The organism is Amycolatopsis sp. NPDC041971 (genome assembly GCF_055588925.1).
In genome coordinates this window covers 76,968-192,310 of sequence record NZ_JBVJCE010000006.1, presented here as the reverse complement: position 1 = coordinate 192,310, position 115,343 = coordinate 76,968, and the positions used below count along the sequence as shown (strand labels likewise).

The window sequence follows — 115,343 nt, the reverse complement described above, 5'->3', positions numbered from 1 at the left end:
GTCATCCGATCTGGAACACGCGGCTTTATGTGCTCGATGGGCTGCTGAACCCGGTGCCCGCCGGGGTCGCGGGCGAGCTCTACGTCGCCGGTGCCGGGCTGGCCCGTGGGTACTTCGGGCGGCCGGGACTGACCGCGGCCGGGTTTGTCGCGTGTCCCTTCGGCGCACCGGGGGAACGGATGTACCGGACCGGGGATGTGGTGATCCGGCGGCACGACGGCGAACTGGAGTACCAGGGCCGCGCCGACCAGCAGGTCAAAATCCGAGGCTTCCGGATCGAGCTCGGCGAGATCGAAGCCGTGCTGGCCGCGCATCCGGACCTTGGCGAGGTCGCCGTGGTGGCCCACGAGGCGGACGGCACCCGGCGGCTGGTCGCGTACCTGGTCCCGGCGCCGGGCGCCGCGGTGCCGGGGACCACCGTGCTGCGGGAGTTCCTCAGCCGCGCCCTGCCTGCGCATATGGTGCCCGCGGTGTTCATCGGTCTCGACGCACTTCCGTTGAACGCCAACAGGAAGCTCGACCGCCGGGCACTGCCCGCACCGGACGGGCACGTGGAGGCGGGCCGCCGGTACGTGGCCCCGCGGACGCCGGTCGAGCGTGCGCTGGCCCAGGTGTTCTCGGCGGTGCTGGGCGTCGAACAGATCGGCGCGGAGGACAACTTCTTCGGCCTCGGCGGCGACTCGATCCTCAGCATCCAGGTCGTGTCGAAAGCGCGTAAGGCGGGGTTGTCCCTGTCCTCGAAGGACATCTTCCTGCATCAGACCGTGGCCGAGCTGGGTTCGATCGTCGAGGCGCGGGTGGTGCCTGAGTCGGCGGTGCCCGCCGAACCGTCCGGGCCGGCACCGCTCGGGCCGATCCAGTCGTGGTTCTTCGAAACCGGCCTCGACGACGGACACTTCACCATGTCCGTCCACATCGGACTCCGGGCGGACGTAGACCTCACGCGCCTGACCGACGCCGTCAGCCGGGTGGTGACGCACCACGACGCCCTGCGCATGCGGTTCTCGCGGGTGGCGGGTGAGTGGGTACAGGAACCGGCGCCGGACGAGGACAACGCGCCGCAGATCGTTCGGCTGCCCACCGCGGACGAGGACGGGATGCACGCGGCGGCGCTCGCCGCGCAAAGCTCGCTGAACCTGACCGAAGGGCCGTTGTGGCGGGCGATCGTGTTCGTGCCCGGTGAGGAGGCGCCCCGGCTGTTCTTCACCGTGCACCACCTCGTCATGGACGGCGTGTCCTGGCGTGTCCTGCTCGCCGACATCGAGGCCGCCTACCGGGGTGAAGACCTCGAGCCGGTCGGCACTTCCTACACCGCCTGGGCACGGTCGCTGGCCGGTCACGTCCGGACGGGCGGATTCGACGAGGACCTCGAGCACTGGAAGGCCGTGTTCAGCGGTGCGGATCCGGACCTGCCGGTGGACCGGACGGGCCGCAACGAGGCGGGTTCGGCGCGCACGGTCTCGGCGAGCCTCGGCCGGGCCGAAACGGCGGCGCTGTTGCACGACGTGCCCTCGGTGTACCGGACGCAGGTCAACGACGTCCTGCTGGCGGCGCTCGGCCGGGTGCTGGCCGGGTGGACCGGCCGCGACCGCGTGGTGATCGCGGTGGAGGGCCACGGCCGCGAGGAGATCGTCGACGGGCTCGACCTGTCCCGCACGATCGGCTGGTTCACCGCCCAGTTCCCGGTCGCGCTGAACCTGCGCCCCGCCGCGGGCTGGGGTGAGGAGCTGAAGTCGGTCAAGGAACAAGTGCGCGCGGTGCCGAACAAGGGCGTCGGCTACGACGCACTCCGCTATCTCGGCCGCGAAGAAACCTCGGCGAACCTGCTGAGGGACGATCCGGCGCCCCGGATCTCGTTCAACTACCACGGGCAGTGGGATGTCGCGCCGTCCGGCGAGAGCCTCTACCAGGAGCGGCACGAGTCGCTCGGCCGGGACCTCGCCGAGGCGAGCCCGCGGACATACCTGCTGGACGTCATCGGCGTCGTCGAGGACGGACGGCTACGGCTGTCCTGGGAGTACTCCGCCGACCTGCACGACGAGGCCACGGTCCGGCGGCTGGCCGAGGGCACGGTCGAAGCCCTGCGGGAGATCGTCGCGCACTGCGTCCTGCCGGACGCCGGAGGCCGCACGCCCTCGGACTTCCCGCTGGCCCGGCTCGACCAGTCCCAAGTGGACCGGATCACCGGCGACGGCAGAGACGTCGAGGACGTCTACCCGCTGACCCCGCTGCAGGCCGGCATGGTCTTCCACAGCCTTGTCGACGCCGGTTCGACGGCGTACTTCGACCAGTTCCGGCTCCGGCTCTCCGGTGTCGCCGAGCCCGCCTTGTTCGGCGAAGCCTGGCAGCAGCTCGTCGACCGGACGCCGATCCTGCGCAGTTGCGTGGTGTGGGAGGGCGTCGACGAGCCGTTGCAGGTGGTTCGGCGCCACGTTCCGGTGCCGGTCCGGCAACTCGACTGGCGGGGACTGTCCGAAGAGGACCAGCAGGCCGCTTTGGCGGACCTGCTGGCGGACGACCTCGCCGCGGGCATGGACCTGACGACCGCGCCGCTGATGCGCCTGGCGATCGCCCGGTTGACCGACGGCGAGGTCCAGTGCGTGTGGACCTCGCACCACGTCCTGCTCGACGGCTGGAGCGCCGCGCAGGCCTTCGGCGAGGTGTGCGAGCGGTACGCGGCCCTCATCGACGGGCGGCGGCCCGGAGTGCCGTCCCGGCGCCCGTTCCGCGACTACCTCGGCTGGCTGGCCGAGCAGGACGTCCAGGAGGCCGAACGCTACTGGCGTCACGTCCTCGCCGGTGTCGAGGCACCCACGCCGTTGCCGTACGACCGGCCGCCGGTCGAGGCCCACCGCGCCGAATCGGGCGAAACGGTGTTGCTCGAACTCTCACCCGAGGAGTCACGGCGGCTGCACACCATGGCGAAGCACGCGGCGCTGACGGTCAACACCGTGGTGCAGGGCGCCTGGGCGTTGCTGCTGGCGCACTACAGCGGCGAGCAGGACGTGCTGTTCGGTACCACCGTGTCCGGGCGTCCGGCCGAACTGCCCGGGGTCGAGTCGATGATCGGCATGTTCATCAACACCGTGCCCACGCGCATGCGGGTCCGAAGTGGACAGACCGTGGCGTCCTGGTTGCGTGAGGCGCAGGCGGAGCAGGTGGACTCGCGGCGGTTCGACTTCCTGTCCCTGGCGCAGTTGCAGGCGCTGACCGACGTGCCGGCGGGGACCGGCCTGTTCGACAGCGTGGTCGTCTTCGAGAACTACCCGATCGACGACGCGGCGGGCGGCGACGGCGTCGTGGTCCGGGACGTCGACTCGCTCGACACCACGAGCTTTCCCCTGAACCTGACCGCGTACCTGCACGAACGGCTCGGGTTGGAGCTGTCCTACGACCCGCGGCTGTTCGACGCGGCGACGGCCGAACGGCTGGCCGAGCACTTGGCCAGGCTGGTCCGGCGGATCGCCGAGGAACCGGACAGCCGCGTCACCGAATTGTCCCCGCTCGGCGACGCGGAGCGCCGTCAGCTGCTGGTGGGCTGGAACGACACCGCGCTCGACGTACCCGGGGGAACGGTGCTGGACGTGTTCCGCGCCCACGTGGCCCGCACCCCGCAGGAAACCGCGCTGGTCTTCCGGGACACCGTCCTGGACTTCGCGGAGCTGGACGAGCGATCGGATCGGCTGGCAGGCCACCTGATCGCGCAGGGCGCCGGTCCGGAGCGGGTGGTCGCGGTGGCGCTGCCCCGCTCCGTCGAGTCCGTCATCGCGATCCTCGCCATCTTCAAGGCAGGCGCGGTGTACTTGCCGGTGGACCCGGACCTGCCCGCCTCGCGGTTCGAGTGGCTGCTGCGGGACGCGAACCCGGCTGTCGTACTCGACGACCCGGCCCAGGTCCGCGCATGGTGCGACCGGCCCTCACCAGGTGAGCTCCCCGGCGCAGAGGCGGACCACGCCGCGTACGTCATCTACACGTCCGGGTCGACCGGACTGCCCAAAGGCGTGGTCGTCGAGCACCGCGCTCTGCTGAACCTGCTGGCCGACCACCGCCGCGTCTACCTGGCCGACGCCGCCGAGACCCGGATGCGCGCGGCGCTGACCGCGGCGTTCTCCTTCGACACCTCGTGGGACGGCCTGCTGTTCCTTGTGGACGGACACGAGCTGCACGTCCTCGACGACGACACCCGGGTCGATCCGCGCGCCGTCGCCCGCTACGTCGACGAGCGGCGGATCGATTTCCTCGACCTCACGCCGTCCTACCTCCAGCAATTGCTGGCCGACGGGCTGCTGGCCGGTGCGCACCGGCCCGGCACCCTGATGGTCGGTGGCGAGGCGATCGGCGAGGCGTTGTGGCGTGACCTGGCGGGCATACCCGGCACGGCCGTCTACAACTACTACGGCCCCACCGAGGTCACGGTGGACTCGGTGTTCCGCCGCGTGCACGGGGACAAGCCGCTGATCGGGCGGCCGGGAGGAAACGTACGGGCCTACGTACTGGACCCGTCGCTCTCACCGGTTCCGGCCGGTGTGCCCGGTGAGTTGTACCTCGCCGGGGTCCAGCTCGCCCGGGGTTACCTCGGCCGACCGGGCCTCACCGCCGACCGCTTCGTCGCGGACCCGTTCGGCGGGCCCGGCGAACGGCTTTACCGGACGGGCGACCGTGCCCGCTGGACGACCGGCGGGGAGCTGGACTACCTGGGCCGGGTCGACGAACAGGTCAAGATCCGCGGCTTCCGGGTGGAACCGGGCGAGATCGAAGCCGCCCTCCTCGGGCACCCCGCCGTGACCGAGGCCGTCGTCATCGCCCGCGAAGACGAGCCCGGGGATCGGCGGCTGGCCGCCTACGTCGTGCCCGGCGCCGACGCACCCGACGTCACCGAACTGCGGGCCTGGCTGCGCCGCATCGTGCCCGGTCACCTCGTCCCGTCCGCCTTCGTGGTGCTCGACCGGCTGCCGTTGACCCGCAACGGCAAGGTCGACCGGCGTGCGCTTCCCGCACCGGAAAGCAACGGCACCGGCAGGACGTACGTGGCACCGCGGACCTCCGTCGAGCGCACGCTGGCCGAGATCTGGTCCGACGTGCTCGGTGTGGAGCGGGTCGGCGTCGAGGACAACTTCTTCGAACTGGGCGGCGACTCCCTCCTCAGCATGCGGATCGTGTCGCGAGTGCGAACCGCGTTCGACGCGGACGTGTCCCCGCGCGCGTTGTTCTCCGACCCGGTCCTGGGCCGGTTCGCCGCCGCGGTGGCCGATCGAGGGCCGGCAGGCCGGGCCATCCCGGTGACCGACCGCGACGGCCCGCTGCCGCTGTCGTTCGCACAGCAGCGCCTGTGGTTCCTCGACGAGTACGAACCGGGCAGCACGGAGTACGTCTCGCCGACGGCGCTGCGGCTACGCGGGGAACTCGACGTCGCGGCGCTCACCGACGCGCTGACCGCCTTGGTCGCCCGGCACGAAGCACTGCGGACGACGTTCGACGCGGACAGCGGACACGGTGTCCAACTCGTCGGCGCGCCGTACGCGGTGGAACTGCCGCTGGACGACCTCAGTGCACTGTCCGAACAGGACCGCTCGGCCGCGCTGGCGCAGACGCTGGAACGCGAGGTGCGACAACCGTTCGACCTGCGGACGGGCCCGCTGCTGCGGGCAAGGCTGCTCCGGCTGGCGCCGGACGAGCATGTACTCACGCTGACGCTGCACCACATCGTCACCGACGGCTGGTCGTCCGGCGTGCTCGCCGGCGACCTCGACGCGCTCTACACGGCGTTCGTCCGCGGCGCGGAGCCGGAGCTGCCGGACTTGCCGATCCAGTACGCCGACTTCGCCGTGTGGCAGCGGCAAGTCGTCGAAGGTGAACTGCTGGCGGATCAGCTCGGCTACTGGCGCGACCGGCTCGACGGCGTGCCACCGCTGGAACCGCCCACCGACCGGCCCCGGCCCGCGGTGCGCACCACGAACGGCGACTGGTACGCCTTCGACGTCCCGCCCGGACTGGTCACCGCGCTCAAGAGTCTCGCCAGAGGCCAGGACGGCACGCTGTTCATGACGCTGGTCGCCGCCTGCCAGGTGCTGCTGGGCCGGTGGTCGGGGCAGGACGACGTCGCGGTGGGCACGGTGACGTCCGGCCGGGAGCGGCCGGAACTGGAACGGCTGATCGGTTTCTTCGTCAACACCCTGGTGTTGCGGTCCACAGTGGACGCCGAGACGACGTTTCGTGAGTTGCTGACGTCGGTCCGGGAGACCGTCCTCGGCGCCTTCGCCCACCAGGACGTGCCGTTCGAGCGGGTCGTGGACGCCGTGCAGCCGGAACGCGACGTCAGCCGTACACCGCTGTTCCAGGCGATGGTGTCCTTGCAGAACACCGGCGACCCAGTGCCCGCCGGTGGCGCGCTGGCCGCCGAGGAGATCGCGCTGCCCTCGGCGACGGCGGCGTTCGATCTGCTCGTGCAGTTCGAGGAATACGACGGCGGCCTGCGCGGCGCCGTCAACTACAACACCGACCTGTTCGACCCGGCCACCATCCAACGGCTGACCGGCTGGCTGCGGCTCATCCTCGAAGGCGTCACCGCCGCCCCGGACCGCCCGCTCGGCGAACTGCCGCTGCTGACCACCGGTGAACGGCATCATCTCCTGCACACGCTGAACGACACCGCACGGCCGCTGGGCGCGGCCACGCTGCCGGAACTGGTGCGGGCACAGGCCGAGCGGACCCCGGACGCGCCCGCGGTCGCCGACGCCGGCGTCACCTTCACCTACGCCGAACTGGAGCGGCACGCCAACCGGCTGGCCCACCGGCTGATCGCGGCCGGGGCCGGACCGGAACACCGGATCGGGATCGTCCTGCCGAACTCGGCGGAACTGCTGGTGGCGTTGCTCGCCGTGCTCAAATCCGGTGCCGCCTACGTCCCGATCGACCCGATGTACCCACCGGAACGGATTTCCGCCGTGCTCGGCGATTCCCGCCCGTTGACGGTGCTCGACGACAGGGAAGCGGTACTGGACACCGCGGGGTGGCCGGAGACAGACCCCGGAGTGCGGCCCTTGCCCGACCACCCCGCCTACGTGATCTACACCTCCGGGTCGACCGGCAAACCCAAGGGCGTGATCACCACCCACGGCGGGTTGCTGAACTTCCTCCACTGGGCGGCCGAGACGTACCCCAGCCTGAGCGGAACGGCAGTGCTGCACTCGTCGGTCTCCTTCGACCTCACGGTGACCACGCTCTACGGCCCACTGCTCGCGGGCGGCCGGATCCGGGTGGCGGGCACTCCGGCACAGGAGCCGCCCACCTTCCTCAAGGCCACACCGGGCCACCTGCCGCTCCTCGACGTCATGGACGACGACGATCTGTCGCCGACCGATGAGTTCGTGGTCGGCGGGGACCAGCTTCTCGGCTCGGTGGCCGACGCCTGGCGCGCGGATCACCCCGGCGTGGTGGTGATCAACGAGTACGGCCCGACCGAAACCACCGTCGGCTGCATGGAGTACCGCGTCGGGCCGGGACAGGAACTGGCCGCGGGCGCGGTTCCGATCGGGCACCCGATCTGGAACACGCGGCTGTACGTGCTCGACGCCCGGCTGAACCCGGTCCCGGCCGGGATCGCCGGGGAGCTGTATGTGGCGGGCGACGGACTGGCGCGCGGGTACTTCGGGCTGCCGGGGCTGACCACGGCCGGGTTCATCGCGTGCCCGTTCGGCGAGCCGGGGGAGCGGATGTACCGCACCGGCGACGTCGTGATCCGGCAGCACGACGGCGAACTGGTGTGCCTCGGGCGCGTCGACGATCAGGTCAAGATCCGGGGTTTCCGGATCGAGCCGGGAGAGGTCGAAGCCGTGCTGCGGAGCCATCCCGACGTCACCGAAGCCGTCGTCATGGCCCGCAGGGACGACGGGCAACCGCGTTTGGTCGCCTATCTGGTGCCCGCGGCGGTTGCCCCGGACGTGGACACGCTGCGGGAGTTCCTCGGCCGTTCGCTGCCCGAGTACATGATCCCTTCGGCGTTCGTGCCGCTCGACGTGCTTCCGTTGAACCGCAACGGAAAACTGGACCGCAAGGCACTGCCCGAGCCGGCCGCGCCGGTGGCGGCGGCGACGTTCACGGAGCCACAAGGGCCGGTGGAACGGGCGCTCGCCGAGATCTGGGCGGAAGTCCTCGGCCTCGACCGGGTCGGCGCCCACGACGGGTTCTTCGAGCTGGGTGGTGACTCCATCCTCAGCATCCAGGTGGTGCACCGCGCCCGTCAGGCGGGCTGGCGGATGACGTCGAAGGCGTTGTTCAGGCACCGGACCGTCGCGGAACTGGCGAAGGTCGTCACCCCCGTCGAAGCCGAACCGGACGAGCGGGAGGCCGTCGCCGGGGACGTACCGCTGACCCCGATCCAGCGGTGGTTCTTCGGCGTGCACACCGCCAACCCGCACCACTTCAACCAGTCCGTCCTCGTCGAACTGGATCCGGTGGTGGATCCGGAGGTGCTGCGACAGGCGCTCGACGCCGTCGTCGCACACCACGACGCGCTGCGGATGCGTTTCGAACGCGTCGAAGGGGAATGGCGGCAGCACAACGATCCCGTCGGCTCGGCACCGGCGCTGCGGATCGAGACCGTGTCCACAGTGGACGAAGGCGAACAGCGAGCGCGGATGGAGGAGGTCGCCGACGAGGCGCACGCCGGATTCGACCTGTCCGCGCCCCCGCTGCTCAAGGCCGTGCTGTTCGCCCGCGAGCCGGGGCCGCTGCTGTTCCTCACCGCGCACCACCTGGTGATCGACGCGGTGTCGTGGCGGATCCTGCTGGAAGACCTCGAACGGGCCTACCGGCAGACGGCCGACGGCGAACCCGTCGACCTCGGCGCGAAGACGACGTCGTTCCGGGACTGGTCGCGCCGGCTGCGGGAGTTCGTCGACGGCGGCGGGCTCGACCACGAGCGCGACCACTGGTCGCGGGCGCTGCCTGCCCGCGATCTGCCCGTCGACCGGGCGACGTCGGTCCCCGGCACTCCGGCGGAGTCGGTGACCGTCCGGCTCGACGCCGACGACACCGACGCGCTGCTGCACCTCGCCCCGGGCGCCTATCGCACCCGCATCAATGACGTCCTGCTCGCGGCGCTGGCCTGGGCGCTGGCGCGGTGGACGGGCGAGGAGCAGGTCGCGGTGGACCTGGAGGGCCACGGCCGGGAGGAGATCTTCGACGACGTCGACCTCACCCGCACGGTCGGCTGGTTCACCACGCTGTTCCCGCTGGCGCTCGAAGTCACCACCGCGGACGAGCCGCGCTGGCGTGACCTGGTGAAGTCCGTGCGCAGGCAACTGCGGGCGGTGCCCGGCAACGGCTTCGGCTTCGGCGCGCTCCGCCAGCGGAGATTCCCCGAGCTCGGCGGGCGCTCCCCGCAGATCTCGTTCAACTACCTCGGGCAGGGCGACGACACCGCCGCCGGAACCGGACTCTACCGGGCATCGCACGCGCCGATCGGCCGCGAGCAGGATCCGGCGGACCCGGGCGGTCATCTGCTGGAGGTGGTCGGCGGCGTCCAGGAGGGACGGCTCGAGTTCTCCTGGTTCCACCGCCCGGACCGGCACGACCGGGCGACGGTGGAGTCGGTCGCCACGGACTTCGCCACGGCCCTGCGCAGGATGGCCCGAGACTGCCGGGGTGAGCGAACATGACCTCGCTGCTGTCGCGCAACCGCGACTACCGCCTGTTGTGGGGCGGCCAGGTCATCTCGGAGGCCGGTTTCAGCACGTCGATGATCGCCTTCCCGCTGCTGGTGCTGGCCGTGACCGGCTCGGCGGCGCAGTCCGGTCTGGTGCTCGGCGCGGTCGCGATCGCCCAGCTCACCGCCGGGCTGCCCGCCGGGGCGCTGGTGGATCGCTGGAACCGCAAGAAGATCATGCTGGCCTGCGAGGCCGTGCAGGGCCTCGCGGCCGCCGCTCTGGTCGCGGCACTGTGGTGGGGTGTGGCGAATGTGGCGATGATGATCGCCGTCGCCGCGGTGATGGGGCTGTGCCGGGCGCTGTTCGAACCCGCCGAGGAGGCGAGCCTGCCCCGTCTGGTCACCGTGGATCAGGTGCCGTCGGCGGTGGCGATGAACGCGGCACGGTCGAGCGCCGGGCAGCTGTCCGGCACGGCGCTCGGCGGGTTCCTGTTCGCCCTGGGCCGGATGGTGCCGTTCGTCTTCGACGTCATCGCCCACGTGGTCGCCTTCGCCGCCCTGCTGTTCGTGCGGCTGCCGCCGAAGCCGGTCGAACACCGCACGGCGACCCCGCATCTCGGCCGGGAGATCGTCGCGGGGCTGCGCTGGGTGTGGCGCCAGCCGCACGTGCGGATCACCGCGGTGTGCGCGATCTGCCTGAACCTGTTCTTCAGCGCGTATTACCTCGTGATCATCGTGCTGGCGGACTCGCGCGGCGTCCCGGCGGGCGAGATCGGTGTGATGGCCGCGATGCTCGGCGGCGGCGGCATCCTCGGCGCGCTGGCCGCGCCGTACCTGCACCGCAAGCTCAGTCCGTACGTGATGATCATCAGCGTGTTCTGGGCACTGACCGTGCTCACCCCGCTGGCGGTGTTCGTCCACAACGGATACCTGATGGGCTTGCTGTTCGCGGCGATGGCGTTCCTCCCGCCCGCCGCCAACACCACCATCAGCACCTACCAGCTGCTGCTCACCCCCGACGCGCTGCGCGGGCGGCTCGGCGGCGTGATGGGCGTGACCGGCGGCCTGGCCGCCGCGGCGGGCCCCGCGCTCGGCGGCTGGCTGGTCGACGCGCTGCCGGGCGGCACCGCCGTGCTCGTCTGCGCGGGCGCGATCGCCGCGGTCACCCTTCTGGCCACGTTCAACCCGACGCTGCGCCGGTTCCCCCGGCGTGTCGACGAGACCACCGCAGACCTGCCCGAGAAAACGGAAATGCTGGATACGAAAGGAAATTCGAATGGCTGACGAAAACACCTACCAGGTCCTGATCAACGACGAAGAACAGTACTCCCTCTGGCCGTCGGACAAGGAGATCCCGGCGGGCTGGCACGCCACGGGACACCGGGGCAGCCGTCAGGAGTGCATGGACCACGTCGACGAGGTCTGGACCGACATGCGCCCGCGCAGCCTCCGCGAACGGATGGCTTCGCAGTAGGCGCGCCGAACTCGACCCCCGTGCGCCGGTGCACGGACATGGGCAGGTGCGTGGCTCCGGACCTTGGTCGCCGGAGCCACGCATTTGGCGGGTCCGTGGCTGCCGAAGACGCCGCTCCCCTGAAGATTCCGGTGATCTGTTCGTGAATGGTTTCCTGGGCAGCGGGGACACCGAGATCGAGCAGTGCCGCATCGTCGCTGAACCCGGGTTCACCAGGGGATGACCTCATCGAAGGAATCCGGGCCGCGGAAGACACCGGACGGGCCGTCCTCGGGGATCGTCGCGAGCAGGACCGGAACGGCCGCACCCTCGGCTACGGTGCGGTGCCCGCGCGGGAAAGGGGCCCCGGCGTTCTGGTCGGTCGGCACCATGCCGGGGCTGACGGCGTTGACCTTGATGCCGTCGGCGCGGAGGGTTTCGGCGTAGAGCAGGGTCAAGGCGTTGAGTGCGGCCTTGGACGAGCTGTAGGCGAGGAATCCTTCGGTGGGCAGGGAAATCTCCGGATCGCTCAGCATGGTGAGAGACGCGAGCCCACTCGACAGGTTGACCACGCGCGGGTTGGGGGAGCGGCGGAGCAAGGCAAAGCAGGCCGAGATCATCGTGACGACACCGAAAACGTTGACCTCATACACTTCGCGCAGGTGCGCGGCCGTGAAGTCAGTGGTGCGGAGACCCCATTCGCTGGTGATGCCGGCGTTGTTGACCAGGACGTCCAGTCTGCCGGTCTCGGCCTCGATCGTCTCGACCGCCGCCGCCACGGACGCTTCGTCGGTGACGTCGAGCCGGACGGACCGAATGCCCGGTCCGTCCGGGCAACCCCGTTCTGGATTTCGCGCGCCGCAGTAGACGGTGAGGCCGCGCGCGGCCAGTCGCCGGACGATCTCCTTGCCGATGCCTTTGCCGCCGCCGGTGACGAGTGCGACTTCGTGGGGGTGCATGCCACCACCTCAGCCGACCTCGCGCCCGAACAGAAGCACCGATCTGGTGTGCCGGGCCTACCCTGGCGGTATGCCGGAGCCGGAGATCCGCGAACTGCGCTATTTCCGCGCCGTCGCCGAAGACCTGAACATCACCCGCGCGGCCAGTCGTCTCGGTATCGCGCAACCGCCGCTGTCGCGGGCCATCCGTGGGCTTGAACGCCGGATCGGCGCGGAACTCTTCGACCGCACTGGGCGGCGGCTGGCGCTTACGCCCGCCGGGGAGACACTTTTCGCCGAGTCGGCCAAGGTCCTCGCCGCTTTGGACGTCGCCGTCCGCCGGACGCGCCGGGAAGGGAATGCGCTCGTGGTGACCGCCAAACCCGGAGTGGCCACCCGGCTGCTGCACCGCGTCCGCGAACGTTTCCGGGAGGATCCGGCCGCGGCGGAGATCCGCGTGGTGGTGAGCGGGTTCGGTGAACAGGCCGAGCTGGTCCGTGACGGACGGGCCGACCTGGCGATCGCCGCCTGCGTGGACGGCGACGGCCTCGAGACCGAACTCCTGACGACCGAACCGCGCGTCGCCGCGCTCGCCGCCGATCACGAGCTCGCCGGTCGCGACGTGCTCAGCGTCGCCGATCTGATCGCCGAGCCCGCTCCGCGATGGGCGGATTCGCGGATCGTCGACCACGGCAACTGGCTGGGCCATCCCGAGCGCCGGTCTGACGGGCCGGTCGTGCGCGACACCGCGCAACTTCTGGACGTAGTCTCCCTCGGGCGGGCCGTGGCACTCGTGCCCACCTCTCTGGCCGCCGTGAACGTCCGCCCGGACATCGTCTACCGGCCGGTCGGTGATGTGACGCCGTACCGGACCCTGGCGCTCTGGCGCTCAGGGAGCCGGTCATCTTCGATAGCCAGATTCCTCAGGATCGCCGCTGAACACGAGCCGAACCAGGATCTGCCTATTCTGGCATACCCGGCGCAGCGATCGTTTCCGAACAGTTCGGGTTCCGCGAGCCCGTCGGTGTTGTGACACCGGCCGGTTGACGATGTCGAGGGTGGCTTGCCGCACTTGGTCGAGGCAGCCTGCGGGGGAGCCGCTTGTCTGCACGGTGGTCTCAAGGGGATGAAGTGCCGGATTGCCTGTGGGCCTTCGCTCGAATGTCCGTAGTTGTCTGGTTGGGTTATGGGTCGTTCTTGTGTCAAGAACGGGCGTTTCATCGAAATTTAATGAGCCGCCGATAGCGTCACCGGAGATCGAAGTCTTGTCCTTTGCCGGGATTATGCGCTGATCCCGGAAGGGGAAGTTCGCCCGAACGCACTAGTTCGTTTCGGCTATTCGATCGAATGTCTTCGTCACACCCGTCACCGCTCGATCCCGCGTGCGACCGGGAATGTCGCTCTTTGCCGGGACTCGATAGCCGAATCCATGATCCAGAGGGGGTCGGGGGCATGTCTGCCTTCGCGTGGGCTCGTCCGGTTCGTCATCGCCGCAAGGCCGTGGTGGTCGTTTTGTTACTGGCGTTGGTGGCGATGGCGGTCCCGAGTGCGGGTCCGCCAGGCTCGGTGCGTGAGGCGGGGCTGGCCTCGGGTGCGGATGGGGTGGTGATGGCTCCGGAGCATCCGGAAGGAACTTCGTTCGATCCGAATCAGATCAAGGACATCAAGGCGGCCGATCCGGGTGCCGGGGTGAACCTGATCGGGGCACCGTCGGCGAACAGCTCCGGCGATGCCCGGCTGTCGTATCCGTTGGAGGTGCCGAAGGGGCGGGCGGGTCTGGAGCCGCAACTGGCGGTCGCCTACGGCTCGGCGGGCGCCAATGGATGGCTGGGTGTCGGCTGGGACATCGGCACGCCGTCGATCATGGTGGACACCCGGTGGGGCGTGCCGCGCTATGACGCCGGGCTGGAGACCGAGACCTACGTGCTGGGCGGTGAGCAGCTCACACCGGTCGCTCATCGGGGCGAGTTGCAGAAGCGGACGGCGGAGAAGGTGTTCCACGCGAGAGTGGAAAGCCGGTTCGACCGGATCGTGCGACACGGCGACAAACCGGCGAACTACTGGTGGGAGGTCACCGACAAGCAGGGCACCCGCACGATGTTCGGCGGTGCGGAGAACACCACGCTGACCGATGCCGCGGGACATGTGGCGACGTGGGCGGCGCGCGAGGTCCGCGACACCAACGACAACGTGATGCGCTACCACTACGCCCGGGTGGATGACGGCGGTACCCAGAAGTCGACGGTGCCGGGCAGCAACCTGTATCCGCGGCGGATCACCTACACCGGCCACGGCACGACCGAGGGCCGGTATTCGGTGACGTTCCTGCGCGACCGGGATCGGGGTGAGCCGCGCCGCGGCGATGTGCAGATCGACGCTCGTGGCGGGTTCAAGAAGGTGACGGCCGATCTGCTGCGGCGGGTCGAGGTCAAGCTGGACGACCAGCTGGTGCGGGCCTACGAACTGAACTACCGGGCTGGTGCGTTCGCGAAAACACTGCTGGCGTCGGTGTCTCAGTTCGGTGAGGACAACAAGCTGTTCAACACCCATTCGTTCGACTACTTCGATGAGGTGCGTGACCAGGCGGGCAACTACACCGGGTTCGCTGACGCCGCCGGTTGGTCGGTTCCGGATGACGACCTGGGCGTGAACATCCGTGAAGGTGAGGCGAGTGCGATCTCGGCGAACACCTCCGTCGGGTTCGGTGCGCACTTGTTCGCTGGTTACAACGTGCAGGGGCTGCCGGTCAAACAGGGAGGCGTGGGGCTGAAGGTCGGGTTCAACGCCGGCCAGTCCGATGGCCTGTCGGCGTTGGTGGACGTGAACGGCGACAACCTGCCGGACAAGGTTTTCCGCAAGAACAACGAGGTGTATTACCGCCCCAATCTGAGCACGCCGGGGGGTGAGCCGAAGTTCGGTGACACGCCGATCAGGTTGCGCGACCTCCCGGGGATCTCGACCGAGCGGACGTTGTCGGGCACGATCGGTGTCGAGGCGTTCGTCGCCGCTATCGCCGCGCAGCTGGATTTCGTGGGGACCACGACCACGTCGGATCGGTTCTTCAGCGACGTCAACGGTGACGGCATCACTGACCTGGTCGACAACGGCGGGGTGCTGTTCGGCTACCTGGACGGCAACGGGCAGCCCGCCTACAGCGCGGATTCCACCCGCACCGCGGTGCCGGTCGGCGGTGGCGCGGTGACCGGCGAGATCGTCGGTGACCAGACCGCGCAGTTCAACCAGCAGGTCGACAACTCGCCGCTGCTGGACTCGGTGCGCCGCTGGGTCGCGCCGTTCGACGGCACCGTCCGCGTCGATGGCCGGGTGCAACTGACCGTGGACCCCTCGCCCGCGCGCGCCGCGTACACCAAAGCCGACGGTGTGCGGGTCACCATCCAGGCCAAGGACACCGAACTCTGGGCGCAACGGATCGGCCCGGACGACCACACCGAGTTCACCCCGGCCAAGGTGTCGGCGATCGCGGTGAAGAAGGGCGACGCGCTCTATTTCCGCACGCAGTCCATTCTGGACGGAAAGTACGACACGGTGGCGTGGGATCCGGCGATCACCTACACCGACCTGGCGGCCGGTACGGACGTGAACGGGTTGGCGAACACCGTGTTCCGTGCGTCGTCGGACTTCACCCTCGGCGGCCGCTCGTCGCAGGTGATGGTGCCGGTGACCGGCAAGCTTCAGCTGACCGGTGACGTGGTCAAGAGCAAGGCGACCTCGGATGACGTGACCGTGGTGATCACGAAGGGCAACGGGGTGCACGCTCCGGCGGAGGTGTTCCGCAAGGTTCTGCCCGCCGCGTCGACCGGGACCACCAAGATCGACATGAGCCTTCCGGTCAGCCAGTTCGAGAAAATGTCATGGCACATCAGGACCGATTCCCCGATCGACGTCTCCGCAATGTCCTGGGTACCGAAGGCGCACTACACGGAGGCGCCGGGAGTGGAGTCGCTGGTCGACGACAAGGGCCGGCCGACCCTGGTGATCAGCCCGCCGTTCGACGTGGACATGTACCCCGCCGACACCCTCACCGCGCCGCAGCAGACCTACAAGGTGACCAAGACCGGCAAGCTGCGGGTCCGGCCGGGCGTGAAGCTCAACTTCGGCTTGACCGCAGGGAGCAAGATCGCGTTCACCGTCAAGAAACGCGGCGGGCAGCTGCTGGGCAAGCGGGTCGTCGACATCGTCAACGGGCAGTACGGCTCGCCCGGCCAGGACCTCGACGTGGTCGTCCCGGTCACCGAAGGCGACGAGCTGTACTTCGACCACTCCACAACGGATCCCAACCTGTTCGGCTTGGTCGCCGAACAGTCCGCGAAGGTCACCTACGACCTCTCGTCCCCATGGCCGACGTTCAGCCCGGCGCCGAGCGCGATGCACGGCTCCGCTCAGCAGGGTGCGTTCCCGCAGCCCTACCGCGGCTGGGGTGTGATCGGCTATCAGGCCAACCGCGACCGCGCCACCCAGCCCATCAAGCAGGCCGAACTCGCGATCGATGAGAGCTTCAAGAACGCCCTTCCCCGGGAACCCAAGGAAGCCGACATCGCGGGGTTCGCCGCGAACCCCCGGATCACCATGCCCCGGCTGGCGATCTTCGCTCCGAACCCGGCCAAAGGCGGTTGGGCCGCGCAGGACGAGTCGTCCTGGTTCACCTCCACCATGGCGACCAGTTCCCGGCTCGGCGCGGACACCATCGACATCGTCACCGACGCCGACGTCGCAGGCGACCGCACGGTGATGCGTCGCGGCGTGACCGGCCAGGTGTCCGGCACCCTGTCGGCCGGTCCGTTCGGAGGCACGGTCGTCGGTGGGATCACCGCAGGTTCTGTCGATTACGTCGACCTCAACGGGGACCGCTTTCCCGATGTCGTCGGCGCCAAGGAGATCCAGTTCACCGACATGAACGGCGCGCTCGGCTCCCGACGGGGGACGCTCGGCGGCAACGTCCGCGAAACCGACAACCTGTCCGGCAACGTGTCGTACTCCGCGGGCAGCGAGGCCGCGACACTGACCAGCGCACTGGGTCTGGCCGCGCCCGAAGCCGGCAGCAGCAACAACACCGCCACCTCCGGTCCGGTCCAACCGGCGCTCGGGATCGGTGGCAGCGTCGGCGGCGGCGAGTCCGACACCCGCGTCGACCTCGTCGACATCAACGGCGACGGTCTACCGGACAAGGTCTTCGCCAACGGCGACGCCCAACTCAACCTCGGCTACAGCTTCGCCGCCAGGGAACCCTGGTCAGCGGGGCCGATCAACGACGCCTCCACTCGCAACCTCGGGGTCAACCTCGGTTTCAACGTCGACAACTACGGCTTCGCCGGGGGATTGTCCGCCGAACTCGGCACCTCTTTCACCAACGCGAGCATGCTCGACGTCAACGGCGACGGTCTCACCGACCGCGTCTTCACCGATGGCGCCAATTCGATCAAGGTGGCCGTCAACACCGGCACCGGCTTCACCGCGCCCACTCCGTTCCGCGGCAGCTTCACCGACATCGCCGTGGACAAGAACGCCACTCTCGGCGCGGGCGTCTACTTCACGTTCCCTATCCCCACCCCGATCGGCACGTTCGTGTTCAACCCCGGCGTCAACGCCTCCACCGGCATCAGCCGCGCCGAGATCGGCCTGCGTGACATCAACGGTGACGGCCTTGCCGACCATGTCAAATCCACCCGGGACAACGAACTGCAGGTCGCGGTCAACAAAACCGGCCGCACCAACCTGCTCCGCACGGTGACCCGCCCGATGGGTGGGCGCGTCGACCTGGACTACACCCGTACCGGCAACACCCCGGCCATGCCCGAGTCCCGCTGGGTGCTGTCCCGCACCACCGTGTCCGACGGCCACCCAGGCGACGGCGCTGACACCCAGCTCGCCACCTATCGCTACGAACAGGGGAAGTACGACCGGCTCGAACGCGAGTTTCACGGCTTCGGCAAGGTCGTCACCGAACAGCGCGACCCAGGCGCTGCCGAGGCGCTCTATCGTTCGACCACCGACGAGTACCGCACCGACAGCCCGCATACCCGCGGATTGCTCGCTCGCACCCTCGGCACCGACGGTGCGGGACGGCCGTTCACCGAAACCGTCAATACCTATCAGCTCCGCGATACCGCACCGGGCAGTGCGTTCGCCGCATTGTCCCGGGTGGACAAGCGCTTCTACGAAGGTGCCGAGAAACCTGGCAAGTCCACCCACACGGAAATGTCGTATGACGACTTCGGCAACCTGATCCACTCGTTCGACGCCGCCGACGAGGGCACCGCCGACGACGTCGAGACCATTTACGGCTACACCGCGTCCGACCCGGCTTGCCGGGCGCGCAACCTGGTAGGTACCGCCAACGTGCTCAAGCAGCGCGGGACCAACGGCGGCGCGGTGTCGCGGCACAGCGAATCCACAGTGGACTGCGTGACCGGTGCGGTACGGCAGGTCCGCGCGTACCTCACCGACACCACCTCGGCCGACACTGACCTGGAGTACTACCCGGACGGGAACCTGAAAGCGGTCACCAAACCGGCAAACCGGGCCGGTCAGCGGTACCGGCTGGAGTACGGCTACGACACTGTCGTCGGCGTCCACGTCGAGTCTATTGTGGACAGCTTCGGGCTGCGGTCGGGCGCGACGCACAACCTCAAGTACGGGCAACCGGACCGCACCACCGACCAGAACGGCCAGCAGGTACTGCGCTCCTACGACAGCGTGGGCCGGCTGGACACGGTCACGGGGCCGTACGAGACCGGATCGGGCAAGGCCACGATCGACTTCGACTACCACCCCGAAGCCACCGTTCCCTATGCCACCACGCGTCACCTCGACCGTGATGTCACCGGGGTCCGCGAGGACACCATCGACACCGTCACGTTTACCGATGGCCTGAAGCGCGTCTTGCAAACGAAGAAGGACGCTTCGGTCGCGGACAATCCCGGCGACACACCTGAACAGGTCATGACCGTGTCCGGGCGGGCGAAGTTCGACTTCCTCGGCCGCGCGGTGGAGCAGTACCACCCCTTGACCGAGCCCAAGGGTGACGGCAACACCACGTTCAATGCCGCCTTCGACACCGTGGCGCCCACCCGGACCTCGTTCGACGTGCTGGACCGGCCAGTCAAAACGGTCGCACCGGACGAGGTCACCACCGCCATGGCCTATGGATTCGGACCCGACCGCGCCGGTGTCACCCGGTTCGAAACCATCGCGACCGACGGCAACGGCAAACAGAAGCGCGGCTACGCCGACCTGCGGGAGAAGACCACCGCGGTCAAGGAGTTCAACCCGGCCGGTGGGCAGCCGGTGATCTGGACCAGCTACGGCTACGACGCGCTCGGGCAGATCACCACCGTGGTGGACGACAAGAACAACACCACCCGCTCCGAATACGACACCCTCGGCCGCCGCACCGTGCTCGACAGCCCCGATGCGGGCCGCACCGAGACACGCTTCGACCTGGCGGGCAACCCGACGACGAAGATCACCGCCGGCGGCAAGCAGGTCGAGTACGACTACGACCACAGTCGCCTCACCGCGGTCCGCTACCCGACCTTCCCGGCCAACAACGTCACCTACACCCACGGCGCACCCGGTGCTCCGGACAACGCCGCCGGGCGGATCACCGAGATCCGCGACGCCGCCGGAACCCTCACCCGCGGCTACGGACCGTTGGGCGAGACCACCCGGGAAACCCGCACCATCAAGATCGCCGGGCAAGCAGACCGCGGTTACACCACCGGTTGGCGCTTCGACGCGTTCAACCGCGTCCTCCAGATGACCTACCCGGACGGTGAGGTCCTTCGCTACGACTACGACACCGGCGGCCAGGTCACCCGCGCCACCGGGGCCAAGAACGGAACCGACTACATCTACCTCGGTCGCCTCGATTACGACAAGTTCGGCCAGAAGGTCCTGCAACAGGCCGGGAACGGGGTGCGCACCACCTACACCTACGACCAGGCCGACCGCCGGCTCACCACTCTGAAATCGAAGACACCGGGCGCCACCGAGTTCCAGAACCTCGGCTACACCTACGACAAGGTCGGCAACATCACGAAGCTGACCAACAGCACGGCACAGAACCCGACGATCGGCGGCCCGAGCAGCCAGACCTTCGGCTACGACGACCTCTACCAGCTCACCTCCGCCAGCGGCCAGTACACGACCAAGAGCGACCAGCAGGACAAATACACCCTGGCGCTGGGCTACGACTCCATCCACAACACCACCAGCAAGATCCAGCACCACGAGATCACCGGCACCTCCACTCAAGCGGCGTCGCTGAACCGCGGGCTGAGTCCTGTGTCGCCGGTAAGTGGTGGCGGAGGGAGTCCGGCGTCGCTAGGCCCGCTGACGGTCGGACCGATCGAGCCGGTCGAGGGCCCGAACAACTCCGCCGGAGTCCAGGACAAGACCAGCTACGACTACCAGTACGACTACGGCAGCGGAAAACCGCACGCGCCGAGCAAGGTCGGCCCGATCACCCAGACCTACGACGTGAACGGCAACCTCACCGACACGGTGAACACCGCCTCGGACGGCAAACGACGCCAGTACGTATGGGACGAGGAGAACCGGCTCGCCTGCAACCAGGACACCGCCACGGCGACGGTCCCTCAAACCCCGGAAGGCTGCCAAAACGCCACCGTCGGCTACACCTACGACGTCGCCGGTGAACGCGTCATCAAACGCGGCGACGGCCTGTCGCTCTACCCTAACCGTGGCTACAGCGAACGTAACGGCACCGGCTTCAAGCACATCTTCATCGGCGACAGCCGCTTGACCACCAAAACCGTCGCCGCCGCCGGCCCCGAAAACGCCCAGTCTTACTTCCACGCCGACCACCTCGGCTCGTCCGGCTACGTCACCGACAAACAGGGCAACGTCACCGAACACCTCGAGTACCTGCCGTTCGGGGAAACCTGGGTGGAGGAGCAGACCGGCCAAAGCGGTACGCCCTACAAGTTCACCGGCAAGGAACTCGACGAGGAAACGGGTCTCTATTACCACGGCGCTCGCTATTACAACCCCAGAACCCAACTCTGGGCCAGCGCGGACCCAGCTCTGCCTGATTACCTCGATTCCAACGTGGCGGGAGGAATCACCAACCCCCGCAACCTCGCCACCCACACCTACGTTCACAACAATCCGGTCAAACTCACCGACCCGTCCGGGAAAAGCCCCATTGACAATGAGGGCGTCACCGTTGGCATACCGCCCCGGCCACCGAATCCAACAAGAAATCACGAAGAAGCCAATCGTAAGGGATCAGGTCCGGACGACTACAGATCGTCGCCTGCGAATCTGCTGGATGGAACAAAGTTGCAAGGAATCAGAGGTGCAGCAACTGCCGGAGCCGCGGTTGCCAAATCTAAGGGCCTGACGAATGCGGCAGACCTTCTGCTGCACTTCCTCAGCAATTCCGGGAGTACCTATAAACTCGACGTGGACGCGATGCTGGGGGAGATCACCGGATTCCGGGCTGCGGCCGAAGCGGCGGTCCGTGAAGAGGTAGGTAAGCAACCCCCTGGGTTCCGCGAGCACTTCTCCTTTGGCAGTGACTGGAAAGGGTTTAGGACAGGATGGGGCGATGCGGACTGGAAGGCCGCGATCGGCAAATTCGATTTCCAAGTGAGTGGCGTCGCCACTCCCACCAGCGACGGCGGCTGGGATGTCACCTTCAAGGTGAGAATTTATGACTACTACAACTGGGAACCGACCGCCCCGAATGAGAGCTGGATACCGGTGCCATCCGACCTGAATAAACTGCATCGTGCCGGGTGGGCACAAAGTTTCGATGTCATTGGCGAGTCCAGCCCGTTAAGGATTCATATTCCACCCACGTGAACCCTCGTCTGTAAGGTCAACGGTGCCTCTCTGCGGCGACGCGCTTCGCGTAGAGAGGCGCCCACATAACTCTTTGGGCCGCTCCCGGGCCACTGGGCGTCCGGTCGCAATCGACACCAACCGGCACTGACCAGCATTAACAGCTGGTGGTGGCGCTGAGGCGTCCGGGGCTGTGAAGGACTCCGAGCCCCTCAAGGAGTCCCTCACGGCCCTGCGATCCCGGACTCATCGCCGTAATAGGCAGCGAAGCACCCTTCACGGGAGAAGCTGAGGTACGCCACGTTTGGCCACCTCGATAACCGCCCCATAGCCGCCTGACCTGCCACCCACAAGCACCCTGGCCCATCAAGTCCACACGGTGCCGAGTCCGGCAAGGTGCAATCGGCGGCGCACCGTCTCAGCGGGGCTACCCGGGCGCCTTCGGTGTGGCCATCACGGCTGTCCGGGAGGCTCGTGGCGCTCGGCGGCGTTCCACAGGATGGCGATGGGCGCCTGGTCCGGTTTCTCTCGCCCGGCGAACTCGTCGAGGAGCGCGTCGACCCTGCTGTTCAGCTCCGCTTGGTCGCGGGGATCCAGCCGCAGAACCGCCCGGCGGGTGTGCTGGGGGACTGAAGGGTCGTTCTCGCTGATCTCCGCCCGGTGTGCGTCCAGGATGGCGAGGTCGACCTTGGCCGTGAGGTGGAGGTCGCTCCCCGGCTCGAGGTTGAGACGCCAGGTCTTCTTGGTCGCCCGGTAGGGATGTTCCCAAGCGCCTTTAGGTCCTCGCCGTGACTCCTCGGCCACGAGGAACCCTGTGGAAGTCAGTATCCGCAGCCTGCGCAGCAGTGTGGCCGGTGCGACGTCGAGGCGTTCGGCGAGTTGCTGGTTGGTCCATGCCGCGTCCAGGCACAACCGCAGGATGCGCCAGCTCAGCGGGTGGGAGAGCGCACGCAGTTCCTCCGGCGTCGCGGCTGGGGGCTCGATCTGTCCGGCCATTGACAGGACTGTAATCGATTCTCATACTCGAAATCAATTTCACTCGATGAAATCGATGGGAGTCGACGTGGACTCGGTCAGGGAATACGTGCGGCGGCACCGGCTGCGGCACGAGCAGGAACTCGCGGACTGGATCGCGGTGCCCAGCGTGAGCGCCACGGGCGAGGGCATGGAACGAGCCACGCCGTACGCGCGGGAGTTGCTGGAACGCAGCGGCCTCAGCTCACGGGTCGTGGAGACCGGCGGCTGGCCGCTGGTCGTCGGGCACGCGGCGGGTCCGGCGGACAGCCCGCATGTGGTGATCTACGGGCACTACGACGTCCAGCCACCGGGACCGCTGAAGGAATGGCACAGCCCGCCGTTCGAGGCGAGTGTCCGCGAGGGCCGGATGTACGGGCGCGGCACCGGCGACAACAAAGGCCAACACCTCGCTCAGCTCCTCGCTCTCCGGGCACTGCGCGACATCCATGGGGGACCGCCGTGCTCGGTGACCGTGGTGCTCGACGGTGAGGAGGAGATCGGCAGCCCGCATCTGACCGGCACGCTGGCGGCGATGCGGGAGGACTTGGCCGCCGATCTCGCGGTGTGGAGCGACGGTCCGGTGCATGACAGTTACGAGCCGACGGTCGCGCTCGGCGTGCGTGGCGTCGTGGCCTTCGAGATCACCGTGCGCGGTGCGAACAGCGCGCTGCACTCGGGAAACTGGGGCAATGTCGCGCCGAATCCGGCCTGGGAGCTGATCTGGCTGCTGTCGACCATGCGCGGACCCGACGGCCAGGTGACCATCGACGGTTACGACGCGGGTGTGACGCCCTTGACCGACGCCGAACTCGACGCGGTGCGGGCACTGCCGATCGACCCGGCCGCGATGCTGGCGGAAGCGGGACTGGACCGAATGGACACCGGCCGGGGCCAGGACGTCAACGAACGACTCGCGATGCCGACGTTCAGCATCAACTCGTTGACCTGCATGGACAACGACGAGCACCGGACGGTCGTCCCGTCGGTCGCGGTCGCCCGGTGCGATATGCGGCTGGCCTGTGGCCAGCGGGCGGAGACGGTCATCGACGCTGTCCGCGCACACGTCGGCAAGCACCTGCCGCACGCCGAGCTGCGGTTCGGGGCGACCATGGAGGCGTCCCGCACGTTGCCGGACGCGCCTTATGCCGACCTCGTGCTGCGTGGGGTGACCGAGGCACACGGGAAGCAGGCCTTGGCGGTCCCGGCGATGGGCGGCAGCCTGCCGATCGCGGCGCTCACCGACGGGCTGGCCCTGCCCTGCTACGGCATCGCGCTGGCGAATGTCGACGAGCGTAACCACGCGCCGAACGAGAACCTCGAACTCCATCGGTTCCACCAGGGCATCGTGACCGCGGCCAGTGTCCTCTCCAGCATCGGCCGACGATGAACGCGACAGTGCGCCTCGTCGCGGCGGCCTCGACCGGGAACATGCTGGAATGGCTGAGCTTCACCGCCTACGCACTGGTCGCCGACGTCATCGCGCGGCAGTTCTTTCCCTCGGCCGATCCGGTGACCTCGTTGATGTTGGCACTGGGTACGGCGGTGGCCGCCTACCTGGTCCGGCCGATCGGCGCGGTGGTGCTGGGGGTCTACGCCGACCGGGCCGGACGGCTGGCGGCCTTGACCGTGGCCATCCGGCTGATGACCCTCGGCTCTTTGCTGATCGTGGTCCTGCCCGACTACCAGCAGATCGGCGTGCTCGCGCCGATCGGGATGCTCCTCGCGCTGGTGCTCCAAGGTTTCTCCGCGGGCGGTGAGTTCGGCTCCGCCACCGCACTGCTCGTCGAGAGTCACGCCGGGCGGCGTGGCTTCATGGGGAGCTGGCAAACCGCCAGCCAGGCGTTCGCGGTCCTGCTCGCGACCGGCTTGCTCGCGACCACGAGTGGGTTCCTGAGCCCGGCGCAGTTCGACACGTGGGGATGGCGGATACCGTTCGCGGTCGCCCTGCTCCTCGGCCCGGCCGGCTACTACATCCGTACCCGGTTGCGCGACTCACCGGAGTTCATCGCCGCACGCGCCAAGCCGGACTCCGGGCCGCCGCGCCCACTGGTGCACCTCGTACGGCACCACAAGACACGGGTGCTGCTGGTCATGGGCATGATCGCGGTCTCGACGGGGTTCTCCTACCTGATCACCTACATGCCGACGTTCGCCATCCGGCATCTCGGCATGTCCCCGTCGACGAGTTTCACCGCGACCTTCGTGACCGGTGTCGTCCTCACCGTGCTCACGCCCGTGGCCGGTCATCTCTCCGACAAGATCGGGAGGACCCGGATGCTCACCGCGGCCGCCGCCGTGATCGCGCTCATCAGCCTTCCGCTGTTCCTGCTCATCCGCGCCGCACCGGCGATGGTCACCCTGGTGACGGCCTTGGCGCTGATGGGCCTGGTCAAAGCCTGGTACGCCGGGCCGCTGCCCGCGGCCATGGCCGAAATGTTCCCTGTCAGCGGTCGGGGAACGGGGCTGTCGATCAGCTATAACCTCGGCGTCATCCTCTTCGGCGGCGTCACCCCGCTGGCCATCACCCTGCTGATCGCGGCCACCGGGTCAACCCTCGCGCCCAGCTACTGGATCACCGCGCTCGCCCTGCTCAGCGGTACCTGCGTGGTACTCGCCCGCCGATACCGGCAGTCCGCTTTGTCGTCCAGTCTCGAGGGAGCCGAAGGGGACCTTCGCCGCGTCTGACGTGCTGAAGGGAGCTTCACCGCATGTCACGCGGTGAAGCTCCCTTCAGCGCTTTGTGCTGGACTCCCAGCGTGCTGGGACGTCCGCCAGGTGCGCCTGAATGTCAGTGGGTCCGTTCTTCCCCGCCCGCGGACGGTTTTCACCGGTTCGGTCCCGTCACCGAAGGCTTCCGCCACGGAGTTCTTCGAGTTCGTCGATCTGCCGCCGGGCCCGGTCGATCAGCTCGTCCAGCCGTCCGGCGTCGAGCCGGGGATCGGTGTCGGCGCGTACCCGCAGGGTCCGCCATCCCGCAGCCTTGCCTTCCACGCCGAGGCGCATCAGGTCGAGTTCCTCGACGCGGCTCAGCGGGGACCGGGACACGAGTCGTCCGTTCGGCTTGAGCCGTCCCACCCTTTCCCGGCCCATGCCGCGATCGTCTTGTACCGACGGACCGGGACCTCGAGCGCGGACATGAAGGTCAGCAGCGCGGCCCGGTCGTCGGCGATCCCACGGTCACGAACGTAACGGCCGCCAACTGTCCAAACCGGAACAGCGGGATCGCGTCGTCGGAACGGACCATCGTCGCGAGCGGCCGGTCGGCAAGGTCCCGATCCCACATTGGACGGAGGTACACGCCACCCAAAGCAGCCGCGGTTTCCGCCCCTTCCAACAGGGTGTTGGTCCAGCCGAGCCGCAGAACGTCACCGAAGATCAGCGCAGCCGAGGTGCGGGCGATGTCCGGGGCCAACGGCATGTGCAACCGCCACAGGGTGCCCTTGCCCTGCTTCTCGGCGCGCCCAGTACCCGCCCGAAGCGGTCCCGGCCCCGGTTGAGCGCAGCTTGTGCAGATCACCGGACCACCACGCGGGCCACGATTTCCAATGCGCACACATGATGTCGACGTACGAGGTTGGGAGCGGCCTGTCGTACCAGGCTCGATCAACATGAGCGGGGAGATCGCGCACCGAGGAGAGTCGTCATCATCGGAATCAGCACGGCCGTGGCCGTATTGCTTACCGGTGGCGGAGTGATGGCGACGATCGCCCTCTCGTCCGACGACAAGCCGGCGGCCGGGCAAGCCGGACAAACGGGGCTGACGGTCAAAGGGCTGGGTTCGCTCTCCAAGGCTGGAGCCCGGGTGAGCCGGTAGGCGGGAGCCGGTGCGTCACCGGCCCCCGCGTTGTTCGACCAGGTCGAATGCGTCAGACGACGCGGAGGTACAGGTAGACCGTCGACCCCTTGTGGGACTTGTCGAAGTTCTTCTTGGTGCCCTCACCGCCCGCGCGGACGGTACCGAAGCTGGCGTTGTCGTAGCCCCAGCTGCCGTAGACCTCGGCGGCCTTGCCGTCGGCGTCCGTGTCCTTGACCCAGCCCTGGACACGAATCTTGCCTGCCGCACAGGTGATGGTCCAGCCGGCCGCGCCGCCGCCGACGCTCGGAGCCTTCGTTTCGCCACAGGTCCCCTGGATGACCACGACGCCATCGGTGGAGACGGGAGCAGCAATCGACGGGGCGGCGCTCATCAGCGCGCCGCCGATGACGGCGCCGGTCAGCGCGGCCGCGGTGGCCGTCTTCTTCACGAAGCTCATCTCGTTGCCTTTCTCAACCGGCGGGCTGTTTCCCGCCGCTGAGAACAAGATTGTCCGCCTTCGCTTTGCCGATACTTTGCTGTCCGCTTACCTCGCCCGAGAATGCCGCGCAGGCGACACTGCTCGACAACATCGTCGCCGCGCTCGCCACGCCGATCACCCTGGTGACCTCGTTCGTCGCGCAGCTGCACGTACTCGGTCGAGCCGAGCCGCAGGTGACACCCGTGGCGGACCTTCGCGACGACACCGGCGCCCCGCTCGTCCCGGCGCTGGTCCCACCGGACACGGAGCAGTAGCTTCTCGGCCCGGCCCCCCGGCGGGCGCCAGCAGGCCAGCCCACCCCGCGAAAGGCCCCCGCCTGTCCAGATCGGACGGGCGGGGGTCTGTCAAACGAACGAACGGTGTAACTCGGGTTGAAGGAAACTACTTGCGTCCGGCGGCGAGTCGGCCGTCGAAGGCGATCTCGAAGGCGTTCAATGCGGGTTTCGTGCGCCGTGAGGCGCTGTGGTTTGAGTGGAGGTGAGAGACCGCCACCGTTGGATCGTCGCAGCGGTCCGGTAGGAGCTGAGGACAGGCTGATCCGGGAGGTGCCGGGGAGGCTGGGAGCGGTCCTGACAAAGCCGGGACGTGCCGGTACTGCCAGATGGTGCGGGTTCGGCGAGCGGGATCGAAAGGAGCACGCGAGGAACCGATGTTGTAAAGCCTCTCAACGCTGAACCGACTCGAATCTGGTGGATAGTGGGTCGGGAGCGGTGCGTTCTCGGTGTCCGGTGCGGGTGCTGGGGAACTTTCCGGACCGGTGAAGCCCGTGTCCGGGGAGGCCATGCCGAAGGTCTGCGGCGTAGGTATGGCGAGGCTGCAGGGGCAGAGTCGGGCTCCTCCTCGATCGAGCAAACCACAGTGAACACGGGAACCACTTCGGGTCTCGCCCACATCCGCAAGTCCATTGTGGATTGTTGGGCTGGGTTCATCGTCAACCGATCGGCCCGGAGTGGGGCGGAGTCGCCGTAGTACTCCGAGCCGGGGAAAGCCCGGCGCATGGGGAAGGGCGACAGCGGATGGATAGGAGATGGTGGCTGTAATGCCGAGAGACGCACCGCCGAACGGTGGCGCCCCGGCCGGCGTCCTGAAAGGGCCGTGGCGGCGGGTATCGGAGATGCAGGCCAAGCTTCACCGTTGGGCGGCGGCCGAACCTGGCCGCGGGTTCGACGATGTGTTCAACTTCGTGTATGACCCGGCGACGCTGATCGTGGCGTTTCACCGGACCGCGGGAAATCGGGGTGCGAGCACCCCCGGCGTCGACGGCCTCACGGCCACCGATGTCGAGCGGCGCCTTGGTGTCCCGGGGGTTCTGGACGAACTGCGGACCTCGGTCAAGGAGGGCTTGTTCCGGCCGTTGCCGGTGCGAGAGCGCAAGATCCCGAAACCCGGTCAGTCGGTGGAGCGCGGAGCCATCTGATCCGCAGAGCGTTGAAGACAGGCGCGCCGCAGCGTCGCCGCGAACGACGATCGCCGCGTCCTGATCAGCGAGCCACCCTGCTTCGGCGACGATCGTCACGTTGAGGCCGATAGGCCGCTTCGACCACGAGGGTGCCAGCGCCGAAGGCGATGTCGGCGCCACCGTCGACGAACGTGTGCAAACCGGTGTGTGGGTCGGGCGCGGGGACCGTGGTGACGGTAGGGCGTTCGTCGGCGGTCCAATGGCAGCCGTCCCTCGCGCTGCTCGACGGCCTCCGCCTTCCCGGACACGTGGATATTCCCACGCTGCACCGCCTATCCGCGAGGACGACAGCGCTCAGCACCGCGGCGCGGCAGCTCGGCACGTCCCTCGACATCGTTCGTCACCTTCTCGAGCAACATCCCGTACCGCCGCGACCTGTCACGAGGTGCCAAGCACGAGCCACAGGGCTGATTCGTGTCGCCGTCCGCGAGGCGCTTCCCTGCGAACGCCTCATTGAGTTCCACGTCGAGTTATGTTGTGGGTTTGTTATCTGTCCGCTGTCCACTATCTGGGGTGCCAAACTCGTGACTGGCGGATTCAACTGTCGCAAGTTCTCCGGTCATGTAACCGTGCGGTCGCCTGGGGCGTAGCGGCCCCAGGTTGCCCCTGCGGTCGTGGCGGTGCGGACGGCGTGATCGTGGGTGTAACCGAGCATGGTGGCGACGACCGATGCTGGTGCTTGGAGAACAAGCTGGCGCAACGCGGCGGTGCGGCCGTTGAGCACGGGTATGCCGTACTTGCGCAGGCGGATTTCAATCGTGCTGGCCACCATGGGTTGTCCGCCGCGGCGGCCGAGGAAAGCCAACGGGCGTCGCGGTTTGAGGAACGACCGGATGGGGAAACACGGGAAAATGTCGAGTCCCATGGAGGAACAGGCCGTCCCGTCGGAACACCAGCGCCGGCGCAGACGCTGGGTAGCAGAGCACGCTGGAGTGATGACCGTTGCCTCGGCCGCGGTTTTCGGCGCGATGGGTGCGTTGTACGGCGCCTGGACAGACGCTGAGGTCAGTTGGTTGAACCCGGTCGTGGCAGGTGTCATCGGAGTGGTGCTCGGCGGACTGCTCGGTTTCGGCGCGTCCACAGAAGCTCGAGAGTCGCAGCCGAAGGGCGTGCGCCGAGTGGTGGTCATCGTCGGAGTGGTGCTTTGTGCCGCCGTGGTCCTGGGAATGTGGTACCTCCGCCACCAGACGCTCTACTGAGGGTAAGAGCGTGTCTCAGTAGGGGTTGTCTGGTCGTAGTGCATGATCTTGACTCGTGGACGATCTGTCTCGGCGGCTGGTGCCGGATGAGTTATGGGCGCTGGTGGGGTCGTTGATTTCGGAGCACGGGGTTCGCCCGCAGTGCGGCGGGTCGAGCGCTAGGCCCTGAGACCGTCCTGACCAGCATATCCGCCGTTTCCTCGGCCATGACTACTGGAATCCCTTGATATGCTGTGGCCGGTGCGCGGTGAGATGGGTGACGCCGCTGCGGGCAGCGAGGTCGCGAGCGAGTCGGGTATTCTCGACGGGGAGCCGCCGGATGTGCTCCTCGTAGAGCTTCACGTGCAGTCGCAGTTGCTCGTTCTCCCGCCGCAGCTTGGTGATCCGCTCACGCAACTCTTGCGCCGCCGTCGGTGCCGACGGCGCTGTGGGAGGAGTCCGGCTGTCGGCGGACGCGGCGCGGAACCGTTCGACGAGGACGGGTTGGTTGCGGTAGAGCGTGGGCCGGGAGACACCGGCCCGTTCGGCCAGAGCGCTGACGCTGGGGCGTGTCGCTCCGGCGCGCGCTTCGGCGAGCAGAGTGTCGGCGACCGCTTGGATCTGGGCTTCGGTGGGCGTAGCACGGTTCAACGGGTGCCCTACGGTGAGTCGGTGGATTCCAGAAGCTGACTGATCTGTTCGCGTCGCACGCGCAGACGCTCGCTCGCGTAGGGTGCGAGCGCGTCCCCGACCGCCAGCATGGCGTCCACTGTGGTCAGATGCTGTTGCCAGGCGTCGCGGTTGTCGGCGGTGAGCGCGACGTTGCGGCAGGCCAGGGGCTGGCAGTCACCGAGGGAGGGGTCGTGCTGGGTGCCGTTGTGGCACACGGCCCGGTCGGGGGCGACCCGGGTCAACAGCTCTTCCGACGTCGGCTCAGGGCCGGGCGCTACCGCTGCGCGGAGGGCACGCGGTGCGAATGGCCCTGCGGCCGCGGGCGTGCGCACTTCGCCGGTCGAGGTACAGGGTGTGCCGGAGGTCGTCGTCGCGCCGGACTCACCGCCTACCTGTGAAAGGACTCGTTCGCCCAAAAGAATAGGAGAGTGTTGTGCAGGCCGCAGCATGGCACAGTCCGCAGCTACGTCGGTTGAAACGAAGAGAGTGAAGGAATCGCACGACCTTGTCAGACGAGAGTCGTACGGTATGTGTCCGCGACGATGGTCGCTCGAAGACCAGAGGGTGCGGAAGTTCCTGTCTGCGTGGGTTCTCCGAGCGTGCGCTGGTGGAGTCGGCGACCGGGAGGGCGCCGTCTGGCCCGCCAGTCCCAGCCACCGGCGGCTCTGGCGGTCATGAAGACAGCCGGTCGACGGGGACTTCGGCGTTGCACGGCCACGGAGAGAACATCGCCGCGGTGCGGCCGGCGGAGGTGGCGCCGATGAGGACGCCGCGGTCGGTGTCCAGGGCGATTGTGGCGAGAACCGGCCCGGCGAGGTCGGTAGCGGCGTCCGGTGGCCGCCAGTAGCCGTTCGGCCGGCATTTCCGCGGTCGGGGATGCGCACTTCCTGGGGCCTACGTGCGGATCGTGCCCCGGCGCAAGAGGGAGGAGGCCAGTACGATCCAGGACGCCACGACAACGGACGTGAGGACGGCGAGGCTCAGCGGTCTGAGATCGAACAGTGCCACGCCGAGCGGAATCACCGTGAGCCCCGTTCCCAGTAGCACCAGCAGACCGAGCCAGGTTTTGAAGACCGGTGAGTAACGGAGACGGCTGATCAGACCCGCGTCGAGCACCGCGGCGTTGCCTTTTTCCTTCTTGGTGAATTCGTTCTCAAGTTGAGCGAGGAATTCCTGTTCCCGTCGTGACAGTTCCATGGCCGCTTTCCCATCCTGGCGGATGACCGTCCGGCTCGTCGCCTGCGACTTCCGCTTGTAAAGATTTCGGAGCCGCGCAGCACCGGGATTGGTCGCACGACCAGTCGCGCACCGCCGGTCACTGACATCATCTCGGCCGTCGACGCTCACCGATGAATTCAACGACCAGCTCGACCGTGCTGATGGCCCTGCTCTGCCCATGTCCAGGACGAGGCGACCCTGTTGTCGCTGGCCGGCGGGGTGGCCGCTGAGGGAAGAAACGGCTTAGCGAGAGGCCGCTGACGTTTCGTCGAGCCACCGGACACTGGTGGTGGCTTTTGGCAGGTTGCTGTTGCCGGCGACGGTGGTGTCGGACGGTCGTGTCCGCGCCCGGCCGTGTCCCGGCTGTGTGGGCGCGACTGGCCCCGTGCCTGTCCCGGTCGGTCGCCATATCCCGGTCGCACCCGAGTGTCGCGACCTTGCGTGGCACGCCATATTCCTGCCGGATCAGCCGGAGGACCGGGATGCGGACTCAGCCGGCGACCGCCATCCGATGGCCCGCATTTCACCTTCGCCGGTGCCAGTTGGCTCAACCTTGCCGAATGCGCCGCTGCGGGTGCCACCGAGTCATCCGCAACGCTCATCGGTGACGAGGTGTGGCAGGTCGGCGCAGCGTCTCGTTGTACTGAAATCGTTGTGCACTCGGTGGTCGCCGACCGTGAACAACGTCCAGCCACTATCCAAAGTCCAGTGATATCGGCGCTGGCGGCTGGGGGACTGAGTGAGCAACACACACGGCGACACGTCTGCTTCGAGAGGGCGCGCGAAAAGGAACAGGGCATCGACGCGCACTAGGAGGGGCGTGTGGTTGGTGGTGGTCTTGGCGTTGCTCGCCTCAGTGATGTCGCTGTCCACCGCTCCGGTCGTGCCGTTCAGTCCCGCGCTGCCAGTGATGACGGAGGCGCCGGACGCCGCGACGGCCGTGTCGGCCGCCTTTCGGCAGGGCTCCCGGGTTGAGATAGCCACTGAGCGAACCCAGACCCGGACAGTTTTCGCCAACCCCGACGGTGCCACGACGGCCGAGTTGTCCGTGGTGCCGGTCCGGCTCAAGCGAGGCGACGGCTGGGCCGCTGTCGACACCGCGCTGCGACCCGGTTCGGACGGCGCGGTCGCTCCGAACGCGGCGTTCGGTGACCTGACGCTCTCCGGCGGCGGAGCGACCGCTCCCCTGGCACGGCTGACCAAGAACGGCAAGGCGCTGGCGCTGCACTGGCCCACCGCGTTGCCGAAACCCGTGCTCGTGGGAAACGAGGCGACCTATCCCGAGGTCATGCCGGGCGTGAACCTGGTGATGCGTGCGGAGATCAACGGCTACCAGCAGCGACTGGTCGTCAAGAGCGCCGAGGCCGCGCGGAACCCAGCCCTTGCCAGGATCGCGCTGCGGTTCGCCGCTGAGGGGATGCGGTTGTCCGTCGATGGCGCCGGAGCAGTCCGGGCCCTCGACGACACCGGGGAGCTGATGTTCTACGCGCCGCCTTCGGTGATGTGGGACTCCAGCGGTCCGGCGCCGAGTGTTCCGGCGACGGCACGGTCGGCGGCGGTCGGTGTCACCGTCGACGCCGCCACGATGACACTTCTGCCCGACCTTGGGTTCCTCGCCGACCCGGCCACGGTGTACCCGGTGGTCGTCGATCCCGACATGCGGACCTTCGAGAAGTGGGGCTGGGCGACGGTGTTGTCCGGCAAGCCGGGCTCGTCCTTTTGGTGGACCAGCGGTGAGCACCCGTGGGCCCAGGTGGGTAACTGCTACACCGCGAGCGGCGGATGCAACGGGATCGGTGAGGCCTGGGGCTACTTCCAGTTCGACACCGGCTTCCTCGCCGGTAAAAGAATCTTGCAGGCCGCGTTGAACACCTCGGTGGTGCACAGTCCGAACTGTGGCGCCCAGCCGCACCAGCTCTTCATGGCCGAGCGGTCCATCGATCCCGGAACCACCTGGAACAACCGCCCGCAGGGCTGGCTGGTGGACACCCAGCAGGCGCCCGGCGTGTGGGGCAGCGCCTGCCCCGGCTGGAAGTCCGTCGGATTCACCGCCACCTCCGCTCTCAACACGGGCGGAATGTCGACGTACTTCCTGAAGGCGGCGAACAGCGGTGACCAGCTCGCGTGGCGCAAATACCATCCGGACTCGACGAAGCTCTCGGTCACCTTCAACCAGGCCCCGAACGTCCCGACCGACCTGAGCACCGACCCGCCGGTGCCACCGCCGTGCCGCTGGTGCGCCGGGAAGTCCTACGTCGGCGACGCCAACATCCGCTTGCGGGCCAGGCTGTCGGATCCGGACGCCGAGCAGGTCTCACCCCAGTGGTACATCTACACCGAAAGCGCGCTCGAACAGCGTGGCTGGGGTCTGCCGTCACAGGCCTCGGGCGCGATGCACGACACCAACCTCGACCTGACCGGCCGGGACGGCAAAACTGTCGACTGGCACGTGCGCGCCGGGGACGGCACCGACGCGGGTGGGTTCGCCCGCGGGCCCGGGCCGTTCGCGGTGGACAGGGTCGGCGTGTCCGTGCCACCAGTGGTGTCCAGCGTGTTGTACCGGGAGGACAACGCCTGGCACGGAGGCGTGGGTGTGCCGGGCACGTTCTCCTTCGGCGCCAACAATGTCGCGGACATCGACCACTACCGGTACGGCTGGTCGGACCCGCCATCGACCAAGATCGACGCCGCCGCGCTCGGTGGTGGCGCGGTCGTGACGCTCACCCCGCCGGGTGACGGCCCGCGCACCCTGTACGTGCAGAGCGTCGACCGGGCCGGGCATCGCAGCCCGACGAAGGCTTACCGCACCTATGTCCGCGCCGGAAACGGGGCCCTCGCGCACTGGTCGTTCGAGGGCAACGCGAAGGATGACGCGTTCCTCGGCGACCGCGACGGCACGCTGCACGGCAACGCGACCTACACCCCGGGGGCGGTCGGCACCGGGCTCCTGCTCGACGGGGTCCTCGGCAGCGACATGACCGCACCGAACACCGTCCGGACGGACACCAGTTTCTCCGTCTCGGCGTGGGTGCGACCGGACCAGTTGCCCGGTGGGGTGATGGGCGTGGTCAGCCAGGACGGCAGCCAGGCGAGCGGCTGGTATCTGAACTACCGCGGCGACGGCGGCGCCAAGAAGTGGGTCTTCATGCTCACCGGCTCCGACACGCCGAATCCGGTGGCACCACTGGCGAGTGCGCCACAACCCCCGCAACAGGGCAAGTGGACCCATCTCACCGGCGTGTACGACGCCGCGGCCAGGGAGATCAAACTCTACGTCGACGGTGCGCCTGCCGCGCGAACCGCGCTACCGGCGGGCTTCACCCCGTGGCACGCGAGCGGACCGCTGGTCCTTGGTCGCCAGAAGTGGAACGGGAACGTCACCGATCCATGGATCGGCGCGATCGACGAGGTCCAGCTCCACGACCGGGTGCTGACCGACGCCGAGGTCCGCGCGGCGGTCAGCCACGACAACGTGCAGGTGGGGCATTGGGGCTTCGACGACACCGAGGGCATGACCGCCCGCAACTCGGTCGAAGGCGGCGACCACGGCGTGCTTTCCGGCGGGGCCGCGTTCACCGGCCAGGGCGCGGTCAAGCGAGCTGTTCAGCTCGACGGGGTCGACGACCACGTCGCCACCAGCGGACCGGCGGTACGCACCGACCAGAGTTTCTCCGTCGCCGCCTGGGTTCGGGCGGATCGGTTCGTCACCGGCGGGGCGGCCATGACCGCGGTCAGCCAGGACGGCGACCGAGCCAGCGGCTTCTACCTGCAGTACAACAGCGAACGCCGGAAGTGGGTGTTCCTCAAGTTCGGCTCGGACGGCGACACACCTTCCTGGTTCGGCGTGGGGGCGGACCAGGAGCCGCAAACCGGCCGGTGGATACATCTGGCCGGAGTCTTCGACGCGGCGACCAGTCAGCTGCGTGTGTACGTGGACGGCAGGCTCGGCGGCAGTGGGACAGTCACGGAAACCCCGTGGCACGCTCCGGGGCCGCTCGCCGTCGGCCGGGGGAAGTTCCACGGCGTGCCCGCCGATCACTGGCCGGGCGCGATCGACGAGGTCAGGTTGTACAGCCGGGTGCTCTCCGCGGACGAGCTCCAGGGCATCGTCAGCCAGAACGACGTGCCCACGGCGTGGTGGAAGCTCGACGGCGGCGCGGCCGACGACTCCGCCCCAGGACGGGTCGGCACCCTCGGCGGTGACCCCGCGTGGACGGCCGGGCAGGCGAGCAACCCCGATCCCACGGACCTGGCGATCAGCCTGGACGGCGTCGAAGACCATCTGCGAGCTCCCGCCGTGGTCGACAGCGGCCAGAGCTTCTCGGCCGCGGCATGGGTGCGGCTCAACGACAAACGGCCGGGCTGGCGTGCGGTGTTGAGTCAGAACGGTACGCGGACCTCGGCGTTCACCGTTGGCTACACCGGAAGCGAGACCGATCGCTGGGCGTTCCAGATGAACGGTCCCGACTCGGACAGCCCCACCACCACCCGGGTCGGCTCCGCTCAACCCGTACAGGCCGGCGTGTGGACCCACTTGGCAGCGGTCTACCAGTCGGGCAGCGGCGAGATGCGGCTCTACGTCAACGGCGCGCTGGCGGCGACCGGGCAGTTCACCGCCCGCTGGAACGCCACCGGCGAGTTCGACATCGGACGCGCGAAGTGGGCAGGGACATGGGGGAGCCCGCTGCCGGGAGCCGTCGACGACGTGAAGGTGTACGGCCGCCCGCTGTTCGCCGAGGAGATCCGCGCGATGGCGGGCCGGGACCTGGCGTTGGTGCACAACTGGCAGTTCGACGAGGGGTCCGGCGCCAATGCCGCGGACTCGGTCGGCGGGCGCGCCGGGGTGCTCACCGGTGGCGCAGGGTACGGCCCCGGGCGGGTCGGTAACGCGGCCCGGCTCGACGGAGTGGACGACGTCATGTCCACCACCGGCGTCGACGTGCGCACCGACCAGAGTTTCACCGTGGCGGCCTGGGTGAACCTGGATCGCCTCGACTGCGTAGGTGTGTGTGAGGCGAGCGCGGTGACCGTCGACAGTGGACAGACGAGCAAGTTCCGGCTCGGTCACGTGGCCGGAACCGACCAGAGCCCGCGCGGTAAGTGGATCTTCGAGATGCCGGAAGCGGACGGTACGGTCACTGAGGCGGCGATCTCGGTGGCGCCGGGCAAGCTCCAGGCTTGGGTCCACTTGGTCGGTGTGTACGACGCGCCGACCAGGAAGATCTGGTTGTACGTCGACGGTGTGGACATCGACGACGGCACGATGAACACGCCGTGGCAGGCGGCGGGCAAGCTGCAGGTCGGGCGCGGCCGGGCCGACGGCGCCCCTGCGGGGTACTGGGCGGGCGGGGTGGACGACGTCCGGATGTACACCGGCGTTCTGGACAACGATCGGATCTACGGGCTATACCGCTCCTATCCCGCGGCGACCGCCCCGGCGACCCTGCCGGTGCCCGACGCCGGGCACTGGAAATTCGACGAGAGCAGCGGGACCACCGCCGCGGACGCCAGCGGCCGGGGCATCACCGCGACCATGCGTGGTGGCGCGGGCTGGTTCGCCGGCCGTTCGGGAACGACGTCGTGGCTCGACGGCACCGCGGGGTACGCCGACACCGACCGACCGGTGGTGAACACCAGCCAAAGCTTCTCGGTGTCCACTTGGGTCTACCTCACGAAGAAGACCGGGGGGAACCGCACGGTGGTGGGTCAGGACGGGCTTCGGGTGAGTGCGTTCCGGTTGCAGTACAACGAAGCCGCCGGTCGGTGGTCGGTCGTCGTGCCCACGTCGGACCAGGACGGCGCGACCGCGACGGTGGTAACGTCGGCCGATCCCGCACTGGTCGGCCGTTGGAGCCACGTGACCGCGGTCCACGACGCGGGCCTGCGCCAGCTACGGCTCTATGTCAACGGCATGCTGTCCGCGACCCAGGTCGACGTGTCCATCCTGGACGCGACCGGCGGCCTGTCGGTAGGACGCGGCCGGTCGAACGGCGCGAATGTGGAGTTCTTCCCCGGCGGCATCGACGACGTCCAGGCGTTCGGCAAGGCGTTGTCCGACGGCGAGGTCCGCAAGATCCACGACGCCGTGCCCGCCGTGGTGCACGGGAGGTGGGCGTTCGAGGGCACCGCGGACGACCTTTCCTGGCGGCACAACACGACGACGCTGTCGGGCGGGACCTCCTTCGTGCCAGGTGTCCGCGGTCAGGCGCTGCAGCTCGACGGTGTTTCCGGCTCGGCGACCACTCAGCTTCAGGGCGCCGACACCGCCGACAGCTTCACCGTCTCGGCATGGGCGAAACTGACCACGACCGACCGTGATTCGACGGTGCTGGCCCAGGACGGCGGCAGAACCAACGGCTTCGTTCTGCAGTACAACAAAAACGTGGGTCGTTGGGTGTTCGGCGTCCCGGAGCAGGACGCGGATTTCGCGCGGCTGGTCTACGCGCATTCACCACAGGCTCCCGCGGCCCACGTGTGGACCCATCTGACCGGTGTCTACGACTACGCCGCGCGCCAGGTGCGGCTCTACGTCAACGGTGAACTGGCGGGCGTCCGTGACAACGCGCCGGTTCTGGCCGCCACCGGCGGGTTCACTCTTGGCCGGGGCAAGAACAACGGTGTCCCCACCGGCTTCTTCGCCGGAGCGCTGGACGAGGCGCAGACCGAACTCGGGATCGCCACGGACGACAAGATCCGGCTCAGGGGCAGCTTCCCGGCCCCGGCGGGTGGGCAGTTCGGCCGCTTCGTCGGCGCCGGAGACCACTACAGCGCCAACTCCACCGGCAGTCACGAGGCGCAGTTCAGCCCGGTACCACCGGGATACCGATACGAGGGGCCGATGGGCAAACTGCTCCCCAGCGCGGCGCCGGACACCAAACCGCTGTACGCCTGCCTGTCCGGCATCGACGAATTCACTTCGGCGGACCCGAACTGCGAGGGCGGGACGAAGCTGTCCGAACTCGGCTGGATCTACACCCGGCAGCCGGAGACGGTGCCCACGATCGCGCTCTACCGCTGCTACACCGGCCGAGATCATTTCGAGTCGTTGAACTCCGATTGCGAAGGCCAGCCGAAGGACACCCTGCTCGGCTACACGGTCGCGTACGCCGCACTCGCCAGATACGGCAATCCCGTTGACGGGGAACACATCACCACCGTCTACGGCACACCGCCGGGTTATCTGTACGAGGGCACCCTCGGTCTCCTGTCGATGGTCGACCAGCCGGGCACCCAGTCACTGTTCAGCTGCCGCGACGGTCTGGACGACTTCGTCTCGCTGGAAAGGACCTGTGATGGCAAGCAGTTGCACGCCTCACTCGGCAGGCTCTGGACCGAGCCTCCACCAGGCAAGGCGAGCGCGCGGATCTACGCGTGCAAGCAGAGCGACGGGGAGCGGTTCGTCTCCCGCATGGACAACTGTGAAGGCAACGGAAGCACGGTCGAGCGTCTGCTCGGGCATGTCCTGACGGCACTCCCGTCGAGCGTCGAGGGGGCGCGGTCATGAGACCACAATGGACACTTCGATCCACCGCTCGGGCGATGGCCGTCGTCCTCGCCATCACGGTGGTCCCGGCGGTCGCCGGAACCACCGTCGCCAGCGCAGCGGGACCGTCGGTCGGCCTGCCACAGACGAAGTCCACACAGGTGGTGCGGCAGACCACCACCGGACGACCCCAGGACGGCGCGTCAGCCAACGCGTTGCGGGGGAACCGGGATCCTCTTGTCGACAAGGAGGGGTCCGGTGCGCACTCGGCGACGTCGCTGTCGCCCTCGGCTTCGTGGGCGGTCTCGGAACAGACGGGTGACTTCAGCTGGTCCTACCCGTTCCGGGTGCCGCCATCGCCGGGTGGGCTGGAGCCCAAGCTTGCTCTTGGCTATCGATCGTCCACTGTGGATGGTCATACGAGTGTGACCAACAACCAGCCATCGTGGGTCGGCGACGGCTGGGACCTGTCGCCGGGCTTCGTCGAGCGGGCCTACGGCGGCTGCGGTGACGACACCGGCGGCGGCACCACGCCACCGAAGAACGGCGATCTGTGCTGGCGCAGTGACAACGCGACCGCGTCCTACGACGGTGGTGGCGGGATGCTGATCCGCGACGACGTCACCGGAAACTGGCGCCCGAAGAATGACAACGGCGCCCGGATCGAACGGCTGACCGGTGCCGCCAACGGGGACAACGACGGTGAACACTGGAAGATCACCGCGGTCGACGGGACACGGTACTTCTTCGGGTCGCGAGCGGAGTCCAAATCGACGTGGACCGTGCCCGTGTTCGGTGACGACAACGCCGAACCGTGTCACGGCGGAACCTTCGACACCTCGCGCTGCACCCAAGCGTGGCGATGGAACCTGGACAAGGTCATCGACCGGCACGGCAACGTGGTGCGCTACCAGTACGACACCGAGACCAACGCCTACGGGATGAACCTCAAGGACACCGCCGTGTCCTACATCCGTGGTGGCACGCTGCACAGCGTCGAATACGGTCTGAACGAAAACGTCACCGGTCCGGCGACCGCTCGGGTGGACTTCACCCTCGCGGACCGTTGTCTCCCTGGCAGCAACTGCACTTTTGAGCAGAAGGGGAACTGGCCCGACACCCCACTCGACCAACGTTGCGACACACCGACCTGCAAAGACCGTTACTCGCCGAGCTTCTGGTCGACGAAGCGACTTGCGAGCGTCACCACGAAGGTGTGGCGGGGATCGTCGTACGCCGACGTGGATCGCTGGACCCTCGACCAGCAGTATCCCGACCCGGGTGACGGCGAGAAAGCCGCCCTGTGGTTGAAGAGCATCACTCACACCGGCCTGGTCGGCGGTTCACTCACCTTGCCCGCGGTGACCTTCGAGGGGGAGAAGCGAGCCAACCGCGTCTACCAGGTCGACGGTGTCGCCCCCCTGAACCGATACCGCATCACCGGCGTGATCTCCGAGACCGGCGGTTTTACTTCGGTGGAATACGCCCCGGTGGAGTGTGTCCACGGCGGGCCGATGCCTGCCAACGCCGAAACCAACGCGATGCGCTGCTTCCCGGTGCGCTGGGCCAAGAAGGACCATGCCGAACGCACCGACTACTTCCACAAGTACGTGGTGGCGCGCATGGTGCAATCCGACCGGCTGTCACAGAGCACACAGCAGGTCACCAGCTACGAGTACCTCGACGGCGCCGCGTGGCACTGGGACACCTCCGAGTTCGGCAAGGAGGACAAGAAGACCTGGAACGAGTTCCGAGGGTTCGGCCGGGTCAGAGTGCGGGTCGGCGCCGACCATGATCCATCCGGCCCGAAAACCATGTCAGAGCAACGATTCTTCCGTGGCATGGACGGAGACAAACTCCCCAACGGCACCAGATCGGTCAAGCTGACCGACTCGGAGGGGAAGGTCACGGCAGATCACGACTGGTTGCTGGGGGGTGGCGTCGAATCCACGACCTTCGAACGGGAAACGCCGACCTCCCAGCCGGATCCCCCCAAGGTGACCAAGACGATCACCGAACCGGGCTGGCAGGGACCCACCGCCACCCGTGGAGCTTTCAAGGCCTACATCGTCCGGCCCGCCGCACAACGGGTGTACACCGCGTTGAAAGCAGGCAGCTGGCGGATCACCAAGGCTGAGACGAGCTATGACGATCGCGGGCTTCCCGTCACGGTGAACGACCTGGGCGACCTCGCCACCACCGCGGACGACCGATGCACCCGGACCTACTACGCCCGCAACATCGACACCTGGCTGCTGAACCTCGTGTCCAGGGCTGAAACCGTGGCTGTCGCGTGTCCGACCACACCGAATTTCCCTCAGCACGCCATCTCCGACATCCGCAGCTCCTACGACGGGAAACCGTCCGGTGCGGCACCCACCGCCGGGAACCTGACCAAGTCCGAAGTCGCGGAGAGTCGCCCCGCTGCCGGTCCGGTCTACACCACCACCGGATCCGCACGCCATGACGTGCACGGGCGGATCATCGAGGCCACCGATCCGATGGGCAACACAACCAGGACCGCGTTCACCCCCGCGGTCGGCGGCCCGGTCACCAAGACGACGGTGACAACACCGCCGACCACCGCCGTTCCGGCCGGGCTCGTCACCGTGTCCGCCATAGAACCGGCCTTCGGTCAGATAGTTTCGGTCACCGACCCCAACAACCGGCTCACCGAGACCGCCTACGATCCGTTGGGGCGCAAGACGGAGGTGTGGCTACCCAACCGGCTGAAGCGCACCAACCCGCAGCCGAGCCTGAAGTTCTCGTACTCGGTCCGCAACGACGGTCCTACCGCGATCGTCAGTTCCAAGGTCGGCCCGAACGGCAACCACACCAGTAATCGCACCCTTTTCGATGGGATGCTTCGACCACGTCAAGTGCAGACCCCCGCGGTCGGCGGCGGCCGATTGCTCACCGACACCCGCTACGACTCACAGGGCCGTACCTACAAAACCACCCAGCCGTACTTCAACGACGCGGAGGTGGACTCCGAACTGTGGGTCGCCGCAGACACCGAAGTGCCGGGCCTGAACCGCATCGAACACGACGGAGCCGGTCGACCGACCGCATCGGTGTACCAAGCCGGAGCCCACGAGAAATGGCGCGCCACAACCGGCTACGAAGGCGACCGCACTCATGTGACTCCGCCACCGGGTGGCACGGCGAGCACCCAGATCTCCGACGGCCGGGGACAGGTCACCGAGTTGAGACAGTATTCCGCACCCACGCCGACTGGTGACTACGACACCACCCGATACGAATACTCTCCGGCCGGCCACCTCTCAGAGATAGTCAGCCCTGGCGGGGCCACCTGGCGGTTCGAGCACGACCTACGCGGCCGCAAGATCAAGTCGGACGATCCGGACAGCGGTCAGTCAACGGCCGTCTACGACAACGCCGATCGAGCCATCTCGACGCGGGATGCCCGTGGTGCCACGATCGCTGTCGCCTATGACTCGATGAGCCGTAAGACCGCGACCCACCAGGACTCACTCAACGGGCCGAAGCTGACGCAATGGGTGTACGACACCGCCGGATCAGGCAAGGGAAAGTTAGCGTCGAGCACCCGATTCGTCGGTGAACATGCTTACACCGCAGAGGTATTCTCCTACACATCGCTGTACCAGCCGACCGAAACATCCTGGACCATCCCGGCCGTCGAAGGATTGCTCGCCGGCACCTACACCTGGTACGGCAGTTACGGTCCCGACGGCAGCTTGTCCGGCGAGGCCTACCCCGCCGCGGGCGATCTCGGTCCGGAGACGGTCAACTACACGCACGACGACTCCGGCCGGCCCCTGACGAGTTCTGGCGCCTACAACGGCACGGTAGAACTCGTCACCGGGACCAACTACACCCGATACGGCGAGCCAGAGCGAATTCAGCTCGGTCACGGCAGTAAACGAAGCTGGCTGTCCTACTACTATGACAGCAACACCCGACGGCTCGATCGCTCCATTGTAGACGCCGAGACTCCGGCACCCATGCAGTCCGACGTCCACTACACATACGACCCGGCAGGTAACATCACGTCCGTCGCCGACAAGGCGATCGGTCGACCGGCGGACAACCAGTGCTTCCGCCACGACCATTTGCAGAGGTTGACCGAAGCATGGACTCCCGCCGGCAATTGCGCGGAACCCAACGCGAGTGAACTCGGCGGTCCGGCACCGTATTGGAAGTCCTACCGGTACGGCAAGGACGGCAACCGCCTGTCGGAGACCGACCACACCGCCGCCTCGAACACCGAGCGCACCTACAGCTATCCCGATCCTGCCCAGGCGCAACCGCACACGTTGCGATCGGTCACGACCAGCGGTGCGGGTGCCCGTACCGAGACCTACGGCTACGACGCCGCCGGAAACACCACCAGCCGCACCCCGGCCGGAATCGACGAAACCTTGTCGTGGGATGCCGAGGGACACCTGGCATCGGTCACGAAGAACGGGCAAACCACTTCTTTCGTCTACACCCCGGACGGTTCACGGCTGCTGCGCAAGGACCCCACTGGCACGACTCTGACATTGGGTAATCAAGAAGTACGGCTGGCCGCCGGAGGGGGTAACCCTGTCGCCACCCGCTACTACACCCATGGCGGTAAAGCCATCGCGGTCAGGCAGGGTGCGACACTGACCTGGCTGGCCGGCGACCATCAGGCCACCGCCCAGATCGCCGTCGACAGCGGCACGATGGAGGTCACTCGCCGTCGCCAACTCCCGTTCGGTGGTCCTCGCGGCGAGACACCCACGGCCTGGCCGGGCGAGCGCGGATTCGTCGGCGGGACCCAAGACGCCTCCACCGGACTGACCCATCTCGGTGCGCGTGAGTACGACCCGGCCGTCGGGCGGTTCATTTCGGTAGACCCGATCATGGATCCCGGCGATCCGCAGCAGTCACAGGGCTACAGCTACGCCAACAACAGCCCGGTTACCAAGTCCGACCCGAGCGGATTGTACATGGTCGGAGGCGAGGACGACCTTGGTAATCAGTTCGGCATCAGCTACGAAGGAGGCCGCAAAACCTCAATCGGTTCGCCCAAGGCGGTCAATGGGATCAACAGTGGTATTGGTTCGACTCGGCGTAATGGGAAGACCTCTCCGGTGTATCCGGGCACCGTCGGCGACAGGCTGATCAACGGGGACCAGAAGTTCAGACGAGACAAGCTGCGGCAGCATCTTCAGACTGTGGAGAGTGGCCATCATCGGGGAGCTGATTTCGGGCCGATCAAAGCCGCCTATTGCACAGAGTTTTCCGATGAACCACTATGCGCCCCGGAGGAACCGAAGAGCACGCACGAGGTACTCGACGTCCTCGGATTTATTCCGGTCCTGGGCGAGATGGCGGACAGTCTCAATGCAATTGTCTATCTCGCCGAGGGAAACGTAGGAGATGCGGTTTTATCCGGCGTGAGTTTGCTTCCCTTTGGTGATCTCGTGAAACTCAATCGACTTCGAAAAACGTGCAGTTTCGTGCCCGGAACGCTGGTGCTGATGGGTGATGGGTCATACAAACCGATCGAGGATCTGCGGGCCGGGGACACGGTCATGGCCACCGACCCGGAGAGCGGGCAAACTGAGCCCCGCGCAATACTCGCGACACCGTCGAGCGAAGGCGTGAAGAACCTCGTCGAGATCACCGTCGACACCGACGGTGAGGCCGGTGCTCAAACCGGCACGCTCGTCGCCACCGACAACCACCCCTTCTGGTTGCCCGACCTGTATGCCTGGGTTCCCGCAAGCCAACTCCGGGCAGGTAGTCTCCTTCGAACCTCCGCCGGAACCAGCGTCCAAGTCGCCGCAGTTCGTAAGTGGACTGCAACCCAGCGCGTCCACAATCTGACCATTGACTCCATCAACACGTACTATGTGCTGGCGGGTCAGGCCCCAGTCCTGGTTCACAACACGGGTCCGTGTGGAGGCGACAAGTGGAGTAGCGGTAGCAACCTTGATTTTCACTATGATAAGCACGGTGAAAAACTGGGTTATCAGACGAAGTCCGAGTATGATTACGCGGCCCGGGATTTGATGTGCACATGCACTGGGCGTCGTCCCGGTGTGCAAATTAAAGAAAATGGCGGTACTCGCTATTATTTCGACTCCAGCAGTCGGGAGTTCGGTATTACTGGAAACAATGGAATTGTCACTTTCTATAAAGCAGACCAAGCCTACTTCGATAGACAGCCTGGAGCGTGGGTGCCGTGATGGACAAGGGTAACAGTAGCCTCTTCCCTTGTCCATGTTGTGGCCATCTAGTATATGATGACTCGCCTGGTTCGCACCTTATCTGCCCAATATGCTTCTGGGAGGACGATGCGATTCAGATCCGATGGCCACGGTATAAGGGTGGCGCAAACAAGTCATCGCTCATAGATGCACAGTGCCATTACCGAGATTCAGGCGCTTGTGATGATCGTTCAAGAAAGAACTCTAGACCCTCACGTTCCGATGAAACGATAGAAGACGGTTTCCGGCCTATCGATTTGACTATAGATAGCTTCGAAGAAAACGGCGATCAGGAGTCTCCATGGCCGGAAGTCCGGACGGTTCTCTATTGGTGGCGACCAACTTTTTGGAGGTTACCCAAGCTTTAGTTTTAAGGTCTCAGACATGAATGAGATTCAGTGCCAGAAGCACCGCGAATGCGACGCACGGTAACCATATTCAGTGTGCCAGCGAGGTCGGCCCGCTTCGCGGTCTCCCGTGACATCCCGCAGGGGGCGCGGTGCCGTCGGTGATCCACAGGTTGTCGAACTGCGACAGGCAACAACTGGCCAGTAGCCCGACTGTGTCAGCGTCTGCGGGAACATATCCAGCAACTCCAAATCGGTACGGACGTGCCGGACTCCGCGGTGTTTCCGATGAAATCCCCGCAGCACCTGTGCCACTTCCGAACGGATCAGCTCACTATCGGTCAACTGTGGCCGTCGTCCATGACCCGTTCGGGGCGCATCACGTGATGGTCAACCAAGACATACAATGAGGTCACGAGGGTGCTCAGGTCTTTAGTGAAACATTGATCTTCGAACACCCCTCTCATACCTCAGAGCAGGGTTCGCTTCACGCGATCTTGACGAAGTCAATCATCTAGCGGTCCCTCGAATGGGCCTTGAGACTGGCGGGTTAATGTCGTGCATGGCCGGAGCTTCGACACCGCGTAACGAACGTCCCCCGACCACGATGACCATCTGGGGGTGGTCGACATGCCGCGTGGGGAACGTCCGCTGGACATCGGGGATGGTGTGCTGCTGCGGTTCGCGGGGGAGCTGCGGCGGCTACGGGAGAAGGCCGGCGGCCTGCCGTATCGGGAGCTCGGGGCGCGAGCGCATGTGTCCGCCTCGGCGTTGTCTGCGGCGGCCGGTGGCCGGAAGCTGCCCAGCCTGGCCGTGACGGCGGCGTATGTGCGGGCCTGCGACGGGGACGTCGAGGAGTGGGAGCGGCGTTGGCACGAGGTGGCGGCGGAGCTCGCGGAGCCGGAAGTCCAGCGTGACGAAGTCGCCGGGAGTGCGCCGTATGTCGGTTTGAGCGCCTTCCAGACGGCGGACGCCGGTCGGTTCTTCGGTCGGCGGGCGCTGATCGAGCGGGTGGCCGGACGGGTGTCACGAAGCAGACTGGTCGCGGTCGTGGGGGCGTCCGGGGCGGGGAAGACCTCGCTGTTGCGGGCGGGCCTGCTGCCTGCCCTCGACGCGGGGACGTCGGCGGAGGGTCGGTCGTGTCCTGCCGTGGTGATGACTCCCGGGGCGCATCCGATGGAGGAGTGCGCGATCCAGCTCGCAGCCCTCTCCGGAAGCACTCCGGGTCTCCTGGTCGAGGAACTCGCGGGTGACCCCCGTGCCTTGCACCGGCTGGTGCGGCTGACGCTGGGCGGGCATCCGGACGAGGCCGATCTTGTGCTGGTCGTCGACCAGTTCGAGGAGCTCTTCACGCTGTGTGGCGACTCGCGTGAACGTGCGCGGTTCATCGACGCGCTCGTGACCGCCACCGCCGCCGAGAACAGTCGCCTGCGGGTCGTGCTGGGGATCCGGGCCGACTTCTACGGGCATTGCAGCCGGTTTCCGGAGTTGGTGGCGGTTCTGCAGGAACAGCAGGTGCTGGTGGGGCCGATGTCCGGGCAGGACTTGCGTGACGCCATCACCCAGCCCGCGCTGGGTGCCGGATGTTCTGTGGAAAGCGCTCTGCTGGCCACTCTGTGCACGCACGCTGACGGCGAGGTCGGCGTGTTGCCGTTGCTGTCGCACGCGTTGCTCGAAACGTGGCGCCGACGTCGTGGTCATGCCTTGACCCTGGCGGGTTTCCACGCGTCCGGGGGATTCGAAGGCGCTCTGGCGCAGACAGCCGAATCGGCCTACGCCGCCTTCGAGCTGCGGCAGCGAGCCGTGGTCAAGGGGCTGTTCCTGCGGCTCACCGCGCTGGGTGAGGGCAGCGCGGACACCAAACGGCGCGTCTCACGCGGTGAACTCGACACCGATGACCCCGACACGGCCATCGTGCTGGAAGGGCTCGCCGGAGCGCGGCTGCTTACCTTGGATCGCGACTCCGTGGAAATCACCCACGAAGCTCTCATCCGGTCCTGGCCACGGCTTCGCGACTGGCTGACCGAGGACCGGGAATCGCTGCGCCTGCGCCGGCGGCTCACCGACTCGGCGGCGGACTGGGACCGGTGTGGGCGCGAACCGGGCTTCCTCTACCGCGGCGGCAGGCTGATCGCGTGGGACAACTGTTCCGACAACGGACTCAACAACGTGGAGCGCGCGTTCCTGGCGGCGAGCCGGGAGTCGACACGACGTGAGCGGGCCGTCGGCCGCCGTCGACGGCGGTCGACGTTGGCGGGACTCGCCACCGCGCTCGTGGTGGTCAGCGTCTTGGCCGGACTGGCGGTGGTGCAGGCCGGACAGGCCGAAAAAGAGCGGGACCTCGCCTCCCATCGCAGGCTGGTGACCACCGCGCGGGCGGAACTGGAGCGGGATCCCGAACTCGGGTTGCTGCTGGCGATCAGGGCGTTCGACACCACGCCGACCGAAGACGCCTCGGCGGTGCTACGTCAGGCCGTGACGGAGTCGCGGGTCAGAACCGCGCATCTCACCGGCCAGGGCCGCGTCAATGGCGTCGCCTTCGGCCCGGACGGCCGCCGGGTGGCCACCGCCGGTGACGACGGCACGGTCCGAGTTTGGGACCGGGCACAGGACACCGTGGGCACCAAACCGACGGTGCTGGCCAATGCCCACGGCGTGATTGCCAGTATCGGCTTCAGCGTCGACGGCCGGTTGCTCGCGGCCGCGGGCGACGACGGCTCGATAACCTTGTGGAACACCGAGACCGGGATTCGGGAGCGGGTGCTGCGCGGCCACGACCGCAAGGTGAACATGGTGGCGTTCAGCCCGGACGGACAGCGGCTGGCCAGCGCCGGTGACGACGGTACGGTCCGGCTCTGGCAGACGAGGGAGGACCGCGTTCCACTCGTGCTGCGAGGACACGAACGGGCACTGAGCGTGGCTTTCAGTGCGGACCGTCAGCGGCTCGCGGCAGGTGGGATCGACGGTACGATCCGAATCTGGAATCCGGCGAACCCTGCGGATCCGGAGGTCCTGCGTGGTCACGAATACCATGTTCCCTCCGTTTCGTTCAGTCCGGACAGCCTCAAGCTGGCCAGCGCAGGAAGGGACGGCACACTCCGGATCTGGACCCTCGACGGCAAACAACCGCCCGCCGTCCTGCACAGCCACAGCAGCACCATCGAGACCGTCGCGTTCAGTCCCGATGGCCGCCACGTGGCCACCGGCGGCAACGACGGAACCGTTCGGATGTGGAACGCGAGAGCGCTCTTGGAGCCCTTCGTCCTACGAGGACACCGCGGTCCGGTGACCAGCGTGGCCTTCAGTCCCGACAACCAGCGACTGGCCAGCGTCGGCGGTGACGGCGTCCTGCGCCTCTGGGACCCCACCGGATCGAGAATGACCACGTTGCCGGCCGGTCACCAGGGCCCCACGTGGGGAGCCGCCACGACCCCGGACGGGAAGACTGTGGTCAGTGGCGGTTACGACGGCACGATCCGACTGTGGAACACACCTGCGGCCCGAACATCCAAGGTGCTGCGTGGCCACGAAGGGCCCGTGCTCGGTATCGCCATCAGTTCCGACGGTCGTCAGGTCGCCAGCGTCGGACAGGACAAGACGGTGCGGATCTGGGACACCACTGACGGCCGCGCTGGACTGATTCTGCCGGGTGGCCCCCATGCCTGGGGTGTCGCGCTAAGCCCTGATGGCCGACTGGTGGCCAGTGGCGGTCCGGAGCATACGGTCCGCCTGTGGCGGGTCGGGGACAAATTCGCCGAGCCGACGGCGTTCCGGGGCCACGAAGGGCCCGTCCGGCGGGTCACCTTCAGCGCGGACGGCCGACGGCTGGCGAGTACGGGCGAGGACGGCACGCTTAGGCTTTGGGACACCATCACGGGTGCTCAGCTTCGCGTGCTGCGTGGCAACCAGAGTGGGGTTATGTGGAGCGCGGCTTTCAGTTTCGACGGGACGAAGGTGGCTGCCGGTGGGGACGACGGCATCGTCCGCGTGTGGGACGCCAACGCCGCGACACCGCCGATCGTCCTACTCGGCCACCAAGGCGCGATCTGGGACGTGGCATTCAGCCGAGACGGCCACTGGCTGGCCAGCGCCGGAAGCGACAAGACCGTCCGTTTTTGGCAGACCACCGGCCACCGCGAACCCATCGTGATCCGCGGCTTTGGAACGACAGTGGAAACCCTGGTCTACGGCCAAGACGCCCGCCACGTCGTCAGCGCGCACACCGACGGCACCACCCGAACCTGGATCTGCGAACCCTGCGCTCCCACCGACCAGGTACGCGCCCTCGCAAGCCAACGGGCAACCCGCGACCTCACCGCAGACGAAGTCAGCATGCACGTTGACCAGTGAGGTAGCCGGTGGCTCGGTGAAATCTAGTGTCCTACGCCGAAATTCGTCGGCAGAAGTTTGAGGTTCCCCCCGGGAATCGGACACCGGGGTTCCATCCCGGACCGCGAGGACCTGGACACCCTGCCAGAATGCCATCAACACGACCTCAACGAGCGCAGCCACCCCTATTTCACAGTGGCGGTCGCAGCACGACAGGGCACCTGGTTCTTGTCAGCACAAAATGTGGGTGATACCCGCAGGTATCACCCATGCCGCCCTGCACGTGCGCGTCGGCGACAGCACTCTCACTGCAGGTCCACGGCCCTACCAGGCCGCAATAGAACTATTGTCAGTAATCGACTGAAGCTCGCACATGAGCCCAAACGCCCCCTCGACGACCTGCCTGACGGGCTGACCGGTCAGGCCATCGGGGGCTGGTCGCGCCACCAGCGCTGGCCGGCCTCGGGGAGAGTGGTGATCGGGTCGTAGTAGGGGTAGCGCTGCTGAAGCGCCTCGTCGGCGTTGGCGACTTTTTCCCTGTCTACGCTGGTCAGGTAGTTCTTGGTCCAGTATGAGATCCCCAGCTCGCGGTCGTACTCGGCGAGCTGGTGCACCCAGCGCTTGCCGACATAAGGCACGTCGCAGACGATCCGCGGGGTGGCGTAGCCGGGCAGATAGCCCATGATCGCGTGCTGGAGTTCCTGTGCTTCGTGCACAGAAACGCGCCAGTGCTCGGCGTTGGGGATCATGTCGCACATGTAGAAGTAGTACGGCAGGATGTTCGCTTCGCCTTGCAGCGCGAAGCACAGGTCGAGCAGTTCGGCGGGGGTCGCGTTGACGCCCTTCATCAGCACGCCCTGGTTGCGCACGTCGCGGACGCCGACGTCGAGCGCGGTCCGGGCGGCTTCCGCGACCATCGGGGTGACCGACTGGGCGTGGTTGACGTGGGTGTGGATCGCGAGGTTGACGCCGCGGCGCTGGGCGGTGCCGGCGACGCGCTCGAGGCCCTCGACCACCTTCGGCTGGATCCAGTGCTGTGGCAGAGCGGCGAGCGCCTTGGTCGCGAGCCGGATGTCGCGGACGGTGTCGATGTCCATCAACCGCATCAGGAACGACTCCAGCTGCGGCCACGGCACGTTCGCGACGTCACCGCCGGAGACCACGACGTCACGCACGCCGGGGGTCTTCTTCAGGTACGCGATCATCGCGTCCTGGCGGTCCACCGGTTTGAGCGAGAGCTTGTGCTTCTCGACCTGCTCGGTGGAGTTGCCGACGAGGTCCATCCGGGTGCAGTGCCCGCAGTACTGGGGGCAGGTGGAGATCATCTCGGCGAGGACCTTGGTGGGGTAGCGGTGCGTCAGCCCCTCCACGACCCACATCTCCGCCTCGTGCAGTGAGTCGCGTTCGGAGTGCGGGTGGCTCGGCCACTCGGTGTCGCGGTCGCTGCGCACCGGGAGCATGTAGCGGCGGATCGGGTCGGCGTACCAGGCCTCGGTCACCTTCGCCGGGTCCGTGCCCGCGTTGGGCGCCATGGTGTTGATCATCTGCGGCGGCAGCAGCATAGACATCGTGGCCATCTCGCGCTGGTCGGCGAGCATGTCCTCGTAGAAGCGCTCCTCGAGCAGGTCGCCCATGAGGGCGCGCAGTTGCTTGGCGTTGCGGATGCAGTGCACTCGCTGCCACTGCGCGTCACGCCACTCTGCCTCGGTCACGTCGTGCCAGCCGGGGAAGCGGCGCCAGTCGGGTTCGATCAGCTCGACACGGGTGTAGTCGTAGGGCTGATCGTAGGCGGCCACCGGCGAGGTCGGTTCCTGGATCGCAGTCACTTGTACTCCTCGTCGTCGGAAACGCGTGAAAATATCCTGTCATATCGTTCGGACGGCGTAAATATTCCCGTTGCAGGTGGTGTGTCGAAATCATGCCGACCCGCCGATCACGTGGTCGTCCGCACGCTGCAAACTCGGGAGGGTGACGAACGCGCGAACCACGCTCCTGCTCGGCGGGCGCATCTACAGCCCCTCGGCTCCCGACGCCACGGCCATGGCGATCACCGACGGCACGGTCGTCTGGGTGGGACAGGACGGCCCGGCCAAGGCGCTGCATCCCGACGCCGAGGTGGTCGACCTCGACGGCGCCTTCGTCGCCCCTGCCTTCGTCGACGCGCACGTCCACGCCACCGCGACCGGCCTGCACCTCACCGGCCTGAATCTCGCGGGGATCCGCAGCGCCGGCGAACTGCTGGCCGCGGTCCGCGACGCCGTCCGGCCCGGTCAGGTGCTGGTCGCGCACGGGTGGGACGAATCCCGCTGGACCGAGGGCAGGCTGCCCAGCCGCGCGGAGATCGACGAGGCGTCGAACGGGACCCCGGTGTACCTGAGCCGGGTCGATGTCCACTCCGCGCTCGTGTCCAGCGCCCTCGTCGCGCTCGCCGCCGGCGTGCATGAGGCATCGGGCTGGTCGGCCGACGGGCCGCTGACCCGCGAAGCCCACCATCTCGCGCGTGCCGCGATGCGTGAGGCGATCACGCCGCGGCAGCGCCGCGAAGCCCAGCGCGCTTTCCTCGCCGAAGCCGCCGCGCGGGGAGTCGTCAGCGTCCACGAATGCGCGGGCCCGGACATCTCCGGCGCCGAAGACCTCACCGACTTGCTCGCGCTCGCCTCCGAACCGGGACTGCCGGAGGTCGTCGGCTACTGGGGTGAACGCGGCGGGGCCGACACCGCCCGGGCGCTGGGCGCCAGGGGAGTCGCGGGCGACCTGTTCGTCGACGGCGCGCTCGGCTCCCGTACGGCGGCCCTGCACGAGCCGTACGCAGACGCCCACGGCGCCTCCGGGACGCTCTACCTGGACGCCCCCGCCATCGCCGAGCACATCAGCGCCTGCACCGAGGCCGAACTGCAGGCCGGTTTCCACGTCATCGGCGACGCCGCCGTCGCCGAGGTCGTCGAAGGCTTCCGGCTCGCGGAGAAGGGCGTCGGCCGCCGAGCGCTGGCCGCCCGGCACCACCGGCTCGAACATGTCGAGATGATCGACATCGATCAGGCGAAGGCGTTCGCGGGCTGGGGCGTGGTCGCGTCGGTCCAGCCGCAGTTCGACGCGGAATGGGGCGGCACCCGCGGCATGTACACCGACCGTCTCGGTGCCGAGCGGGCCGCGAAACTCAACCCCTTCGCCGCCATGGCCGCCGAAGGGCTCCTGCTCGCCTTCGGCTCCGATGCCCCTGTCACGCCGGTCGACCCGTGGGCCACCGTCCGCGCCGGGACCTATCACCGCACCCCGGGCTCGGGGTTGTCCGCTCGCGCGTCCTTCACCGCCCACACCCGTGCGGGACACCGCGCCGCCGGGGTCAACGACGGCGTCACCGGCAGCCTGGTCCCGGGTGCTCCCGCGCACTACGCGATCTGGGACGCCGCGGACCTGGTCGTCGCGACCCCGGACTCGCGGGTGCAGCGCTGGTCGACCGATCCGCGGGCGGGCGTGCCGCCGCTGCCGAACCTCGCGGAGGGGGTGACACTGCCCCGGTGTCTGCGCACAGTCCGCGACGGGCAGGTCATCCACGATGTGTTCACCCGGGCGGCCTAGGGTTCAGGAGTGTCCACGACCGTGACGAACCCGGACCCCGAAGCGGCGCCTCGGAAGCGGTTCTCCTGCGCCTGGCTCCTGCGTTTCCTCGTCGCCGCGGCGTCGGGTTTCACGTTGTACCTGAGTTTCGCGCCGCGTCCGTTGTGGTGGCTCGCGCCGCTGGCGTTCACCGGCATCGCCCTGGTGGTGCACGGACGCCGGTTCCGGGGCGCGTTCGGCTACGCGTTCGTGTTCGGGGTGGCGTTCTTCCTGCCGCTGCTGACGTGGCTGCTGGATTTCCTCGGGCCGGGTTTCGGGCCATGGCCGTGGCTCGGTCTGGCGATGGCGCTCTCGGTCTATCTCGGCTTCGGTGGGGCTTTCGCCACCGTGGTGTGGCGGCTGCCGCTCGGACCGTTGTGGGCGGCGCTGGTGATCGTCGCAATGGAGACACCGCGGACCTGGTTCCCCTTCGGCGGATTCCCGTGGGGCCGGGCGGCGTTCAGCCAGCCTGAGGGCGCTTTCGTCTCGCTGGCCTCGATCGGCGGCGCGCCGTTGGTCGGTCTCGCCGTCGTGCTGACCGGTTTCGGGCTCGCGGCCCTGTGCCTGCGGCTGAAGGGCGCGGATCCGCGACGTTCCCTGGTGGCCACGTCGGTACTGACGTTGGTGCCGGTGGTGGCGGGTCTCGCGGTGTGGCCGACGATCGGCACCGAGGCGCAGGACGGCGAACTCACCGTCGCCACGGTGCAGGGCAACGCCCCTGACATCGGCCTGGCGCTGGAAGGCCGCCGCGACGAACTCCGGAACAACCACCTCGCCGAGAGCGCCCGCCTGCTCGGAACGCTCAAGGAGAGCAACACCAAGGTCGACCTGCTGGTCTGGCCGGAGACCGCGATGGCCATGCGCACCGGCGACGCCGGCGTCGATCGGCTGGTCCGCGACTACGGCAAGCAGGCGATCATCGGTGCGCTGGTCCGGCTGCCCGACGGGAGCGCGCAGAACTCCGCGCTCGTCTGGGATCCGGTCACCGGCCCGGGCCAGCGCTACGCCAAACAGCAACTCGTCCCGTTCGGCGAGTACGTCCCGGCCCGTGAGCTCGCGAAGCTGGTGACACCGTTCGTCGACAGCGTGGCGAACATGACACCGGGTGACGGTGCCAACGCCGCCCTGTCCGTCGCGGGGACCAAGGTCGGCGTCTTCATCTGCTACGAGACGGCGTTCGACTACCCGGCCCGCGAGTCGGTCGCCGACGGCGCGGAACTGCTCGTCGTGCCGACCAACAACGCCTGGTACGGACCGGGGGAGATGAGCTACCAGCAGCTGGCGATGTCGCGGCTGCGGGCGGTCGAACACGGCCGCGCGGTGATCGTTTCCGCCACCAGCGGGGTCAGCGCGATCGTCGCGCCCGACGGTTCGATCACCGCCTCCACCAGCCTGTTCACCGCAGACTCCCTGGTGGGGCGCGTACCGCTGAGGCAGCAGACTACGCTGTCGGATCTACTCGGTGTGACGACGGAGTACGGGCTGCTGGCCCTGGCGATCGCCGGGGTTACCGGCGGGTACGTGCTCCGTTTCCGCACCCGGCGCGCGAGCGCCGCCAAGGCAACGAGGGAAGCGGCGGGCTGACCCGCCGGAACACGGAGGAAAAGCGGATGGCGCAGGCGCCGCGGGGGGCCCAGGGAATCGACCCGGTGCTGGTGGTGATCCCGACGTACAACGAACGGGAAAACATCGGCCCGATCCTGGAACGGCTGCTCAAAGCACTCCCGGACGTGAACGCCCTCGTCGTCGACGACGGCAGCCCGGACGGCACCGGCGACGTCGCCGACGAGCTCGCGAAGGCCGACGAGCGGATCCAGGTCATGCACCGGTCCGAGAAGGCCGGCCTCGGCGCCGCGTACGTCGCCGGATTCCGCTGGGGTCTCGCCCGCGACTACGCCACCATCGTCGAGATGGACGCCGACGGCTCGCACGCGCCGGAGGACCTGCCGCGGGTGCTGGCGGCACTCGAGGACGCCGACCTGTCCATCGGCTCCCGCTACGTTCCCGGCGGCAGCACGGTGAACTGGCCGTTCCAGCGCAAGGCGTTGTCGTGGGTGGCGAACTTCTACGCCAGGATCGCGCTCGGCACGAAGATCAACGACATCACCGCGGGTTTCCGCGCGTACCGCCGCACGGTGCTGGAGAAGCTCCCGCTCGACGAGATCGCCTCGCGCGGCTACTGCTTCCAGATCGACCTGGCGTTCCGCACGGCGCTCGCCGGGTTCGACGTGGTCGAGGTTCCGATCACCTTCACCGAACGTGAAGTCGGTCAGTCGAAGATGAGCGGTTCGGTCGTCCGCGAGGCGATCGTGCTGGTCGGCCTGTGGGGGATCAAGCGTCGCTGGCAGCAGCTTCGCGGGCTGGTCAAGAAGCGCTGACCCCCAGCACACTCACCCCGATCTTCCCCAGTTCCTTCACGGTCGGTTCGTCCGGCGCCGCGTCGGTGATCACCCCCGCGACGTCGGAGAGGGGGAGCACGGTGAACGGCGAGGCCGCGCCGATCTTCTCCGAACTGGCCAGCACGTAGGTGTCGGCGGCCCGTTTGGCGAGGGTGCGTTTCATCGCGGCCTCGTCCGAGTCGCCGGTGGTGAGCCCGGTCTCCGGGTGCACGCCGGTGACGCCGAGGAAGAACAGATCGGCGTTGACGCTCATCGCCGCTTCCGCCGCGGTCGCTCCGCAGGTGACGGCCGAGTGCTTGAAGAGCCGTCCGCCGATCAGGAACACCTCGACTTTCGGATGGGTGACGAGCGCGGCCGCGACCTTGGGGCTGTGGGTGACGATCGTCGCTTCGAGATCGACCGGGAGTGCCTTCGCCAGCGCGAGCGCGGTCGTCCCGCCGTCAAGGATGACGGTGGATCCCAGCCGGATCAACGCTGCTGCACGTTTCGCGATCCGTTCCTTGCCCGCGACGCTGACGGCCATGCGTGTCGCGTAGTCCGCGGTGGCGGGGGAGACCGGCAAGGCTCCGCCGTAGACCCGTTGACAGAGCCCGGCGTCCGCGAGTTCTCGCAGGTCACGGCGAATGCTGTCCTCTGATATGCCGAGTTCGGCGGCGAGGTCCTTGGCCACGATCCGACCTTCGGTCTTCAAGCGGTCAAGCAGCAGGTCTCGACGTTGCGCAGCCAACATGTGCACGTTCCTCCTTGTTCTTGCCGATTGTTGCACATTAGGCTTCGGTTCATGGGTAAACCTCTGATGATCCTCATCGCCGGCCCGTTCCGCTCCGGCACCGGCGACGACCCCGACCTCCTCGCCCGCAATCTCGCCCGGCTCGAAGAGGCCGCGTGGCCGATCTTCCGCAGCGGGCACGTACCGATGATCGGCGAGTGGGTCGCGCTCCCGGTGCTCCGCGGCGCGGGCGGGAAGACCGTCGCCGACCCGATCGCCAAGGAGGTCCTGTACCCGACGGCCGACAGGCTGCTGCACCACTGCGACGCCGTCCTGCGCCTGCCAGGGGAATCCACCGGCGCCGACCAAGACGTCGCCATCGCGCTCTCCCGCGGTCTGGCGGTGTATCACCGTGTCGAAGACATCCCGGGGTACCAAGCCGCATGATGCGTAACTCGACCGTGTGTGACGTTTCCAGGGGAAGGTGAGCCGTGACCGGGAAGGTCTGCGGGATGTGCGAAGGCCCGCTGCCATCGAAGGCGGGTTCGCCCGGGCGTGCGGCCGTCTACTGCTCGGCCGCGTGCCGCCAGCGGGCCTACCGGTCACGGCGCGACCCCGCCCCCGACATGGAAGCCCTCATCGCCGAGGTCGGCCGCGTCGCGAACCGGCTGACACCTCGGCCGCCGGAGATGTTCCTCACCGATCTCACCTCACTCACCACCGACGTCGGCAGGCTGCGACGCATCGCTCAACTGGCCTTGCGGACCGAAGCCGAAAACGTCACACCGGCGCCCGTGACGGAAACCGTGGACGAGGTCGCCTTCGCCGGGAGGATCGAGCAGCACCAACGAGAGCTGCGCGTGCACTGCTACCGCATGGTCGGGTCCTACGACGACGCGGAGGACCTGGTCCAGGAGACGTTCCTGCGAGCCTGGCGCGGCCGCGAAGGCTTCGAAGGCCGGTCGAGCTTCCGTGCCTGGCTCTACCGCATCGCCACCAACACCTGCCTGGATTTCCTGCGGCGCAACAAACGGATCCCGCGCCCGTATGACCCGCTGCCCGGCGTCGACCAGCAGGGCGAACCGCCCCAGTCCATGCCCTGGCTGCAACCTTTCCCGGACAGCCAACTCGCCTCGGCGGAGGCCGAACCCGGCGAGATCGCGGAGACCAGGGAAACGATGGAACTGGTCTTCCTCGCCGCCATCCAGCATCTCCCACCGAAGCAACGGGCCGCGGTGATCCTCAACGACGTCCTCGGCTGGAAGGCCGCGGAGACCGCCGAACTGCTGGAAACCACCGTCGCGTCGGTCACCAGCGCACTCCAGCGCGCCCGCCCCACCCTGCGCGAATGCCTGCCGGAACGCCGCACCGACTGGGCGCGGACGGTCCAGCCGACCGAGGAGGAGCAAACGATCCTGCGGCGCTACATGGTCGCCGCCACCGGCAGCGGTGACAACCGGGTCATGGCCGAGCTGCTGAGGGAGGACGTGCTGGTCACGATGCCGCCGAACCCGTTGTGGTTCTCCGGCCGCGACGTCTTCCTCGACTTCGTCGCCGAGTCCTTCGACCCGGTGTCACCGTCGTACTTCGGCGAATGGAAACACCTCCCGACCATGGCCAACCGGCTCCCCGCCGCGGCCGGCTACGTCCGGCGGCCGGGCACCCGGATCTACCGCGCACAGGTGCTCGACGTGCTGCGGATCGAGGACGGAAAGGTCGCGGAGATCACCGCTTTCGAACCGCACTTGTTCCCCGCGTTCGGCTTGCCGCTGACGATCACCTGAGGACCGATGGGTTCCGCGCGCCTTCCGCGTCTCAACGGTCGTACGCAACCACGCGGAAGGAACACCCTCATGAGCCTCGAGAACAAGAACGCGGTCATCTACGGCGCCGGCGGATCGATCGGCGACGGTGTCGCCAAGGAGTTCGCCACGCGCGGCGCCCGCGTCTTCCTCACCGGCCGCCACGAGCCCGCGCTGACGAAGGTCGCCGACGAGATCAAGGAGACCGGGGGACTGGCCGAAGTCGCCGTCGTCGACGCCATGGACGAGACCGCCGTCGACACGCACGCCGCGTCCGTCGTGGCCGAGACCGGCAGTCTTGACATCTCCCTCAACCTCGTCCCGCGCGGCGACGTCCAGGGCATCCCACTCGTGGAGATGTCGGTCGAGGATTTCGTCCGCCCGATCACCGCCGGCGTCACGACCAACTTCATCACCGCCCGCGCGGCCGCCCGGCACATGATCACACAGGGCTCCGGCGTGATCCTCGCCCTCGACAGCGGCTCCGCCCAGGGAAGCCCGATGATGGGCGCGACCGGTTCGATCGACGCCGCGCTCGACACCTACATCCGCAATCTCGCCGTCGAGATCGGGCCCCACGGCGTCCGCGCGCTCGGCATCTGGGTCGCGGGTATCCCGGAGACCTTCACCCCCGAAAAGCTCTCCGCCGTCAACAACCAACTGCCCGCGAGCCCGGAGATGATGGAGAACGTCCTCGACGGCCTCACCGAGGCCCGGATGACCAAACGTTCACCGCGCCTCGCCGAGGTCGCCGCCACGCTGGCGTTCCTCGCCTCCGACGACGCCATGGGGATCACCGGCACCTTCCTCAACGTGACCAGCATGTTCCCCAGCTGACTGGAGTTCCACGAGCACAGCGCGGATCGCCGGGCCGGCCGCGGCGCTGCGGCGCGTGCACCTCACGCGTCGGCGGACGCCGTAGCGGCTGGGCTAGAGGAAGCTCGGCTCGCGCCAGCGGACGGGTTTCGGCCATGACGACGTCGCCGAGATCGGTGTGCACCAGGCGCCGCGACAGCGTGGGGGAGACCTCGGCGTCATCGTGACGCCTTGATGCCCCTTGGCCTTCCCCAGTACATGAAGGACTCCTTCCTGTACTTAGACGCGAGGAAGGGGTCCTTCACGCGCTGTCGTGGTGGCGTTCCTGACGTTTTCGTCCTGAACGCTGCCTCCCCGAGACACGGCGAAGCCCCCGCGGCGGGAGGTCGCGGGGGCTTCGCCGATGCATGGTGGGGCTAGCTACTTGTGCCGTGCGTCAGGCGGACCGGGTGGTCCTGCGTCCCTTCAGCTCGGCGAGACGTTCGTTGAGCAGATCTTCGAGCTCCGGGATGGAACGGCGCTCCAAGAGCATGTCCCAGTGCGTCCTCGGGGGCTTGACCTTCTTCTGCTCCGGCTGCCCGCCGTCCACGATCTCGGACTCGCTGCCGTGCAGCCTGCACTCCCACACCGAGGGGATCTCGGCGTCGTCGGAGAAGGGCACCTCGAACTCGTGGTTCTTGGGGCAGGCGTAGCGCACGGTGCGGCGGGGCGCGAGGTCGTGGTTGCGGTCGGTCTCGTAGCTGACCGCTCCCAGCCGGCTTCCACGGAGAACACGGTCGGCCATGATGGGGATCCTTTCAGTCAGCTCCGGGTGGAGCCAGGGTGATGCTCACCCTATGCAACGACAATGAGGGCCAGAGGATTCCCTGAACAGCATGTCCTTGCTCACGATGAGCTGTGTCACCCGGTGGCAACAGCTTCTCCTAGTAGGAGTGGTTTCGCGCTCTGGCGTGACGTCAATACGGCCATCTTGGTGCGGATATCCCCCAGATGGGCTAGTAGTACGCCTGTCACGTCAACCGTAACTGACCGTGTTGGGCCGAGGTGGGCCCCAGCTCGCCCAGTCGAAAGTGCCGTCGGCACAATACCTGATAACGGACCGTGTTCGGTTCGCCCTCAGAACGTGATGCCGATGAAGTTTCAACGACCAACTGCTCGGTATCCGCCACCACGACAGTGTCGCCTGCCCGCAGCACCTCGCCGTCGGACACCCTCGCGTTGAACCGCCCCGTCTGCCCGCACCAGCACAGGACCTCGACCTGAACCGGCTGCAACTCGTCCGCCAGCTCGAACAACCGCGCGGCCCCCGGGAACAACATGCTCCGGAAATCCGTCGCGATCCCGAAGCAGTACACGTCGATCTGGACATCGTCGGCCAGTTCAGCCAGCTGATCCACCTGATCGGGCGACAAAAACTGCGCCTCGTCGACGATCAAATAGTCCACATGCCGCCCGGCCGCCCACTGCTCACGCACCAGCAACCGCAGATCGGTCTCGTTCCCGACCTCGATCGCCTTGCGCGTCAACCCGATCCGGCTGGTGATCTGCGGTTCACCGGACCGGTCGTGGCGCACCAGCACCATCCCGCGACGACCCTGCCGCGCGTGGTTGTGGTCGATCTGCAACGCCAGCGTCGACTTCCCGCAGTCCATCGGCCCGTAACAGAACTTCAACTTCCCGACGACCGGCACACCCCGCCGTGAACCCGCCACCGGCACCGACGACAACGCGTCCGTGGGATCCGGGCCACTCTCCTTCAGTACGGTCACGACGCTCGACCCTATCGGCACGCTCCGCCGTCACAGCACCGCCGGTGGCCGGTTGCCCGCCGCCTCGATCGCCCGGCGCACCGGCACCAGCCACACGAACACGAAACCGAGCACGAAGAAGATCACCAAAGCGATGATCGCGTACCGGAACGAGCCGGTGATCTGCCCGACCGCGGCGAACAACAGGGGACCAAGCCACGACGTCCCGCGCTCACCCACCACGTACAACGAAAAGTACTGCGCGTCCTTCCCCTCGGGGATCATTTGCCCGAACAACGACCGCGACAACGCGTTCGTTCCACCGAGCACCAGCCCGATCCCGACCGCCACCGCGTAGAACTGCAGCGGCTGACCGGCCTCGATGAAGAACGCGAAGCACAACACGACCACCCAGGCCACCAGACTGCCCAGGATCGTCTTCTTCGCCCCGACCCGCGCCGCGATCGCCCCGTGGATCATCGCCCCGGCGTACGCCAGGAACTGGATCACCAAGATCGTGACGATCAACACCTCCGTGCTGTACTTCAGCTCGTCCTTGCCGTACTGCGCCGACACCGCCACCACCGTCGTGATCCCGTCGGTGAAGACCAGATAGCTCCCGAGGAACGCCAGCGTCAGCGGATAGGCCCTCGCCTCCTTGATCGTCCGCTTCAGTTCCTTGAACCCGGCCGTCAGCACCGACAGACCACGCTCCGCCGACTTCGGCACATGGGTCCGGGGGAGTGCGCGCACCGCCGGGAACGTGAACACCGCCCACCAGACCCCCGACGTCAGGAAGCAGATCCGAACGGCGAGCGGTTCGCTCACCCCGAAAGACTCGTGCCCCAGAAAGAACCCCAGCTGCAAGGCCAGCGCCAGACCGCCACCGAGATAACCGAACGCCCAGCCCTTCGACGACACCGCGTCCCGCTCATCAGGCTCCGCGATGTCCACCAGGAACGAGTAGTAGACGACCAGCGCACCTCCGTAACCGATGTTGGCCAGGATGAACGTCCAGACTCCGACCTCCCAGTTCGTCCCCGCGATGAAGAACATCAACGCCGACGCCACCGCGCCCAAGAACGCGAACCCACCGAGGATCCGCCGCTTGTGCCTGCTCCGGTCCGCGACCGCGCCGGCGATCGGCAGCACCAGTACCTGTGTCACCGTCGCGATCGACAGCAGATACCCCCACAGCGAGCCCGCCGGAAAATGCAGTCCGAACAACGAGACGTCGCAGTTTTGAAGCGTGCTCGAAGCTCCACTCGAATCGGTGCACGCCCTGTCCCCGTTAAGGGTGAAATTCGCCTTCGCATCCGCAGACGCCACCTCGCTCAAATAGAGCGCTCCGAAGACGGTGATGACCGACGAATAGAACGGCGAATTGGCCCAGTCGTAGAGGTACCAAGCCCGCCACACCCGCTTGCGTTCACGGGTCACGGCCACCGTCATGCACTGCTCCTGAAGTCGAGAATGTCGAGGTCAGCGGGAGACTACTGGTCACCGAGCCCACCTGTCCGGCCCAAGGCGGGACCGTGTTCGTTTCGAAGCGAGACGAACCCTTCCCGGCAACCTCCGCGACCATCGTCGGGGGTGTTCCCGCCACCATCGCCGTATGTTTCGTGTGAGGCTGGAGTGCCAGCTGTGACTCTTGTGAAGCATGTGTCCGGTACTTACTGTTCCGCTCATGAGGACCCATCGCCTTCGCACAGCACACCGCGTAGTGGCGAGAACGCTCCTGCTCGCCCTCGCCGTCACGGGCCTGCAGATCGCCGCCACCGGATCCGCCGCCGCGGACCCCCACGGCTCCCACTGGGCCAAGCTCCGCATGTGTGAATCGAGCGGCCGCTACAACATCAACACCGGCAACGGCTACTACGGCGCCTACCAGTTCGACCTGCCCACCTGGCGCAGCGTCGGCGGCCAAGGACGCCCCGACCAGGCCAGCCCCCGCGAACAGGACTACCGGGCCCTCTACCTGTACCGCATGCGTGGCTGGCAACCCTGGGAATGCGCCGGCAAACTCGGCTTACGCAACGACAGCGACGCCCGCAGCAAACGTGTCCCGTCCTATGAGGACTCCGCCTACATCGGCGGGGGAGGACAGCCCGCCCCGCCGCCTGCGCCCAAGCCGAAGCCACCCGCTCCGCCCGGCGGCGGCTCCAAACCCGCCTGGCCCGGCGTCGTCTACGCCTACGGAGACTGCGCAGCCCCGCTCAAACAGTTCCAGCTCCGGATGAACGCCTTCGGCTATGGCTTCACCGGAACAGGTTGCTACTACGACAAGACCCGCGAAGCCGTCCTCGCCCTCCAGCGAGCCAACGGCATCAACGACTCGGGCCGTCTCGGACCCAAGACCTGGGACGCCGCCTGGAACGGCAAACCACCCCGGTAAGCACCCGCCCCGGATGCTATGAACGGTCCGTTCCTTGCAAATTTTGCAAGGAACGGACCGTTCATAGCATCCGCGAGGGGAGCGGCTGGTGACTCAGGAAGGCCAAGCACCCCGCTCTCGAAGCACCTCACGCAGCAGATCCGGCCGGTCCGTCACGATCCCGTGCACCCCCAGATCCAGCAGCAGCCGCATCTCCGCCGGATCGTCCACCGTCCACGTGTGCACCTCGAAACCCCCACGCGTCGCTTGCCGCAGGAACGCCCGGTCCACCACCTTCAACCGCCCCTGCCGCACCGGCACCTGCGCCATCGCACCCCGCGACAACGCCCGCAGCGACACCAGCGGCAGGAAACCGTTCGCCCACATCACCGCGACCGAACGCGGCCCCATCGCCGTCACCAGCTTCGGCCCCGCCAGCTTCCGGATCCGCGCGAGCCGCGCGTCGGAGAACGACGCCGCCGCGACCCGATCGTGCGCACCGGTCCGCTCGATCGTCCGCACGAAAGGCACCACCGCTTCGTTCGACTTCACGTCGATGTTGAACCGCGCCTCCGGTAACTCCTCGAGAACGTCCTCCAGCCGCGACAACGGCGCACGGCCACCGATCTTGACGTTCCGCAACTGCGCCCACGTCTGCCGGGATATCGACCCCGCGCCATCGGTCGTCCGGTCCAGCGCGGCATCGTGATGCACGACCACCACCCCATCCGACGTCGCGTGCACATCCGTCTCGAGGTAGCGATACCCCTCCGCCACCGCCTGCTGGAACGCCGGCAGCGAGTTCTCCAGTCCTTCGAGGTCACCGAGGTGCCAGCCTCGATGGGCGAAGGCACGCGGGAGCGGATCGGCGAGGTACGGAAACAAGGTCGGCACCCCACTAGTGTGCACTTCGGCCGTTGCCTCGGCATGATCGTCCGATGGCCAGCTAGGGTCTGATCCGTGAGGGAAGTGGCTGAACACCCGAAGACGTCCCCCGAAGAGGTGTCCGAGCTACGCCGCGCGGGAGCACCCAAACACTGCGGATGGTGCGGCCGACGGCTCGAACAAGGTGGCAACGTCGGCAGGCGCCGCCGCTACTGCGGGCAATCCTGCCGCCAGCGAGCCTACGAACGCCGCACCGCCCTCCAGCGCAGCGGCCTCCCCGAAGACGCCGTCGTCCTCTCCGACACCGAGATCGCCACCCTCCAGGACAGGCTCTTCCAACTCCGCTGCGCCGCCGAAGACGTCGTCACCGCGGCCGACGACGGCGCGTCCGTCGCCGAGCTCCGCGGCCTCGCCGGCGAAATCGCCCAGGCAGCCAAGGATCTCGAACAGCTCCGCTGACCTACACGATCCCGTCCAACGCCCGGTACGTCCGGTTGCTCGCGGCCGCCGCCCGCTGCTCACGACCGGTCGCCTCGATGTAGTTCTGACTGGTCGCCAAGCTCGCGTGCCCCAGCAGCGCCATGATCTCCGACGCCGTCGCACCGTCCTCGGCCAGCCGCGTCGCGAAGGTGTGCCGCAACGCGTGGAGATTCGCCCCGACCGGCACGCGGTCGTGCAACCCAGCCCACCGGTAGCACGACTTGACCAGGTACTCGAGCGCGCCGCGGCCGATCGGCTCGCCGGCACGATCCCGGAGGAGGGGAGTGGAGGGCCCGAACCGCTGCTGCGGAAAGCGCCGGCGGCAGGATGCCAGATACTCCTCGATGATCTTCTCCATGATCGGCTGCACCGGGATCGACCGGTCACGGCTTCCCTTGCCATGAACGTGCAGCCGCATCTCGCCCTGACGACCGACGAGCGACCGCGCGGTCAGCGCCCGCATCTCCGCCGCACGCAGCCCGGCGACCAACCCGAGTGCGATGACCAGGACGTCCCGTTCCGGCCACGGATCCCGCGTCCGGCGCGAACCATCGGCGGCGGCCGTGAGCAACTGCTCCGGGGTTTCCTCGCCGCGCAACGGTTTCGGCGTCAACGGAGGCGCCTTCGGCCGCGCGACCGCGCCCATGGGATTGCCCGCGAGCAACCCGTCGGACACACAGAAGGTGAGGAACTGGTTCCAGGTCGACCACGCGCGCAGCACCGAACTCTTCGCGTGGGTGTCCGCGAAAGCGCCGAAGGCGTTGCGGAGCGCCTGAGCGGTGAGCATCTCGACGGTGAGTTCGTCAGGGGAGCGGTCAAGCTCGCGCAGCAGAAGAGTGGTGATGCCGGCGAGGTCGCGACGGTAGGCGTCGGTGGTGTGAGGAGAATCCTTACGGGGACGACGTGCGGCGAAAAAGGCTTGCTGTGCCTCGGAAACCCTCATGAGCATCTTGTACCGCATGGCACCGACAGTCTTACACTGGGTTATATTCCGTTTCATGCATAATAGTGATTATGCATGAAACGGAGTGATGGGGCCGGAAACCCCTCGCGGGGGATCTCGGTTCGCTCGCCGCTCTCGGATGTGTCACGAAGGGTCATTCAGGACGGAAAACGTCATGAACGACCCTTTCATTACACACCGGCGGCCGCCTGGGCGTCCTCTGAGCCTGGACCTGCAGCCAGGCTGGCGACTCGACGAGATTCGCCCGCGGATGACGTCCTCCATTGATCATCAGCGATCCAGGCGCCTGGATCGATTCGTCACAGTGACGTATTGAGGATGGGTGATCGGACATCCGTTTGGCGTCCTCGGGGGCGTCCAGGTCACCTCAGGACGCCCCCAGCGGACGACCTCGGAGCGAGCCGAAGGGACTCACGCCGCGCATCCGACGCGACGAAGGGGTCCTTAGCTACATGACATGCAGTGAAAGACCCCTTCAGGTCACGCCAGAAACCCCTCTTGGCCCTTGTTATCCAGGTCAGCCAAAGTGCCGATAATGTACATTATGTCAAGTAAGGTGCTTCGGCTCCTTAACTACGCTGCCCTGGTAGACGAGACTGATGACCATACGTACGCCTTGGAAGCCCGGCGCCTACCTTGACCTCGCCCGCCGTGCTTGCTTCGTCTGCGAACTGCTCACCGGCAATCCCGAGTACCCGCACCACGTCGCCCACCGCGATGACCATGCCGTCGTCTTCGCCAGCCGGTTCCCGTCCGTGCTCGGACACTTTCTCGTCGCTCCGGTCGAGCACCGCGAACACGCCGTCGCCGACTTCACCACCGACGAATACCTCACCCTCCAGGCGGTCGTACACCGCGCGGGCCGCGCACTCACCGAACTGCTCCCGACTCAACGCCTCTACGTTCTGACGCTCGGCAGTCAACAAGCCAACCGGCACGTCCACTGGCACCTCGCGCCCTTGCCTCCCGGCGTGCCCTACGACCAGCAGCAGACCGCGGTCTTCGACCCGGCTCGCGGCTACCTCGACATCCCCGACGACGAACTCGCCGAGCTCGCCCGACGCTTAGGCGAACGCATGGCAGCCTGAGCAGGCACCGTTTTCCACCGACGCTATTTCCCCTCGCGTGGCCCCAGCCGTCGGGTGATCCGGTCGAACAACTCCCCCAGCGGCTCGCCGAGATCCCGGCCGAAGTCGGTGAGTCCGTAGGTGACCTGGGGTGGTGTCGTGGGCTCGACCTTCCGCCAGATCAGACCGTCTTGAACGAGCACGCGCAGGGATTGGGCGAGCATCTTCTCGCTGATCCCCCGGATGCTTTCGCGTAGCTCGTAGAACCTGAGGTCGTTGCCCTGCAAGGAGATCAGCACCCAGATCCCCCATCGACTGGTCACGTGGTCGACCACGTCGCGCGCCGGGCAGTCGGTGTGAAACACCTCATACCGCGGCTTCGTGCCGGCCGGTGTGAACTGCGCGCCTCCTGTCATGACAGGAGCTTACCTCCAGGTATGCCCTTACCAAAAGTTAGCCGCTCTCCTAGCGTCACGGTCACAACAAGATCGAGCGAAGGGGCTGTTCATGATCGTGGTGACCGGGGCTACCGGAAACATCGGCCGACCGTTGACACAGGCGTTGGTCAAAGCGGGTCAGCAGGTGACGGCGGTGTCGCGGCACGCCGCCGAGGCGCCGCATGGCGGTCGGCATGTGGTGGCGGACCTTGCCGAACCTGCCGGACTCGAGAAGGCGCTGAGCGGGGCGAAGTCCTTGTTCCTGCTGCTTTCCGGCGGCCTGCATGCGGCTGAGGCCAATCCGGCCGACATCATCGGCCAAGCGGCGGCCGCCGGAGTTCGCAGGGTTGTCCTGCTCTCCTCGCAGGGTGTGGCGACCAGACCGTTCGGTACGACGCGGATCGCGATGCGCGAGCTGGAGGACGTGGTGCGGGACTCCGGTTTGGACTGGGCGATCTTGCGGCCGGGTGGTTTCACCTCCAACGCCTTGTGGTGGGCGGAGTCGGTCCGTTCGCGGCGGGTGGTCGCCGCGCCGTTCGGTGACACGGGGCTGCCGATCATCGACCCGGCGGATATCGCGGAGGTCGCGGCCGCTTGTCTGGTGGATGACCGGCATCTCGGTGGTGTGTATGAATTGACCGGTCCGGAGGTGATCACGCCGCGCGAGCAGGCGGAGGTACTCGCCGCCGCTCTGGGCTCGCCGGTGCGGTTTCACGAGCTCACCCGTGAAGAGGCCAAGGCGGGTATGGCCCGGAGCATGCCGGCGGAGCTCGCGGATGACACGCTGGACATCGTCGGTTCTCCGAGGCCGGACGAGGTGCGGGTGAGCCCGGACGTGCGACAGGTGCTCGGCCGCGATCCGCGGTCGTTCGCCGACTGGGCCGCTCGGAGCATCGCCGCGTTCCGCTGATGGGGTCGCGCTAAGGTCGTCCCGGAAAGTCGATTCTGGGGGTTGCCGCAATGTCCGAGAGCACCGCTGTGCGTGTCGATCCGTCCAACGAGCGGATGCTGAGGGCGTGGGACGGCGATGATGGCTCGCTCTGGGCGAAGCGCGCGCAGCGATTCAACGACGGTGTCGCTGCTTATCGCGACACGCTCTTCGCCGCGGCCGGCATCGGGCCGTCCGACAACGTCCTCGACGTCGGCTGCGGCGCGGGTCAGACGACGCGGGACGCGGCGCGGCTGGCGGCTGCGGGTTCCGCGCTCGGCGTGGACCTCTCCAGTGAGATGCTCGGCGTCGCTCGTCGGCTCGCCGAGGAGGAAGGCCTTGCCAATGTCTCTTTCGAGCAGGTGGACGCGCAGGTCCATCCGTTCGCCGAGGCGGGTTTCGATCTGGTGATCAGCAGGCATGGGTCGATGTTCTTCGGTGCTCCCCTGGCGGCGTTCGCGAATCTGGCCAGGGCCACCCGGCCTGGTGGCCGTCTTGTCCTGCTGACGTGGCAGCCGTTGCGGCTCAACGAATGGATCACCACATTCCGGACGATTTTCGCGGCTGGGCGTGAGGTGCCGTCTTCGGACCTCGCGCTCAGTGACCCGATGGAGATCGGAAGGTTGCTGGCTTCCGCCGGGTACGCCGACGTCCGGTGCACCGCGGTGAACAAGCCGATGTACTTCGGTGAGGACGTCGACGACGCGGCCGAGTTCATCGTCGAGCAGCACGGCGGGCGGTTGAGCGATTTGGATGAGACGACGCGTGCGGGAGCCGTCGGGGCCTTGCGGGCCGATCTGGCCGGGCACCAGACCGACCGAGGCGTGTTCTACGGCTCGGCGGCCTGGCTCGTCGAGGCTCGGCGTCCTTGACCTACTGTTTGCGAGCGATCAGGTAGGCCTGTGGGGTGCTCTCGAATTCCTCGGAAGGCTCACGGACGAGGGTCGAGATCACGTTGAACCCGGCCTCCCCCAGTTGCTCGGCGATCTTCTCCGGTGCCAGCCGGTAGGCGTCACAGGAGATGTCGTGCCCGTACGCGTGCTCGATGTGGCGGATTTCGTCGCCTACTTGGAAGGCGAGCAGCAGGTGGCCGCCGGTGGCGAGGATCCGGTGGAAGTCGGCGAAGATCTCGGGGAGCCGCTCCCCCGGGGTGTGGATGATCGAGTACCACGCGACGACGCCTGCCAGCGCACCGTCTTCAATGGACAAACCGGGCATCTTCCCGACCTGGAAGTCCAGATGCGGGTACCACTTGCGGGCGACGGCGACCATCTCCGGGGAGAGGTCGATGCCGTGGATGTCGAGGCCCAGTTCATGGAGGTACTCGGTGATGCGGCCGGGGCCGCAGCCGATTTCGGCGACGGGTCCGCCGCCGGCGGCCTGGACGAGTTCGGCGTACGCGCCGAGCATGGCGCGATCCCAGGTGGATCCGGTGAGATGGTCGCGGAGGAGTTCGGCGTAGTCGGCCGCGACCGTGTCGTAGGCGGTGCGGGTGGTTTGAAGGTAGTCGGTCACGGCGGCGACCCTATCCCCTGGCCCCGACAACAATCGTCGCGTACAGCTCTTCTTCGGTGACCACCTCGGGGGTCAATCCGTTGTATGCCATGGCTTCCGCGGTGCTCGCGGCCTGGCTTTCGCCGGTTTCGATCAGCAGGTGCCCGCCTGGTGCGAGCCATTGTGGAGCTTCGGCGGCGACGCGGCGGTGGACGTCGACGCCGTCGTACCCGCCGTCGAGTGCGACGCGGGGTTCGTGGTCGCGGGCTTCGGGCGGCATCATGGCGATGGCGTCGGTGGGGACGTAGGGAGCGTTGACGACCAAGATGTCGACGCGGCCTCGTAGCGACGCGGGCAATGGTGTGTAAAGGTCGCCTTCGAAGACCTCTCCCCCGGCATCGGCGACGTTGGTGCGAGCGCAGCGGACGGCGGCGGGTTCGAGGTCGGCCGCGTAGAGCCGGATTTCGCCGAGTTCGGCGGCGATGGCGGCGCCGAGTGCGCCGGTGCCGCAGCAGAGGTCGAGGACGACCGCTCCTGGTTCGGCGAGGGTGACGGCTTGGCGGACGAGGAGTTCGGATCGTTGGCGTGGCACGAAGACGCCGGGTTCGACGGCGATGCGGAGGCCGTGGAATTCGGCCCAGCCGAGGATGACTTCGAGTGGTTCGCCGTCGACGCGGCGTTGGACCATGGTGTCGAGTTCGGCCGGGGTGCGGGCTTCGTCGGTGAGGAGGCGGGCTTCGTCTTCGGCGAAGACGCATCCGGCTTTGCGGAGCCGGTCGATGATGGTCACTTGTCTCGCAGCCTGGAGAGGACGCCGTCGAGGGCGTGCCGGACGGTGTCGCGGACGCCGTTGGTGCGCAGGTCGGTGAGGAGTTGCTCGTTGAGCCCGCCGGGGGTCATGTGTTTGCCGGTGAGGGTTCCGAGGTCGCCGCTCTGGTGGAGCAGGGAGTGGCCGAGCTGGCCGAAGATGTGGCTGGTGAAAGCGGTCGCCGCGGAGTCCTCGATGCCCTGGTCGGTCATCCAGGCGGCGATGGTGCCGAGGTAGTCGAGGTGGGCGGCGAAGGTGGCCGTGGCGGCACTGAAGATGTCGAGGTCTTCTTCGGCGTCGGGGACGACGCTGCTGCCGATGCTGTCGAAGAGCGCCCGTGCTCGGGGGTTGTCGGGGTACATCGCGGTGAGGCTCTGGCGGCGGGCTGCCGGGGGCAGCGGGATGCTCCGGACGATTTCGCCCGCGGGGGCGGCCCAGTCGCGCAGCCGGTCGAGGGGGACGCCGGCGAGGGCGCTGATCAGGACGTGGTCGGGCCGGAAGGTGAGGTCTCGGAGGACTTCCTCGGCGATCGGCGGGCGGACGGCGAGGATGATCGTCGTGGCGCTGTCGACGACGTCTTGGTTGCCGCCGCGGACTTCGACGTTGGCGAAGCGGGCCGACAGTTCTTGTCCGACGCTGCGGCTGCGGGGTGAGAGGAAGATCGAAGGCGGGTCGGCGATGTCCTTGCTGAGGCCTTCGACGATGGCGGCGGTGATCTCGCCCGCGCCGATGAATCCGTATTCCATGGTCAGGCTCCCGTGTGGCCGTCGACGCGTTCGCGGATGAGGTCGGCGTGGCCGTTGTGGCGGGCGTATTCGCCGATCATGTGGAGGTAGAGCATGCGCAGCGAGAACGGATTCCCGCCGAGGTCGAAGGTGTCGTCGAGGGATCCTTCGGCGGCGGCTTCGTCGGCCAGCCGGATCTCTTCGAGGAGGATGTCGTACGCCTCTTCGGCTTTGGCGGCGTCGAGGTCTTCGAAGTCGTGGTCCTTGCCGAGGGCGGGGTCGTAGAGGGGTTCGATGTCTTGTGCGGCGTAGCGCAGGCGGAACCAGATGCGTTCGACCTTGGCGAGGTGCCGGATGAGGCCGAGGAGGGTGAGGTTCGATGGCGGGACCGACGCCTTGGCGAGCTGTTCTCCGGTGAGGCCGGCGAGTTTGTGCAGGAAGGTACCGCGGTGCCAGGCCAGCAGCGAGGGTAGGAGGACTCGCTCGTCGGCGGCGGTGTCGCCGGACGGGCGGGTGACCTCGGGGGCGGTCCATGTCATAGCGGCGATCATGCCATCGGGTGACGTGGGGTTCGTGCTGCGCCTGCTGGGGTGAGTGGCGTCACGTGGAGGCCGCTGAATCCTTTTACGAGGGTCGCGGCTCTTGTAGGGGCCGGGACAAGCTCGGTGTGGGAGGAGGTTGTCGTGGAGGCCGAGTGGCCGAGAGAGTCCTTGATCGTGGCGGCGCGGGGCGGGGACGCGTCCGCCATCGCCGCCTTGGTCTCGGGTTCACATCCGCATGTGCAGCGGTTCGCGCGCTCGCTGTGTGCTTCGCCGGAGGACGCGGAGGATTCGGCTCAGGAGGCGCTGATCATCCTGTATCGCAAGATCGGCACGCTGCGGGCCACGGGTGCGCTCGCTTCGTGGATGTTCCGGATCGTGCGCAACGAGTGTCTCCGCCGGGCCCGTCGGGCGTTACGCGGTGACGATCTGGCGAATCCGGTCGCGACGGTGTCAGCCGAGGAAGACGCCTTGGATCGGCTGGAGGCGCAGCGGGTGGCCGCGGCGATCGCCGGGCTGCCCGCCGATCAGCGTCGCGTCTTGATCATGCGTGACCTCCAGGGCTATCCGGGCCGGGCGGTCGCCGACGCGCTCGGTCTGAGCTTGGTCGCGATGAAGTCCCGGCTGCACCGTGCGCGGGCGACGGTCCGTTCGCTTCTCGGCAACCCCGCTTCCTGACCTTCTTTTGAGGAGTCTTCATGCTCGAAATCGGTTCCGCGGCACCTGACCTCGCCCTGGAAGACACCACCGGACAGGTTGTCCGGCTCGCGGAGTTCCGCGGTGAGGACAACGTGTTGCTGTACTTCATGCGCTCGACGACTTGTCCGGTCTGCAACAGCCATGTGAAGGACCTCGTGGGGCGTGCCGCCGACTTCGCGGCCGTCGACGTGCGTGTCTTGATCGCCGTCCCGGAGGGGCGGGCGGAGGCCAAGGCGTGGCGGACGAAGCGTGAGTTGTCGCTGCGGGTGGTCACCGGCCGGAGTGGCACACCGCATGAGGCCTTCGGGCTGTCGAAGAGGATGTTGCAGCAGTCGGGCAGTGTGCTGATCGACCGGGGTGGTGTGGTCCGTCATGCGCATGCGGCGACGATGCCCATCAGGGCTTATGACAGGAAGGGCATCGTGAAGGCCGTCGAGGAGCTGGCAGGGGTGCATTGACTGAAGGCGTGAATCAGTGCTTCACTTCTTGAGTGCCGTATCGCCGTACACCGAAGGTCCAGGAGCGACTGGACGCTCAGCGCGACGCCGTCCTCGCCGCCGCCATGGAGCAGCTGGCCGAGCGTGGGTACGCGGGTTGTTCGGTGTCCGCGGTCGCGGAGCGGGCGGGGGTGGCGGTCGGGAGTGTGTACCGCCACTTCCCCACCAAGGCCGCGCTGGTCGTGGAGTTGTTCCGGAAGGTCGTCACGCGTGAGGTCGAGGCGGTGCGGGCGGTCTCGGAGCGGCCCGGCACGCCCGCCGAGCGGGTCGTGGCGGTCTTCGACACCTTCGCGAGCCGGGCGTTGAAGACCCCGCGGATGGCGTACGCGTTGCTGGCCGAGCCTGTGGACGCGCCGATCGAGGCCGAGCGGCTGGTGTTCCGGCGCGCCTTCCGTGACGTCGTGGCCCAGCACGTGGCCGATGGTGTCCGCTCCGGGATGCTGCCCGCTCAGGACGCGGAGGTCACCGCGGCGGCGCTCGTCGGCGCGGCGGCCGAGGTGCTGATCGGCCCGTTGACCACTGGCAGCGCGGACGAGGTGTCCGGGCTGCGTACTTTCGTCCTGCGTTCCTTGGGAGGTTCCGATGCCGAGCACTCATGAGGTCACCAATCAGGTACCGCCGCCGGCGGAGTACGACGTCGCCGCCGATCCGGCCTTGCTGGCGGGGCTGGAGCGGGCGGACGCGGGCTGGGCGGTGGCCGAGGTGCACGCCCTCGGCAGGCTGGCCGGAAGTGAACAGGCGCAGGAGTGGGGCAGGCTGGTCAACGAGAACGAGCCGGTGCTGCGCACGCACGACCGGGTCGGGAACCGGATCGACGAGGTCGAGTTCCATCCGTACTGGCACGAGCTGATGGACGTCGCGGTGTCGCATGGGTTGCACGCGGCGCCGTGGCGGGATTCCCGGCCGGGCGCGCACGCGGCGCGGGCGGCGAAGATGTATGTCTGGGGTCAGGTCGACGCGGGGCACACGTGCCCGATTTCGATGACGTACGCGGCGGTTCCGGCGTTGCGGTTCAATCCCGAGCTGTCCGAGCGGTACGAGCCGTTGCTGGCGGCGACGGAGTACGACTTCGGGCTGCGTGAGCCGAGTTCGAAGCGCGGGCTCATCGCCGGGATGTCGATGACGGAGAAGCAGGGCGGTTCCGACGTCCGGGCGAACACCACCACGGCGCGGCCGCTCGGCGACGGCGGTTATGTGATCGTCGGGCACAAGTGGTTCACCTCGGCGCCGATGTCGGACATGTTCCTGACGCTGGCCCAGGCGCCGGGCGGCCTGTCGTGCTTCCTCCTCCCCCGTGTCCTGCCGGACGGCACGCGCAACGGGATCCGGTTGCAGCGGCTGAAGGACAAGCTGGGCAACCGGTCCAACGCGTCGTCGGAGATCGAGTACGACGACGCGATCGGCTGGCTCGTCGGCGAGGAGGGCCGCGGGGTGCGCACCATCATCGAGATGGTGAACAACACCCGGCTCGACTGCGCGGTCGGGAGCGCGTCGGGGATGCGGTACGGCGCCGTGCGGGCCGTCCACCACGCTCGGCATCGTCGCGCGTTCGGGGCGACTCTGGTGGATCAGCCGCTGATGGGCAACGTGCTGGCGGATCTGGTCGTGGAGTCCGAGGCGGCGACGACGGTCGGGATGCGGCTGGCGTCGGCCACCGACCGGCCGGACGACGAGCAGGAGCAGGCGTTCCGGCGGCTGGGGCTGGCGGTGACGAAGTACTGGGTGTGCAAACGCGGTCCGTCGCATGCGGTGGAGGCGCTGGAATGCCTGGGCGGGAACGGGTACGTCGAGGAGTCGGGGATGCCGCGGCTCTACCGTGAGGCTCCGCTGATGTCGATCTGGGAGGGTTCGGGCAACGTCGCGGCGCTGGACACGTTGCGGGCGATGGCGAAGCAGCCGGAGTCGGTGGCGGCGTATTTCGCGGAGGTCGAGCAGGCGTCCGGCGCCGACGCGCGGCTGGACGACGCGGTGGGCAGGCTGCGCAAGGAGTTGTCCGATCTGTCGGACATCGAGTACCGGGCGCGGCGGCTGGTCGAGTCGATGGCGCTGGTGCTGCAGGGCTCGCTGCTGGTGCGGCACGGCACGCCGGCCGTGGCCGACGCGTTCTGCGCGTCGCGGCTGGGCGGTGACTGGGGTGTCGCGTTCGGGACGCTTCCGTCCGGTGTGGACACCAAGACGATCATCGCCCGCGCCGAGGTCTGAGCGGCCTACCCTGACAGCAGGGCCCGTCGAAGTCGCATACCCGCTGGTGAAGTGGGTGGCGGGAAGTACATAAAGGGCCCCTTCGTGTACCCGGGCGCAAGGATGGGGTCCTTCATGTACTTGGGGAAGGTGTGAAGGTCGAGTTTTCTCGGCTGAGCCGAGGGAGGGCAGTCAGTTGTCACCTTCGCTTTCGCGCGTTCCGAACTCTGGGTGCCCGTATGACCACGTCGTGCCCCGGTCCGGTCGGTTCCCCCGGTCGGACCGGCGCCGAGCACTGCGAACAGCCGCCGGATTGCGGAATTCGGGTGCATCCAGACGCTCGTGCGTCGGCTACGTTCGTCGGTCATGGTCGATCGCCGAAGATGCCTGTTCCTGGTCCCCGTGGTACTGCTCGCCTCCGGTTGCGCGACGGCCGAGCCGACGCCGATCTTCGCCGCGGCGAGTTCGAGTCCTTCCGCGGAGAGCGGGCCGAGGATGGAGGCGGCGGCACCGTCCGGCACGCCGTTCATCGCGGCGGACGGACGGGATCTGAAGGCCTGCTCCGACGGGGAGTGCGAGGTCCTGGTGCGGACCGGCGACCAGATCCCCAACGACGGCGGCGCCGGTCCGCTTTCGGTCACGATCCAGGCCGGGAAGGTGGGTCTCGCCCCGGCTTCCGGCGGGATGGGCGGGGCGGTGTCCGGTCCGGCCGGGATGGTCCATCAGATCAACCGGCAGGTGATCGCCGTCGTCGCGGTGCAGGACGGCGAGGGGATCATCCGGCTCAGCAAGAGGTAACGGGGTCTTCGAGCGCGCGACGAAGGGCGACCGCACGCTCGGCATCGTGATGTTCGGCGACGGTCAGGTAGTGCCGAAGCAGGGCCTGCCGAGACCGTTCGAGCTCCGTCAAGCCGACCGACGTCGCCCGGGCGTCTCTCAACGCCTCCAGCGCGGGGGCGGGCAAGCGATCGACCTCACGGCCATGCCAGGGATTCAAGCCGTGCCGCAGGCACAACAAGGTGATGATCTGGTCGCGAAGCTCGTCGAGCATCATGACGGCTTGCCACGACCGTCCGCGGGCGATCGCCGAACGGGCGTGAATCGCATAAAGCCATGCCATACCGATCGCCTGCTCACTGCTGGGACCCGGCGAGCTCGTCGGCTCGTTGGCCTGGCCGAAGACGAGCCGGAAGCCGTCTTCGGTGGCGCGGAACCGATCGCGGGGCCAGAACGACAGGTCGACCTGGAGCGACGAGTCGAGCAGGAACACCCGATAGCGAACGCCCTCACGCGACAACACGTCGAGAGTGTCGGCAACTCCGAACCTGTCGTCGAGCAATCGAGTCCAACGCGCGACGACCGCGGGCTCGTCCACCTCGTCGGCGAGCTGGAGGACGATATCGAGGTCCGACCATCGGTCCTCGACGCCTCGAGCAGTCGACCCCACAACAGCGGCGCCGACAATATCCACGTCACGCCGGGCCAGGGCGATCAGTTCGTCGCACACCCGGGCGCGCTCCTCGACGTCGAACATCAGTCCTCCTGTACCTACTAGTATGTAAAACATGCATGCGATGCAGTACGAGATCACTCTCCCCGCCGATTACGACATGGACATCATCCGCGAGCGTGTCGCCACGCGCGGGCATCTGCTCGACGACTTCGGCGGCCTCGGGCTGAAGGTGTACGGGATCCGTGAGCGCGGCGTCGACGGCTCGACGCTGAACCAGTACTCGCCGTTCTACCTGTGGCACGACGAGGCCGGGATGAACGCCTTCCTGTTCGGCGGCCCGTTCAGCGGCATCGTCGAATCGTTCGGGCGTCCCGCCGTGCAGCACTGGACCGTGCTCGGCTTCGAGGAGGGGCCCGCGTTCGGCGTTCCTCCGGTCGCGGCGGGAAAGCACGTCGTGCGGATCCCTCGCGAGACCGACCCGGTCACCTTCCTCGGCGAGGCTCTCGACGGGCTGCGCCAGCACCTGCGCGAGGACGGCGCGCATTCGGGCGCGCTGGCCGTCGATCCGCGGACCTGGCAGGTCATCCGCTACAGCCTGTGGGCCGGCGAGGCTCCGGAGTCGGACGAAGTCCGGTATCGGAGCCTCCACCTGTCCTCGCCGCATTTGGCCGAGCTGCGGCGAGGACGGCAGTGGGATCAGCCGAGCAGCGCGGCGAACAGCACACCCGGATCGGCTTCGGGCGGGCCGGCGGGCCACTGATCCCGGTACGGGTACCAGAGCCCGTCCTTGCCCAGCCGCACCTGCACCCCGGTCCCGTGGACGGTGCAGCGGTTGCGTTCGACGTCCAGGCCCTGGCCGGGATCGTCTGCCACCTCGGTGAACGCGGCCCGCGCGCGGCCCATCGCCTGCGACGGCGGTGTCCACGCGGTCTCCAGCACTTCGAGACCGGCCCGGCCACCGTGCCGCCAGGCGAGCACCGCGCGGTCGAAGTCCTCACCCTTCTCGGCCGGGCGCAGCCTGTCGGCGACCTCCGGATGAGTGGCGGCGAGGCGGACGGAGTCCTGTTTGCGGGTGAGCTTCGGCTGTGAGGTCAGCAGCGCACCGGCGGCCTGGCCCGCGTTGGCGACTAGCAGGGCGAAGGTCTCCGACGGGATACCGGGCGCCCCGGGCACGGTCGGGCCGCCAGCGGGGACGAACGCGGCGAGATCCGGCAACGGTCCCGGCTCGTCGGCGTAGGCGCGCTCGGCCGGGATGCCATCGTCCCCGGTGCGCACGAACCGGGGCGCGTTGCGGTGCTGGAGCTCGTCGAGCAGTTCCCCCTCCCCCTTGCCCCGCATCAGCAGCAGCACGAAGGGGTCCGCGTCGAGCAGCCACGAGGCCTGGAACGACAGCGCCGCGGCATGCCGGCACGGCAGCTCCCAGCCGGGGCAGTCGCAGTCCGGGTCCAGGTCACCGATCCCAGGCAGCAGATGCACCCCGGCGTCGTCGGCGGCCTCGACGAGGTCGTGCGGCATGTCCCGGTCCAGCAGCGCGGCGAGATGCCCGGCACGGGAGGCGACCCGGTCGAGGAACCGGTCCCATTCGTCACCGGTCAGTTCCGCGAGGCGAACCTCGGTGCGGTACTGACCTTCCTGGTCGTCGACCACGGCGGCGATCCGGCCCGGGCTGACCGTGATCGGGCCGACCCGGCCCCCCGCGGCGTACTTGCGGCCCTGTTTGAGCTGCCGCAGGTCCAGCGCGGTGTCCTCCATCGCGGTGATCCACGCGCGGCCCCACCACGAGCGGGCGAACTGGCCGTGGCCACCCTGACGCCCGAAGGCCGGGAAGCCGCGGACGCGATCGTCGGGCGTACTCATCGGCGACTCCTCAGCTCGACCAGATCGGCCAGTTCCGCGTCGGTCAGTTCGGTCAGGGCGGCCTCGCCGCCGGCGAGCACCGCGTCGGCGAGCGCGCGTTTCTCCCGCAGCATCGCCGCGATCCGGTCCTCGACCGTGCCCTCGGCGATGAGCCGGTGCACCTGCACCGGCCTGGTCTGCCCGATCCGGTACGCGCGGTCGGTCGCCTGGTCCTCCACCGCGGGATTCCACCAGCGGTCGTAATGCACGACGTGATCGGCGCGGGTCAGGTTGAGCCCGGTTCCGGCCGCCTTGAGCGACAGCAGGAACACCGGCGCCTCACCGGCCTGGAACCGGCGCACGAGATCCTCGCGTTTGGGCACCGGTGTGCCGCCGTGCAGCAGCTGCGTGCCGATCCCGCGCTGGGCCAGATGACGTTCCAGTAGCCGCGCCATGGCCACGTACTGCGTGAACACCAGCACGGCGCCGTCCTCGGCGAGGATCGTGCCCAACAGTTCGTCGAGCAGTTCGAGCTTGCCCGACCGGCCGTCCAGCACCGCGTCCGACGGTTCCTTGAGGTACTGCGCGGGGTGGTTGCAGATCTGCTTGAGTCCGGTGAGCAGCTTGACGATCCGGCCGCGGCGCGCGATGCCCTCGCTGCCGGCGATGTCGGCCATCAGCTCACGCACCGTCGCCTCGTACAGGGCCGCCTGCTCGGCCGTGAGCGTCACCGGCCGGTCGGTCTCGGTCTTGGCGGGCAGCTCCGGAGCGATCCCCGGATCGGATTTGCGGCGACGCAACAGGAATGGGCGGACCAGCCGGGACAGCCGTTCCGCGGCTTCGGGATCCTTTCCGGACTCGACCGGTTTCGCCCACACGCGGCGGAAATCGGCCATGGCGCCGAGCAGCCCCGGCGTCGTCCAGTCCAGGATCGCCCACAGTTCGGAGAGGTTGTTCTCCACCGGTGTGCCCGTCAGCGCCACCCGCGCCGACGACGTCAGCGTCCGCAACGCCTTCGCCGTGCCGGAGCGGTGATTCTTGACGTGCTGGGCCTCGTCGGCGACCAGCAATCCCCACTGGACGCCGCCCAGGGGTTCCGGGTCGACGCGCAGGGTGCCGTAGGTCGTGAGCACGAAGCCGTCGCCGAGTTCGTCGAGCGAACGTTCGGTGCCGTGGAACCGGCGTACCGGGACGCCGGGGGCGAACCGGATGATCTCGCGTTCCCAGTTCCCCAGCAGCGAGGCCGGGCACACGACCAGGGTCGGGCCGTCCGCGCGATGCAGATGGAGCGAGATCAGCGTGATCGTCTTGCCGAGACCCATGTCGTCGGCGAGACACCCACCGAGACCGATCGACGTCATGGCGGTCAGCCACTGCAGGCCGCGCATCTGGTAGTCGCGCAGGGTCGCGGCGAGACCGCGCGGCGGCGCCTGCGGGTCGGGTGGCGCGAGCAGCCGCTCCCGCAACGCGGCGAGCCAGCCGTCGGTGAGGACGTCCACGCGTTCACCGTCGACCTCGGCCGTCCCGCTCAAGGCGGCGCCGAGCGCGTCGATCGGCGTGAGCGGTTTGAGGGCGCGGTCCCGCGCCTTCGCCGCCAGCGCCGGGTCAACGAGCACCCACTGATCACGCAGCCGCACGACGGGACGGTGCGCCTCGGCCAGCGCGTCCATCTCGGCCGCGGTGAGCGGCGCGCCACCGAGCGCGAGCTGCCAGTCGAACCGCAGCAGCGTGCCGCCGGCGAAGAACGACGGAAGGTCGTCCGGCGGCGCGTCACCGCCGCCGACGACAGCCTTCGCGCTCAGGTCGCGGACGAGACCGGCCGGCCAGTGCACGTCGATACCCGCCGTGGCCAGCAGGGGCGCGGCGGTGGTGAGCAGTTCGGTGATGTCGGTGTCGCCGAGCCCGACCTCGTCGGGCACCGCGGCGCTGAGCAGGGGTTCCAGCGGTGGCCACAGCTGCGCGGCGCGGCGCAGGGCCAGCATGACGTCGATCCGCGCTCGCGGGCCGAACCGGTCGTCACCCGACCAGAGCGCGGCGGCGTCGATCAGGACACCGGGGTCGGCGAGGCTGTGCACCTGGACGACCCCGCTGAAGCGGCCGGTCGTGAAGTCGTCGCCCGGTGCCTCGATCCGCACCGAGACCCGGACCCCGGAGTCCAGCCCGGCCGCGACCTCGGCCGCCCAGTCCCGCAGCTGCGGGAGACGGTGCGAAGGAGCGGCGGCGAACGCCTTGACGCCCGCCGCCTGCGCGGCCGCGGACGTGCGGGGAAGGGTGTCGGCCACGGCGTCGAGAAACGCGCGTAGCAGCGGATACCGCGCGGGGAGCAGGTTTCCTTCGCCCGGGATCGCTCGTGCCCGCGCCGGCATCGCTTCGGACAACTCGCGCAGCCAAGCGGCGTCGGCGGGTTCCAGCGGGCCCGCGCGCCAGGCGTCCACATCGGACTCCGTGAGCCCGGGAAGCAGCCTGCCCGCCTCGGCGAGCTTCAACGCCGCCGTGGCCGCTGTGCTCCAGAAGTGCGCGGAGGGATCGTCGCTCCCACGAAGCCGCAACAGCGCGGGGAGTGCCTCGGCCATCGGGAGCCGTACGCAGGGCACTGTGACGATCTGGGGAAGGGCGACTGTCACCTCCCCGGCCCCCGGCGTGTCCCCCTCGGCGTTCCAGAAGACGAATCCGCTGGTCCGAGGGGGATTATTCGGTTCGAAAACGACACTGCCGAAACCGTCGTGAGACGCCACTCAACCCCAATCTCTGTACGGTGTACAGTTCAGGATAACACAACTCTGTACACTGTAGAGAGATCGTGATGACAGACGCGGACCACATCGGCACGGGCGATCCACGGCGGACCATCGAACTGCTTTGGGGTGTGCGTGAGAAACCCCGTCGCGGCCCCAAACCGAAGCTCACCGTCGAGGAGATCGTCACCGCCGCGATCGAACTGGCCGACACCGAAGGCATCACCGCGCTCTCGGTGCGCCGGGGCGCGGAGAGGCTCGGTGTCTCCCCCATGACGATCTACACCTACATCCCCGGCCGTGCCGAACTGCTCGATCTGATGATCGACCGGGTCCACGGCGAACTGACCGACCCGCCGGAGAGTCACGACTGGCGGGTCACGATGACGATCCTCGCCGAGGACGCGTGGGAGATGTACCACCGGCATCCGTGGATGCTCCAGCTCACCACCGGCCGTCTTCCCCTCGGCCCGCACACCTTCGCCAAACACGAACGCGAACTCAAGGCCGTCGACGCGATCGGGCTCACCGATCTGGAAATGGACGCCGTGGTGGCGATGGTCAACGGATTCGTCCAGGGCATCGCGCGCGGTTCGGTCGAATCGGCGAGTCTCGTGCGGCGATCCGGGCTGACCGACATGGAGTGGTGGACGGCCAGCGCGCCGGTGCTCGCGCAGATCCCCGAGGCCGACGCGGGGCTGTTCCCGCTGGCGGCGCGGATCGGGCAGGCGGCCGGGGAGGCGCACGGCGCGGCGACCGCGCCGCTGCACACCTTCCGGTTCGGGCTGGCGCGGATCCTGGACGGGGTCGAGCAGCTGGTGAACGGCGGCTCCGGCACCTCAGGGGCCGAACTGCCCTCTTGACACGGTCAGGTTACTTGCCGCGTCGTCGCAGTGAGCGGTAGAGCAGCCACAGCGCCAGCGCGACCGGGGACAGGACCGCCGTGAACAGGATTCCCGCGAACATCCCGTAGCCGTGCGGATCGGTGGCCAAGCCGGTCGCGCTGAGAACCGCGCGGCCGACGAGCAGCACGATCACCGCGGCGACGCACGCCAACGCGCCGAGCACGACGCGTCGGAACACCGTCCGCGAGGTGCTCGTGCGGGTGGTGTCGTCCGGGGTGTCCATATGCGGCTCCGCGGGTTGGAACGTCACTCCGCGTCGGGAGTGCACACGGTCAGGAACGACTTCCGGTTCTCGCGTTTGACGTCCGCGATTTCCGAGTACCCGCTCACAGCCCGTGGACTCTACTGGAGCTCGGATGGCTCCACAGGCGGTTCGTGCGAAGGGGTGGCCGCTTCTTCGGCGACCGGGGGCCGGGCGAGTTCGGCGAGCTGACGGACGACGTCGTCGTATCGCGTCTGATCCGCGGCGGCACGGGCCTGTGCCCGATCCAGTTCGTCGGCCAGCGCCGTCGCCCGGGCTTCGGCAAGGCTGCGGGCCGTGTGCTCCTGAGCGAGCTCGGCGCGGACGCGGTCCAGATCTCCACGCAGGGCGGCGGATTCCTCGCGTGCGGCGGCACAGTCCTTTTCGGACACCGTCGCCCTGGCCTTCGCCTCGTCGAGCCGGTCCAGCAAGGATTCGAGTTCGGCCACCGCCCGAGCCAGTGCCGTGTCCCGCTCGCCCAGCTCGGCTGTCAGCCGGGTTTTCTCCTCCCGGACGGCCGCGAAGTCCTCGCGCAGCGTCCGGAGGTCGGAGACCAGCGCGTCGCGGGCGCGCTCGGCCGCCACGGTCGCTGCTTCCGCGGCGCCTCGCGCGCGTTCGTGGGCGGCGACCTCGGTCCACGAACGCTGGCGAGTCTCCTCCGCGTCCTTCAAGGCCTGTTCGGCGGCGCGTTCCGCTTTGGCCTTGGCCATCTTGTCGTCCCGGGACGCGGCCAGCGCGGTCGCCCGGGCGGTGTCGGCCTTCGCCGCCGCCTGCTGGGCGTCCTCGGTCTCGCGCCGGGCCGTGGCCGCGTCGGTCTCGGCTTCGGTGACCCGCCCCAGTGCCGCCTCGGCGGCGTTGTCGAACCGCGAGCGCATCGCGTCCAGCAGTTCCACGAGCGACGCCGCGGCCGGGGTGAACTCGTCGGCGATCCGGCGGACCTCGAGCAACGGATCGGCCACGCTCGCCACCGCGGCCGCCCGACGGGCGCGCGACGCGGCGTCGGCGTGCGTCTTACCGCAGTAGGCGGAAGGCCGACCGCCTTTGCGTTTCCCCTCGGCGTCCACCGCGGGCGGGGGCAGAGGATTCTCGCAGCCTTCCAGCGCGCACAGCCGGACCTCGTCGGCGTCCGTATCGATCACCGCAGCAGGGTAGCGCTGCCCTGCCGGGCGGGAAGCGAGGCAACGCCGGGGGCCCGCCGATAGGGTCGATCGCATGCGTGTCCTGTTCACCTTCGTCGGCGGCAACGGTCACTTCCGGCCGCTCCTGCCGATCGCCCGCGCGCTCGCCGACGCCGGGCACACGATCGCGTTCACCGGTGAACCGCTGATGGTCCCGGTGGTCGAGGCGGCCGGTTTCACCGCGTTCCCGTCAGGTCCGAACCTCGGCAGTGAAGGCGCACGCCGCCCGTTGCTGCCCGTGGACAGGGACCGCGAGGACGCCGACCTCCGCGACGGTTTCGTCCGCCGCACCGCACCCCTGCGCGCGGACGACGTCCTGGCGCTCTGCGCGGACTGGGCGCCGGATCTGCTCGTCTGCGACGAAGCCGATCACGGTGCGATGATCGCCGCCGAAAAGCTCCGTCTCCCCCACGCGACGGTCCTGGTCATCGCGGCGGGCGTCCTCATCCGTCCCGACCTGGTCGACGACGCGCTCAACGAGGTCCGGGCCGCCCACGGGCTTGCCCCGCAGCGGGACCTCGAAATGGCCTACCGCCATCTCGTGCTCTCCCCGTTCCCCGCGAGCTTCCGCGATCCCCGGTTCCCGCTGCCATTGACCACACAGCCGTTCCACAGTCCTGTTCCCGGTCGCGGGTCGACGCCGGACTGGCACGTCGAGGGCCGCCCGGCGCTCTACTTCACCCTCGGCACGATCTTCAACACCGAATCCGGCGATCTGTTCACCCGGGTGCTGGCCGGGCTGCGGGAGGTCGACGCGACATGCGTGGTGACCGTCGGGAACCTCATCGATCCCGCCGAGTTCGGCCGCCGGCCGGAGCACATCCACCTCGCGAAATACCTGCCGCAGGACGACGTCCTCCCGTACTGCGACGCGGCCCTCACCCACGGCGGTTCGGGCAGCCTGCTGGGCGCGATCGCCCACGGTCTCCCGATGGTGGTGCTGCCGATGGGCGCCGACCAGCCCCACAACGCCGACCGTGTCACCGAACTCGGGCTCGGCACGGTCCTCGACGTCATCGGTGCGACACCGGCGGACATCCGCGATGCCGTGACCACGGTGCTCGCGGAACCGTCCTATCGGGACGCGGCCGCGCGGTTGCGGGACGAGGTCATCGCGTACCCGACGCCGGAGAAGGCCGTTTCGCTGCTCGAAGGACTGCTCCGATGACCACCGACCTCGACGCCGCGATCACCCAGGCGTTCCGTGAAGAGTCCGGGCAGGTGATCGCCACCCTGATCCGGGTCACCGGCGACCGGGAGCTGGCCGAGGATGCGTCCAGGAGGCGTTCGCCCTCGCGGTGCGCACCTGGCCGCGCGACGGTGTCCCGGCGAAACCCGGCGTCTGGTTGACCACGGCGGCACGTAACCGGGCCACCGACCGGATCCGGCGAGAGGCGGTCAGCTCGGAGAAACTCCGGGAGGCCGCCGAACTGAACGCGCCCGGCGAGCCGGAACGGGACGAGAGCGGCATCCACGACGACAGGCTCCGGCTGATCTTCACCTGCTGTCACCCCGCGCTGTCCGGACTACGCGGCGCTGAAGGCGTCGGGGACGCGGATCGTCGTCGGCGTCGGCAACCGACCTATTTCCCCGGCGATCACGGTGGTTTCGCCGCCGAGGCCGCCGCGTTCGCTCCGCTGCTCCGGGAGGTCCTCGGCGCTTGAGGGCGGTCCCGCGCTGCGAAGGCTCCCTCCACGTAGGGGCTGAACCGCCGCTATGAACGGTCCTTTACTTGCAGAATTTGCAAGTAAAGGACCGTTCATAGCGCGCCGCGAGGCGGATCAGGCGCGGACGTGCACGATCAACCCGCCGACCAGAGCACCGAAGCCACCGATCGCGGCCAAGGTCCGGACGAGGTTCCAGCGTTCCCAGACACCCTCGAACTTCGCCCGCAATGCGTCGAAGTCGGTGTTGTCGCCGTCGAAGCCGGCTTCGAGCGCGTTGTTCAGCGGCACGTTGATCGCCATGGTCACGATCAGCATCACCAGCAGCAGGACGAACCCCGCGATGAGCCACGGCAGCGCGGACCGCACTTCCGACCGGAAGTGCAGCACCGCCGCCACCGCGGCGAGCAAGGGCGCGCCGCCGAAACTCAGCGCGAACCAGCCGTTGAGGATCGCGATGTTGATTTCCCGCATCCCGGTCACGTACGTCCGGGCGTCGGCCCGCGCCAGCCCCGGCATGACCGAGCACGTATAGGCGTAGAACAAGCCCGCGATCAACCCCGCGGTGATGACTGCCGCGATCAGGGCGATCTCGCTCAGCGTCGACATTCCGGTCGCCTTCCTTCCGAGCCTTGCTCGGTTCATCGATTCCAGACCCCAGTGGCCGCGGCTTTCGTGGCGTACTCGGAGAAGTCCCTGGCGGGCCTGCCCAGCACCTTCTCGACGTCGCCGGTGATCGATTCGTTCCGGCCGTCGAGGACGCGCGTGAACAGGTCGGTCAGGCCTTCGATCTCCTCCTCCGGCACGCCCTGTTCGGCCGCGCCCGCCGCGAATTCCGCGGCGGAAACCGGAACGTACCGGACATCCCGCCCCGCGGCCTTACTGATTTCCGCTGCCGCGTCGGCGAAACCCAGCAACTTGGGCCCGGTCAGCTCGTACACCTCGCCGTTGTGCCCGTCGGTGGTCAACGCCGTCACCACGACGTCGACGATGTCCTCGACGTCGATGAACGGCTCGGTCACCTGCCCGGCGGGCAGCACGATCTCGCCGGCGAGTACCGGTTCCAGCAGGAAGTGCTCGCTGAAGTTCTGTGCGAACCAGCTCGACCGCACGACCGTCCACTCGGCACCGGAGTCCCGCACACCCTGCTCGCTGACCTCGGCCTCTTCCTCGCCGCGGCCGGACAGCAGGACCAGCCGCCGGACACCGTGTTCCACGGCCAGCTTCGAGAAGTCGCGGATCGCCTCGGCGGCACCGGGGAAGGCGAGGTCGGGGTAGTAGGTGAGGTAGGCTGCGCCGACTCCGGTGACCGCGGCGGTCCAGGTCGAGCGGTCGTCCCAGTCGAACGTGGGCCGTGAGGCCTTGCGGACCTCGATCCCCTGTTCGGTCAGCCGCTGCGCCACCCGGCTCCCGGTCTTGCCAGTCGCGCCGAGGACCAGGACCGTCTCGTTGTTCTTCGTGTTTGTCATGCCCTTAGTCAAGCGGCTCAAGATGAGACGGAACATAGTTCAAAGGCTCTGTTCCATGTTTTATCGTCTACACTCGGTGGCATGGATCCCCTTGCTGGTCTGCTGGACGGACCTCGTGCCCGCGGTGCTTTCCTGCTGAAGTCGGTCATGACCCCGCCATGGTCGCTGCGCGTCGAGGACGAGGCGCCGCTGACGGTGATGGCGCAGGTTCGCGGCGAGTCCTGGGTCGTTCCCGATCACGGGGACGCCGTCCATCTCGGCACCGGTGACATCGCCATCGCCCGCGGCCCGGACGCGTATCTCGTCGCCGACGACCCGGCCACACCGCCGCAGGCGATGATCCTGCCGGGCCAGGCATGCCTGGCCCCGGACGGACAGCACCTCACCGAGTGGTCCGACCTCGGTGTCCGCACCTGGGGCAGCGATCCGGACGGCCCCGTCGTGCTGCTCACCGGCACCTATCCGCTGGAAGGCGAGATCAGCAAACGGCTCCTCAACGCGCTGCCGTCACTTCTGGTCGTGCGGGACGAGGAGTGGGAGAACCCGCTCGTGCCGCTGCTCGCCGGGGAGATCGTCAAGGACACGCCCGGTCAGGAAGCCGTCCTGGACCGGGTTCTCGATCTGCTGCTGGTCGCCGCGCTGCGGACCTGGTTCGACCGGCCCGGCGCCGCGGCTCCCGCCTGGTATCGCGCGCACAGCGACCCCGTCGTCGGACGGGCGCTGAAACTGTTGCAGCACAAGCCTTCCGAACCGTGGACGGTGGCGAGTCTCGCCGCCGACACCGGAGTGTCCCGGGCCGCTTTCGCCCGGCGGTTCACCGCCGCGGTGGGCGAACCGCCGATGGCGTACCTCGCGAGCTGGCGGATCGCGCTCGCCGCGGATCTCCTGCGCCAGCACCCCGACGTCACGATCGGCGCGGTCGCCCGGCAGGTCGGTTACGGCAGTCCGTTCGCGCTCAGCACCGCGTTCAAACGCGAACACGGGGTCAGCCCGCAGGTTTACCGCGCCGGAGCCGCGTAGCGCTCGATCAGTTCCGCGCCGATCCGCGCGAGTTCCTCCTGGACCGACGGCGGGCCCAGCACCTCGATCATCGAGCCCCAGCCCGCGAGCTGCTGGGCGATCATCCACGCCGCCGGTGCCGAAACCGTCACCCGCACGCGCCCGTCGTCGAGCGTCTCCTCGACGCGCGCTTGCCGTCCGAAGTGGTCCTGGAGGATCGGCAGATGCCGCTCGGCGATGAGCACGGTCGCGTCCAGCCCCGAACGCCGTTGCTCGACCCGGTCGACGACCTGTTCCCATGCCAGGGAAAGCTCGAAGTCGTCCGGGCGGCCGGCGGGCAGGTCGCTCACCTCGGCGCCGGACATGCGGTCGACGCGGAAGGTGCGCTGACCCTTCTCGGTACCGGCGACGAGGTACCAGATGTCGTCCTTGTCCACGAGTCCCCACGGATCCACGATCCGCTCGACCGGTTCCGCGCCCATTTTCGCGTAGCCGAAACGGACTTTGCGGCGCCGGACGATCCCGGCCTGCAGCACGGTGAGCAGCTCGGGTCGTTCTTTCTCGCGCTCACCCCACCGAGACGGGTCGATGACGACCGCGGCCGCGGCGGCCTGCGCGTCGGCGCGGAAGGTGTCGGGCAGGGCCCGGACCAGCTTGCGCAGCGCGGATTTGACCTCGGGCGAGATCGACGCGGTCGGACCCGCGAGCAGGAACAGCGCCTGCGCCTCCGACGCGGACAGTCCACTGAGGTCGGTCCGCGCGCCGCCGATCAAGGACCAGCCGCCGCCACGGCCGGGTTGCGGATACACCGGCACGCCCGCCGCGGACAGCGCTTCGAGGTCACGCCGGGCGGTGGCGACCGAGACCTCGAGTTCGCCAGCCAATTCGGAAGCCGTGACGCGGCCACGGGCCTGCATCAGCAGGAGGGTGGCCACCAGGCGATCGGCACGCATACGCCCAGTCTCGCAGCCGAACCGCTCACCCGATGCGCACTTTCCCCTCGCGTTTCGTCCTCTGGATGCGGTAGTTCGCGATACCAACTACCGCATCCAGAGGACGAAATGCGGGGTTACCAGTGGGTGGGGTGGGAGACCGACGCCGGCAGCTTCGTGGTCGCATCGCCCTTCGCCGCGTCCAGTTGGGACTGAACGAGGAAGAGAGCGTCGCGCAGATCGGCTCCGCGGAGGTCGGCGTCACGCAAATCCGCCCCGGTGACGTCGGCCCGCCGGAGATCGGCTCCCCGCAGGTCCGCGCCGATCAGGTACGCCCCGCGCAGAAGCGCGCCGCGCAGGTTCGCGCCCTTGAGCTTCCCGCCGATGAGGTCGGCGCCCCGCCGATCCTTCTTCTTGCCCGGCACCTCGGCTCGGGCGAGTTCGCTGGCGCGCACCAGCAGTCCGTTCACCGCGCCCCGGTGCGTGTGGACGTCCAGTGTCCGCAGCACCCCGGGCGTCTCCAGCGTCATCCGCTCCGTCCGGTCGATCATCTCGGTCAGGTCGTCGCGGATCGTGGCGGACGTCGGCAGTGAGACCGCCTCGGTGAGGTAGTAGAGCAGTTCCTGCAGATCCCGCACGACCGGGAAGACCGCGAACATCGTTCTCGCCGTCTTCGGCGCTTTCCGCCAGTCCTCGCCGTCGAAGGTGACCTGGGAGACCTTCTGGCCCGCGCCGAAGCAGTCGTAGACCGTGCAGCCGGTGAAGCCCGTCTTGCGGAGCTTGTCGTGGATGCCGCACAGGGAGTCCTCGCGCAGGTTCGGGCACGCCTGTCCCGCCGGTTTGGTGATCGCGAAGTCGGCCGACGCCGCGAAGGCCGGGACGACACAGCACAGGCCGAAGCAGTTCTCGCAGTCGGCTCGCAGGCTGGAAAGGGCTGGCACGGTGGTTCGGACTCCAGATGCTCGGCAGGGTGTTCCCTCCCCAGGGTACGGCGGGGCCGAGGTGCACTTTCCGTGCAGGGCACCCGCCGCCAATGGCCGCCAGACGAAGGTCGGGTCCTGCCCCGTTCAGTCGATATCGGACAGGTCAAACGCTCAATAACCTCGAACTTCGTGGGATTCGGCAGGTGCCGTCCCATGCGGTCGAGCTGGGCCGCTTTCCGCCGCTGTGGTCTTGACCGGCCGGTCCCCTGCGAACGACAGGACGAACACATGCGAGAGACGAGACAAGCGCGTTGGCTGTCCCGTGCCGGACTGGCGAGCGCGGTCGCGGTGGCGATCAGCGTGACCGCCGCACCCGCGCAGGCCGCCGAAGGACAGATCCTCGCCGCCGGATCCGCCGAAGCGATCCCGAACAGCTACATCGTCACGCTGAAGGACACCGGCGTCGTGGACGCGCTGGCGAATCGGTTCGGCGCGAAGGTGGAGCAGGTCTACAGCAGCTCGCTCAAGGGTTTCTCCGCGACGCTGTCGGAGCGGCAGGCCAAACGGCTCGCCGGCGACCCCTCGGTGGCGTCCGTCGAGCAGAACCAGGTCGTCCACGCGGACGCGACCCAGATCAACCCGCCGTCGTGGGGCCTCGACCGCGTCGACCAGCGCAACCTCCCGCTCGACCAGCGCTACAGCTACACCTCGACCGGCGCGGGCGTGAACGTCTACGTCATCGACACCGGCGTGCGGATCAGCCACCAGACCTTCGGCGGCCGCGCCCGCAACGGCTACGACTTCGTCGACAACGACGCCGTCGCCCAGGACGGGAACGGTCACGGCACCCATGTCGCCGGCACCATCGCCGGTTCGCAGTACGGCATCGCCAAGGGCGCCACGGTCTACGGCGTCCGCGTGCTCAACAACTCCGGCAGCGGCACCACCGCCGGCGTCATCGCGGGCATCGACTGGGTCACCAAGAACCACGTCAAACCGGCCGCGGCCAACATGAGCCTCGGCGGCGGCGCCTCCACCACCCTCGACGACGCCGTCCGCCGGTCGATCACCGCGGGCGTCACCTACGGCGTGGCCGCCGGGAATTCCAACGCGAACGCCTCGGGCTTCTCCCCCGCCCGCGTGACCCAGGCCATCACCGTCGGCTCGAGCACCAACACCGACGCGCGCTCCAGCTTCTCCAACTACGGCAGCGTCGTGGACATCTTCGCGCCGGGCACGAGCATCACGTCGTCTTGGCACACCAACGACACCGCGACGAACACCATCAGCGGCACCTCGATGGCGACCCCGCACGTGGTCGGTGTCGCGGCCCGGTTCCTGCAGAACAACAAGACCGCCACGCCCGCACAGGTGGCGACCGCGCTGATCAACGCGGCCACCCCCGGCAAGGTGACGAACCCGGGCTCCGGTTCCCCGAACCGGCTCCTGTACTGGGCGCCGACCGCCTGATCACCTCCCCCGCGCGTGCTGGGAAAGGACCGTTCCTTGCGAATTTCGCAAGGAACGGTCCTTTCCCAGCGTCGGCGGCTACAGCACCTTGCGGATACTGGGCACCACGGCCGCGAGCCCGGCTGCGTTCGGGTGCAGCGGCGCGAAGCTGTTGTTCACCACAGAAGGGATGAGCCCTTCGATCCACTTGACGCCGATCGGCCGGCACGCGTCGTGACCGATGCTCGGCGTCCGGATGTCGACGTACTTCGCGCCGTGCGCGGCGGACTGTTCGGCCATTCGCGCGTTGAGCCGGTCGATGTTGGCCTGGATGTAGTCGGCGTCCTGCGGCAGGACCGGGACCAGCGGCCAGCAGCCGCCGGATTTGATCCCGGTCGGGTAGCCGACCATGACGATCTCGGCCCGCGGCGCGCGCTGGCGGACCTGCTCGATGACCGTTCCGTAGGTCGCGGCGAAGGCGTCGATCTCGGTCGCGTACTTGTCCACCCCGCCCGCGGTGTTGGCGGCCTTGCACGAGGCGCCCACCGGAAGCAGGTTCACGCACGACGTCGCGAGTCCGACCAGCCCGACGTCGTTGCCGCCGATCCCGACGGTCACCAGTGTCGTGTCGGCCGACAGCGCGTCGTACTGCGGCGGGTTGGTGCCGGAGATGATGCCCTTCTGCGGGTTGGTGAAATGGGACGTGGTCGCGGCGCCGCAGGTGACGTCACGGAGTTCGTCGACCTCGAGCTGCTTCGCCAGCAGACCGGCGTAGTTGATCGCGGACCGGGCGCAGGTGAGCAGATCGGACTGCGGCAGGACCACGGAGCCCGCCGAGAACGAGTCACCCATGGCGACGTACACCTGACGTTCCGCCGCGGCGAGGGCCGGTGTCCCGATTCCGACGAGGGTCAGCGCGGTACCCACCACCGCGGCGATCCGGGCGAGTCTTGCCCAGCGCGTACGTGTCACTGCCGCCTCCTGCATGCGTCGTCGAATGCTGCGGTCAGCGTCCGCTGAGCAGCGGAAAACCACTAGAACGGAGGCGCGCGTTCTTGATCGGAGTTTTGTAGGTTCCCTCTATGACGAAGGCGGCGGCACAGCCATGGCGCAGGCTGGACGCCTCGGTGCTGACCCGGCTGGAACCGGACACCGCCGCGATCGCGTCCGCCGCGATGGACCAGGTCCGCGCCGGGTTGCGAACCCCGCTGGACGACCGGACGGCCGCGAACCTCCAAGTCACCCTCGACCTCGCGCTGCACGCCTTCTTCAGCGAGATCGGCCATCCCGACACCACCACCGACCGCCAGGTCTACCGGGCGCAGGGCCGGGCCCAGCACACCGCCGGCCGCAGCCTCGAGGAAATGCTCGGCTTCTACCAGTCGGCGGCACTGGGGGTCTGGCGGCAGCTCACCTCGGCGGCACCGGCCGTGGACCTGCCGACCCAGTCGATCGTCGAACTCGGTGAGGCGCTTTTCGCCTTCATCGCGGAACTCTCGGCCGCGGCCGCCGACGGGTACGCCGAAGCGCGGTCACAGGCGGCGCGGGCCGGGCAGGCGCGACGGGATCGGCTCCTCAGCCTCCTCCTCGCCGAACCGGCCGCCGCCAGGGACGTGCTCGACGACGCCGCGAGTCAGGCCGCGTGGCTATTGCCCGGCCGCCTCGGCATCGCCGTCACCAGTGCAGATGTCGCCCCGCAGTTGCTGGACCGGATGCCGGGGCGGGTGCTGATCGGCCGTCACCACGACCTGACCGCCGTGGTGATGCCTGCCGACCGGATCGAGTGGTATCTCGGCCGGTTGCGGGATCTTCTCGACGAAGATCAGGCCGGGGTGGGTCCGGTCGTGCCGCTTCACTCGGCCGCGCTCAGCGCCCGCCGGGCGAGCGCGCTGTGGCGGCTGACCCGCACCGGCGCCCTCGGCGGCGAGCCCCTCGTGCACACCACCGATCACCGCATCGACCTGCTGCTGACCGCCGATCCCGAACTCGCCGCCGAGTTCTCGAAGGAGGTCCTCGCCCCGCTGGCAAGCCTGCCCGAACCGGCGAGGCAACGGCTCACCGCGACCCTCACGGCGTGGCTCGCGCGGCCGGATCAGCCCCAGGCGATCGGTGTCGAACTGCACGTCCACGTCCAGACCGTCCGGTATCGCATCCGGCAGTTGCGGACGTTGTTCGGCGGCAAGATCGACGATCCGGCTGGCCGGTTCGCGCTGGCGATCGCCCTGAGGATCGGTCCACTGGTATCGAGGGAACCTACAAAGCGCTCAGAGTGGGGCGTCCATCCGCTGCGTTCCGACGACCGATAGCAGCCGCAACGCGTTCTCCGACGGCGTGCCCGGATCGGCGGTGTAGATCAGGACCTGCTGGTCGCGGTCGCTGATGTCCAGGACGTCGCAGTTCACGCTGACCGGGCCCACCACCGGATGCCGGAAGGTCTTGCACAGAGTGGGCCCGGCACAGACGTCGTGCGCGGCCCACAGCCTGGCGAACTCCTCGCTGCCGTCGAGGAGTTCCCGGATCAGCCCGGTGACCTCGGGATCGTCGGGATAACGGCCGGCGGTGGCCCGGAGATTCCGGACCGCGCTCGCCGAGAACTCGTCGGCGTCGGACACCCCGTACAGCCGTCTCCCCTCCGGCCGGGGCCCGAGGAACGCGCGGCGCAGAAGGTTGCGGTCACGCCGTGGCAGGGCGGAGAAGTCCTCCATCAGTGCCGCGGCGAGGTCGTTCCAGGCGAGCACGTCGTAGGTCGCCGACAGCACGATCGCCGCCGCCTGCGGGAGACGGTGCAACAGCGCGAGAATGCTCGGCCGGACCTCCCGGGACGGGCCGGGCGGTGGCCCCGGGGGCGCGCCGGCCAGGTGATGCAGGTGATCGCGTTCCGCGTCCGACAGCCGTAGCGCCCTGGTCAGCCCGGCCAGCACCTCACGGGACGGCCGGGGGCCACGGGCCTGCTCCAGCCGCGTGTAGTACTCGGTCGAGATGAACGCCAGTTGCGCCACCTCCTCGCGGCGCAGGCCCGGCGTGCGGCGCCGCGGCCCGGCGGGAAGGCCGACGTCGGTGGGGGTGATCCGCTCACGCCTGCTGCGCAGGAAGTCCGCGAGTTCTCGTCTGTCCACCACTCCAGTGTGGACGATGCCGGTACGCGAGCCAGGTACCGCCGATGCCTGGATAGCCGCCGAGAGCGGGTGAAATCTCGGTGCCATGACCATGACAACGACTGTTTCGGGCCTGCTGGACGGCAAGGTCGCCTTCGTCACCGGCGCCGGCCGCGGTATCGGCGCCGCCGCCGCGCGGTTGTTCGCCAGGGAGGGCGCGCGTGTCGTGCTAGCCGCCCGCACCGAGCCCCAGCTCAAGGCTGTTGCCGAGGAGATCCGCGCGGAGGGCGGCGTCGCGGACCACGTGGTGTGCGACCTCGGTGACGCCTCGAGCGTCCGCGCGGCCGTCGACCGCGCCGTGGAACTGCACGGCAGGCTCGACGTCGCGTTCAACAACGGCGCGACGAATGTGCCGCCCGGCCCGATGGACCAGGTCACCGAAGCCGACTTCGACCGCATCTACGCGGTCAACCTCAAGGGCCCGTGGCTGGCGATGGTCGCCGAGATCGAGGCGATCCGGGCCACCGCGAAGACCGGGGCCATCGTCAACAACACCAGTGTCGGCAGCCTGATGGCCAACCCGGAGCTCCCCGCGTACGGGGCGATGAAACGCGGCGTCAACAGCCTCACCGCCTCGGCCGCCACCACCTACGGCCCGGAGGGGATCCGCGTCAACGCCGTCGCGCCCGGCACGACGATGACCGAGATGTTCAACGAGTGGGTCGAGAGCTCGCCGGGCATCCTCGACCGGCTCAACGCGCGCACCCCGCTGGGGCGGGTGGCCGACCCCGAGGAGGTCGCCCAGGCGGCGGCATGGCTGCTGAGTGACCGCGCCTCGTACGTGACCGGCACGGTCCTGCGGGTGGACGGCGGAATGCTGTCCTGAGCGGTGGCGGGGTGGGTGACGCGCGGGAACCGGTGTCCGCCTGGCGGCGTCTGAACGCGCACACTCACCCTGACCAGGGGCTGCCCGAGGAGAGCCGATGCCGTTCCTTGATCCCGAACCGCTCCACGCCAAGCTCACTTCCGGCGACGCGGCAGGCATCGCGGAGGTCGGCGCCACTATCGCGGACACCAAAGCTTCATTGCAGACCGTCGCGGACGGGATCTCCGACGGCGCCCTGCGGGCGGCGCGGTCCTGGCGCGGCACGGCGGCGGCGGAGTTCGTCGGCAAGGCGAAAGAGTCCTCACGGGCCGTCGCCGAGGTGTACGAACAACTCCACACGGCGGAGTCGGCCGTCAAAGGTGCCGCGAAGGCGTACACCACGCTGCGAACGTCGGCCGACGCCGCCATCGCGCCGTGGCGGAAGCTCGGTCTGAGCGATCTTCTCGAAGCACCGGAGATCGCGATGAAGACCGTCCGGGCACTGACCGCCGCGCAGCAGGCTTACGAAAGCAAGCTGAACGCGCTGGCGGCCACGACCGGCGGCGGCTGGGACAGCGAGGGCAACGCCGACATCAGCGGCGTCAACCCCGGACAGCCGTGGACATCCCAGGGACTGGCCTACGACGGCAAGAACCTGCTCGTGGGCTCGTACCACGACGGTGACGGAGACGGGTCGGGCGACAGCCCGATCGGTCCGGGGCTGACACCGAGCAGGCTGACCTACGTCGACTACGAGACGGGCCGAGAAGCGGGGAACGTCTATCTCAACGGCAACGGTGAGGTAGGGGCGCCCACGCATACCGGCGGCGTCGCGACGGACGGCGAACACGTCTGGGTGTCGTCCAACGAACACGTGTACGTCTACGACAAGGCCGAACTCGATGCCGCGCAGGACAGCGGCAGACCGGTCGACGCCGTCGACGTGGTCGCCACACCCGCTCACAGCTATGTCACCTACGCCCAAGGCAAGCTCTTCGTGGGCGACTACGGGAACAACCGGCTTTACGAAATCCCCGTCGGCGAGAACGGCTCACCCGAGCCGGACAAAGCCGGAGAGCCGATCGAGACACCGAACAACGTCCAGGGTGTCGTGGTGCGCGACGACGAGTTCATCTTCTCCTCATCCGACGGGCACAGCGGCAAGTTCTTCAGACAGGACCGGACACCGGAGTGGTACGACTTCAACGATCGCGAAGAGATCGAACTGAAGGGCGGCGAGCCGGGCAACGACGACGGGTACGACTCGCACGGCGTCGAGGAGGCCGTCGAGATCGACGGTGAGATCGTGTTGGCGCACGAATCCGGCGCCTACGGCTACCAGAAGAACCCGGGCGAGAAGTGGGACGAGCCCGAGCTGACCAGGATCTCCCTGGACGAGCTGGGCCTCGACCCGGACGGCGCGCTCTCCCCTGGCGACGCCGGATACGAAACCGACCCCGACTCGCTGGTCGGCGCCGCGGGCCTCCTGGACGGGGCGACGTCCACCTTGAGCGGTGCGGCCGGGGCCCTGTCACGGCTGCAACTGGTGTCGCATCTGCTCGGCGAGGTTCCCGCCGCCGCCACCTTCAGCGACACGATGACCAAGCACCTCACCGCGGCCGGCGATCGGCTCACGGCAGGCGTGGAAACGGTCGGCGGTATCGCGGACAGCCTCGTCACCGGCGCTGAGGCGTATCGGCGCATCGAGGACGGGATCAGCAAGGGCCTGGACCAGCTCGGCAAAGCCCTTCCCTGACCAAGCTTCCCTCTCCCGGGTGCGGCGTGCGGCTTTTGGCGCGACTTGCGCCTACTTGAGCACGCTCAGATCTCTCCCCCTCCAGTTCTGGAGTCTTCGCGCTCTATTTCGCGTTCCACCCTGGATTCTGGTGGTTTACGCGATACGTGTAACTAGTTTCGCGCATACTGCGCGCTAAACTGAGTTCCAATGTATGCACCGTGATAATGCCCCTTATGACTGAGTGCCCTCGGAGTGGGGTCGAATGGGTCGCCCTGAGGCGACGGAGGCCGAACGGGAAGACACCGGGAGGGGCGAGTTAGGCGCTCAGCGGCCTTCTGAGAGCGTTTTGCCTGGTCAGCGACTGCCTGTTCGCCAGAGTGGAAACATCTGAAGCAGATCTGCTCCGGAATCTTGCTCGTACTACTGCGCGTCGCCGCGGCGACACTGCTCGGTGTCGGCGGCGTGACGGGACGAGCGAAGACGGATCTGCGTTATCGGACCGGTCCGGTGGGAAGCGCGCACCTGGACCTGGGGGCGTATCGCAGACGCGTACCTCAGCGACAGCAGTACTGAGCTGAGAAAGACGACGTGGCTGTCCGGTGGAGCCGGATAGCCACGTCCTGTCATACGGCTTCGAGGACGAAGAACAGGAAGCCTATGAAGGCGGTCTTGTCCGCGAGTTCCTCGGGAAAGCGCTCGTGAGCGCCCGGCGCCGGGTAGGGCTCGCTGACGACGGCCGTCCGGAGCCCTGCCGCGGTGAAGGCGTCGGTCATCGCGTGCAGTGGCCGGTGCCAGTAGGTCAACACCGCTTTCTGGTCGGTGCTCGACGCGGTCGAGTTCGTCCGCGTCAACCACCACCGCACCGGGGAACACATCCCGGCGAAGGTCACCGTCGACTCGACCGACGCACAGGCCCGGCCGCCGTCGGTGCGGTCATGTTCGCTGTCGCGGCCTTGGGGAACATAGGTACGTCGTTGGCGCTGAGATCGATCATGGTCGTACAGCACGCTGGCCGGCGGTTCTATCAGGGTTCACCGAAGGTCGATGCAGGTTGCCGTTCCGGCAAGGTAAGTTGCGGCAGACAACTGGCCGCTGCACCGTTGCTCGCATGAGCACTCACGACGTAGTCATCATCGGTGGTGGACCAGCGGGCCTGGCGGCGGCTGTGACGTTGGGCCGTGCCCGGCGTGACGTACTGGTCATCGACGCAGGCACGCCCCGCAACGCGCCTGCCACCCAGGTCCACAGCTATCTCGGACGCGAAGGTGTCGATCCGCACGAACTGCTGGCCATCGGCCGATCGGAGGTCGAGCAGTACGGCGGCACCGTCCGCGACGACACCGTGATCGGCGTGGAGCGTGTCAGCGAGGATGCCCTGCGGGTCACCCTTGCCGACGAGAGCACTGTTGACGCAAGGCGGGTACTGGTGGCCACTGGTGTCGTCGACGAGCTGCCCGACATTCCCGGCGTCGCCGACCGCTGGGGCGTGGACGTGCTGCACTGCGCCTACTGCCACGGCTACGAGGTCCGAGACAAGGCAATCGGGCTGATCGCCAGCGGCGTCGCCTCCCTCCACCAGGCGCAACTGTGGCGTCAGTGGAGCGAGAAGGTCACCCTGTTCACCAACGAGTCCGTGGAACTGACCGCGCCGCAACGCACCGAGCTCGCCGCGCGCCAGATCAGCGTGGTGCCCGGCCGGGTCATCGGCGTCGAGGTCACCGACAACGCACTCAGCGGCGTCCGGGTCGGTGACAGCGTGACCGAAGTCCAGGCCGCCGTCGTCTTCCCCGTGTCGGTGGCCGAAGTCGACACTCTGCTCGCAGACCTGGGCCTGACAGCCGAGGTCAAGGACATGGACGGCCAGCTCATCGGCGAGACCCTGCCCGCCGACCCCCAGACGGGAGCGACCTCTGTTCCCGGGGTGTGGGCGGCCGGCAACGTGCGAGGACACCGGGCGCAGGTCATCGACGCTGCCGCACAGGGTGGGCTGACCGGGGCAATGATGAACATCGACCTGGTCACCGAGGACGTGCACCGCGCCGTCGCGGCACATTCCGCCACGCTCTGAACTTCTCGTGAGTCCAGCGTGCCGAAGTTCGATGAGCGCCGACACGAGGTGAAGTCCTGACACTCGCTTCGACAGCCGGCCACAGGTAAAGGGAAGGCGTTTGAGATGACAGAACACCAGCCGCTCAGCGACGAGGAGACGGCCGCCATGTTCGAGCCGCACGGCTGGGACGAGCGTTACGCCGGCCAGGAGCAAGCCTTCAGCGGACAGCCCAATGTGCAGCTCGTAGCCGAGGCGGCCGGGCTGACACCGGGCAGCGCCCTCGACGTCGGCTGCGGCGAGGGAGGCGATGTGATCTGGCTGGCCCGGCAGGGCTGGACTGTCACCGGCGCTGACTTCTCCACAGCCGGCCTGGCACGCGCTGCCCAGCGCGCCGAGCAGGACGGCGTCGCAGACCATGTCGACTGGTGGCAGATCGACGCTCGCGTCTTCACCACAGGCGGCCGATCCTACGACCTGGTCACCAGCCACTACCTGCAGCCGCCGGACGGCGGGATGACACAGGTGACCCGCCGGCTCGCCGACGCCGTCGCCCCCGGTGGGCACCTCCTGATCGTGGGCCATGCCCCGATGGGGTCGTCCGCCCCACTGACCGCCGGGCAGCGCGCGGCGATGTTCTATGCCAAGGACCTGCTGCCCGGCCTGCCGGACGGTTTCGACGTCCTCGCGGTCGAACAACGGCCGCGGACCTTGATCCGCGGCGGAACGACGATCCACGCCGCCGACTCCACCCTGCTTGCCTGCCGTCGGCACGAGAACGCCTCCACTGGTGAGCTCGCGTCTTCAACTGTCGCGTGTTCTTCGATCTTGTAACGGGGTGTGATCACCTCCGGCGTAGCGGGCCCGGGTTCCTCCGGCCTCGGCGACCAGCCGTGCGGTGTGGTCGGTGCTGTAGCCGAGGGTCTTGGCAACGACGGGTGCGGATGCTTGCAGGACGAGTTGCCGGAGGGCGGCGGTCCGGCCGCGACGCCCGGGAATCCCAATCTGCCGGAGGCGCAGTTCGAGCGTGGTTGGGGACATGGGTTGGCCTGCTCGGTCGTTTTCGACTCGTACTCGTGTGCACGCCGGTGATGAGGGTGCCGGATGGTCGACGGTCCGGTGTTGAAGCGTGGTGTGCTGACCGCGCCCGCGCAGATGTGGAACGCAGCGGCGCGGCGGGCCGAGGTGATCAAGAATTGGCCGGCCGGCGGCGGTGGGCCTGGACGCTGCCGCGGCCGCCGAGCTGAGCATCTCCCGCCGCCAGGTGTACGCGCTGGTCAAGCGGTGGCGCACGGGCGAAGGCATCGTGTCAGATCTGCTGCCGGGCCAGTCCAGCGGCGGCCGCGGCCGGCTCGCCGACGATGCCCACGGTAATTCGGTTGATCGGGTAGCCGGCCACCCGTTTCGGGGGGCCATGCTTTTACGTGTGACAAAGGCCGGCGTCGGCGGTGATCCTCCCGAGTGCGCGGTCGCCGCGACCGCCGGCCGGTTGCCCCGGGCAAGCACGAGCGACCTGATCCGCCCTACCGCGAGGTAGGGCCACCCCCCGGACGAGGACGCCTGGTCACTCCATGCCGTGAAGTCCGACCGGCTGAAATGGTGTTGATCATGTCAATCAAACGATTCTCCTGGCGGTCCGCCAGGTCACTTTCGGCGGTCGGGCTCGCGGCAGTCGCCGTCGCGGCCGCCACGGTTGCTTGCGGCGCGGGCGAAGTGCCTGACGCGGGCGCCTCAACGTCACCGGAGGGGCGGGGCACCATTGTCTCGGTGACGCCGCTTGTCGACCTGCAACCGGCTGAGGTGTCGGCGGTGGTGCGGGCGGCCAAGTTCGACCCGGCACAGGTTCGGCACGGTGTGATCGCGTCGAGGGTGGTGTATCGGACGGTGGGGACCAAAGGCGAGCCGACGACGGCGAGCCAGTTGGTCGCGCTGCCGAAGACCGACAAGAACGACCTGAGCGTGGTGTCCTGGCTGCATGGCACGACCGGCTTCCGGGGCGATGTCGCGTCGATGAAGGACACGTCGACCGACCGGGCGGTCGCGTTGCTGTTCGCCTCGACCGGGCAGGCCGTTTCCGCGCCGGACTATCTCGGACTCGGGGAGGGGCCCGGCAGCCACCCTTATGGTCACCCGGAGGTCACCGTTTCGGCACCGGTCGACGCGCTGCGATCGGCACGAGAGTTCGCCGGAAGGCAGGGCCGCACGTTCGACGAACGCGTCCTGGTCAGCGGTTTCTCGCAAGGCGGGCCTGCCACGATGATGGTGGGCCGCGCCCTCCAGGATCGCGCCGATTCCTATTTCACGCTCGGCGCGCTCGCGCCGATCGACGGGCCGTTCAATCTGACCAAGTTCGTCGCGGACGCGGCGGATGACAAGCTCTCGAACTCACAACTCTATCTCGGCTATCTTGCCACCGCATGGGATCGCATGTTCGGTATCTACGACTCACCGCGGCAAGCGTTCCGCGAGCCTTACGCGGCGCGTGTGGAGGCCCTTTTCGACGGCGATCACCAGCAGAAGGAGATCGTGACGTCGCTGCCGAAGTCGGCCAAGGAACTGTTCACCGACGAGTTCCTCGGCTCGGTGCGCAAACCGACCGAGGTTTGGCAGCGGCATTTACGCCCGTTGGACACCACTTGCGATTGGCGCCCGGACGTCCCGGTACGCCTCTACCAGGCTTCGGGTGACCGGGATGTATTGCCCGACAACGCTCGGCATTGTCAGCAGCAACTGGTCGCCAAGGGCGCCGAGCACCAGCTGATCGAACTCGGCGACGTCGACCACAACACGAGTGTGCGCAGGGCCATTCCTCAGATCGTCGAGGAGTTCGGCCTGCTAGCGGGCTGAACCGGCGTCACCCGGCCGCCATGCCGGAAAGCGAGGACACCCTGAGCGGAGCCAAAAGGGCTACTCGGTTCAGCCGCACCGCGAGACCAGCTTCACCGGTCTCGCGGTGGCCGGCGCCCGCGAACTCGGGCGGCTCGATCTTGCTGGCGTAACAACCGGACGTTTCATAGGCGACCACTATGAAACGTCCGGCGATGAGCGGCGACGATTTTCTCCGGGTTGAAGATCAAGACCGGCAAGAAGGCCGGCGAGCACCCTTCGGTCGCCTCGCTCTACCGCGCCCTCGCCGACACCGACGCCTAATCAGGCCCTACCCGGTCACCGGCGGTTTCAGGAGCTCATTGGCCCTTTCTCCCGTATTCCGGTCGGCCCCCCAGAAAGCCGCCTGATCGATGTTTCGATCAGGCGGCTCCCTGACGTGATTTTCTACACGACGAGAGAGCCTGAGCTGCCCAGAAGCGTTCGGAGGCCCGATGTACGCACGGCCGACCGCATCCCTTGCTGTCGCGTATACATCTTGACGTCTCCTCTGGCCTTTCGGTATGCGGTCCTCATCGCGAATTTCGGCAGCGAAGGTCAATCGGTTATCGAGGGCAAGGCCGCCGGTCCTGCGTCGCCAATGCGACATTGGGGACTTCCGAAGCCCCGTCGCTACCCCGGGACGACCAGCCACCCAGCGCGTCAGATTCGCTTTACCTCACCAAAACAGGTGCTGCGGTCTAGGTCAGCGCGCTATCGAGGAGCGCCAGCAACCGCTTCCAATGGCGCTTCGACCCGGCCGAATCGAAGGCCTCGGTGTCCGACATGGTGAAGCCGTGGACGGTGCCGGAGTAGATCTCGCAGGTGTAGCCGACCCCGGCGGCCTCGAACGCGTGGCTGATCTCGGTGATGGCCTCGGGTGTCATGTCGTTCTCGGCGAGGCCGAGGTGGACTTGCGCGGTGAGGCCGGGGATTTGCCGGTGCGGGCTGTCGGGTTGGTCGGTGACCAGGGCGCCGGGGTGGAATCCGGCGACGGCGGCGACCTTGCCGGGGTGTGCTGTCGCGGTGCGCATCGCGAGGACGGCGCCCAGGCAGTAGCCGATCGCGGCGACCGGTCCGGCGCTCACCTCGGGCTGAGCGGTGAGGAAGTCGAGGTAGGCGTCGGCGTCGCTCAGGGCGCGTTCGGTGGTGTGCTCTTCGACGAGGGGCATGATCTCGCCGAAGATCGTCGGCCGGTCTTCGGCGGTGATCTGTTCGGGAAGGTCGAACACCGGCGCCGGGCGGTGTCGGTAGAAGACGTTGGGGACGAGTACGTAATAGCCGTGCCCGGCAAGTTCGCGGGCCATATCCCAGAGGACGGGGCGTGGACCGAAGGCGTCCGGGTACAGGAGGACACCCGGATGCGTCCCACCTCCGTCGGGGAACGCGGCGAAGGCGTCGGACTGACCGTCCGGCGTGGGAATGCTCAGTGTGATGGCGGGGATGGCGATGTTTCCTTTCTCGCTGGCATGCCCTTCCGAACGTAGTCACGTTTTCGATCACGCGCAGCCACATCGGCGTTAAATCACCGCAGCCGATCGACCAGGCCGGCGGAGGTGAACGCGGCCACCAGATCTTCGCGGCCTTCGGTGAAATGGCCCCAGCTGTCGATGTGCACGGGGACGACCGTGCGGGCGCCGAGGATTCGCGTCGCCTCCGCGGCCAGTGCGCTGTCGAGGACGAGAAGGGCACCGTCGAAGACCGGCTTCAGTCGCGGGGCACCGGCGAAGAGCACGGCGGTGTCGACCGGGCCGAACCGGTCGACGACCTGCCGGACGACGTCGAGCGAGGCGTTGTCACCGCTGACGTAGACCGTCGGCAGGTCCTGGCCGGTGAGCATGAAGCCGACGACGTCGCCGGTGATCTTCTCCGCGCCTTCCGGGCCGTGGAGCGCGGGCGCGGCGGTCACGGTCACGACTCCCCCGCCAGGCCGCTTCAGTTCGACGGTCTCCCAGGTCGCAAGCCCTTTCGCCGTGCCGCCCAGCCTGCCCGCGCCGCTGGGCGTGGTGAGGGTCAGTGGCGCATCGGCCAGGAATCTCCGCCCGGAGCCGTCGAGGTTGTCGGGATGCTCGTCGTGGGAGAGCAGAACGGCGTCGACGCGGCCGAGGTCCGAGGGTTTCATCGAGGCCGGGGCCGTCTTGGTGAGACCGGGCCGCCCGTCGGGCCCTGCGTAGTCGCCGGGCTCGTCGAAGGTCGGATCGGTCAGGAACCGCAGACCGCCGTAGTCGATCAGCGCGGTCGGCCCGCCGATGACCTGGACGGAAAGCTGTTCGCTGAGCTGGGCCATCTTCCACCTCACGGATAGGTTTTGTTCGTCCGTGAGCGACGGTAGCCAGCTCTCACGGAAGAGTGCAACTACTTCCGTGAGGATTCCTCATGGTCGAACCCGGCGCTTACCATGAGAACGTGGACGACACCGCCGCCCTTCCCCTCGCCCCAGGCGCCGAGCAGTACGTCGCGCTGGCGCTCGCCAACACCACCATCGCGTTACCCGGCGGCCAGTTCACCGACCTCCTCGGCACTCCGGCCGCCGCCACGGACTGGCTGGCCGCGCACGGGCTCGCCCCGATCGACGCCGGCCTGCGGGAGATGTGCGCGGGCATGGTCCGTTCGTTGCGTGAACAGGTCCGCGTGCTGCTCGCGGCGAGGTCCTGCTCGGATCCGGCTCCGCAAAGCGCCCTCAACGCCGTCAACGACGCGCTGAGCAAGGCCCCGACCGCGGAACTCCTGCGCTGGGACCCCGCCCGGGGGCTGTACCGCACCGCGTCGCATCCGATCACCCAGATCGTCGAGCACGCGTTGGCGACGCTCGCCGCCAACGCCGCGGACCTGCTGACCGGGCCGGACGCGGAGCGGATCGCCGCCTGTGGATCGCCGCCGTGCACTCGGTTCTTCCTGCGCAATGGACGGCGTCAGTGGTGTTCCGTGCGCTGTGGCGACCGGGCCCGCGCCGCCCGCGCCTACGCCAGGCGCTCGCAGCCCACCGGGGTTTCGTAGTCGCTGGGCGGCAACGCGGGACGGCGGTGATGCTGCCGGAGACCGAGCACCGTCGTCCCCAAGCCGAGCACGGCGTAAGCGATCAGCCAGCCGGTGAACCCGGCGGGAGTTCCGTCGCCGACCAGCGGGTCGAACAGGACGATCACCGCGTAGAAGCCGGGCACCGCGGCCTGGCTGTCCATGACGCGCAATTCGGTGTCGACGGCCACCGAAGCCCTGTCTTCGGCGTAGACGGGCCGCCGCAATGTGCCGACGAGGATCACCGAGCAGCACAGGGCGGCCCAGCCGAGCGCGATGAGCCAGCCCGTCGCGTAGGCCTTCGCCGGGGTGTTCAGGGAGATCGCGATGGCGAGAGCGACGCCGCCACCGAAAGTGATCACGAACGAGGACACGTACCAGCCGCCGAGGATCTCGAACGCCGACGGCCGTCGCCCGGACCGTCGATCCATCACCGGCAGCGGGCCCAGCTCCCGCTCGCGGCGCAGGTATGACCACCAGAGCGCGACTTGCAGGGCGCCACAGACGAAGCAGACGTAGACACTCCCCGGTGCCTCGCCGTCACGGAAGCCGAGGAATCCGTAGGTGATGCCCAGCAGGCTGCTCACCGCCACCGCGCCGGCGAGCCGGCGGAATCGGCCGGGAACGGTCCGGCTCAGGCGGGGGCCGACCCGGGCGGAGAGCAGCCTCGACGGTTCGACCACCTCGACACCGCGTTTCGCCAGCCACTTCCTGGTCACCGCGATCTCTTCGAAGCTGAGCGCGCCCTTCGCCACCGTTCCCCCTCGGTCGTCTGCCGGGTGTACGTCCGGCGCCACGCGATGGTTGCCTCAACTGTAGGACGCGACCCGTTCCAGCAAAGGCTTCGGCGCCGTCGAGTATCGCGAGGCTGAGGATTTGTCCGTCCACTGCGGACTGAAATGACGAAAGCAGGGAGAGCGACTCTCCCTGCCTCTTCTAACTTATAGCGCACCCGGGGGCTTGCGGCAAGACCCCGGTCGTGCCGCAGAATCTCCCGCTGGACAACACAAGCACGACAATCGGGGGAACTTTTGATCGACGTGATCATCGCCGGCGGCGGACCGACCGGCATGATGCTGGGCGCCGAACTGCGACTGCATGGCGTCCATGTGGTCGTCGTGGAAAAGGACGCGGAGCCGACCAAGGTCGTCCGTTCCATGGGCCTGCACGCACGCAGCATCGAGGTGATGGACCAGCGGGGCCTGCTGGAGCGCTTCCTCGAACACGGCACGAAATACCCGGTCGGCGGCTCCTTCGCGGGCATCCTGAAATCGGCGCCGCCGCTGGACAGCGCCCACGCCTACATCCTGGGCATTCCGCAGACCATCACCGACCGTCTGCTGATCGAGCACGCCACCGAGGCGGGCGTCGACATCCGGCGTGGTCGGGAACTGGTCGGCCTCAGCCAGGACGAGGACGGCGTGGACGTCGAACTCTCCGACGGGACGACACTGCGCTCGCGCTACCTCGTCGGCTGCGACGGCGGCCGCAGCACGGTGCGCAAGCTCCTCGGGATCGATTTCCCCGGCGAGCCCGCCACCGCCGAGACGCTGCTGGGCGAGATGGAACTGACCGAAGACTGGGAAACCGTGCTCGCCGTGATGACCGAGGTGCGCAAGACCCAGTTGCGGTTCGGTCTCTCTCCCATCGGCGACGGGGTGTACCGGGTGGGAGTGCCCGCCGAAGGCCTCGCCGAGGATCCCCGCATCCCGCCGACCTTCGACGAGGTCAAACGGCAGCTCAAGGCCGTCGCCGGCAGCGACTTCGGCGTGCACTCGCCGCGCTGGCTCTCCCGCTTCGGCGACGCCACACGGCTGGCCGAACGCTACCGGGAGGGACGCGCGTTCCTCGCGGGCGACGCCGCGCACATCCACCCACCGGTCGGCGGGCAGGGGCTCAACCTCGGCGTCCAGGACGCCTTCAACCTCGGCTGGAAACTCGCCGCCGAGGTCAACGGCTGGGCACCGGAAGACCTGCTGGACACCTACCAGACAGAACGGCACCCGGTGGCCGCCGCCGTACTGGACAACACCCGCGCGCAGATGCAGCTGATGTCACTCGATCCGGGTTCCCAGGCCGTCCGGCGGCTGCTGACGGAACTCATGGACTTCGAGGACGTGAGCCTGTTCCTGACCGAGAAGATCACCGCGACCGCGATCCGCTACGACTTCGGCGAAGGGCACGAACTGCTCGGCCGCCGGATGCGGGATCTGGAACTCAAGCAGGGACATCTGTACGGACTGACCCGTAGCGGTCGTGGCCTGCTCCTCGACCAGACCGGCGCCCTTTCGGTGCGGGACTGGGCGGACCGGGTCGACCACGTCGTCGAGGTCAGCGAGGAACTCGAGGTACCGGCGGTGCTGCTGCGGCCGGACGGTCACGTGGCGTGGGCGGGCGAAGACCAGGAAGAACTGCACACGGCCTTGCGCCGATGGTTCGGAGAGGGGGAAGAGCTCTAGCGCGCCTGAGTTGACATCCGCGGGGCCCGTGCTCGGTCACGGGCCCTGCGGACCCCGATAACGCAAGGTCTGGTTGTAGACGATGTTGGTGTTCGTGCTCCCGAACAGCGCGAGCTCGTTGACGATCTCCTCCAGCCGTCCCATCGACGGCGCCGCGATCTTCAGCGAGTAGCAGTCGTCACCGGTGGTGCGCAGGCATTCGAGGATCTCGGTCCGCTCCGCCAGGAGCTTGTGCAACGGCGCGTGCTTGCTGCCCGGATATTTCAGCCGCACCACCGCGAGCACCACGTACCCGGCCTTCTCCAGGTCGACCTCGGCGCGATAGCCGGTGATCACGCCGGCCGACTCCAGCCGCTTGACCCGTTCCGTCGTGGCCGACGCGCTCAAGCTGACCCGCTTCCCCAGCTCGGTGAGCGGAAGCCGCCCGTCCTTCTGGAGCTCCACCAGGATCGCCCAGTCCGTCGCGTCGAGAGTCTCGGCCATCCGGGGAGAATACCGGCAGATCCACGGCGGAAGCGCCCTGACGCCGGGAAAGATCTCTTCCCGGGTTCCCGCTCCGCCGATAGCCTTGACCTGTGCGAATAGGTGTCAACGTCCCGAATTTCGGACCGGGGACCGATCCCGGGATCCTCCGCGGCTGGGCCACCACGGTCGAAGGCCTCGGCTACGACCTGCTCATGGTGTCCGATCACGTGGCCATCACCCCCGACGTCGCCGAGCAGTATCCGGCGCCGTTCTACGAACCGTTCACGACGCTGTCCTGGCTCGCCGGGGTGACGAACCGGGTCCGGCTGGGCACGACCGTGCTCATCGTCCCGTACCGGCATCCGCTGCTGATCGCCCGCATGGCCGCGAACCTGAACCAGCTCAGCGGCGGACGGCTCGTGCTCGGCGTCGCGTCCGGCTGGGCCCGACAGGAGTTCGAAGCACTCGACGTCCCGTTCGAGAAACGAGGACGGCTGACCGACGGCCACCTCGACGCCGTCCGGAAGGCCTGGGCGGACGACGCCGACTACCGGGCCGGTGACATTCCGATCTGGGTCGGCGGCAACAGCGACGCCGGGATCCGCCGCGCCGTCCGGGTCGGGGACGCCTGGCATCCGCTGCGCGCCACCCTCCCATGGCTCACCGAAGCGCTGACCAGGGTCAAGACCATCGCCGACGCGCAGAACCGGCCCGCCCCCGCGTTCACCCCGCGGATCCTGCTGAACATCACCGGCCGTCCGGTCACCGGACCCGGCCGCCTCGCCGGGGAAGGCACGATCGAGCAGATCGCCGACGACCTCGACCGGCTACGCCACCTCGGCGCCGAGACGGTCGTGCTCGACCCGTTCTCCGGCGACCCCGAGGAGACTCTCCGCCCGGAAGCCGCCTGGCAGGCGCTGGCGACCGTGGCCGCACACTGGGAACCGGGCCGCTACCGAACCGAACAGGACCGACGATGACCGAAGAAGACGAAAAGTTCCTCCGCCGCGCCATCGAACTGGCCGCGAAAGCCCGCACGGACGGCGATCCGCCCTTCGGCTCGCTCCTCGTCGGACCCGACGGCACGGTACTCGCCGAAGACCACAACACCACGGTGTCGCAGTCGGACATCAGCCTGCACCCGGAGCTGAAACTCGCCGTCTGGGCCGCACGCGAACTCGACCCCGTCGTCGCCGCGGCGACGACGATGTACACCAGTTGCCAGCCGTGCGGGATGTGCCAGGGCGCCATCGAACGTTCCGGCCTGGGCCGGGTCGTGTTCGCCCTTTCCGGCGAACAGGTCAACGCGCTCAAACCGCCATCCACCGCGCCGCCTGTCCGGCTGGAAGGCCCGGCGTTGTACGACGAGGCCCGCGTCCCCGTGGAGGGCTACTACACCTGAGCGGCGGCGAACCGGAATTCCGGCGGGGCCAGAATCGGCCCCATCACCGGATTTTCTTTCCGCAGCTCGATTTTCGCGGCGGGCAATTCATCCCAGCATTCCAGGACCCGTGCCGTCGCCTGGTTCACAAAACGCGAACCGACGCACGCGGCCGCCCCGAAACCATAGGGAAGATAGACCGCTTTATATCCCTCTGGCGGATTTTCCCAGCGCGCGGGCAGATACTCGTCGGCGTCATGCCACACCCGTGGATCACGATGCAGGAGGAAAGTGCACAGATAGAGCCGCTCTCCGGGCGACAACGACATCCCGCCTACCTCGACCGGGCTGGTGACCTTCCGGGACATCAGCCAGGCCGTCGGCCACAGCCGCAACGCCTCGCGCACCCGGTTCTCCACCGGCTCACGCGGCTCTCCCCTGGTCAGGGTCGCCCCGGCGGGCATCCTCAGCCGCCAGCCGCTGTCGAGCAGCACACACCACGCGAGGACCATCGCGGTCGCCCGGCAGAGCGCCCCGATCAGACCGTGCAGCACGAGCGCGACATCGTCCATCGACTTGACCGTGTCGTGGACGGCCTTCTGGAAACCCGTGTCGCCGTCCCGATCCGACGCCCACCGGTAGAGCGCGGCCTCCGCCCGGCTGTGCGCGATCCGGCGGCGAAGCGCGAGAACGGCGGACTTGTCCCGGTCGCGCCGGTTCGAGAACGACAGCGCACGGTGCAGCGCCTTACGGGTGGACGGCGAAAGATCCGGCAGCAGCCGGTCGCCGAACAACCGCAGGTACAGGTCCGAGACCGCCGACGGCCAAGGCTCGCCATCCATCGCCGCCCGCAATTCCTCGGCGATGTGCTCCTTGGGCAGCGAACGCAGCACGCTGTCCAGTTCCCGCGCGATGGCGACGTTCACCGGGCGGCTCTTCTCCGAACCCGGGATCCAGTCCGCGACCGCTCCCAGCGTGGCGGCGCGGGCCTCGAAGGGCTCGGTCGTGCTCGCGAGGACCGTACGGACGATCTCCGCGTCGGAGACCAGATGACGGCCCGGTTCGAACAGGACCACCGGCGGTTTCCTGGCCCGATCCCACGTCAGGAGATGACGCAGCGGATCGGCCAGTAAGCCACCCGGGACACCCTCGGCGATCGTGTGCATGATTCCCCCAGAACAAGACGGTTGCGGCGAAGATCCCGAGACCGCCGCCGCAACCGAAAACATTCAGACTCAGTAATCCATGTAGTAGATCACCCAGCCCGACTCCTTGCTGCGAATGCCGCGCAGCATCGAACGCGTGAAGAAACGAACGGCCTTCATTGTGCTTCCCCCAATCCCCAGTAGTCATCGACGTGACGAACAAAAAAATATGGTGCCGATTACAACCCTGTCAATAGCGGAACGAGACGGTTCGCGGACAACCGACTTCGGCTAGTACTCCAGTCGTAGTTCGTGATGGTCATGGTCCGTGGGTGGATTGTCGCTGGTAGTGGCTTTGTTGGGCGCGGTATTGGTGGCGTCGGCGCCATGTCGAGCAGCGGATCCGGTGTGCGGCATTGAGCACAGGTCGGCTGATGAGTGTGGTGAACAGGTGGTGGATTTCGTTGCAGGTCAACGAGATCCATCCGGCAGGTGCTGGTTGGGGGTTTCGTTCGGTGGACGCGACGACGGCGAGGAAGGCTTGGGCGAGCATCGCCATGACCGTCCAGCGGTGCCAGGAGGTCCAGCGTCGGACTTGGTGCTGGTCAAGCCCGGTGAGGCCTTTGCCGGTCTGGAACGACTCCTCGACTGTCCATCTGCGGCCGGCAACCTGAACCAGGATCCGTAGCGGCACGGGTTCGGGCGAGTAGCAGCGGTAGAACGCCAGTTCGCCGGTGGTGCGGTTGCGACGAATCAGCAGCCACCGGTGCCCGTCGGTCTCGTCGGTGTCGATGTCGGCGAAAGCCCAGTCGTAGTAGCGATTCCCCTTCGCCCCGGCGCCGGCGGACAGGCGTTGCCAGACGTGCTTGGGCAGCCTGGCGGCGACACCGTCAGCGCGCAGCACGCCAGCTGGAGTACTGACCCGGCGGTCGCAGCCGATGGCGAGAACGTAGCCGACACCGCGCTTTTCCAGGTTCTTGCGCAGGCTGGGGTCGGCTCCGTAAACCTCATCTCCGGCGACCCACTGTGCGCGGACGCCGGCGTCGAGAGCGCGCCCGATCATGGTGGTCGCCAGCGCGGGCTTCGTCGCGAACGCGGTGTCGTCGGGGATTCCGGCGTCGATGCAGCGGACGGGATCGGCGGTCCAGGACTTGGGCAAGTAGAGGGCCCGGTCGATGAACGAGTGCCCGGCGTTGGTGGCGTAGGTGAGGTAGACCGCGACCTGGGCGTTCTCGACACGACCCGCGGTGCCGGTGTACTGACGTTGCACTCCGACGGTGTGGACGCCTTTCTTGAGGTCGCCGGTTTCGTCGACGACCAGCACGGCGCCGGTGGTACCGAGGTGTTCGGTGACGTAGTCGCGCAGGTCGTCGCGGACCTTGTCGGCGTCCCAGACTGCCTTGCGCAGCAAGTGCTGTATGCCGTCGGAGGTGTCGTCGCCGACGTGTTCGGAAATAGTCCAGCAGTTCTTGTCCGGCAGGTCCGACAGCAGCCCGAGCAGCAGTGTTCGTGCCCGTCGGCGGGGTTCGACGCGGGTGAACCGGCCTGCGATCCGGTTGATCATCTCCTCGAACATCACCGCCCATCGGTCAGGGTTTACGCTGGGGCCTGCGGCCACCAGCCGATCAGGGTTAGTCCACACAACCGACCATGATCAACTGGTGGCCGCACCTGTCTACGGGCAGCCCACCAGCGACATCACGAAGTCCGGCTGGAGTACTAGGATGAGCACGATGTCCGCCGAACTCGTGCCCGCCGCGCCGGAAGCATCGACGGCCCGGCTGCCGGAGACCAGGCCTGAGAACCGACGGCGGATCCTCGCCGAAGCCGTCGCGCTGCTGCCCGCGCTTCCTCCCGCCGACCCGCTCGACCGGTACGCGATCCGGCACATCACCACGCTCTGGCTCGAGACCGACAAGACCGACCACACCCGCCGCGCCTACTACGCCGACCTCTCCGCCTGGCTCGGCTGGTGCGCCCGCACCGGGCTCGACCCGCTGACGGCCCGCCGCGCCGACGTCGACGCCTGGAAGAACACCCTCACCGTCACCGGCAGGGACGGCCTGCCCCGGCCCGCCGCCGACTCCACCGTCGCGCGCACCCTCGCCGGCATCTCCAGCTGGTACCGGTACCTGCAGTCCAACGACATCGCCGACCGCAACCCGGTCTCCGCGGTCAACCGGCCCAAAACCGGCAAGACCCCGCCACTACCGGCCCTCGGCGGCGAGTCGACGGCGAAACTGCTGAACCACATGGAGAACCGGGCCCGCGCCAACGACACCGAAGCGTCCTGGCGCGACGCCGCCGTCGTCGCGATCCTGTTCTACACCGGCCTGCGTGTCTCCGGCCTGACCACCGCGACCGTGCGCGACCTCGACACCGACTCCGGGCACACGATCCTGCGCTACACCGCCAAGGGCGGTCACCGCGACTTCGTCCCGCTCGTGCCCGCCGCCCTGCACCCGCTGCACCGTTACCTCGACCTGCGCGCCGCGCGCGGCGGAGTCCGTCCCGACGAACTGACCGGCCCGTTGCTCGCGACCATGCCCCACCGCTACGACAACACCAAACCCGGCGGAAAACCGTTGGCGCAACGGGATGTCTGGTTCCTCCTGCGGACACAGGCCCGCTCCGCCGGACTCGCCGAAGCGAACACCATTTCCCCGCACACCGCGCGGCGCACCACCGGAACCCTGCTGCTGGCCAACGACGTCCCGGTGCAGAAGGTCCAGGACCTGCTGGGCCACGCCGACATCCGCACCACCCGCGACCGCTACGACGCGCACCGGCACAAGCTGGAGACCTCCCCCGTGCACGCGCTCGCGCAGTTGCTCGCCGACGCACGCCACCGTCAGAGCTGAGCCTGCCCCAGCTGGGATTTCGTCGCCCCGATCACGACACCGTCGACACGCGTGAGCCAGCTGCCGCACAGACACCGGACGTACTCGAGCCTCCCCTGGGAAACCCGCTGGGTGTTCGGCACGCTTCCCGGCAGTTCCGCCAGCGGCCACCCGCACCGCGGGCACATGTTCGATTCCATGCCCCGATCGTGCTGTAATGAGTCAATGCACTTCAACCCTTACGGCGGAGCGGCCGCGCAGATCGCCGCCGACCTGGTCAATCTCGGCGACGCCGCCGGCCCCGCCACCCTGACCGCGATCTTCAAAGACCGCATGACCGTCGCCGCCGTACAGGAACACGAATCGACCGAGATCATCGCTTGGACCGAGCGACTCCGGCACGTCTTCGAAGCCGACCCGGCCGCACGCGTCGACCTGGTCAACGCGCTGCTCGACGATTCGGCGTCCAAGCCCTACATCTCCACCCACGACGGCAAAGCACCCCACCTGCACTACGTCGACGCGCACGCCGGCACCGTCTCCCGGGTCCGGGCCTACACCGCGGCCGGACTCGCACACCTCGTCTGCGACACCCCGGACCGCTTCGGCATCTGCTCACGCGAAGGCTGCGAAACCGTCTACGTCGACGTCTCCCGCAACGGCCGACGCCGCTTCTGCTCGACCCGCTGCGCCACCAGGGTCCACGTCGCCGACCACCGCACCCGGCAGGCGAGCTAGGCGGAACATGCGTGTCTGGAGCCGGATCACGCGTGCGCAGAGCCGGATCACGCGTGTCTCCGGCCGGATGACGCACGGTGCGAGAGTTCGGCTTCCCAACACGCGTGTTCCGGCTCCAATCACGCGAGTTCGGTCTAGATCGCGTACCGCCACGCGGTCAGGGCATGCGCCGAGAACCACGCGCCCAGGACCACCCACGCCGTCGCGGCCACCACCGCCGTCACCGTCCGCCGCTTCGACAACCCGATCGCGATCGGGATCAGGACGGGGAAAGCCGGCAGGATGAACCGGATCTTCGCGTCCGGCAATCCCCGCGTGCCGATCGCCAGCAACAGCACTCCGACGCCGTAGAGCGTCAGCGGCCACGGCACCCGGATGAACGCCGCCACCACGGCCAACGTCACCGCGCCCAGCAGCAACAACACCGTCAGCGTGCTGAACACCGACTCGTCCCCGGTCAACCGCGCCAGCACCGATTCCGCGGTCTCCGCCCCGAAATCGAACTCGGTGTCCCAGCCCCGTAACTCGATGTCCTGCCAGCCGGTCCAACTGCCCGTCCGGTATGCGACGAACCCCAGGTACCCCGCCACCCCCAACGGCGCGACCATCGCACCCGCGAGCGCCCACCAGCGTTTCTCGGTGCGCCGGAAGACCGCCATCAACGCCGCCACGACGACCACCGCGACCAGCACCACCGCCGTCGACCGGGACAACCCGGCCCCGAAAGCGCACACCCCGGCCAGCAACCAGCGCCGCTCCAGCACACCCACCAGCGCCCACACCGCGAAGGCGCAGAACACCGCTTCCGTATAAGCCATCGAGAACACGATCGCCATCGGCGCCCCGGCCCACAACGGCACCAGCAGCAACCCGGTCCGGTCACCCCGATCCGGCGACACCGCCCGCCCGATCCGGATCAACCCGCACGCCAGCACGAGACCGGCGATCACCGACACCGTCAGCGCCGCGGTCACGACGTCGGCCCCCAGCCACATCACCGCACCGACGAGCTTCGGATACAGCGGGAAGAACGCCATCGGCGCGTCCGAATACGGCTGCCTCGCCGCGTCCAGCGTCCCCGGCAGATCCGCGTACCCGTGCACCGTCAGCCGCAGGTACCACTGCCCGTCCCACGCGGTCAGCCGATCGGTCAGCGTCGCACCACGACGGGCCGCCAGCAGGTCCAGCAACTGGACACTCGCCGTACGGATGACCAGGTACAGCGCGATCGCCCTCGGGTAGGGCGACCAGGCCAGTCTGTCGAGGACTCTCTCGAACACGCGCGCCGGACGTCCCTGCCGGGGCGCCGTCTCGGGAACGGCAGGGTGATCAAGGTCGTCGACTTCTCGGAGCACGATCAGAGTGTCCACAATATGAGGTTATTTCGCCGTTCATTTCCCGAAGATTCCCAGCTCGAAGCAGGTGGGGAAGGCCACAAACCAGACCTGCGACCCACCTCGATCTTGCGTTCCCAGCCCCCGCCCGCGGCTCCTACGGTCGGAACGCATGAGCGAACAGACCCTGAACGACAAGGTCGTGATCATCGCGGCAGCGCGAAGAACTTCGTCAGCGGCTTCGGTCCTGTAGGTCGTGGGGGGGGGGGGGGGGGGGGGGGGGGAAAAAAGAAACAACACACACCACACACAAACAGAGAGAACCCGCAACACGAA

At 68.1% G+C, this 115,343-nt stretch carries 90 protein-coding genes and 4 pseudogenes (1 of these 94 only partly in view); 51 read left to right on the top strand and 43 right to left on the bottom strand.

The window, feature by feature from the left end:
• The 3 genes in view from ACZ6DT_RS15400 to ACZ6DT_RS15390 are tightly spaced (each overlapping or abutting the next) and all read left to right on the top strand, a layout consistent with a single transcriptional unit that may run on beyond the window.
• Positions 1-9,659 carry the 3' portion of a non-ribosomal peptide synthetase gene (locus ACZ6DT_RS15400; RefSeq protein ID WP_465594481.1) on the top strand. 5,422 nt of this gene lie to the left of the window's left edge, so the window shows 9,659 of its 15,081 coding nt (coding positions 5,423-15,081); its start codon lies beyond the left edge, outside the window; it ends in the stop codon at positions 9,657-9,659.
• On the top strand, positions 9,656-10,930 hold the full coding sequence (locus ACZ6DT_RS15395) for an MFS transporter (RefSeq protein ID WP_465594478.1): 1,275 nt from the start codon (positions 9,656-9,658) through the stop codon (positions 10,928-10,930). Before ACZ6DT_RS15400 ends, ACZ6DT_RS15395 begins: the two co-directional genes overlap by 4 nt.
• Positions 10,923-11,120 (top strand): MbtH family protein, encoded by a 198-nt coding sequence (locus ACZ6DT_RS15390; protein ID WP_465594475.1) that lies wholly within the window; start codon positions 10,923-10,925, stop codon positions 11,118-11,120. Before ACZ6DT_RS15395 ends, ACZ6DT_RS15390 begins: the two co-directional genes overlap by 8 nt.
• 209 nt (positions 11,121-11,329) lie before the next feature.
• Here ACZ6DT_RS15390 and ACZ6DT_RS15385 read toward each other — a convergent pair whose 3' ends face one another.
• On the bottom strand, positions 11,330-12,058 hold the full coding sequence (locus ACZ6DT_RS15385; protein WP_465594473.1) for an SDR family NAD(P)-dependent oxidoreductase: 729 nt from the start codon (positions 12,056-12,058) through the stop codon (positions 11,330-11,332).
• A gap of 70 nt (positions 12,059-12,128) precedes the next feature.
• Between ACZ6DT_RS15385 and ACZ6DT_RS15380 the strand changes: the two genes are divergently transcribed.
• Together ACZ6DT_RS15380 and ACZ6DT_RS15375 are read left to right on the top strand one after the other, a co-directional pair.
• Positions 12,129-13,070, top strand: a complete 942-nt coding sequence (locus tag ACZ6DT_RS15380; protein ID WP_465594470.1) for a LysR family transcriptional regulator — start codon at positions 12,129-12,131, stop codon at positions 13,068-13,070.
• A gap of 419 nt (positions 13,071-13,489) precedes the next feature.
• Positions 13,490-21,886: a SpvB/TcaC N-terminal domain-containing protein gene (locus ACZ6DT_RS15375; RefSeq protein WP_465594467.1), complete on the top strand. Its 8,397-nt coding sequence runs from the start codon at positions 13,490-13,492 to the stop codon at positions 21,884-21,886.
• Between the two features lie 432 nt (positions 21,887-22,318).
• Here ACZ6DT_RS15375 and ACZ6DT_RS15370 read toward each other — a convergent pair whose 3' ends face one another.
• Positions 22,319-22,861 (bottom strand): helix-turn-helix domain-containing protein, encoded by a 543-nt coding sequence (locus tag ACZ6DT_RS15370; RefSeq protein WP_465594464.1) that lies wholly within the window; start codon positions 22,859-22,861, stop codon positions 22,319-22,321.
• A gap of 46 nt (positions 22,862-22,907) precedes the next feature.
• Here ACZ6DT_RS15370 and ACZ6DT_RS15365 point away from each other — a divergent pair, with 46 nt between their 5' ends.
• Both ACZ6DT_RS15365 and ACZ6DT_RS15360 read left to right on the top strand, forming a co-directional pair.
• Positions 22,908-24,269, top strand: a complete 1,362-nt coding sequence (locus tag ACZ6DT_RS15365) for a M20/M25/M40 family metallo-hydrolase (protein ID WP_465594461.1) — start codon at positions 22,908-22,910, stop codon at positions 24,267-24,269.
• Complete coding sequence (locus ACZ6DT_RS15360; protein WP_465594458.1) at positions 24,266-25,567, top strand: MFS transporter; 1,302 nt, start codon at positions 24,266-24,268, stop codon at positions 25,565-25,567. Before ACZ6DT_RS15365 ends, ACZ6DT_RS15360 begins: the two co-directional genes overlap by 4 nt.
• Positions 25,568-25,723: 156 nt before the next feature.
• Here the strand turns inward: ACZ6DT_RS15360 and ACZ6DT_RS15355 are convergent, their stop codons facing one another.
• Positions 25,724-25,972 (bottom strand): hypothetical protein, encoded by a 249-nt coding sequence (locus ACZ6DT_RS15355; protein WP_465594455.1) that lies wholly within the window; start codon positions 25,970-25,972, stop codon positions 25,724-25,726.
• A gap of 52 nt (positions 25,973-26,024) precedes the next feature.
• On the bottom strand, positions 26,025-26,306 hold the full coding sequence (locus tag ACZ6DT_RS15350; protein WP_465594452.1) for a hypothetical protein: 282 nt from the start codon (positions 26,304-26,306) through the stop codon (positions 26,025-26,027).
• 240 nt (positions 26,307-26,546) lie between these two features.
• On the opposite strand from ACZ6DT_RS15350, the gene ACZ6DT_RS15345 reads away from it, so the two are divergent.
• Positions 26,547-26,696, top strand: coding sequence for a hypothetical protein (locus ACZ6DT_RS15345; protein WP_465594450.1), 150 nt, complete (start codon positions 26,547-26,549; stop codon positions 26,694-26,696).
• Between the two features lie 52 nt (positions 26,697-26,748).
• Here ACZ6DT_RS15345 and ACZ6DT_RS15340 read toward each other — a convergent pair whose 3' ends face one another.
• Positions 26,749-27,135: a hypothetical protein gene (locus tag ACZ6DT_RS15340; protein ID WP_465594447.1), complete on the bottom strand. Its 387-nt coding sequence runs from the start codon at positions 27,133-27,135 to the stop codon at positions 26,749-26,751.
• A 50-nt stretch (positions 27,136-27,185) separates the two neighbouring features.
• Between ACZ6DT_RS15340 and ACZ6DT_RS15335 the strand changes: the two genes are divergently transcribed.
• On the top strand, positions 27,186-27,431 hold the full coding sequence (locus ACZ6DT_RS15335) for a hypothetical protein (protein WP_465594444.1): 246 nt from the start codon (positions 27,186-27,188) through the stop codon (positions 27,429-27,431).
• Positions 27,432-28,216: 785 nt separating this feature from the next.
• Positions 28,217-28,594 carry a hypothetical protein gene (locus ACZ6DT_RS15330; RefSeq protein ID WP_465594441.1) on the top strand — a complete coding sequence of 126 codons (378 nt, stop codon included), beginning with the start codon at positions 28,217-28,219 and terminating at the stop codon, positions 28,592-28,594.
• Between the two features lie 601 nt (positions 28,595-29,195).
• On the opposite strand, the gene ACZ6DT_RS15325 is transcribed toward ACZ6DT_RS15330, so the two are convergent.
• Positions 29,196-29,501, bottom strand: a complete 306-nt coding sequence (locus ACZ6DT_RS15325; protein ID WP_465594438.1) for a hypothetical protein — start codon at positions 29,499-29,501, stop codon at positions 29,196-29,198.
• Positions 29,502-29,571: 70 nt separating this feature from the next.
• Between ACZ6DT_RS15325 and ACZ6DT_RS15320 the strand changes: the two genes are divergently transcribed.
• Both ACZ6DT_RS15320 and ACZ6DT_RS15315 read left to right on the top strand, forming a co-directional pair.
• A complete protein-coding gene (locus ACZ6DT_RS15320; RefSeq protein ID WP_465594436.1) occupies positions 29,572-29,835 on the top strand; it encodes a hypothetical protein in 264 nt (87 codons plus the stop codon).
• Positions 29,836-29,890: 55 nt separating this feature from the next.
• A pseudogene (locus ACZ6DT_RS15315) lies at positions 29,891-29,992 on the top strand (IS5/IS1182 family transposase); the annotation flags it as partial.
• Between the two features lie 53 nt (positions 29,993-30,045).
• On the opposite strand, the gene ACZ6DT_RS15310 reads toward ACZ6DT_RS15315, so the two are convergent.
• The 3 genes from ACZ6DT_RS15310 to ACZ6DT_RS15300 all read right to left on the bottom strand — a co-directional run bounded on the left by ACZ6DT_RS15310 (position 30,046) and on the right by ACZ6DT_RS15300 (position 31,833).
• Entirely contained in the window at positions 30,046-30,465 is a 420-nt protein-coding gene (locus tag ACZ6DT_RS15310) for a hypothetical protein (RefSeq protein WP_465594433.1), read from the bottom strand.
• Between the two features lie 8 nt (positions 30,466-30,473).
• Positions 30,474-30,728: a hypothetical protein gene (locus ACZ6DT_RS15305; protein WP_465594430.1), complete on the bottom strand. Its 255-nt coding sequence runs from the start codon at positions 30,726-30,728 to the stop codon at positions 30,474-30,476.
• Positions 30,729-31,380: 652 nt separating this feature from the next.
• Positions 31,381-31,833: a hypothetical protein gene (locus tag ACZ6DT_RS15300; RefSeq protein ID WP_465594427.1), complete on the bottom strand. Its 453-nt coding sequence runs from the start codon at positions 31,831-31,833 to the stop codon at positions 31,381-31,383.
• A 691-nt stretch (positions 31,834-32,524) separates the two neighbouring features.
• On the opposite strand from ACZ6DT_RS15300, the gene ACZ6DT_RS15295 reads away from it, so the two are divergent.
• The 3 genes from ACZ6DT_RS15295 to ACZ6DT_RS15285 are packed head-to-tail and all read left to right on the top strand — an operon-like array spanning position 32,525 to position 45,779.
• Positions 32,525-39,208, top strand: a complete 6,684-nt coding sequence (locus tag ACZ6DT_RS15295; RefSeq protein WP_465594424.1) for a LamG domain-containing protein — start codon at positions 32,525-32,527, stop codon at positions 39,206-39,208.
• A 35-nt stretch (positions 39,209-39,243) separates the two neighbouring features.
• Positions 39,244-45,390: an RHS repeat-associated core domain-containing protein gene (locus ACZ6DT_RS15290; RefSeq protein ID WP_465594420.1), complete on the top strand. Its 6,147-nt coding sequence runs from the start codon at positions 39,244-39,246 to the stop codon at positions 45,388-45,390.
• Entirely contained in the window at positions 45,390-45,779 is a 390-nt protein-coding gene (locus ACZ6DT_RS15285; RefSeq protein WP_465594418.1) for a CPCC family cysteine-rich protein, read from the top strand. The genes ACZ6DT_RS15290 and ACZ6DT_RS15285 overlap by 1 nt, the downstream gene beginning before the upstream one ends.
• 33 nt (positions 45,780-45,812) lie before the next feature.
• Here the strand turns inward: ACZ6DT_RS15285 and ACZ6DT_RS15280 are convergent.
• Positions 45,813-46,225 (bottom strand): annotated as a pseudogene (locus ACZ6DT_RS15280) (IS982 family transposase); the annotation flags it as partial.
• Positions 46,226-46,388: 163 nt separating this feature from the next.
• Here ACZ6DT_RS15280 and ACZ6DT_RS15275 point away from each other — a divergent pair.
• The gene (locus ACZ6DT_RS15275) at positions 46,389-50,108 is read left to right on the top strand and encodes a WD40 repeat domain-containing protein (protein ID WP_465594415.1); all 3,720 of its coding nucleotides are present in this window, start codon (positions 46,389-46,391) and stop codon (positions 50,106-50,108) included.
• A 398-nt stretch (positions 50,109-50,506) separates the two neighbouring features.
• On the opposite strand, the gene ACZ6DT_RS15270 is transcribed toward ACZ6DT_RS15275, so the two are convergent.
• Complete coding sequence (locus ACZ6DT_RS15270; protein WP_465594412.1) at positions 50,507-51,913, bottom strand: KamA family radical SAM protein; 1,407 nt, start codon at positions 51,911-51,913, stop codon at positions 50,507-50,509.
• A 142-nt stretch (positions 51,914-52,055) separates the two neighbouring features.
• Here ACZ6DT_RS15270 and ACZ6DT_RS15265 point away from each other — a divergent pair, with 142 nt between their 5' ends.
• From ACZ6DT_RS15265 to ACZ6DT_RS15255, 3 genes are read left to right on the top strand one after another with little or no spacing between them, the layout of a single operon-like run.
• A complete protein-coding gene (locus ACZ6DT_RS15265) occupies positions 52,056-53,666 on the top strand; it encodes an amidohydrolase (protein WP_465594409.1) in 1,611 nt (536 codons plus the stop codon).
• Between the two features lie 9 nt (positions 53,667-53,675).
• Positions 53,676-55,268 (top strand): apolipoprotein N-acyltransferase, encoded by a 1,593-nt coding sequence (gene lnt, locus ACZ6DT_RS15260; RefSeq protein ID WP_465594407.1) that lies wholly within the window; start codon positions 53,676-53,678, stop codon positions 55,266-55,268.
• 26 nt (positions 55,269-55,294) lie between these two features.
• Positions 55,295-56,062: a polyprenol monophosphomannose synthase gene (locus ACZ6DT_RS15255; RefSeq protein ID WP_465594404.1), complete on the top strand. Its 768-nt coding sequence runs from the start codon at positions 55,295-55,297 to the stop codon at positions 56,060-56,062.
• Here ACZ6DT_RS15255 and ACZ6DT_RS15250 read toward each other — a convergent pair.
• A complete protein-coding gene (locus ACZ6DT_RS15250; RefSeq protein ID WP_465594872.1) occupies positions 56,049-56,813 on the bottom strand; it encodes a DeoR/GlpR family DNA-binding transcription regulator in 765 nt (254 codons plus the stop codon). The two genes, ACZ6DT_RS15255 and ACZ6DT_RS15250, sit on opposite strands and share 14 nt — an antisense overlap.
• Before the next feature lie 51 nt (positions 56,814-56,864).
• Here ACZ6DT_RS15250 and ACZ6DT_RS15245 point away from each other — a divergent pair, with 51 nt between their 5' ends.
• The 3 genes from ACZ6DT_RS15245 (at position 56,865) to ACZ6DT_RS15235 (ending at position 59,431) form a co-directional block, all read left to right on the top strand.
• Positions 56,865-57,239, top strand: coding sequence for a DUF4406 domain-containing protein (locus ACZ6DT_RS15245; protein WP_465594401.1), 375 nt, complete (start codon positions 56,865-56,867; stop codon positions 57,237-57,239).
• A gap of 44 nt (positions 57,240-57,283) precedes the next feature.
• Positions 57,284-58,576, top strand: coding sequence for a sigma-70 family RNA polymerase sigma factor (locus tag ACZ6DT_RS15240; RefSeq protein WP_465594398.1), 1,293 nt, complete (start codon positions 57,284-57,286; stop codon positions 58,574-58,576).
• Positions 58,577-58,645: 69 nt separating this feature from the next.
• Positions 58,646-59,431 carry an SDR family NAD(P)-dependent oxidoreductase gene (locus ACZ6DT_RS15235; RefSeq protein WP_465594395.1) on the top strand — a complete coding sequence of 262 codons (786 nt, stop codon included), beginning with the start codon at positions 58,646-58,648 and terminating at the stop codon, positions 59,429-59,431.
• 415 nt (positions 59,432-59,846) lie between these two features.
• Here ACZ6DT_RS15235 and ACZ6DT_RS15230 read toward each other — a convergent pair whose 3' ends face one another.
• From ACZ6DT_RS15230 to ACZ6DT_RS15220, 3 genes are all read right to left on the bottom strand, one after another.
• Positions 59,847-60,194 carry an RNA polymerase-binding protein RbpA gene (locus tag ACZ6DT_RS15230; protein WP_005151365.1) on the bottom strand — a complete coding sequence of 116 codons (348 nt, stop codon included), beginning with the start codon at positions 60,192-60,194 and terminating at the stop codon, positions 59,847-59,849.
• Between the two features lie 226 nt (positions 60,195-60,420).
• Positions 60,421-61,179 carry a thymidine kinase gene (locus tag ACZ6DT_RS15225; protein ID WP_465594392.1) on the bottom strand — a complete coding sequence of 253 codons (759 nt, stop codon included), beginning with the start codon at positions 61,177-61,179 and terminating at the stop codon, positions 60,421-60,423.
• A gap of 30 nt (positions 61,180-61,209) precedes the next feature.
• The gene (locus ACZ6DT_RS15220) at positions 61,210-62,610 is read right to left on the bottom strand and encodes an MFS transporter (RefSeq protein WP_465594389.1); all 1,401 of its coding nucleotides are present in this window, start codon (positions 62,608-62,610) and stop codon (positions 61,210-61,212) included.
• A gap of 271 nt (positions 62,611-62,881) precedes the next feature.
• On the opposite strand from ACZ6DT_RS15220, the gene ACZ6DT_RS15215 reads away from it, so the two are divergent.
• The gene (locus ACZ6DT_RS15215; RefSeq protein ID WP_465594386.1) at positions 62,882-63,553 is read left to right on the top strand and encodes a transglycosylase family protein; all 672 of its coding nucleotides are present in this window, start codon (positions 62,882-62,884) and stop codon (positions 63,551-63,553) included.
• A 93-nt stretch (positions 63,554-63,646) separates the two neighbouring features.
• Here ACZ6DT_RS15215 and ACZ6DT_RS15210 read toward each other — a convergent pair whose 3' ends face one another.
• Positions 63,647-64,426: a glycerophosphodiester phosphodiesterase gene (locus tag ACZ6DT_RS15210; protein WP_465594383.1), complete on the bottom strand. Its 780-nt coding sequence runs from the start codon at positions 64,424-64,426 to the stop codon at positions 63,647-63,649.
• A 66-nt stretch (positions 64,427-64,492) separates the two neighbouring features.
• Between ACZ6DT_RS15210 and ACZ6DT_RS15205 the strand changes: the two genes are divergently transcribed.
• Complete coding sequence (locus ACZ6DT_RS15205) at positions 64,493-64,876, top strand: hypothetical protein (protein ID WP_465594380.1); 384 nt, start codon at positions 64,493-64,495, stop codon at positions 64,874-64,876.
• Between the two features lies 1 nt (position 64,877).
• On the opposite strand, the gene ACZ6DT_RS15200 is transcribed toward ACZ6DT_RS15205, so the two are convergent.
• Positions 64,878-65,858: a tyrosine-type recombinase/integrase gene (locus ACZ6DT_RS15200; protein ID WP_465594377.1), complete on the bottom strand. Its 981-nt coding sequence runs from the start codon at positions 65,856-65,858 to the stop codon at positions 64,878-64,880.
• A gap of 602 nt (positions 65,859-66,460) precedes the next feature.
• On the opposite strand from ACZ6DT_RS15200, the gene ACZ6DT_RS15195 reads away from it, so the two are divergent.
• Positions 66,461-66,949: an HIT family protein gene (locus ACZ6DT_RS15195; RefSeq protein ID WP_465594374.1), complete on the top strand. Its 489-nt coding sequence runs from the start codon at positions 66,461-66,463 to the stop codon at positions 66,947-66,949.
• A 23-nt stretch (positions 66,950-66,972) separates the two neighbouring features.
• Here the strand turns inward: ACZ6DT_RS15195 and ACZ6DT_RS15190 are convergent, their stop codons facing one another.
• Entirely contained in the window at positions 66,973-67,344 is a 372-nt protein-coding gene (locus ACZ6DT_RS15190; protein ID WP_465594371.1) for a winged helix-turn-helix transcriptional regulator, read from the bottom strand.
• A 91-nt stretch (positions 67,345-67,435) separates the two neighbouring features.
• On the opposite strand from ACZ6DT_RS15190, the gene ACZ6DT_RS15185 reads away from it, so the two are divergent.
• Positions 67,436-68,275, top strand: coding sequence for an SDR family oxidoreductase (locus tag ACZ6DT_RS15185; protein ID WP_465594368.1), 840 nt, complete (start codon positions 67,436-67,438; stop codon positions 68,273-68,275).
• A 50-nt stretch (positions 68,276-68,325) separates the two neighbouring features.
• A complete protein-coding gene (locus tag ACZ6DT_RS15180; RefSeq protein WP_465594365.1) occupies positions 68,326-69,165 on the top strand; it encodes a class I SAM-dependent methyltransferase in 840 nt (279 codons plus the stop codon).
• A gap of 1 nt (position 69,166) precedes the next feature.
• Here the strand turns inward: ACZ6DT_RS15180 and ACZ6DT_RS15175 are convergent, their stop codons facing one another.
• From ACZ6DT_RS15175 to ACZ6DT_RS15160, 4 genes are read right to left on the bottom strand one after another with little or no spacing between them, the layout of a single operon-like run.
• Complete coding sequence (locus ACZ6DT_RS15175) at positions 69,167-69,808, bottom strand: class I SAM-dependent DNA methyltransferase (protein ID WP_465594362.1); 642 nt, start codon at positions 69,806-69,808, stop codon at positions 69,167-69,169.
• A gap of 10 nt (positions 69,809-69,818) precedes the next feature.
• Positions 69,819-70,577 carry a putative protein N(5)-glutamine methyltransferase gene (locus ACZ6DT_RS15170; RefSeq protein WP_465594359.1) on the bottom strand — a complete coding sequence of 253 codons (759 nt, stop codon included), beginning with the start codon at positions 70,575-70,577 and terminating at the stop codon, positions 69,819-69,821.
• On the bottom strand, positions 70,574-71,341 hold the full coding sequence (locus tag ACZ6DT_RS15165; RefSeq protein WP_465594356.1) for an NAD(P)-binding domain-containing protein: 768 nt from the start codon (positions 71,339-71,341) through the stop codon (positions 70,574-70,576). The genes ACZ6DT_RS15170 and ACZ6DT_RS15165 overlap by 4 nt, the downstream gene beginning before the upstream one ends.
• Positions 71,342-71,343: 2 nt before the next feature.
• A complete protein-coding gene (locus ACZ6DT_RS15160; RefSeq protein WP_465594353.1) occupies positions 71,344-71,859 on the bottom strand; it encodes a DinB family protein in 516 nt (171 codons plus the stop codon).
• A gap of 144 nt (positions 71,860-72,003) precedes the next feature.
• Here ACZ6DT_RS15160 and ACZ6DT_RS15155 point away from each other — a divergent pair, with 144 nt between their 5' ends.
• The 5 genes from ACZ6DT_RS15155 to ACZ6DT_RS15135 all read left to right on the top strand — a co-directional run bounded on the left by ACZ6DT_RS15155 (position 72,004) and on the right by ACZ6DT_RS15135 (position 76,034).
• Positions 72,004-72,537, top strand: a complete 534-nt coding sequence (locus ACZ6DT_RS15155; protein WP_465594350.1) for an RNA polymerase sigma factor — start codon at positions 72,004-72,006, stop codon at positions 72,535-72,537.
• 20 nt (positions 72,538-72,557) lie between these two features.
• Positions 72,558-73,016 carry a peroxiredoxin family protein gene (locus ACZ6DT_RS15150; protein WP_465594347.1) on the top strand — a complete coding sequence of 153 codons (459 nt, stop codon included), beginning with the start codon at positions 72,558-72,560 and terminating at the stop codon, positions 73,014-73,016.
• Positions 73,017-73,048: 32 nt separating this feature from the next.
• Positions 73,049-73,654 (top strand): TetR/AcrR family transcriptional regulator, encoded by a 606-nt coding sequence (locus tag ACZ6DT_RS15145; RefSeq protein ID WP_465594344.1) that lies wholly within the window; start codon positions 73,049-73,051, stop codon positions 73,652-73,654.
• Positions 73,638-75,257, top strand: a complete 1,620-nt coding sequence (locus tag ACZ6DT_RS15140; protein ID WP_465594341.1) for an acyl-CoA dehydrogenase family protein — start codon at positions 73,638-73,640, stop codon at positions 75,255-75,257. The genes ACZ6DT_RS15145 and ACZ6DT_RS15140 overlap by 17 nt, the downstream gene beginning before the upstream one ends.
• A 345-nt stretch (positions 75,258-75,602) precedes the next feature.
• Positions 75,603-76,034 (top strand): hypothetical protein, encoded by a 432-nt coding sequence (locus ACZ6DT_RS15135; protein WP_465594338.1) that lies wholly within the window; start codon positions 75,603-75,605, stop codon positions 76,032-76,034.
• Here the strand turns inward: ACZ6DT_RS15135 and ACZ6DT_RS15130 are convergent.
• Positions 76,021-76,770 (bottom strand): nucleotidyltransferase domain-containing protein, encoded by a 750-nt coding sequence (locus tag ACZ6DT_RS15130; protein WP_465594335.1) that lies wholly within the window; start codon positions 76,768-76,770, stop codon positions 76,021-76,023. The two genes, ACZ6DT_RS15135 and ACZ6DT_RS15130, sit on opposite strands and share 14 nt — an antisense overlap.
• Before the next feature lie 31 nt (positions 76,771-76,801).
• On the opposite strand from ACZ6DT_RS15130, the gene ACZ6DT_RS15125 reads away from it, so the two are divergent.
• Complete coding sequence (locus tag ACZ6DT_RS15125; RefSeq protein ID WP_465594332.1) at positions 76,802-77,449, top strand: DUF4865 family protein; 648 nt, start codon at positions 76,802-76,804, stop codon at positions 77,447-77,449.
• Here the strand turns inward: ACZ6DT_RS15125 and ACZ6DT_RS15120 are convergent.
• On the bottom strand, positions 77,386-78,546 hold the full coding sequence (locus ACZ6DT_RS15120) for an SWIM zinc finger family protein (protein ID WP_465594329.1): 1,161 nt from the start codon (positions 78,544-78,546) through the stop codon (positions 77,386-77,388). The two genes, ACZ6DT_RS15125 and ACZ6DT_RS15120, sit on opposite strands and share 64 nt — an antisense overlap.
• On the bottom strand, positions 78,543-81,260 hold the full coding sequence (locus tag ACZ6DT_RS15115) for a DEAD/DEAH box helicase (protein WP_465594326.1): 2,718 nt from the start codon (positions 81,258-81,260) through the stop codon (positions 78,543-78,545). The genes ACZ6DT_RS15120 and ACZ6DT_RS15115 overlap by 4 nt, the downstream gene beginning before the upstream one ends.
• A 68-nt stretch (positions 81,261-81,328) precedes the next feature.
• On the opposite strand from ACZ6DT_RS15115, the gene ACZ6DT_RS15110 reads away from it, so the two are divergent.
• Positions 81,329-82,123, top strand: coding sequence for a TetR/AcrR family transcriptional regulator (locus ACZ6DT_RS15110; RefSeq protein WP_465594323.1), 795 nt, complete (start codon positions 81,329-81,331; stop codon positions 82,121-82,123).
• Positions 82,124-82,133: 10 nt separating this feature from the next.
• Here ACZ6DT_RS15110 and ACZ6DT_RS15105 read toward each other — a convergent pair whose 3' ends face one another.
• Together ACZ6DT_RS15105 and ACZ6DT_RS15100 are read right to left on the bottom strand one after the other, a co-directional pair.
• Positions 82,134-82,388: a hypothetical protein gene (locus ACZ6DT_RS15105; protein WP_465594320.1), complete on the bottom strand. Its 255-nt coding sequence runs from the start codon at positions 82,386-82,388 to the stop codon at positions 82,134-82,136.
• Between the two features lie 119 nt (positions 82,389-82,507).
• Positions 82,508-83,545, bottom strand: a complete 1,038-nt coding sequence (locus ACZ6DT_RS15100; RefSeq protein WP_465594317.1) for a hypothetical protein — start codon at positions 83,543-83,545, stop codon at positions 82,508-82,510.
• A 73-nt stretch (positions 83,546-83,618) separates the two neighbouring features.
• On the opposite strand from ACZ6DT_RS15100, the gene ACZ6DT_RS15095 reads away from it, so the two are divergent.
• Together ACZ6DT_RS15095 and ACZ6DT_RS15090 are read left to right on the top strand one after the other, a co-directional pair.
• Positions 83,619-84,752, top strand: a complete 1,134-nt coding sequence (locus tag ACZ6DT_RS15095; RefSeq protein WP_465594314.1) for a glycosyltransferase — start codon at positions 83,619-83,621, stop codon at positions 84,750-84,752.
• A pseudogene (locus ACZ6DT_RS15090) lies at positions 84,749-85,104 on the top strand (sigma factor); the annotation flags it as partial. The gene ACZ6DT_RS15095 and the pseudogene ACZ6DT_RS15090, both read left to right, overlap by 4 nt.
• 261 nt (positions 85,105-85,365) lie before the next feature.
• On the opposite strand, the gene ACZ6DT_RS15085 reads toward ACZ6DT_RS15090, so the two are convergent.
• Together ACZ6DT_RS15085 and ACZ6DT_RS15080 are read right to left on the bottom strand one after the other, a co-directional pair.
• Positions 85,366-85,857, bottom strand: coding sequence for an anthrone oxygenase family protein (locus tag ACZ6DT_RS15085; protein WP_465594310.1), 492 nt, complete (start codon positions 85,855-85,857; stop codon positions 85,366-85,368).
• A 32-nt stretch (positions 85,858-85,889) separates the two neighbouring features.
• A complete protein-coding gene (locus ACZ6DT_RS15080) occupies positions 85,890-86,717 on the bottom strand; it encodes a Rossmann-fold NAD(P)-binding domain-containing protein (RefSeq protein WP_465594307.1) in 828 nt (275 codons plus the stop codon).
• 81 nt (positions 86,718-86,798) lie between these two features.
• On the opposite strand from ACZ6DT_RS15080, the gene ACZ6DT_RS15075 reads away from it, so the two are divergent.
• A complete protein-coding gene (locus ACZ6DT_RS15075; RefSeq protein WP_465594303.1) occupies positions 86,799-87,737 on the top strand; it encodes an AraC family transcriptional regulator in 939 nt (312 codons plus the stop codon).
• Here the strand turns inward: ACZ6DT_RS15075 and ACZ6DT_RS15070 are convergent.
• Together ACZ6DT_RS15070 and ACZ6DT_RS15065 are read right to left on the bottom strand one after the other, a co-directional pair.
• Positions 87,716-88,669, bottom strand: coding sequence for a helix-turn-helix transcriptional regulator (locus tag ACZ6DT_RS15070; RefSeq protein WP_465594300.1), 954 nt, complete (start codon positions 88,667-88,669; stop codon positions 87,716-87,718). The genes ACZ6DT_RS15075 and ACZ6DT_RS15070 overlap by 22 nt on opposite strands.
• 116 nt (positions 88,670-88,785) lie before the next feature.
• Positions 88,786-89,589, bottom strand: coding sequence for a pentapeptide repeat-containing protein (locus tag ACZ6DT_RS15065; RefSeq protein ID WP_465594297.1), 804 nt, complete (start codon positions 89,587-89,589; stop codon positions 88,786-88,788).
• A 270-nt stretch (positions 89,590-89,859) separates the two neighbouring features.
• On the opposite strand from ACZ6DT_RS15065, the gene ACZ6DT_RS15060 reads away from it, so the two are divergent.
• The gene (locus ACZ6DT_RS15060) at positions 89,860-91,041 is read left to right on the top strand and encodes a S8 family peptidase (protein ID WP_465594294.1); all 1,182 of its coding nucleotides are present in this window, start codon (positions 89,860-89,862) and stop codon (positions 91,039-91,041) included.
• A 78-nt stretch (positions 91,042-91,119) separates the two neighbouring features.
• On the opposite strand, the gene ACZ6DT_RS15055 is transcribed toward ACZ6DT_RS15060, so the two are convergent.
• The gene (locus tag ACZ6DT_RS15055; protein WP_465594291.1) at positions 91,120-91,992 is read right to left on the bottom strand and encodes an SGNH/GDSL hydrolase family protein; all 873 of its coding nucleotides are present in this window, start codon (positions 91,990-91,992) and stop codon (positions 91,120-91,122) included.
• Positions 91,993-92,102: 110 nt separating this feature from the next.
• Here ACZ6DT_RS15055 and ACZ6DT_RS15050 point away from each other — a divergent pair, with 110 nt between their 5' ends.
• A complete protein-coding gene (locus ACZ6DT_RS15050) occupies positions 92,103-93,326 on the top strand; it encodes a PucR-like N-terminal domain-containing protein (RefSeq protein WP_465594288.1) in 1,224 nt (407 codons plus the stop codon).
• On the opposite strand, the gene ACZ6DT_RS15045 is transcribed toward ACZ6DT_RS15050, so the two are convergent.
• On the bottom strand, positions 93,285-94,136 hold the full coding sequence (locus ACZ6DT_RS15045) for a helix-turn-helix transcriptional regulator (protein WP_465594285.1): 852 nt from the start codon (positions 94,134-94,136) through the stop codon (positions 93,285-93,287). The two genes, ACZ6DT_RS15050 and ACZ6DT_RS15045, sit on opposite strands and share 42 nt — an antisense overlap.
• A gap of 85 nt (positions 94,137-94,221) precedes the next feature.
• On the opposite strand from ACZ6DT_RS15045, the gene ACZ6DT_RS15040 reads away from it, so the two are divergent.
• The 3 genes from ACZ6DT_RS15040 (at position 94,222) to ACZ6DT_RS15030 (ending at position 97,291) form a co-directional block, all read left to right on the top strand.
• Positions 94,222-95,001, top strand: coding sequence for an SDR family NAD(P)-dependent oxidoreductase (locus tag ACZ6DT_RS15040; RefSeq protein WP_465594282.1), 780 nt, complete (start codon positions 94,222-94,224; stop codon positions 94,999-95,001).
• 97 nt (positions 95,002-95,098) lie between these two features.
• Positions 95,099-96,736 (top strand): WXG100 family type VII secretion target, encoded by a 1,638-nt coding sequence (locus ACZ6DT_RS15035; RefSeq protein WP_465594279.1) that lies wholly within the window; start codon positions 95,099-95,101, stop codon positions 96,734-96,736.
• 393 nt (positions 96,737-97,129) lie between these two features.
• A complete protein-coding gene (locus ACZ6DT_RS15030) occupies positions 97,130-97,291 on the top strand; it encodes a hypothetical protein (RefSeq protein WP_465594276.1) in 162 nt (53 codons plus the stop codon).
• Between the two features lie 50 nt (positions 97,292-97,341).
• Here ACZ6DT_RS15030 and ACZ6DT_RS15025 read toward each other — a convergent pair.
• Positions 97,342-97,533: pseudogene (locus tag ACZ6DT_RS15025) on the bottom strand (SAM-dependent methyltransferase); the annotation flags it as partial.
• 293 nt (positions 97,534-97,826) lie between these two features.
• Between ACZ6DT_RS15025 and ACZ6DT_RS15020 the strand changes: the two are divergent.
• From ACZ6DT_RS15020 to ACZ6DT_RS15010, 3 genes are all read left to right on the top strand, one after another.
• Positions 97,827-98,786, top strand: a complete 960-nt coding sequence (locus tag ACZ6DT_RS15020; RefSeq protein ID WP_465594273.1) for an NAD(P)/FAD-dependent oxidoreductase — start codon at positions 97,827-97,829, stop codon at positions 98,784-98,786.
• A 105-nt stretch (positions 98,787-98,891) separates the two neighbouring features.
• On the top strand, positions 98,892-99,599 hold the full coding sequence (locus ACZ6DT_RS15015) for a class I SAM-dependent methyltransferase (protein WP_465594270.1): 708 nt from the start codon (positions 98,892-98,894) through the stop codon (positions 99,597-99,599).
• A gap of 774 nt (positions 99,600-100,373) precedes the next feature.
• Positions 100,374-101,612, top strand: a complete 1,239-nt coding sequence (locus tag ACZ6DT_RS15010) for an alpha/beta hydrolase family protein (RefSeq protein ID WP_465594267.1) — start codon at positions 100,374-100,376, stop codon at positions 101,610-101,612.
• Positions 101,613-101,619: 7 nt separating this feature from the next.
• Here ACZ6DT_RS15010 and ACZ6DT_RS15005 read toward each other — a convergent pair whose 3' ends face one another.
• The 3 genes from ACZ6DT_RS15005 to ACZ6DT_RS14995 all read right to left on the bottom strand — a co-directional run bounded on the left by ACZ6DT_RS15005 (position 101,620) and on the right by ACZ6DT_RS14995 (position 103,917).
• On the bottom strand, positions 101,620-101,790 hold the full coding sequence (locus tag ACZ6DT_RS15005) for a hypothetical protein (protein ID WP_465594265.1): 171 nt from the start codon (positions 101,788-101,790) through the stop codon (positions 101,620-101,622).
• A 541-nt stretch (positions 101,791-102,331) separates the two neighbouring features.
• Entirely contained in the window at positions 102,332-103,075 is a 744-nt protein-coding gene (locus tag ACZ6DT_RS15000) for a dienelactone hydrolase family protein (protein ID WP_465594868.1), read from the bottom strand.
• An 80-nt stretch (positions 103,076-103,155) separates the two neighbouring features.
• Positions 103,156-103,917, bottom strand: coding sequence for an MBL fold metallo-hydrolase (locus ACZ6DT_RS14995; RefSeq protein ID WP_465594262.1), 762 nt, complete (start codon positions 103,915-103,917; stop codon positions 103,156-103,158).
• Positions 103,918-104,006: 89 nt separating this feature from the next.
• Between ACZ6DT_RS14995 and ACZ6DT_RS14990 the strand changes: the two genes are divergently transcribed.
• A complete protein-coding gene (locus ACZ6DT_RS14990) occupies positions 104,007-104,627 on the top strand; it encodes a CGNR zinc finger domain-containing protein (RefSeq protein WP_465594259.1) in 621 nt (206 codons plus the stop codon).
• Here ACZ6DT_RS14990 and ACZ6DT_RS14985 read toward each other — a convergent pair.
• Positions 104,591-105,400, bottom strand: a complete 810-nt coding sequence (locus ACZ6DT_RS14985) for a hypothetical protein (RefSeq protein ID WP_465594256.1) — start codon at positions 105,398-105,400, stop codon at positions 104,591-104,593. The two genes, ACZ6DT_RS14990 and ACZ6DT_RS14985, sit on opposite strands and share 37 nt — an antisense overlap.
• Before the next feature lie 276 nt (positions 105,401-105,676).
• Here ACZ6DT_RS14985 and rox point away from each other — a divergent pair, with 276 nt between their 5' ends.
• Positions 105,677-107,104 carry a rifampin monooxygenase gene (rox, locus tag ACZ6DT_RS14980; protein ID WP_465594253.1) on the top strand — a complete coding sequence of 476 codons (1,428 nt, stop codon included), beginning with the start codon at positions 105,677-105,679 and terminating at the stop codon, positions 107,102-107,104.
• Between the two features lie 36 nt (positions 107,105-107,140).
• Here the strand turns inward: rox and ACZ6DT_RS14975 are convergent, their stop codons facing one another.
• A complete protein-coding gene (locus ACZ6DT_RS14975) occupies positions 107,141-107,587 on the bottom strand; it encodes an Lrp/AsnC family transcriptional regulator (protein WP_465594250.1) in 447 nt (148 codons plus the stop codon).
• 92 nt (positions 107,588-107,679) lie between these two features.
• Here ACZ6DT_RS14975 and ACZ6DT_RS14970 point away from each other — a divergent pair, with 92 nt between their 5' ends.
• Together ACZ6DT_RS14970 and ACZ6DT_RS14965 are read left to right on the top strand one after the other, a co-directional pair.
• Entirely contained in the window at positions 107,680-108,549 is an 870-nt protein-coding gene (locus ACZ6DT_RS14970) for an LLM class flavin-dependent oxidoreductase (protein ID WP_465594247.1), read from the top strand.
• Positions 108,546-108,971: a nucleoside deaminase gene (locus ACZ6DT_RS14965; protein ID WP_465594244.1), complete on the top strand. Its 426-nt coding sequence runs from the start codon at positions 108,546-108,548 to the stop codon at positions 108,969-108,971. Before ACZ6DT_RS14970 ends, ACZ6DT_RS14965 begins: the two co-directional genes overlap by 4 nt.
• Here ACZ6DT_RS14965 and ACZ6DT_RS14960 read toward each other — a convergent pair.
• The gene (locus tag ACZ6DT_RS14960) at positions 108,962-110,116 is read right to left on the bottom strand and encodes a cytochrome P450 (protein ID WP_465594241.1); all 1,155 of its coding nucleotides are present in this window, start codon (positions 110,114-110,116) and stop codon (positions 108,962-108,964) included. The two genes, ACZ6DT_RS14965 and ACZ6DT_RS14960, sit on opposite strands and share 10 nt — an antisense overlap.
• 298 nt (positions 110,117-110,414) lie before the next feature.
• Entirely contained in the window at positions 110,415-111,671 is a 1,257-nt protein-coding gene (locus ACZ6DT_RS14955) for an IS701 family transposase (RefSeq protein WP_465594238.1), read from the bottom strand.
• Between the two features lie 85 nt (positions 111,672-111,756).
• Here ACZ6DT_RS14955 and ACZ6DT_RS14950 point away from each other — a divergent pair, with 85 nt between their 5' ends.
• The gene (locus ACZ6DT_RS14950; protein WP_465594235.1) at positions 111,757-112,956 is read left to right on the top strand and encodes a tyrosine-type recombinase/integrase; all 1,200 of its coding nucleotides are present in this window, start codon (positions 111,757-111,759) and stop codon (positions 112,954-112,956) included.
• On the opposite strand, the gene ACZ6DT_RS14945 is transcribed toward ACZ6DT_RS14950, so the two are convergent.
• Positions 112,947-113,135, bottom strand: a complete 189-nt coding sequence (locus tag ACZ6DT_RS14945; protein ID WP_465594232.1) for a hypothetical protein — start codon at positions 113,133-113,135, stop codon at positions 112,947-112,949. The two genes, ACZ6DT_RS14950 and ACZ6DT_RS14945, sit on opposite strands and share 10 nt — an antisense overlap.
• Positions 113,136-113,160: 25 nt before the next feature.
• On the opposite strand from ACZ6DT_RS14945, the gene ACZ6DT_RS14940 reads away from it, so the two are divergent.
• Positions 113,161-113,673, top strand: a complete 513-nt coding sequence (locus ACZ6DT_RS14940) for a CGNR zinc finger domain-containing protein (protein WP_465594229.1) — start codon at positions 113,161-113,163, stop codon at positions 113,671-113,673.
• Positions 113,674-113,807: 134 nt separating this feature from the next.
• Here the strand turns inward: ACZ6DT_RS14940 and ACZ6DT_RS14935 are convergent, their stop codons facing one another.
• Complete coding sequence (locus tag ACZ6DT_RS14935; protein ID WP_465594227.1) at positions 113,808-115,043, bottom strand: hypothetical protein; 1,236 nt, start codon at positions 115,041-115,043, stop codon at positions 113,808-113,810.
• Positions 115,044-115,343: the final 300 nt, after the last annotated feature.

Bases quoted from the DNA above. Each gene is read 5' to 3' on its own strand.
- ACZ6DT_RS15395 (WP_465594478.1), top strand. From the start codon at position 9,656: ATGACCTCGCTGCTGTCGCGCAACCGCGACTACCGCCTGTTGTGGGGC.
- ACZ6DT_RS15390 (WP_465594475.1), top strand. From the start codon at position 10,923: ATGGCTGACGAAAACACCTACCAGGTCCTGATCAACGACGAAGAACAG.
- ACZ6DT_RS15385 (WP_465594473.1), bottom strand. From the start codon at position 12,058: ATGCACCCCCACGAAGTCGCACTCGTCACCGGCGGCGGCAAAGGCATC.
- ACZ6DT_RS15380 (WP_465594470.1), top strand. From the start codon at position 12,129: ATGCCGGAGCCGGAGATCCGCGAACTGCGCTATTTCCGCGCCGTCGCC.
- ACZ6DT_RS15375 (WP_465594467.1), top strand. From the start codon at position 13,490: ATGTCTGCCTTCGCGTGGGCTCGTCCGGTTCGTCATCGCCGCAAGGCC.
- ACZ6DT_RS15370 (WP_465594464.1), bottom strand. From the start codon at position 22,861: ATGGCCGGACAGATCGAGCCCCCAGCCGCGACGCCGGAGGAACTGCGT.
- ACZ6DT_RS15365 (WP_465594461.1), top strand. From the start codon at position 22,908: ATGAAATCGATGGGAGTCGACGTGGACTCGGTCAGGGAATACGTGCGG.
- ACZ6DT_RS15360 (WP_465594458.1), top strand. From the start codon at position 24,266: ATGAACGCGACAGTGCGCCTCGTCGCGGCGGCCTCGACCGGGAACATG.
- ACZ6DT_RS15355 (WP_465594455.1), bottom strand. From the start codon at position 25,972: ATGGGCCGGGAAAGGGTGGGACGGCTCAAGCCGAACGGACGACTCGTG.
- ACZ6DT_RS15340 (WP_465594447.1), bottom strand. From the start codon at position 27,135: ATGAGCTTCGTGAAGAAGACGGCCACCGCGGCCGCGCTGACCGGCGCC.
- ACZ6DT_RS15330 (WP_465594441.1), top strand. From the start codon at position 28,217: ATGCCGAGAGACGCACCGCCGAACGGTGGCGCCCCGGCCGGCGTCCTG.
- ACZ6DT_RS15325 (WP_465594438.1), bottom strand. From the start codon at position 29,501: ATGGGACTCGACATTTTCCCGTGTTTCCCCATCCGGTCGTTCCTCAAA.
- ACZ6DT_RS15320 (WP_465594436.1), top strand. From the start codon at position 29,572: ATGACCGTTGCCTCGGCCGCGGTTTTCGGCGCGATGGGTGCGTTGTAC.
- ACZ6DT_RS15290 (WP_465594420.1), top strand. From the start codon at position 39,244: ATGGCCGTCGTCCTCGCCATCACGGTGGTCCCGGCGGTCGCCGGAACC.
- ACZ6DT_RS15285 (WP_465594418.1), top strand. From the start codon at position 45,390: ATGGACAAGGGTAACAGTAGCCTCTTCCCTTGTCCATGTTGTGGCCAT.
- ACZ6DT_RS15275 (WP_465594415.1), top strand. From the start codon at position 46,389: ATGCCGCGTGGGGAACGTCCGCTGGACATCGGGGATGGTGTGCTGCTG.
- ACZ6DT_RS15255 (WP_465594404.1), top strand. From the start codon at position 55,295: ATGGCGCAGGCGCCGCGGGGGGCCCAGGGAATCGACCCGGTGCTGGTG.
- ACZ6DT_RS15250 (WP_465594872.1), bottom strand. From the start codon at position 56,813: ATGTTGGCTGCGCAACGTCGAGACCTGCTGCTTGACCGCTTGAAGACC.
- ACZ6DT_RS15245 (WP_465594401.1), top strand. From the start codon at position 56,865: ATGGGTAAACCTCTGATGATCCTCATCGCCGGCCCGTTCCGCTCCGGC.
- ACZ6DT_RS15235 (WP_465594395.1), top strand. From the start codon at position 58,646: ATGAGCCTCGAGAACAAGAACGCGGTCATCTACGGCGCCGGCGGATCG.
- ACZ6DT_RS15230 (WP_005151365.1), bottom strand. From the start codon at position 60,194: ATGGCCGACCGTGTTCTCCGTGGAAGCCGGCTGGGAGCGGTCAGCTAC.
- ACZ6DT_RS15220 (WP_465594389.1), bottom strand. From the start codon at position 62,610: ATGACGGTGGCCGTGACCCGTGAACGCAAGCGGGTGTGGCGGGCTTGG.
- ACZ6DT_RS15200 (WP_465594377.1), bottom strand. From the start codon at position 65,858: ATGCGGTACAAGATGCTCATGAGGGTTTCCGAGGCACAGCAAGCCTTT.
- ACZ6DT_RS15195 (WP_465594374.1), top strand. From the start codon at position 66,461: ATGACCATACGTACGCCTTGGAAGCCCGGCGCCTACCTTGACCTCGCC.
- ACZ6DT_RS15190 (WP_465594371.1), bottom strand. From the start codon at position 67,344: ATGACAGGAGGCGCGCAGTTCACACCGGCCGGCACGAAGCCGCGGTAT.
- ACZ6DT_RS15185 (WP_465594368.1), top strand. From the start codon at position 67,436: ATGATCGTGGTGACCGGGGCTACCGGAAACATCGGCCGACCGTTGACA.
- ACZ6DT_RS15180 (WP_465594365.1), top strand. From the start codon at position 68,326: ATGTCCGAGAGCACCGCTGTGCGTGTCGATCCGTCCAACGAGCGGATG.
- ACZ6DT_RS15165 (WP_465594356.1), bottom strand. From the start codon at position 71,341: ATGGAATACGGATTCATCGGCGCGGGCGAGATCACCGCCGCCATCGTC.
- ACZ6DT_RS15160 (WP_465594353.1), bottom strand. From the start codon at position 71,859: ATGACATGGACCGCCCCCGAGGTCACCCGCCCGTCCGGCGACACCGCC.
- ACZ6DT_RS15150 (WP_465594347.1), top strand. From the start codon at position 72,558: ATGCTCGAAATCGGTTCCGCGGCACCTGACCTCGCCCTGGAAGACACC.
- ACZ6DT_RS15140 (WP_465594341.1), top strand. From the start codon at position 73,638: ATGCCGAGCACTCATGAGGTCACCAATCAGGTACCGCCGCCGGCGGAG.
- ACZ6DT_RS15135 (WP_465594338.1), top strand. From the start codon at position 75,603: ATGGTCGATCGCCGAAGATGCCTGTTCCTGGTCCCCGTGGTACTGCTC.
- ACZ6DT_RS15130 (WP_465594335.1), bottom strand. From the start codon at position 76,770: ATGTTCGACGTCGAGGAGCGCGCCCGGGTGTGCGACGAACTGATCGCC.
- ACZ6DT_RS15125 (WP_465594332.1), top strand. From the start codon at position 76,802: ATGCATGCGATGCAGTACGAGATCACTCTCCCCGCCGATTACGACATG.
- ACZ6DT_RS15120 (WP_465594329.1), bottom strand. From the start codon at position 78,546: ATGAGTACGCCCGACGATCGCGTCCGCGGCTTCCCGGCCTTCGGGCGT.
- ACZ6DT_RS15110 (WP_465594323.1), top strand. From the start codon at position 81,329: ATGACAGACGCGGACCACATCGGCACGGGCGATCCACGGCGGACCATC.
- ACZ6DT_RS15105 (WP_465594320.1), bottom strand. From the start codon at position 82,388: ATGGACACCCCGGACGACACCACCCGCACGAGCACCTCGCGGACGGTG.
- ACZ6DT_RS15095 (WP_465594314.1), top strand. From the start codon at position 83,619: ATGCGTGTCCTGTTCACCTTCGTCGGCGGCAACGGTCACTTCCGGCCG.
- ACZ6DT_RS15085 (WP_465594310.1), bottom strand. From the start codon at position 85,857: ATGTCGACGCTGAGCGAGATCGCCCTGATCGCGGCAGTCATCACCGCG.
- ACZ6DT_RS15080 (WP_465594307.1), bottom strand. From the start codon at position 86,717: ATGACAAACACGAAGAACAACGAGACGGTCCTGGTCCTCGGCGCGACT.
- ACZ6DT_RS15075 (WP_465594303.1), top strand. From the start codon at position 86,799: ATGGATCCCCTTGCTGGTCTGCTGGACGGACCTCGTGCCCGCGGTGCT.
- ACZ6DT_RS15070 (WP_465594300.1), bottom strand. From the start codon at position 88,669: ATGCGTGCCGATCGCCTGGTGGCCACCCTCCTGCTGATGCAGGCCCGT.
- ACZ6DT_RS15060 (WP_465594294.1), top strand. From the start codon at position 89,860: ATGCGAGAGACGAGACAAGCGCGTTGGCTGTCCCGTGCCGGACTGGCG.
- ACZ6DT_RS15050 (WP_465594288.1), top strand. From the start codon at position 92,103: ATGACGAAGGCGGCGGCACAGCCATGGCGCAGGCTGGACGCCTCGGTG.
- ACZ6DT_RS15040 (WP_465594282.1), top strand. From the start codon at position 94,222: ATGACCATGACAACGACTGTTTCGGGCCTGCTGGACGGCAAGGTCGCC.
- ACZ6DT_RS15035 (WP_465594279.1), top strand. From the start codon at position 95,099: ATGCCGTTCCTTGATCCCGAACCGCTCCACGCCAAGCTCACTTCCGGC.
- ACZ6DT_RS15020 (WP_465594273.1), top strand. From the start codon at position 97,827: ATGAGCACTCACGACGTAGTCATCATCGGTGGTGGACCAGCGGGCCTG.
- ACZ6DT_RS15015 (WP_465594270.1), top strand. From the start codon at position 98,892: ATGACAGAACACCAGCCGCTCAGCGACGAGGAGACGGCCGCCATGTTC.
- ACZ6DT_RS15010 (WP_465594267.1), top strand. From the start codon at position 100,374: ATGTCAATCAAACGATTCTCCTGGCGGTCCGCCAGGTCACTTTCGGCG.
- ACZ6DT_RS14995 (WP_465594262.1), bottom strand. From the start codon at position 103,917: ATGGCCCAGCTCAGCGAACAGCTTTCCGTCCAGGTCATCGGCGGGCCG.
- ACZ6DT_RS14990 (WP_465594259.1), top strand. From the start codon at position 104,007: ATGGTCGAACCCGGCGCTTACCATGAGAACGTGGACGACACCGCCGCC.
- ACZ6DT_RS14975 (WP_465594250.1), bottom strand. From the start codon at position 107,587: ATGGCCGAGACTCTCGACGCGACGGACTGGGCGATCCTGGTGGAGCTC.
- ACZ6DT_RS14965 (WP_465594244.1), top strand. From the start codon at position 108,546: ATGACCGAAGAAGACGAAAAGTTCCTCCGCCGCGCCATCGAACTGGCC.
- ACZ6DT_RS14960 (WP_465594241.1), bottom strand. From the start codon at position 110,116: ATGCACACGATCGCCGAGGGTGTCCCGGGTGGCTTACTGGCCGATCCG.
- ACZ6DT_RS14955 (WP_465594238.1), bottom strand. From the start codon at position 111,671: ATGTTCGAGGAGATGATCAACCGGATCGCAGGCCGGTTCACCCGCGTC.
- ACZ6DT_RS14945 (WP_465594232.1), bottom strand. From the start codon at position 113,135: ATGGAATCGAACATGTGCCCGCGGTGCGGGTGGCCGCTGGCGGAACTG.
- ACZ6DT_RS14940 (WP_465594229.1), top strand. From the start codon at position 113,161: ATGCACTTCAACCCTTACGGCGGAGCGGCCGCGCAGATCGCCGCCGAC.